At 71.7% G+C, this 114,266-nt stretch carries 97 protein-coding genes, 1 tRNA gene and 2 pseudogenes (1 of these 100 only partly in view); 45 read left to right on the top strand and 55 right to left on the bottom strand.

Features of this window, described 5'->3' with window-relative positions; translation table 11 throughout:
* The 3 genes from ACFYW7_RS05485 to ACFYW7_RS05475 form a co-directional block, all read right to left on the bottom strand.
* On the bottom strand, positions 1-96 hold the 5' portion of the coding sequence (locus ACFYW7_RS05485) for a TerD family protein (protein ID WP_389498085.1). The gene continues 483 nt to the left of window position 1, outside the view; only the first 96 of its 579 coding nucleotides appear in the window; it begins with the start codon at positions 94-96; its stop codon lies off the left edge, out of view.
* 160 nt (positions 97-256) lie between these two features.
* Entirely contained in the window at positions 257-2,389 is a 2,133-nt protein-coding gene (gene uvrB / locus ACFYW7_RS05480; RefSeq protein ID WP_389498083.1) for an excinuclease ABC subunit UvrB, read from the bottom strand.
* A 39-nt stretch (positions 2,390-2,428) separates the two neighbouring features.
* Positions 2,429-3,301: an MHYT domain-containing protein gene (locus ACFYW7_RS05475; RefSeq protein ID WP_389498081.1), complete on the bottom strand. Its 873-nt coding sequence runs from the start codon at positions 3,299-3,301 to the stop codon at positions 2,429-2,431.
* A gap of 278 nt (positions 3,302-3,579) precedes the next feature.
* Here ACFYW7_RS05475 and ACFYW7_RS05470 point away from each other — a divergent pair, with 278 nt between their 5' ends.
* Positions 3,580-4,446 carry a glycerophosphodiester phosphodiesterase gene (locus ACFYW7_RS05470; RefSeq protein ID WP_389498079.1) on the top strand — a complete coding sequence of 289 codons (867 nt, stop codon included), beginning with the start codon at positions 3,580-3,582 and terminating at the stop codon, positions 4,444-4,446.
* 77 nt (positions 4,447-4,523) lie between these two features.
* A complete protein-coding gene (locus tag ACFYW7_RS05465; RefSeq protein ID WP_389498077.1) occupies positions 4,524-5,078 on the top strand; it encodes a methylated-DNA--[protein]-cysteine S-methyltransferase in 555 nt (184 codons plus the stop codon).
* A 67-nt stretch (positions 5,079-5,145) separates the two neighbouring features.
* Here the strand turns inward: ACFYW7_RS05465 and ACFYW7_RS05460 are convergent, their stop codons facing one another.
* A complete protein-coding gene (locus ACFYW7_RS05460; RefSeq protein ID WP_389498074.1) occupies positions 5,146-5,508 on the bottom strand; it encodes a cupin domain-containing protein in 363 nt (120 codons plus the stop codon).
* 190 nt (positions 5,509-5,698) lie between these two features.
* On the opposite strand from ACFYW7_RS05460, the gene fdhA reads away from it, so the two are divergent.
* From fdhA to ACFYW7_RS05445, 3 genes are all read left to right on the top strand, one after another.
* Positions 5,699-6,931: a formaldehyde dehydrogenase, glutathione-independent gene (fdhA, locus tag ACFYW7_RS05455; protein WP_389498071.1), complete on the top strand. Its 1,233-nt coding sequence runs from the start codon at positions 5,699-5,701 to the stop codon at positions 6,929-6,931.
* A 203-nt stretch (positions 6,932-7,134) separates the two neighbouring features.
* The gene (locus ACFYW7_RS05450; RefSeq protein ID WP_389498069.1) at positions 7,135-8,040 is read left to right on the top strand and encodes a pseudouridine-5'-phosphate glycosidase; all 906 of its coding nucleotides are present in this window, start codon (positions 7,135-7,137) and stop codon (positions 8,038-8,040) included.
* Positions 8,037-9,149: a carbohydrate kinase family protein gene (locus tag ACFYW7_RS05445; protein WP_389498067.1), complete on the top strand. Its 1,113-nt coding sequence runs from the start codon at positions 8,037-8,039 to the stop codon at positions 9,147-9,149. The genes ACFYW7_RS05450 and ACFYW7_RS05445 overlap by 4 nt, the downstream gene beginning before the upstream one ends.
* Positions 9,150-9,272: 123 nt before the next feature.
* Here ACFYW7_RS05445 and ACFYW7_RS05440 read toward each other — a convergent pair whose 3' ends face one another.
* Positions 9,273-10,067 carry a class I SAM-dependent methyltransferase gene (locus tag ACFYW7_RS05440; RefSeq protein WP_389498065.1) on the bottom strand — a complete coding sequence of 265 codons (795 nt, stop codon included), beginning with the start codon at positions 10,065-10,067 and terminating at the stop codon, positions 9,273-9,275.
* A 249-nt stretch (positions 10,068-10,316) separates the two neighbouring features.
* Between ACFYW7_RS05440 and ACFYW7_RS05435 the strand changes: the two genes are divergently transcribed.
* Positions 10,317-11,444 (top strand): magnesium and cobalt transport protein CorA, encoded by a 1,128-nt coding sequence (locus tag ACFYW7_RS05435; protein WP_389498063.1) that lies wholly within the window; start codon positions 10,317-10,319, stop codon positions 11,442-11,444.
* 133 nt (positions 11,445-11,577) lie between these two features.
* Here the strand turns inward: ACFYW7_RS05435 and ACFYW7_RS05430 are convergent, their stop codons facing one another.
* Together ACFYW7_RS05430 and ACFYW7_RS05425 are read right to left on the bottom strand one after the other, a co-directional pair.
* Positions 11,578-12,006, bottom strand: a complete 429-nt coding sequence (locus ACFYW7_RS05430; protein ID WP_389498060.1) for a CBS domain-containing protein — start codon at positions 12,004-12,006, stop codon at positions 11,578-11,580.
* A gap of 145 nt (positions 12,007-12,151) precedes the next feature.
* Entirely contained in the window at positions 12,152-12,784 is a 633-nt protein-coding gene (locus tag ACFYW7_RS05425; RefSeq protein ID WP_389498057.1) for a uridine kinase, read from the bottom strand.
* 169 nt (positions 12,785-12,953) lie between these two features.
* Between ACFYW7_RS05425 and ACFYW7_RS05420 the strand changes: the two genes are divergently transcribed.
* From ACFYW7_RS05420 to ACFYW7_RS05410, 3 genes are all read left to right on the top strand, one after another.
* A complete protein-coding gene (locus ACFYW7_RS05420; RefSeq protein ID WP_389498055.1) occupies positions 12,954-13,649 on the top strand; it encodes a DUF2293 domain-containing protein in 696 nt (231 codons plus the stop codon).
* Between the two features lie 358 nt (positions 13,650-14,007).
* Positions 14,008-14,487, top strand: coding sequence for a DUF1772 domain-containing protein (locus ACFYW7_RS05415; protein WP_389498053.1), 480 nt, complete (start codon positions 14,008-14,010; stop codon positions 14,485-14,487).
* A 308-nt stretch (positions 14,488-14,795) separates the two neighbouring features.
* On the top strand, positions 14,796-16,289 hold the full coding sequence (locus ACFYW7_RS05410) for a glutamate synthase subunit beta (protein WP_389498051.1): 1,494 nt from the start codon (positions 14,796-14,798) through the stop codon (positions 16,287-16,289).
* 230 nt (positions 16,290-16,519) lie between these two features.
* Here ACFYW7_RS05410 and ACFYW7_RS05405 read toward each other — a convergent pair whose 3' ends face one another.
* Positions 16,520-17,113, bottom strand: a complete 594-nt coding sequence (locus tag ACFYW7_RS05405) for a carboxymuconolactone decarboxylase family protein (RefSeq protein WP_389498049.1) — start codon at positions 17,111-17,113, stop codon at positions 16,520-16,522.
* Positions 17,114-17,154: 41 nt separating this feature from the next.
* Here ACFYW7_RS05405 and ACFYW7_RS05400 point away from each other — a divergent pair, with 41 nt between their 5' ends.
* Entirely contained in the window at positions 17,155-18,594 is a 1,440-nt protein-coding gene (locus ACFYW7_RS05400) for a PLP-dependent aminotransferase family protein (RefSeq protein ID WP_389498047.1), read from the top strand.
* Positions 18,595-18,919: 325 nt separating this feature from the next.
* Here ACFYW7_RS05400 and ACFYW7_RS05395 read toward each other — a convergent pair whose 3' ends face one another.
* From ACFYW7_RS05395 to ACFYW7_RS05385, 3 genes are all read right to left on the bottom strand, one after another.
* The gene (locus ACFYW7_RS05395) at positions 18,920-19,723 is read right to left on the bottom strand and encodes an SAM-dependent methyltransferase (protein WP_389498045.1); all 804 of its coding nucleotides are present in this window, start codon (positions 19,721-19,723) and stop codon (positions 18,920-18,922) included.
* Between the two features lie 86 nt (positions 19,724-19,809).
* On the bottom strand, positions 19,810-20,088 hold the full coding sequence (locus ACFYW7_RS05390) for a DUF397 domain-containing protein (protein WP_389498043.1): 279 nt from the start codon (positions 20,086-20,088) through the stop codon (positions 19,810-19,812).
* Positions 20,089-20,949 carry a helix-turn-helix transcriptional regulator gene (locus ACFYW7_RS05385; protein WP_389498041.1) on the bottom strand — a complete coding sequence of 287 codons (861 nt, stop codon included), beginning with the start codon at positions 20,947-20,949 and terminating at the stop codon, positions 20,089-20,091.
* A 186-nt stretch (positions 20,950-21,135) separates the two neighbouring features.
* On the opposite strand from ACFYW7_RS05385, the gene ACFYW7_RS05380 reads away from it, so the two are divergent.
* Together ACFYW7_RS05380 and ACFYW7_RS05375 are read left to right on the top strand one after the other, a co-directional pair.
* Positions 21,136-21,954, top strand: coding sequence for an ATP-binding protein (locus tag ACFYW7_RS05380; protein WP_389498040.1), 819 nt, complete (start codon positions 21,136-21,138; stop codon positions 21,952-21,954).
* A complete protein-coding gene (locus tag ACFYW7_RS05375) occupies positions 21,951-22,397 on the top strand; it encodes a hypothetical protein (RefSeq protein ID WP_389498039.1) in 447 nt (148 codons plus the stop codon). The genes ACFYW7_RS05380 and ACFYW7_RS05375 overlap by 4 nt, the downstream gene beginning before the upstream one ends.
* A gap of 216 nt (positions 22,398-22,613) precedes the next feature.
* On the opposite strand, the gene ACFYW7_RS05370 is transcribed toward ACFYW7_RS05375, so the two are convergent.
* The 4 genes from ACFYW7_RS05370 to ACFYW7_RS05355 all read right to left on the bottom strand — a co-directional run bounded on the left by ACFYW7_RS05370 (position 22,614) and on the right by ACFYW7_RS05355 (position 27,102).
* Positions 22,614-22,787: a hypothetical protein gene (locus tag ACFYW7_RS05370; RefSeq protein WP_389498619.1), complete on the bottom strand. Its 174-nt coding sequence runs from the start codon at positions 22,785-22,787 to the stop codon at positions 22,614-22,616.
* A gap of 152 nt (positions 22,788-22,939) precedes the next feature.
* On the bottom strand, positions 22,940-23,626 hold the full coding sequence (locus tag ACFYW7_RS05365) for a DUF899 domain-containing protein (protein ID WP_389498037.1): 687 nt from the start codon (positions 23,624-23,626) through the stop codon (positions 22,940-22,942).
* Between the two features lie 104 nt (positions 23,627-23,730).
* Entirely contained in the window at positions 23,731-25,629 is a 1,899-nt protein-coding gene (locus ACFYW7_RS05360; RefSeq protein WP_389498035.1) for an FUSC family protein, read from the bottom strand.
* Between the two features lie 735 nt (positions 25,630-26,364).
* Positions 26,365-27,102, bottom strand: coding sequence for a hypothetical protein (locus ACFYW7_RS05355; RefSeq protein WP_389498033.1), 738 nt, complete (start codon positions 27,100-27,102; stop codon positions 26,365-26,367).
* A gap of 225 nt (positions 27,103-27,327) precedes the next feature.
* On the opposite strand from ACFYW7_RS05355, the gene ACFYW7_RS05350 reads away from it, so the two are divergent.
* Positions 27,328-27,765, top strand: a complete 438-nt coding sequence (locus ACFYW7_RS05350; RefSeq protein WP_389498030.1) for a RidA family protein — start codon at positions 27,328-27,330, stop codon at positions 27,763-27,765.
* 26 nt (positions 27,766-27,791) lie between these two features.
* On the opposite strand, the gene ACFYW7_RS05345 is transcribed toward ACFYW7_RS05350, so the two are convergent.
* Positions 27,792-28,715 carry a uracil-DNA glycosylase gene (locus ACFYW7_RS05345; protein WP_389498596.1) on the bottom strand — a complete coding sequence of 308 codons (924 nt, stop codon included), beginning with the start codon at positions 28,713-28,715 and terminating at the stop codon, positions 27,792-27,794.
* Positions 28,716-29,459: 744 nt separating this feature from the next.
* Between ACFYW7_RS05345 and ACFYW7_RS05340 the strand changes: the two genes are divergently transcribed.
* On the top strand, positions 29,460-30,152 hold the full coding sequence (locus ACFYW7_RS05340) for an RNA-binding S4 domain-containing protein (RefSeq protein WP_389498028.1): 693 nt from the start codon (positions 29,460-29,462) through the stop codon (positions 30,150-30,152).
* An 82-nt stretch (positions 30,153-30,234) separates the two neighbouring features.
* Here ACFYW7_RS05340 and ACFYW7_RS05335 read toward each other — a convergent pair whose 3' ends face one another.
* The 3 genes from ACFYW7_RS05335 to ACFYW7_RS05325 all read right to left on the bottom strand — a co-directional run bounded on the left by ACFYW7_RS05335 (position 30,235) and on the right by ACFYW7_RS05325 (position 32,694).
* Positions 30,235-30,681, bottom strand: a complete 447-nt coding sequence (locus ACFYW7_RS05335; protein ID WP_389498026.1) for a DoxX family protein — start codon at positions 30,679-30,681, stop codon at positions 30,235-30,237.
* Between the two features lie 150 nt (positions 30,682-30,831).
* On the bottom strand, positions 30,832-31,521 hold the full coding sequence (locus ACFYW7_RS05330) for a class I SAM-dependent methyltransferase (protein WP_389498024.1): 690 nt from the start codon (positions 31,519-31,521) through the stop codon (positions 30,832-30,834).
* 186 nt (positions 31,522-31,707) lie between these two features.
* Entirely contained in the window at positions 31,708-32,694 is a 987-nt protein-coding gene (locus tag ACFYW7_RS05325; protein ID WP_389498022.1) for an acyltransferase domain-containing protein, read from the bottom strand.
* 93 nt (positions 32,695-32,787) lie between these two features.
* On the opposite strand from ACFYW7_RS05325, the gene ACFYW7_RS05320 reads away from it, so the two are divergent.
* Positions 32,788-33,099, top strand: a complete 312-nt coding sequence (locus tag ACFYW7_RS05320) for a DUF6343 family protein (protein WP_389498020.1) — start codon at positions 32,788-32,790, stop codon at positions 33,097-33,099.
* Between the two features lie 152 nt (positions 33,100-33,251).
* On the opposite strand, the gene ACFYW7_RS05315 is transcribed toward ACFYW7_RS05320, so the two are convergent.
* From ACFYW7_RS05315 to rpsA, 4 genes are all read right to left on the bottom strand, one after another.
* Entirely contained in the window at positions 33,252-33,632 is a 381-nt protein-coding gene (locus tag ACFYW7_RS05315; protein WP_389498017.1) for a tetratricopeptide repeat protein, read from the bottom strand.
* Positions 33,633-33,682: 50 nt separating this feature from the next.
* Positions 33,683-34,291, bottom strand: a complete 609-nt coding sequence (gene coaE / locus ACFYW7_RS05310; RefSeq protein WP_389498015.1) for a dephospho-CoA kinase — start codon at positions 34,289-34,291, stop codon at positions 33,683-33,685.
* A 67-nt stretch (positions 34,292-34,358) separates the two neighbouring features.
* Positions 34,359-35,297: a PAC2 family protein gene (locus ACFYW7_RS05305; protein WP_389498013.1), complete on the bottom strand. Its 939-nt coding sequence runs from the start codon at positions 35,295-35,297 to the stop codon at positions 34,359-34,361.
* 587 nt (positions 35,298-35,884) lie between these two features.
* Positions 35,885-37,393: a 30S ribosomal protein S1 gene (gene rpsA / locus ACFYW7_RS05300; protein ID WP_389498011.1), complete on the bottom strand. Its 1,509-nt coding sequence runs from the start codon at positions 37,391-37,393 to the stop codon at positions 35,885-35,887.
* 321 nt (positions 37,394-37,714) lie between these two features.
* On the opposite strand from rpsA, the gene ACFYW7_RS05295 reads away from it, so the two are divergent.
* Entirely contained in the window at positions 37,715-38,575 is an 861-nt protein-coding gene (locus tag ACFYW7_RS05295) for a class I SAM-dependent methyltransferase (RefSeq protein WP_389498009.1), read from the top strand.
* 362 nt (positions 38,576-38,937) lie between these two features.
* Positions 38,938-41,658 (top strand): ATP-dependent RNA helicase, encoded by a 2,721-nt coding sequence (locus ACFYW7_RS05290; protein WP_389498006.1) that lies wholly within the window; start codon positions 38,938-38,940, stop codon positions 41,656-41,658.
* Here the strand turns inward: ACFYW7_RS05290 and ACFYW7_RS05285 are convergent.
* From ACFYW7_RS05285 to ACFYW7_RS05275, 3 genes are all read right to left on the bottom strand, one after another.
* The gene (locus tag ACFYW7_RS05285) at positions 41,648-42,640 is read right to left on the bottom strand and encodes a DUF3068 domain-containing protein (protein ID WP_389498004.1); all 993 of its coding nucleotides are present in this window, start codon (positions 42,638-42,640) and stop codon (positions 41,648-41,650) included. The genes ACFYW7_RS05290 and ACFYW7_RS05285 overlap by 11 nt on opposite strands.
* A gap of 23 nt (positions 42,641-42,663) precedes the next feature.
* Entirely contained in the window at positions 42,664-42,798 is a 135-nt protein-coding gene (locus ACFYW7_RS05280; protein ID WP_389498002.1) for an SPW_0924 family protein, read from the bottom strand.
* 164 nt (positions 42,799-42,962) lie between these two features.
* Entirely contained in the window at positions 42,963-44,678 is a 1,716-nt protein-coding gene (locus tag ACFYW7_RS05275; RefSeq protein ID WP_389498000.1) for a lytic transglycosylase domain-containing protein, read from the bottom strand.
* 247 nt (positions 44,679-44,925) lie between these two features.
* Here ACFYW7_RS05275 and ACFYW7_RS05270 point away from each other — a divergent pair, with 247 nt between their 5' ends.
* Positions 44,926-45,780, top strand: a complete 855-nt coding sequence (locus ACFYW7_RS05270; RefSeq protein ID WP_389497998.1) for a DUF4184 family protein — start codon at positions 44,926-44,928, stop codon at positions 45,778-45,780.
* Here ACFYW7_RS05270 and ACFYW7_RS05265 read toward each other — a convergent pair.
* Both ACFYW7_RS05265 and polA read right to left on the bottom strand, forming a co-directional pair.
* Complete coding sequence (locus ACFYW7_RS05265; RefSeq protein WP_389497996.1) at positions 45,767-46,237, bottom strand: hypothetical protein; 471 nt, start codon at positions 46,235-46,237, stop codon at positions 45,767-45,769. The genes ACFYW7_RS05270 and ACFYW7_RS05265 overlap by 14 nt on opposite strands.
* A gap of 157 nt (positions 46,238-46,394) precedes the next feature.
* Positions 46,395-49,121: a DNA polymerase I gene (polA, locus tag ACFYW7_RS05260; protein WP_389497993.1), complete on the bottom strand. Its 2,727-nt coding sequence runs from the start codon at positions 49,119-49,121 to the stop codon at positions 46,395-46,397.
* Between the two features lie 170 nt (positions 49,122-49,291).
* Between polA and ACFYW7_RS05255 the strand changes: the two genes are divergently transcribed.
* From ACFYW7_RS05255 to ACFYW7_RS05225, 7 genes are all read left to right on the top strand, one after another.
* Positions 49,292-51,571, top strand: a complete 2,280-nt coding sequence (locus tag ACFYW7_RS05255; RefSeq protein WP_389497990.1) for an FdhF/YdeP family oxidoreductase — start codon at positions 49,292-49,294, stop codon at positions 51,569-51,571.
* A gap of 60 nt (positions 51,572-51,631) precedes the next feature.
* A complete protein-coding gene (locus ACFYW7_RS05250) occupies positions 51,632-52,093 on the top strand; it encodes a PaaI family thioesterase (RefSeq protein ID WP_389497988.1) in 462 nt (153 codons plus the stop codon).
* A gap of 1,336 nt (positions 52,094-53,429) precedes the next feature.
* Positions 53,430-54,638, top strand: a complete 1,209-nt coding sequence (locus ACFYW7_RS05245) for a branched-chain amino acid ABC transporter substrate-binding protein (RefSeq protein ID WP_389498594.1) — start codon at positions 53,430-53,432, stop codon at positions 54,636-54,638.
* Positions 54,639-54,843: 205 nt separating this feature from the next.
* Entirely contained in the window at positions 54,844-55,776 is a 933-nt protein-coding gene (locus tag ACFYW7_RS05240) for a branched-chain amino acid ABC transporter permease (protein WP_389497986.1), read from the top strand.
* A 5-nt stretch (positions 55,777-55,781) separates the two neighbouring features.
* Positions 55,782-57,563: a branched-chain amino acid ABC transporter permease gene (locus tag ACFYW7_RS05235; RefSeq protein ID WP_389497984.1), complete on the top strand. Its 1,782-nt coding sequence runs from the start codon at positions 55,782-55,784 to the stop codon at positions 57,561-57,563.
* A 5-nt stretch (positions 57,564-57,568) separates the two neighbouring features.
* The gene (locus tag ACFYW7_RS05230) at positions 57,569-58,672 is read left to right on the top strand and encodes an ABC transporter ATP-binding protein (protein ID WP_389497982.1); all 1,104 of its coding nucleotides are present in this window, start codon (positions 57,569-57,571) and stop codon (positions 58,670-58,672) included.
* Complete coding sequence (locus ACFYW7_RS05225) at positions 58,669-59,385, top strand: ABC transporter ATP-binding protein (protein ID WP_389497980.1); 717 nt, start codon at positions 58,669-58,671, stop codon at positions 59,383-59,385. The genes ACFYW7_RS05230 and ACFYW7_RS05225 overlap by 4 nt, the downstream gene beginning before the upstream one ends.
* Before the next feature lie 117 nt (positions 59,386-59,502).
* Here ACFYW7_RS05225 and ACFYW7_RS05220 read toward each other — a convergent pair whose 3' ends face one another.
* Positions 59,503-60,159, bottom strand: a complete 657-nt coding sequence (locus tag ACFYW7_RS05220) for an ANTAR domain-containing response regulator (RefSeq protein WP_389497978.1) — start codon at positions 60,157-60,159, stop codon at positions 59,503-59,505.
* Between the two features lie 100 nt (positions 60,160-60,259).
* Between ACFYW7_RS05220 and ACFYW7_RS05215 the strand changes: the two genes are divergently transcribed.
* Together ACFYW7_RS05215 and ACFYW7_RS05210 are read left to right on the top strand one after the other, a co-directional pair.
* Positions 60,260-60,332 (top strand) — tRNA-Leu (locus ACFYW7_RS05215).
* Between the two features lie 128 nt (positions 60,333-60,460).
* Positions 60,461-60,823 (top strand): annotated as a pseudogene (locus ACFYW7_RS05210) (hypothetical protein); the annotation flags it as partial.
* 59 nt (positions 60,824-60,882) lie between these two features.
* On the opposite strand, the gene pyk reads toward ACFYW7_RS05210, so the two are convergent.
* Positions 60,883-62,319, bottom strand: a complete 1,437-nt coding sequence (gene pyk / locus ACFYW7_RS05205) for a pyruvate kinase (RefSeq protein WP_389497976.1) — start codon at positions 62,317-62,319, stop codon at positions 60,883-60,885.
* 253 nt (positions 62,320-62,572) lie between these two features.
* Positions 62,573-63,301: an SIMPL domain-containing protein gene (locus ACFYW7_RS05200; protein WP_389497974.1), complete on the bottom strand. Its 729-nt coding sequence runs from the start codon at positions 63,299-63,301 to the stop codon at positions 62,573-62,575.
* Between the two features lie 137 nt (positions 63,302-63,438).
* Between ACFYW7_RS05200 and ACFYW7_RS05195 the strand changes: the two genes are divergently transcribed.
* Positions 63,439-65,244, top strand: coding sequence for a bifunctional metallophosphatase/5'-nucleotidase (locus ACFYW7_RS05195; RefSeq protein ID WP_389497973.1), 1,806 nt, complete (start codon positions 63,439-63,441; stop codon positions 65,242-65,244).
* 137 nt (positions 65,245-65,381) lie between these two features.
* Here the strand turns inward: ACFYW7_RS05195 and ACFYW7_RS05190 are convergent, their stop codons facing one another.
* From ACFYW7_RS05190 to ACFYW7_RS05170, 5 genes are all read right to left on the bottom strand, one after another.
* A complete protein-coding gene (locus tag ACFYW7_RS05190) occupies positions 65,382-66,830 on the bottom strand; it encodes a lysine N(6)-hydroxylase/L-ornithine N(5)-oxygenase family protein (RefSeq protein WP_389497971.1) in 1,449 nt (482 codons plus the stop codon).
* Positions 66,827-68,188, bottom strand: coding sequence for a pyridoxal phosphate-dependent decarboxylase family protein (locus tag ACFYW7_RS05185; RefSeq protein WP_389497969.1), 1,362 nt, complete (start codon positions 68,186-68,188; stop codon positions 66,827-66,829). Before ACFYW7_RS05185 ends, ACFYW7_RS05190 begins: the two co-directional genes overlap by 4 nt.
* Positions 68,189-68,602: 414 nt before the next feature.
* Positions 68,603-71,095 (bottom strand): aminopeptidase N, encoded by a 2,493-nt coding sequence (gene pepN / locus ACFYW7_RS05180; RefSeq protein WP_389497967.1) that lies wholly within the window; start codon positions 71,093-71,095, stop codon positions 68,603-68,605.
* Positions 71,096-71,455: 360 nt separating this feature from the next.
* Positions 71,456-71,809, bottom strand: coding sequence for a chorismate mutase (locus ACFYW7_RS05175; protein ID WP_389497965.1), 354 nt, complete (start codon positions 71,807-71,809; stop codon positions 71,456-71,458).
* Between the two features lie 382 nt (positions 71,810-72,191).
* A complete protein-coding gene (locus ACFYW7_RS05170) occupies positions 72,192-72,974 on the bottom strand; it encodes a S1 family peptidase (RefSeq protein WP_389497963.1) in 783 nt (260 codons plus the stop codon).
* Positions 72,975-73,194: 220 nt separating this feature from the next.
* Between ACFYW7_RS05170 and ACFYW7_RS05165 the strand changes: the two genes are divergently transcribed.
* Together ACFYW7_RS05165 and ACFYW7_RS05160 are read left to right on the top strand one after the other, a co-directional pair.
* Complete coding sequence (locus ACFYW7_RS05165; protein WP_389497961.1) at positions 73,195-74,088, top strand: hypothetical protein; 894 nt, start codon at positions 73,195-73,197, stop codon at positions 74,086-74,088.
* Positions 74,089-74,206: 118 nt separating this feature from the next.
* Complete coding sequence (locus tag ACFYW7_RS05160) at positions 74,207-74,953, top strand: ankyrin repeat domain-containing protein (protein ID WP_389497959.1); 747 nt, start codon at positions 74,207-74,209, stop codon at positions 74,951-74,953.
* A gap of 109 nt (positions 74,954-75,062) precedes the next feature.
* On the opposite strand, the gene ACFYW7_RS05155 is transcribed toward ACFYW7_RS05160, so the two are convergent.
* Entirely contained in the window at positions 75,063-75,977 is a 915-nt protein-coding gene (locus ACFYW7_RS05155) for an SDR family oxidoreductase (RefSeq protein WP_389497957.1), read from the bottom strand.
* The gene (locus tag ACFYW7_RS05150; RefSeq protein ID WP_389498592.1) at positions 75,974-76,750 is read right to left on the bottom strand and encodes an SDR family oxidoreductase; all 777 of its coding nucleotides are present in this window, start codon (positions 76,748-76,750) and stop codon (positions 75,974-75,976) included. The genes ACFYW7_RS05155 and ACFYW7_RS05150 overlap by 4 nt, the downstream gene beginning before the upstream one ends.
* Positions 76,751-76,850: 100 nt before the next feature.
* Between ACFYW7_RS05150 and ACFYW7_RS05145 the strand changes: the two genes are divergently transcribed.
* The 4 genes and pseudogenes from ACFYW7_RS05145 to ACFYW7_RS05130 all read left to right on the top strand — a co-directional run bounded on the left by ACFYW7_RS05145 (position 76,851) and on the right by ACFYW7_RS05130 (position 80,462).
* The gene (locus ACFYW7_RS05145) at positions 76,851-77,603 is read left to right on the top strand and encodes an enoyl-CoA hydratase family protein (RefSeq protein ID WP_389497955.1); all 753 of its coding nucleotides are present in this window, start codon (positions 76,851-76,853) and stop codon (positions 77,601-77,603) included.
* The gene (locus ACFYW7_RS05140; RefSeq protein ID WP_389497953.1) at positions 77,600-78,466 is read left to right on the top strand and encodes a CoA transferase subunit A; all 867 of its coding nucleotides are present in this window, start codon (positions 77,600-77,602) and stop codon (positions 78,464-78,466) included. Before ACFYW7_RS05145 ends, ACFYW7_RS05140 begins: the two co-directional genes overlap by 4 nt.
* Positions 78,442-79,185: pseudogene (locus ACFYW7_RS05135) on the top strand (CoA-transferase subunit beta); the annotation flags it as partial. The gene ACFYW7_RS05140 and the pseudogene ACFYW7_RS05135, both read left to right, overlap by 25 nt.
* A gap of 185 nt (positions 79,186-79,370) precedes the next feature.
* Positions 79,371-80,462, top strand: a complete 1,092-nt coding sequence (locus ACFYW7_RS05130) for an NAD(P)H-dependent flavin oxidoreductase (protein ID WP_389497951.1) — start codon at positions 79,371-79,373, stop codon at positions 80,460-80,462.
* A 254-nt stretch (positions 80,463-80,716) separates the two neighbouring features.
* On the opposite strand, the gene ACFYW7_RS05125 is transcribed toward ACFYW7_RS05130, so the two are convergent.
* Genes ACFYW7_RS05125 through ACFYW7_RS05115 form a run of 3 tightly spaced genes read right to left on the bottom strand, consistent with a single transcriptional unit; the run spans position 80,717 to position 83,339 of the window.
* Entirely contained in the window at positions 80,717-81,874 is a 1,158-nt protein-coding gene (locus ACFYW7_RS05125) for an acetyl-CoA C-acetyltransferase (protein ID WP_389497949.1), read from the bottom strand.
* A gap of 37 nt (positions 81,875-81,911) precedes the next feature.
* Positions 81,912-82,523, bottom strand: a complete 612-nt coding sequence (locus ACFYW7_RS05120) for a TetR/AcrR family transcriptional regulator (RefSeq protein ID WP_389497947.1) — start codon at positions 82,521-82,523, stop codon at positions 81,912-81,914.
* 27 nt (positions 82,524-82,550) lie between these two features.
* The gene (locus ACFYW7_RS05115; protein ID WP_389497945.1) at positions 82,551-83,339 is read right to left on the bottom strand and encodes an SDR family oxidoreductase; all 789 of its coding nucleotides are present in this window, start codon (positions 83,337-83,339) and stop codon (positions 82,551-82,553) included.
* A gap of 50 nt (positions 83,340-83,389) precedes the next feature.
* Between ACFYW7_RS05115 and ACFYW7_RS05110 the strand changes: the two genes are divergently transcribed.
* Positions 83,390-84,535: an acyl-CoA dehydrogenase family protein gene (locus ACFYW7_RS05110; protein ID WP_389497943.1), complete on the top strand. Its 1,146-nt coding sequence runs from the start codon at positions 83,390-83,392 to the stop codon at positions 84,533-84,535.
* Positions 84,535-85,536 (top strand): acyl-CoA dehydrogenase family protein, encoded by a 1,002-nt coding sequence (locus tag ACFYW7_RS05105; RefSeq protein ID WP_389497941.1) that lies wholly within the window; start codon positions 84,535-84,537, stop codon positions 85,534-85,536. Before ACFYW7_RS05110 ends, ACFYW7_RS05105 begins: the two co-directional genes overlap by 1 nt.
* Here ACFYW7_RS05105 and ACFYW7_RS05100 read toward each other — a convergent pair.
* The 3 genes from ACFYW7_RS05100 to ACFYW7_RS05090 form a co-directional block, all read right to left on the bottom strand.
* Positions 85,508-87,133 (bottom strand): cytochrome bc complex cytochrome b subunit, encoded by a 1,626-nt coding sequence (locus ACFYW7_RS05100; RefSeq protein WP_389497939.1) that lies wholly within the window; start codon positions 87,131-87,133, stop codon positions 85,508-85,510. The two genes, ACFYW7_RS05105 and ACFYW7_RS05100, sit on opposite strands and share 29 nt — an antisense overlap.
* Positions 87,134-87,233: 100 nt before the next feature.
* Positions 87,234-87,788 carry a HutD family protein gene (locus tag ACFYW7_RS05095; protein ID WP_389497936.1) on the bottom strand — a complete coding sequence of 185 codons (555 nt, stop codon included), beginning with the start codon at positions 87,786-87,788 and terminating at the stop codon, positions 87,234-87,236.
* A complete protein-coding gene (locus ACFYW7_RS05090) occupies positions 87,785-88,504 on the bottom strand; it encodes a vWA domain-containing protein (RefSeq protein WP_389497934.1) in 720 nt (239 codons plus the stop codon). Before ACFYW7_RS05090 ends, ACFYW7_RS05095 begins: the two co-directional genes overlap by 4 nt.
* A 169-nt stretch (positions 88,505-88,673) precedes the next feature.
* Between ACFYW7_RS05090 and ACFYW7_RS05085 the strand changes: the two genes are divergently transcribed.
* Positions 88,674-89,594: a rhomboid family intramembrane serine protease gene (locus ACFYW7_RS05085; RefSeq protein ID WP_389497931.1), complete on the top strand. Its 921-nt coding sequence runs from the start codon at positions 88,674-88,676 to the stop codon at positions 89,592-89,594.
* A 315-nt stretch (positions 89,595-89,909) separates the two neighbouring features.
* Entirely contained in the window at positions 89,910-90,815 is a 906-nt protein-coding gene (locus ACFYW7_RS05080) for a chitosanase (RefSeq protein ID WP_389497929.1), read from the top strand.
* 125 nt (positions 90,816-90,940) lie between these two features.
* Here the strand turns inward: ACFYW7_RS05080 and ACFYW7_RS05075 are convergent, their stop codons facing one another.
* The 4 genes from ACFYW7_RS05075 to ACFYW7_RS05060 form a co-directional block, all read right to left on the bottom strand.
* Positions 90,941-91,582, bottom strand: a complete 642-nt coding sequence (locus ACFYW7_RS05075; protein WP_389497927.1) for an SMI1/KNR4 family protein — start codon at positions 91,580-91,582, stop codon at positions 90,941-90,943.
* 243 nt (positions 91,583-91,825) lie between these two features.
* Positions 91,826-93,286 carry a glutamate synthase subunit beta gene (locus ACFYW7_RS05070; RefSeq protein ID WP_389497925.1) on the bottom strand — a complete coding sequence of 487 codons (1,461 nt, stop codon included), beginning with the start codon at positions 93,284-93,286 and terminating at the stop codon, positions 91,826-91,828.
* A complete protein-coding gene (gene gltB / locus ACFYW7_RS05065) occupies positions 93,279-97,889 on the bottom strand; it encodes a glutamate synthase large subunit (RefSeq protein WP_389497923.1) in 4,611 nt (1,536 codons plus the stop codon). The genes ACFYW7_RS05070 and gltB overlap by 8 nt, the downstream gene beginning before the upstream one ends.
* Before the next feature lie 410 nt (positions 97,890-98,299).
* Entirely contained in the window at positions 98,300-99,031 is a 732-nt protein-coding gene (locus tag ACFYW7_RS05060) for a VIT1/CCC1 transporter family protein (protein ID WP_389497921.1), read from the bottom strand.
* Between the two features lie 274 nt (positions 99,032-99,305).
* Here ACFYW7_RS05060 and ACFYW7_RS05055 point away from each other — a divergent pair, with 274 nt between their 5' ends.
* From ACFYW7_RS05055 to ACFYW7_RS05025, 7 genes are all read left to right on the top strand, one after another.
* Positions 99,306-100,448, top strand: a complete 1,143-nt coding sequence (locus ACFYW7_RS05055) for an ADP-ribosylglycohydrolase family protein (protein ID WP_389497919.1) — start codon at positions 99,306-99,308, stop codon at positions 100,446-100,448.
* Between the two features lie 299 nt (positions 100,449-100,747).
* Positions 100,748-102,175, top strand: coding sequence for an ADP-ribosylglycohydrolase family protein (locus tag ACFYW7_RS05050; protein WP_389497917.1), 1,428 nt, complete (start codon positions 100,748-100,750; stop codon positions 102,173-102,175).
* 7 nt (positions 102,176-102,182) lie between these two features.
* Positions 102,183-103,352 (top strand): ADP-ribosylglycohydrolase family protein, encoded by a 1,170-nt coding sequence (locus ACFYW7_RS05045; RefSeq protein ID WP_389497915.1) that lies wholly within the window; start codon positions 102,183-102,185, stop codon positions 103,350-103,352.
* Entirely contained in the window at positions 103,340-104,704 is a 1,365-nt protein-coding gene (locus ACFYW7_RS05040; protein ID WP_389497913.1) for an ADP-ribosylglycohydrolase family protein, read from the top strand. Before ACFYW7_RS05045 ends, ACFYW7_RS05040 begins: the two co-directional genes overlap by 13 nt.
* Entirely contained in the window at positions 104,701-105,594 is an 894-nt protein-coding gene (gene rbsK, locus ACFYW7_RS05035) for a ribokinase (protein ID WP_389497911.1), read from the top strand. Before ACFYW7_RS05040 ends, rbsK begins: the two co-directional genes overlap by 4 nt.
* Complete coding sequence (locus tag ACFYW7_RS05030) at positions 105,591-106,793, top strand: CaiB/BaiF CoA transferase family protein (RefSeq protein WP_389497909.1); 1,203 nt, start codon at positions 105,591-105,593, stop codon at positions 106,791-106,793. The genes rbsK and ACFYW7_RS05030 overlap by 4 nt, the downstream gene beginning before the upstream one ends.
* Complete coding sequence (locus ACFYW7_RS05025) at positions 106,790-107,629, top strand: HpcH/HpaI aldolase/citrate lyase family protein (protein ID WP_389497907.1); 840 nt, start codon at positions 106,790-106,792, stop codon at positions 107,627-107,629. Before ACFYW7_RS05030 ends, ACFYW7_RS05025 begins: the two co-directional genes overlap by 4 nt.
* Positions 107,630-107,728: 99 nt before the next feature.
* Here the strand turns inward: ACFYW7_RS05025 and lgt are convergent, their stop codons facing one another.
* The 7 genes from lgt to ACFYW7_RS04990 all read right to left on the bottom strand — a co-directional run bounded on the left by lgt (position 107,729) and on the right by ACFYW7_RS04990 (position 114,109).
* On the bottom strand, positions 107,729-108,826 hold the full coding sequence (lgt, locus tag ACFYW7_RS05020; RefSeq protein ID WP_389497905.1) for a prolipoprotein diacylglyceryl transferase: 1,098 nt from the start codon (positions 108,824-108,826) through the stop codon (positions 107,729-107,731).
* A 121-nt stretch (positions 108,827-108,947) separates the two neighbouring features.
* Complete coding sequence (locus ACFYW7_RS05015) at positions 108,948-109,724, bottom strand: DsbA family protein (RefSeq protein ID WP_389497903.1); 777 nt, start codon at positions 109,722-109,724, stop codon at positions 108,948-108,950.
* Between the two features lie 103 nt (positions 109,725-109,827).
* Entirely contained in the window at positions 109,828-110,643 is an 816-nt protein-coding gene (gene trpA, locus ACFYW7_RS05010) for a tryptophan synthase subunit alpha (RefSeq protein WP_389497901.1), read from the bottom strand.
* Positions 110,640-111,932, bottom strand: coding sequence for a tryptophan synthase subunit beta (gene trpB / locus ACFYW7_RS05005; protein WP_389497899.1), 1,293 nt, complete (start codon positions 111,930-111,932; stop codon positions 110,640-110,642). The genes trpA and trpB overlap by 4 nt, the downstream gene beginning before the upstream one ends.
* Before the next feature lie 256 nt (positions 111,933-112,188).
* Positions 112,189-112,383 (bottom strand): tryptophan biosynthesis modulator TrpM, encoded by a 195-nt coding sequence (gene trpM, locus ACFYW7_RS05000; protein WP_389498590.1) that lies wholly within the window; start codon positions 112,381-112,383, stop codon positions 112,189-112,191.
* A gap of 271 nt (positions 112,384-112,654) precedes the next feature.
* Complete coding sequence (trpC, locus tag ACFYW7_RS04995) at positions 112,655-113,464, bottom strand: indole-3-glycerol phosphate synthase TrpC (protein ID WP_356465822.1); 810 nt, start codon at positions 113,462-113,464, stop codon at positions 112,655-112,657.
* 192 nt (positions 113,465-113,656) lie between these two features.
* Positions 113,657-114,109 carry a DUF2752 domain-containing protein gene (locus tag ACFYW7_RS04990; RefSeq protein WP_389497896.1) on the bottom strand — a complete coding sequence of 151 codons (453 nt, stop codon included), beginning with the start codon at positions 114,107-114,109 and terminating at the stop codon, positions 113,657-113,659.
* Positions 114,110-114,266 lie beyond the last annotated feature (157 nt).

Genomic DNA, 114,266 nt, shown 5'->3' with positions numbered 1-114,266 from the left:
TGCCTGCCATCCGAGTCCCATACGGACCGCGGTCAGCGTGCCCCCGTCGTTCTTCTGCAGACTGATGGCCTGACCCTTGGTCATGTTGACCGTCACGCGGTGTTCCCCTCTCGAACTGTCCCCTGTTTCCGCGGAGTACGCGGATGAGCAGAACCCTACGCAGCGGCACTGACAGCGCCGAACCCTGGGGCGCACTTTGTGTCGGTCTTGCAACACAGCGCGCATCGGCCGAGGTCCGGCGCCGTCGACGTGGCCGTCAGGCCAGTCCCGCCTCCCTCATCTGCCGCAGCTCCTTCTTCATCTCCGAGACCTCGTCGCGCAGCCGGGCCGCGATCTCGAACTGGAGATCGGCCGCGGCGGCGCGCATCCGCTCCGTCAGCTCCTCGATCTGCCCGGTGAGTTCGGCCGCCGGGCGATCGGTCGGCACGGCACTCTTGCCCTGGGCGGACTTGGCGGCACGGGCCGCCTTGCCGCCCAGCGCGGGAACGGGCGCCTTGGCGCCCTTGCCGTCCTTCGCCTTGCGGTAGCCGGAGCCGAGCAACTGCTCGGTGTCGACGTCCTCGCGGGCGATCCGCGCCACGATGTCGTTGATCTTCTTGCGGAGGGGCTGGGGGTCGATGCCCCGCTCCTTGTTGTAGGCGACCTGCTTCTCCCGGCGGCGGTTGGTCTCCTCGATGGCCCGCTCCATCGCCGGGGTGATCCTGTCGGCGTACATGTGGACCTGGCCGGAGACGTTGCGCGCCGCGCGGCCGATGGTCTGGATCAGGGAGGTTCCGGAGCGCAGGAAGCCCTCCTTGTCCGCGTCGAGGATCGCCACCAGGGAGACCTCGGGAAGGTCGAGGCCCTCGCGCAGGAGGTTGATGCCGACCAGGACGTCGAATTCGCCGGCACGCAGTTCACGCAGCAACTCGACGCGGCGCAGGGTGTCGACGTCACTGTGCAGGTAGCGCACCTGGATGCCCAGTTCCAGGAAGTAGTCCGTGAGGTCCTCGGCCATCTTCTTGGTGAGCGTGGTGACAAGGACGCGCTCGTCCTTCTCGGTGCGGTCCCGGATCTCGTGCACCAGGTCGTCGATCTGGCCCTCGGTGGGCTTGACGACGACCTGGGGGTCGATCAGGCCGGTGGGGCGGATGATCTGCTCGACCTTGCCGTCCGAGCGGGAGAGTTCGTACTGCCCCGGCGTCGCCGAGAGATAGACGGTCTGACCGATGCGCTTCTGGAACTCCTCCCATTTCAGGGGGCGGTTGTCCAGTGTGGAGGGCAACCGGAAGCCGTGGTCGACGAGGGTGCGCTTGCGGGAGGCGTCGCCCTCGTACATCGCGCCGATCTGCGGAACGGTGACGTGCGACTCGTCGATGACGAGCAGGAAGTCTTCGGGGAAGTAGTCGATCAGCGTGTTCGGCGCCGATCCGCGTTCGCGGCCGTCGAAGTGCATCGAGTAGTTCTCCACACCGGAGCAGGAGCCGATCTGGCGGAGCATCTCGATGTCGTACGTCGTCCGCATGCGCAGGCGCTGGGCCTCCAGGAGCTTGCCCTGCTTGTCCAGTTCGGCGAGGCGCTCCCCCAGTTCCTTCTCGATGTCGTTGACGGCGCGTTCCATGCGTTCGGGACCCGCCACGTAGTGGGACGCCGGGAAGACGTAGACCTGGTCGTCGTCGCTGATGACCTCGCCGGTGAGCGGGTGCAGCGTGGACAGGGCCTCGATCTCGTCGCCGAACATCTCGATGCGGACGGCGAGCTCCTCGTAGACCGGGAAGATCTCGATGGTGTCGCCGCGGACCCGGAAGGTGCCGCGCGCGAAGGCCACGTCGTTGCGCGTGTACTGGATGTCGACGAAGCGGCGCAGCAGGTCGTCGCGGTCGATCTCGTCGCCGACCTTGAGGCTGACCATGCGGTCCACGTACTCCTGCGGCGTGCCGAGGCCGTAGATGCAGGACACCGAGGCGACCACGACGACGTCGCGGCGGGTGAGCAGGGAGTTGGTCGCGGAGTGGCGCAGCCGCTCCACCTCCTCGTTGATCGAGGAGTCCTTCTCGATGTAGGTGTCCGACTGGGGGACGTACGCCTCGGGCTGGTAGTAGTCGTAGTAGGAGACGAAGTACTCGACGGCGTTGTTCGGCAGCAGCTCGCGGAACTCGTTGGCCAGTTGGGCGGCCAGCGTCTTGTTCGGTGCCATGACGAGCGTGGGGCGCTGGAGCTTCTCGATCATCCAGGCGGTGGTGGCGGATTTGCCGGTGCCGGTGGCACCCAGAAGCACGACATCTTTCTCACCCGCGCGGATGCGCTTCTCCAGGTCGGCGATGGCCGTGGGCTGGTCACCGCCCGGCTGGAAGGGGCTGACGACCTCGAAGGGCGCCACCGAACGTTCGATCTTGGATACGGGCCGCATGGATCCACCGTACGACCCCGCACTGACAACCGGGCCGGATCACCGGCTCTGCGGGGCCCGGGAACGGTGGGGCCGACGTTCCCGCACGGGGCGGACGGCCGGAGGACGCCCGATGCGCGGGGCGACGGAACGGGCCGGGACACCTGGTCGGTCGATCTCCGCGGGGCGTCGGGCGGGCTTGTCCAGGACCATCAGGGGGTCGAACATCACGACGGCGCCCGCAAGACAGAGGAAGACCACGGGGCCGATCATCATGGGCGCGATCAGCGCCGCCGCCGAGTCCCCCGACGGGGTGCCGTCGGCGGGGCCGTGCAGATGGACGCTGAGGGCGGCCATGCCCATGTAGTGCATGCCGCTGACGGCGAGCCCCATGACGAGGCTCGCTCCCACACTCCAGAGAAAGCCCCGCACCTGGCCCGCCGCCCAGAGAGCGGCGGTGGCGGCGACGACGGCTATGACGACGGAGGCGGAGACCGTGAGGGTGTTGTATTCGAGTTTCCCGTTGAGCCGCATTCCGGCCATGCCCAGGTAGTGCATCGACGCGACGCCCAGGCCGGTGACGGTCCCCCCGGTGAAGAGCGCCGCCCCGGTGGCGCCCCGGCAGCCGACGATGAAGATCCCTGCGCCGACCATCACGACAGCGACGCCCAGGCTCGCGAACGTCGTCGGCTTGTCGTAGTGGATGGGGGTCTCCTCGACCGTGAATCCCATCATCGCGATGAAGTGCATGGTCCAGATGCCGGAGGCGATCGCGACCGACCCGAGCGCGAGCCAGCCGGCCCGCCAGGTTCCGGCGACGAGAATCGATCTGGTGGTGCAGCGAAGTCCCAGCGCCCCGCCGAGGCAGGCCATGAAGTACGCCACCAGCGGTGTGACGAGGCCGTAAGTGAAGCCGTCGACCGTGCCCTGCATGCGCGGCTGCCTTTCCCGCCCCGTTACTTCTGGAACACCCGGAACACCCCCGCCTTCCGGACCGCCGGAGCTGCCCGGGTTGAGGCGAGAGTATGACCCTCACCGGAATGGTCGAACGATAATCCGGCAAAGAATCACGACCTCTCCCCACTTGTGTCGCGCCCGTGAGCGGAGTTGGACAACTCCATTCAATCCGCGGTCATCTCGCCTACGCCTCGTGGCGACTCTCTGCTGTCAGTCTTGCACTGTCCGCGATCGCTCCGACGCGAGGAGAACGCATGCACGCGCGCGTTGCCGCCGCCACGACCGCCGCGCTTCTTGGGGGAACCGCTTTGATACTGCCCAGCCCGCACGCCAAGGCCGACGGCCGGAGCAGGGCTCCGCTGGTCGTCTCGCACCGCGGTGCCTCGGCCTACGCTCCCGAGAACACCCTGGCCGCCGTGGACCGCGCGGCCCAGCTGGGGTTCGACTGGGTCGAGAACGACGTCCAGCGCACCAGGGACGGCCACCTGGTCGTCCTCCACGACGCCTCCCTGGCACGCACGACCGATGTCGAGGCGGTCTATCCCCGTCGACGTCCCTGGAAGGTCAAGGACTTCACCGCCGCCGAGATCGCCCGCCTGGACGCCGGGAGCTGGTTCGCCCCCCGGTTCGCGGGCCAGCGCGTGCCGACGTTGCGGAAGTACATGCAGCGTCTCTCGCGCAACCACCAGAAACTCGTCCTGGAGATCAAGAACCCCGAGCTCTATCCGGGTATCGAGCGCCAGACCCTCAAGCTCCTGAGCAACGAGGGCTGGCTCGATCCGGTGCATCTCAGGGACAGGCTGATCGTCCAGAGCTTCAGCGCGGACAGCGTCCGCACGGTGCACGAGCTGCGGCCCGGCATCACGACGGCCTTCCTGGGGACGCCGCCGGTCGCGCGGCTGACCAGGTACGCGAGGTTCGCCGACCAGATCAATCCCGACCACACGACGTTGTCGTCCGACTACGTCTCCGCGGTCCACGCCCTCCGCGGTCCGCACGGTCCGATGAGGGTCTTCGCCTGGACCGTGGACGACACGGCCACGGCGCGGCGCATGGTGGGTCTCGGCGCCGACGGCGTCATCACGAACGTGCCCGACGTGGTCCGCAGGGCCCTGAGGTAACAGCCCGATCCGTGGCGCGGACGCGGGCAGGCGTCCGCCCCACGGCGTTGTCAGTGGCGGGCCGTACGGTGGATCGCATGAACAGCCACAGGCGGAACGAGCAGCAGGTCGTGTGGACCGTCGTCGGCACGGACCTCGGTCCGCTGCTCCTCGCGGCGACACCCCACGGCCTGGTCAACGTCGTCTTCCACGCGTCGGACGCGGTGCGCGACAAGGCCCTGGACCGTCTCGGGTCCCGGCTCGGCGGCGAGCCCGTCGAGGCACCCGGGTCCCCGTTGCTGGCCGAGGCGATACGGCAGCTGGAGGCCTACTTCGCGGGCGAGCGGCGCGACTTCGACCTGCTGCTCGACTGGTCCCTGGTCTCGGGGTTCAACCGTCAGGTGTTGCGTGAGCTGGACTCCGGCGTTCCCTTCGGTTCCGTCGTGGCCTACGGAGATCTGGCCGGGCGGGTCGGCCAGCCGGGGGCCGCGCAGGCCGTGGGCGTGGCGATGGGCTCGAATCCCCTGCCGGTCGTGGTGCCGTGTCACCGGGTGGTCGAGAGCGACGGCGGAATCGGCGGTTTCGGGGGCGGTCTGGAGACCAAGCGGAAGCTGCTGGCGCTGGAAGGGGTGCTCCCCGAGCCGCTGTTCTGAATCTGAGGCGACGGCGGGACAGGAGGGGCGCTCGCGGAGACCCGCGCCCACCCCGGGCGCCTGATCCTCAGAGACTGATGTGGTACGCCTTGCGAAGGGTCTCGTGGACGGTCCACGTCGTACGGTCGCCCTCGCGCAGGAACGCCGCGTCGCCGGGGCCCACCTCGATGACGGCCCCGCCCTCCACCTCGATGGTGGCGCGGCCGCTGACGACCACGAAGAGCTCGTTCGCCTCGGTGTCGGTCACGACACCCGGTGTGATCTGCCAGATGCCGCGCATCTGCCTGCCGTCGGCGGACTCCCACAGCACCTTGCCCGTCACGACGGGGTCGCCGGAGACGATCTGCGCGGGGTCGAGCGGTTCGGGCTCGAGTTCGGCGTCGGGAATGTGCACGGCGAAGGACGGCGTGGTCCGGGAGTTCATGGTCATGAGCGGACACCCTAGGTGCTCGCCCGGCGACCGGCGCCGTGAGGGGCGCTCCGTCGGTCCGGACGCCGCGGCGCGGTTCGGGAAAGTCCTGACGCGGAGGGTGGCCGGAACGGTCGGCCGGTAGCAGACTCCGCCCTGCGCACAGCCGCTGGCATCCGAAATCACGGAGCCGAAGGGACGGCGATCAGTCATGAGCGGAAGCGGAAACAGGGCAGTCGCGTATCTCAAGCCGGGTGCGGTGGAGGTCAGGACCATCGACCACCCGACGCTTGAACTGCAGGACGGGCCGGGGGTGGCTCCGGAGAACGTCGGCAGGAAATGCCGGCACGGAGTCATTCTCAAGGTGCTCGCCAGCAACATCTGCGGCAGCGACCAGCACATGGTGCGGGGCCGCACGACCGCACCCGAGGGGCTGGTCCTCGGACACGAGATCACCGGAGAGGTGCTGGAGCGCGGTCCGGACGTCGAGTTCATCGAGGTCGGGGACATCGTCTCGGTGCCGTTCAACATCGCCTGCGGGCGGTGCCGCAACTGCAAGGAGCGCAACACGGGCATCTGCCTGAGCGTCAACCCGGCGCGCCCCGGGGCGGCCTACGGCTACGTCGACATGGGCGGCTGGGTCGGCGGCCAGGCCGAGTACACCATGGTCCCGTACGCGGACTTCAACCTGCTGAAGTTCCCCGACCGCGACCAGGCCCGGGAGAAGCTGCTGGACCTGACCATGCTGTCGGACATCTTCCCGACCGGATTCCACGGCGCGGTCACCGCCGGTGCGGGGGTCGGCTCGACGGTGTACGTCGCCGGAGCGGGCCCGGTCGGCCTGGCCGCGGCGGCGTCGGCGCAACTGCTGGGTGCCGCGGTCGTCATCGTCGGGGACCTCAACGCCGAACGCCTCGCCCAGGCGCGGAGCTTCGGCTGCGAGACCGTCGACGTGTCACAGGGCGGCCTGGAGGACCAGATCGCGCAGATCCTCGGCGAACCCGAGGTGGACGCGGCCGTGGACGCGGTGGGCTTCGAAGCCCGGGCGCACGGCCGGGACGCGCAGGAGGCGCCCGCGACCGTGCTCAACTCGCTGATGGGGCTCACCCGCGCGGGCGGCGCCCTCGGCATCCCGGGCCTCTACGTGACGGACGATCCCGGAGGGGTCGACCAGGACGCGAAGTCCGGCACGCTGAAGGTGCGCCTGGGGCTTGGCTGGGCCAAGAGCCACCGGTTCACCACGGGTCAGTGTCCGGTGATGCGGTATCACTGGGGGCTGATGAAGGCGATCCTGCACGAGCGCGTGCACATCGCCAAGGCGGTCAACGCGACCGTGATCGGCCTGGACGACGCACCGCGCGGCTATGCCGAGTTCGACCAGGGCGCCAGCCGCAAGTACGTCCTCGACCCCCATGGGGCACTGGCCGGCGTACGGCCTGTCTGACCTGGCCAGGCGAAGGGGTGCTCCCGCGCATGTGGAGCACCTCTTCCTCCTGTCGGGGGACGACAGGGGCGAGACGTGGCGAGTTGTCCACCGTGTCCCAGGGCCCGTGCCGTACGCGGTCGGTCACGAGGGTTTGGCCGGGCGCCTCGCTCGCCAGAGATCCAGGAGACGGGCAAGGCCGTCCGACGGCAGGAGGCAGACGCGTGATCGTGGTGTCCGAAGAGGTACGGGAGGCGCTCGAAGCGCGCCGGCCGGTGGTGGCCCTGGAGTCGACGATCATCGCGCACGGGCTGCCCCGCCCACAGAATCTGCAGGTCGCGCGCGAACTGGAGGGTGTCGTCCGCGGGGAGGGCGCCGTACCGGCGACGATCGCCGTCCTCGACGGCCGGCCGCGGGTCGGTCTGGACAAGGAGCAGTTGGAGCGGGTCGCCAACGAGGACGGGATCCGCAAGCTGGGGCACCGCGACCTGCCGCTGGCCGTCGCCACGGGGGCGAGCGGGGCGACGACCGTGTCCGCGACCGCTCTGCTGGCGGCCCGCGCGGGGGTACGCGTGTTCGCGACCGGAGGACTCGGCGGTGTGCACCGTGAGTGGACGGTGACCCAGGACGAGTCCGCCGACCTGGGGCTGCTGGCACGTACCCGGATCACGGTGGTGTGCGCGGGCGTCAAGTCGATCCTGGACGTGCCGGCGACGCTGCAGCGCCTGGAGACGCTGGGCGTGGCGGTGGCCGGGTACGGCACGGACCGGTTCCCCGGCTTCTACCTGTCCGACTCGGGACACCCCGTCGACTGGACCCTGGACTCCCCGGAGCAGGTGGCCGAGGTGATGCGCGCTCAGGACGCCCTGCACGCGCCCGAGTCGTCGCTCATCGTCGCGAACCCCGTTCCCGAGGAGGAGCAGCTCGATCCCGAGCTGCACGCGCGCGTACTCGCCGACGCCCTGCGGGCGTGCGCGGCGGAGGGTGTGACCGGACAGGCGGTGACGCCGTTCCTGCTCGGATATCTGGTCCGGCACACGGACGGCGCCTCCCTCGGCGCCAATCTGGCGGCGGTACGCGGCAACGTGCGTCTCGCGGGGCGGATCGCGGCGGCCTGGGCAGGGGCGTGAGCGGCGACCGGGACGACCCGGGCACCGGCCCCGCGGCTGTTGGCCGGGGCGGCAGTGCGGGCGCGGCGGATCGCCGGGCCGCGGGCGAGGTCGCGGGCGGGTTCCGTCCGGGTCTTCCGGGAGGTCGCGGGGGCGGGGCGGACGGCCCGGAGGCCGCGTGGAGCGCGCGGGCCGCCGAGGGGGCCCTCCTCGTCGTCGGCGACGTGATCACGGACGTCGTGGCCCGGCATCGCGGACCGTTGGCGTCCGGCACCGACACGGTCGCCGCCGTCCGGACCGTACCGGGCGGCGCGGGCGCCAATGTGGCGTGCTGGGCCGCGTACGAGGGCTGTGCCGACGTGCGGCTGCTCGGCCGGGTGGGCGGCGAGACCGCCGCGTGGCACGAGCGAGAACTCGCGGCGAGCGGCGTACGACCGCTCCTGGTCACCGATCCGGAGGCGCCTACGGGGACGGTGATCTGTCTGGTGGACACCGGCGCGTCGGCGGAGCGTACGTTCCTCACGGACAGCGGGGCGTCTCTTCGGCTCGCGCCGGACGACTGGTCGCCCGCGCTGCTCGACGGGGTCGCCCGGCTGCATCTGTCGGGATACCTGTTCTTCTCCGGGCCGAGCCGCGCCCTGGTGTCGGTGGCCCTGGAGTCGACGCGCGCGCGGGGCGTGCCGGTGAGCCTCGACCCCGCGTCGGCGGGGTTCCTCACCGAGCTGGGCGTGGACCGCTTCCTCGAACTCTCCGAGGGCGTGGACGTCCTGCTGCCCAGCCGTGACGAGGCGTACCTGCTGACCGGGCTGCCCGATCCGGCCGGCGCGGCGGCCGAGTTGAGCCGCCGATTCCCCCTGGTGGTCGCCAAGCAGGGGGACGGCGGAGCCCTGGTGGCCCGTTCCGGAACCGTCCGGGCCCGGGTGCCGGCCCTGCCCGTGACCCCTCAGGACACGACGGGCGCCGGCGACGCGTTCACCGGCGCGTTCCTCGCCGCGCTGCTCTCGGGAGCCGGGGCCGAGGAGGCGGCGAAGGCCGGGTGCGCGGCGGGGGCGCGGGCTGTGGAGCGGGTCGGCGGACGACCGCCGTCGGAGCGTCGGCCGTGTCACGGGGAGGAGACAGGGGTCCGCTGACCGCACCCCTGTACCCGGGCTATCGCACTGACCACACCCACCGGTCCACCGCGTCTCCCGCACCCGCCGCACCACCGCATGCGGGCCTGCCCGGGTGGGCTCGGGCCCGGCTCCGCGCCGTACTCAGTTCTTGCGTCCCCAGGCCGAGATCATCGGCGCGGTGGCCAGGTCCATGGACCCGGCGGCGACGTTCGCCAGATGCCGGTCGATCTCCTCCTCGGTGGCCAGACCCGCGGTGACGAGCTGGTCGCGGATCTGCCGGATCGTCGCGGACTCCAGCGTGTCGCAGGCGGGTGAGGTGACCGGAAAATACGCGTCGGCCTCCACGCCCCGCAGTCCCTCGTCCCGAAGCAGCCGCGGGAGTTTACGGCCGTAACCGAGGTCGGCACCGCGCTCGGCGAGCAGCTTGCGGAAGCCCTGGCGCAACCGGTTCGCCAGTTGCTGCTCGGGGCCGAACTCGTCGGGGCAGAGCAGCGGCTGCAGAGCGGGGTCGGCGTCCTCGACCAGGAGCCGGCCCCCGGGGCGCAGGGCCTTGATCATCGACCGCAACGCTCTGTCCCGGTCCGGCACATGGACCAGTACGAGCCGGGCGTGCACGAGGTCGAAGCCCTCCCCCGGCGGCTCCTCGGCGCCCACGTCGTGGACGCGGACCTCGATCGGCCCGCGTGCGACGGAGGCCGCCCACGAGGTGTCGATGTCGGTCGCGACGACCTTCCCCGTCGGACCGACCTTCTTCGCGAGCCAGGACACGACAGACGTACCACCCGCCCCGACCTCCCAGCAGCGCCATCCGGACCCGACGCCGAGGCGCTCCATGTGCCGGAACGTCGTGGGGTCGAAGAGAGTGGCGAAAGCGTCGAAACGCTGTCCCGCCTCGGTCTGCTGGTTGTCGAGGAGATACCCGTCGGTTCGCGTCATGGGGAGATCATCCCAGTTGGCACGCTTGTCCGGAATGGCCGACGCTCCCGTCGCCCGCCCCCGCGTCACCAGGGCGCAGTGCCTGGCGTCGGGCCGAGCACCGGCACCCGCCGTCGCGTCGGCCGGGCGTCGCACACACGGAACGGAACGCTCCATTCCCACAGCCTTTTCCGAGGTCCGACCAAGCCTGGCAGACTGGCCCGCCAGGCGCAGAGTGCGGCCCGAGGAGATCCACACGAGGAGATCCAGATGTCCATGGCAGGGAATTTGCGGAGGGTGACCGCTCTGGGTGCGGTCGACGGCCTCCGCAAGGTGGCGCGGCTGACGCGGCGGCGCACCCGTGTCGACCTGAGTCACCCGGCCCGGTCGCCGCTGGGCTCGTCCGTGGTCAACTGCGTGGCGTACCGGGACGGCGTCCGGATCCCCGAGGGGCGCGATCTGGTCGACACCGTGGAGCGGATCCGCAAGCGCGACGAGGGATTCGTCTGGCTCGGACTGCACGAGCCGACCGACGTGGAGTTCGCCGGTGTGGCCGAGCTGTTCGACCTGCATCCCCTGGCCGTCGAGGACGCCGTCGAGGCACATCAGCGTCCGAAGCTGGAAGGGTACGGCGACACGCTGTTCGCCGTGTTCAAAACGGTCTGCTACGTGGAACACACGGAGCTGACGGCGACCAGTGAAGTGGTGAACACCGGCGAGATCATGGTGTTCGTCGGACCGGACTTCGTCATCACCGTGCGGCACGGACGGCACGGGTCCCTCGGCCCGCTGCGCGAGGAGCTGGAGTCCGATCCGCAGCAGTTGTCCAAGGGGCCGGCCGCGGTCCTGCACGCGATCGCCGACCATGTGGTCGACGACTATGTGAACGTCACGGACGCCGTCCAGGCCGACATCGACCAGGTCGAGGCTGATGTGTTCGCCGAGAACGGCGCACGCACGGACGCGGGCCGTATCTACCAGCTCAAGCGGGAACTCCTCGAACTGAAGCGGGCCGTGGTGCCGCTCGCCCGGCCGGTGCAGGAGCTGGCGACGCGGCCGATCCGCGTGGTCGACCCGGAGATACAGGCGTACTTCCGGGATGTCTCCGACCATCTGCTGAGGGTGACCGAGCAGATAGCCGCGTTCGACGAACTGACCAACTCGATCCTGCAGGCGCATCTGGCGCAAGTGACGGTGGGGCAGAACGAGGACATGCGGAAGATCACGGCGTGGGCGGCGGTCATCGCCGTACCGACCATGGTCTGCGGGGTGTACGGCATGAACTTCGACAACATGCCCGAGCTGCACTGGAGGTTCGGCTACCCGATCGTCGTCGGCTTCATATCCATCGGCTGCTTCGTCCTCTACCGGGGGTTCAGGCGCAACGGCTGGCTCTGACGCGTCCGCCGACCGACGCGAGCGGCACGAACGGCCGACGAGAGCGCGACGCGTAGGGCATGAGCCCGCGGCCGGGGCGTGTGCCTCGGTGTGCCGGGGGACGGAGTCGGAAGGCCCGGGTGGATCGACGGGGTCAGCGCGTCGCGCCTCTCGCGTAGACGCTCTCGACCCAGGCCGCGAGCTGCTCGTCGCTGACATGCTGGGCGAGGTCGGCCTCGCTGATCATGCCCACCAGACGCTTGTTGTCGATCACCGGAAGCCGGCGGATCTGGTGCCCCTTCATCTCCTGGAGCACTTCGCCCACGTCGGCGCCGGCGTCGATCCAACGCGGTGTGCCTCGGGCCATCTCGCCCGCGGTGACCCGCGCGGGGTCCCGGCCCATGGCCACACAGCCGACGACGATGTCTCGGTCCGTGAGGATTCCGCAGAGGCGTTCGTCCTGGTCGCTGATGGGCAGGGCGCCCACGTTGAGATCGCGCATCAGCTGGGCCGCGCGGTCCAGGGTCTCGTGCGCGGGGATCCACTGGGCACCACGGTGCATGATGTCTCCGGCGGTGGTCATGGAGTACCTCCCGGTGCCGGACGGCCGGCGCGGCGCGGACGCACCGCTGGTCCCGACGCCCTTTATTCTCGCCGCGCCTCAGGGCCCACGCACCTGGAGGTACGGCCGGGCGCGGCCCGGCGGACCGGGGCGACGGCCCTCGTGATCAGCCGTTCCAGGCGGGGTGCCGGGGGTCGTCGGCGCGCACCAGGACACCGGCCGCGGTCGCCGGGTCCACCTCGCTCTCGTAGCGGGCGAAGGCCGGCAGCGTCCACTGTTCCGCCTCGGGGGTACGGCGGCGGAGGGCGCCCGGGGACAGGAGCACGTGGACGCTGAGATCGAACGGGAACCAGTGACGCAGGAGGAGAGGCCCATGAAGCAGCAGAATTCCGTCGTGCGGGAGTTGGACGTAGGGACTGCGGGTGGCCCGGTCGGTGGCGGGGTCCCGGAGGTCGGGCAGGACCCTGCCGTCACCGTCGGGTTCGAGGGGACCGAAGACCTCACGCCAGAGAGCGCCGGTGTCGAACCAGCCGTCGTAGTAGGCCTCGACGTCCTGGTGGCCGTATTCGAGCCGAAGGGAGGCCGGGCGCAGGAAGCCCTCGGTACTGACGACCAGCGAGGAACGGCCGCGTACGCGCAGCGCCTCGGAGACGAGGTGCGCGAGTTCCCCGGGGCGGGCGGCCGGGGCCCCGTCGAAGGCGACGCGTGGCCAGGGGCTGCCGTCGGCCGGTTCCAGGTCGAGCAGCCGGTGGGCGAGGAGGTCGCCGAGCCGTTCCCAGGTGATCGCTTCGAGTCGCACAGGCCCATGATGCCGCGATCGCGAAGGGACTCGGCAGGCGGGACGGACGGCGATCGGGCGAGTCCGCCGCCGCACGGCCGGGGCTGCCGTCGCACAGCCGGGGCCGCCTCGGTGAGCGGGTGCCACCCGGCCACGTAGAGATCGGCCCGGTCCGGGGAAGGAACCGTCTATGGCTCCGACCGCCGCACCCTCGTACCGGAACGGACCGCTCGTCGTCCAGCCGCTGAAGAAGCGGCACTGCGCCGAGTGCCGGAGCGGGCCGCTCGCGCTGCTGGTGCTGGAGGAGGGGACTCCTCGGTGTCTGGACTGCGCGGATCTCGGACACCTGGTGTTCCTGGCGCGGGGCGACACCGCGCTGACGCGACGATCGAGGGAGGGCAGCGCGCTGTCGGCCGTGGTGGTGCGGTTCAACCGACGGCGGGGCCGGTACGAGCGGCAGGGCGTCCTGGTCGAGGAGGAGGCGCTCGCCCGGGCCGAGGAACGCTGCCTGGTGGACGCGGAGGCGCGGCGGCGACGCCGGGTACGGGACGCGCGGCGCCGCGAGGTGGAGGACGTTCGCTTCACGGACGCGTTCGCGCGGGAGATCGGCCGGTTGTTCCCACGCTGTCCGGCCGGCCGGGCACGAGCGATCGCCGCGCATGCCTCGGTGCGCGGCAGCGGGCGGGTCGGGAGGAGTTCGGCGGGCCGGGCGCTGTCCGAGGTCGCGGTGACCGCCGCGGTCCGCGCGTCCGTACGGCACACGGAGACACCGTACGACCAGTTGCTGATGAGCGGCGTGCCGCGGAACGAGGCGCGTCGCCGGACGGCGGCCACGGTGGACACCAGGCTCCGGGAGTGGCGCGACGATCTGACCGCGCGGGCGTGAGCCGTCGGAGGGCTGGGCCGGATCGGACTGGAACGGACTGGAACGGACTGGACTGGTTGGACCGGACTGGGCGGGTACGGAGGTGGGCGGGGACGAGAAGGGAGTGGGGCTGGGGCTGCTCTGACGGGTTGGGGGACGGGGCCGGGGAGGCGGGGAGGGGCGGGGGCGAAGGGGGCGGGCTGCGGAAGATCGACGGGCTCCGGGCTGTGGGGAACCGGCTCGTCCGACGAGGGTGGACGCTCGCGTATGTGCCCGCGTCGCTCGGCCATGGCGACCGTCGTCGTAGCGGATTTCACTTGTGGTGACGATCGGCGCTGTGCAGGATCTTGGGCTTGGTGACTTCGACGCGGGAGTGGACATGATCGACGGACCGTACTTCGTGCTGGCTCTGCTGGGAGTGCTCGGCTGCGGGCTGGTCGCGGGGGTGTTCTGCGGGTTCTCGACCTTCGTCATGAGGGCGCTCGCCCAGTTGCCGCCCGCGCAGGGGGTCGCCGCGATGAACGCGATCAACACCGCCGCCGTCCGCCCCGCGTTCATGCTGGTGTTCCTCGGGTCGGCGGTGCTGAGCGCGGTACTGGCGGTGGTGACGTTCGTGCTGCTGCCCGACGACGGGGCGGTGGAGTTGCTGCTCGGCAGCGCGCTGTATCTGTTCGGGGCGTTCGGGGTGACGATCGCGGCGAACGTCCCGCGCAACGACGCGCTGTCGAAGCTGGAGCCCGGGACGCCTGAGGCTGCCGCCCACTGGCCCACGTTCGTGCGCGAGTGGACGATGTGGAACCACGTCCGCATGATCGCCTCGGCCGCCGCCGCGGTCTCGTACACGCTCGCCCTCACCTGAGCCGTCCGCCCGTCCGCCCGTCCAGCCCTCCATCTCCCCACCCGGCCCTGGATGTTGAGCCGCGTGCGCCTCGCCGACCGCCCCGAGCCGCCCGCCTGCCTCCCGGTCCTCGCCTGCCTCTCCGTCCGCGCCTGGCTCGCCTTCCTTGTCACGGCGCCCGGCCGATCCCTCGGTCCGTGTCGTCCGGGGCGGCGGCACATGCGGAGGCGACGTATCGTGGCGGGAAAGGAGTGCCGCCCGGATTCGTGGCCGATCACGGCAGGCGAGGTGCGGCCCCGCCCCGGTACGCGTACATGACGGAGACGGCCATGGCCGATCCCAAGGGTTTCATGACGACACCGCGCCTGGAGCACCCGCGCCGGCCCGTCCACGAGCGGGTGCGGGACTGGAACGAGGTGTACGTCCCGGGAGCCCTGCTGCCGATCATCGACAAACAGGCCGACCGCTGCATGGACTGCGGCATCCCCTTCTGCCATGACGCCTGCCCGCTGGGCAACCTGATCCCCGAGTGGAACGACCTCGTCTCGCGCCGGGACTGGCGGGCCGCGAGCGACCGGCTGCACGCCACGAACAACTTCCCCGAGTTCACCGGGCGGTTGTGCCCGGCACCGTGCGAGGCGGGCTGCGTGCTGGCGATCAACCAGCCCGCGGTCACTATAAAGAACGTCGAGGTCGCCATCGCCGACCGCGCCTGGGAGGACGGGTTCGCACCTCCGCGTCCACCGGACCGGCTCTCGGGGCGGACGGTCGCGATCGTCGGATCGGGACCCACCGGGCTGGCCGCGGCCCAGCAGTTGACGCGGGCCGGGCACACGGTGGCCGTGTACGAACGGGCGGACCGGATCGGTGGTCTGCTGCGGTACGGGATCCCCGCGTTCAAGATGGAGAAGCGGCATCTGGACCGGCGGCTGGCCCAGATGCGCGCGGAGGGAACGAAGTTCCGTACGTCGAGGTCGATCGGCACCGACATCGGGGCGACCGAGCTCAAGGCCCGCTACGACGCCGTGATCCTCGCCCTCGGGGCCACCGCGTGGCGTGAACTGGACGTGCCGGGACGCCAGTTGTCCGGCATCCATCAGGCGATGGAGTATCTTCCGCTGGCCGACCGGGTCTGCGAGGGCGATCTGGCGGTCTCCCCGCTGTCCGCGGCGGGCAGACACGTGGTGATCGTCGGCGGCGGCGACACCGGAGCCGACTGCCTGGGGACGGCGGTGCGTGAGGGCGCCGCGTCCGTGACCCAGCTCGACATCTACCCGCAGCCGCAGGCCGAGCGCGACGAGGACGTCGAACCGTGGCCGACGTACCCGAAGATCTATCGCCTCTCCGCCGCGCACGAGGAGGCCGGCACACTCGGCACGGCACCGGCGGCGGACGCGGACGCCCGGCTCTTCGCCGCGTCCACGCTCCACTTCGGCGGGGGCGCCGACGGTCGGGTGCGCTCGCTGCACCTCGTCGAGGTCGACGAGCGGCGCGCCCCGGTCCCCGGCTCCGCACGGGTCCTGCCGGCCGACCTCGTGCTGCTCGCCCTCGGCTTCTCCGGCCCGGACCGGCACGACGGCCTGATCGACCAGCTGGGACTGGCCCTCGAACCGCGTGGCACGATCGCCCGGGACACCGGCTTCGCCACGAACGTTCCCGGGGTGTACGCCGCCGGGGACGCGGCACGCGGCCAGTCGCTCATCGTGTGGGCGATCGCCGAGGGCCGGGCGGTCGCCGCGGCCGTGGACCAGGCGCTGAGCGGGGCCGCGCGTCCGCGTCTGCCGGCCCCGATCGGCCCGTACGACCGCCCCATGACCGTGTAGCGCCGAGGATCACCACGAGGTGCCGGGCCGGCTCGGCCCGACCACGCCCGAGGTCGCGGCGGAGTGCGCGCGGGGCGACGCCGAGCACGCTCTCCCCGGTAGGGAGCCCGGAGGCGGAGAGCGCCACCCGCCCAGGGGCGGACAGCGTCACCCTGGGGCGCCCGGCACGGCCGGGGCCTGCCCCGCGCACGGCCGGGGCCTGCCCCGCGCACGACCGGGCGGGTGGCGTGTCAGCGGCGCCCGTCCGTACCGGCCTGCTTCGCCGTCGACAGGGCGATCCGGTTCCACGTGTTGATCGCGAGGATCAGGGCGAGTACGTGGCCCAGTTCCTGGTCGTCGAAGTGGGCGGCCGCCTCGGCGTAGACGTCGTCGGGCACGCCCGCGTCGGCGACGAGGGTCACCGCCTCGGTCAGGGCGAGGGCGGCCCGCTCCTTCGGTGTGAAGAAGTGACGGGCCTCGCGCCAGACCGCCACCATGTGCAGCCGGTCCTCGCTCTCACCGGCCTTGCGGGCGTCGTTGGTGTGCATGTGGAGGCAGTACGCGCAGTGGTTGAGGTGCGAGGCGCGGATCTGGATCAGTTCGACGAGGGCCGGGTCGAGCCCTTCCCGGGCCGCCGCGTCGAAGCCGATGAGCGCGCGGAAGGCCTTCGGAGCCGACTTGGCGAAATCGACCCGGGCGGGCTTCGTCACGATCGCCGCACCGGCCTCACCAGCCCCACCAGCAGCCCTTGCGACGCTCGTGTCGGGCGTGACGCTCGCCTCGGCGTAGGTGTTCGGGTGGGCGCTGGTGTCCGTCGTGGTGTTCGTGTTCGTCGTCATGACCATGAATCTACGGGCCGTAGAGACCGGCTGTAGGGTGCATTTCCATGGCGGAATCATGGGTCAATTCTGCGGAGCGGATCGGCGCCGATCTGCATCTGGAACTGTCGGGTCCCGGCGGGCGGCGGGCCGCGCTGACCCGCGCGCTGCGCGAGGCCGTACGCGGCGGGAGGCTCCTGCCGGGCACCCGGCTGCCGCCGTACCGCTCGCTCGCCGCGGACCTCGGCATCGCGCGCAACACGGTCGCCGACGCCTACGCCGAACTCGTGGCCGAGGGGTGGCTGACCGCCCGGCAGGGCTCGGGGACCCGGGTCGCCGAGGGGGCGGCTCCCCCGCCTGCGGGTCAGCGGGCCGACTCCGCCGCGCCGGGCGCTCCTCCGCGCGTGCCCAAGCGGACGCCCCGTGCGCAGGGCCCCCGGCACGATCTGCGGCAGGGCACTCCGGACGCGTCCTCGTTCCCGCGTGCCGCCTGGCTGGCGTCTTCTCGCCGGGCCCTGCAGAAGGCGCCCAACGAGGCCTTCGGGCCCGGCGATCCGGCCGGACGGGCCGAGTTGCGGGAAGCCCTCGCCCGGTACCTGGCGCGGGCGCGGGGGGTGCGCACGGAGCCCGGACGGATCGTGATCTGCTCGGGTTTCGCCCATGCCCTGCGGCTGCTCTTCCCCCAGGTCCTGCGGGGCCCGCTGGCCGTCGAATCGTACGGACTCGGCTTCCACCGCGGGCTCCTGGCCGACGCCTCGGTGCGGACCGTCCCCCTGCCGCTGGACGAGGACGGCGCGCAGGTCGGCGAGTTGGGGAGGGAGCGGGCCGTACTGCTCACGCCCGCGCACCAGTTCCCGACCGGCGGCCCGCTGCACGCCGAACGGCGGGCGGCGGTGATCGGCTGGGCACGCGCGCGCGGCGGAGTGATCCTGGAGGACGACTACGACGGGGAGTTCCGCTACGACCGCAGGCCCGTGGGCGCGTTGCAGGGGCTGGATCCGGAGCGGGTCATCCACATCGGATCGGTCAGCAAGAGCCTCTCACCGGCGCTGCGCCTCGGCTGGATGGTTCTTCCGGAGCGGTACGTCGCTCCCGTACTGGAGGCCAAGGGCGAACGGGAGGCGTGGGTCAGCGCGTTGGACCAGTTGTCGCTCGCGGACCTGATCGATTCCGGTGCGTACGACCGGCATGTGCGGCGGATGCGGCAGCGGTACCGGGGACGGCGCGACCGGCTCGTGGCCGTCCTCGCCGCGCGGGCGCCGCACGTCGAGGTCACCGGCATCGCGGCCGGGCTGCACGCCGTGCTGCGACTGCCGCCGGGAACCGAGCGGTCGGCCGTCAAGGCGGCCGTATGGCGAGGGGTCGCGCTCGACGGGCTCGACGAGTTCCGGCACCCGGAAGCGGCGACGTCCGCGCCGGACGGGCTGGTGGTGGGGTACGCGACGCCCGCGGAACACGCCTACGGGGCGGCGCTGGACGCCCTGTGCGACGCACTGCCACCGGGCTGAGTGCCCTTGACCGGGCGCGGCCACGAAGTCGGCCGCGATGCCGGCCGCGACCTGTTGCGCCAGTCCCGGCGACCGTCGAAGGGCGCGGTGTCCGTCCCGGCGGCCGCCCCGGCCCTCCGAGCGGTCGTCCCGCTTCGTCGCGGCCGGGCTCGCGCTTCCTTCGGGCGTTTCCCGCCACCGGCCTGTCGCAAGCCTCAAGTCGACCCGTGTCCGCACGGCCCGCACCCCACCGCCGTCCTTGTGTCCTGCCCTCCGGCCGACCGGCCAAGCCGGCCGGCCCGTGACCGGGAACCCCGCGGCGGGGTGCGCAACCACCTTGCAGAACCTACGGTTTGCGTCCCACCGCTCCGTAGCCCGGGATGACTCCGTCGTCCTGGCCCGGTACCGGCTCGCCCAGTTCCGGGTGCCAGTGGTGGACCACCGTGACGCCGGGTTCCACCAGGTCGAGGCCGTCGAAGAAGCGGGTGAACTCCTCGCGGGAGCGCAGCGCCAGGGTGACGCCCGCCGCCTTGAGCTTCTCGATCGCCGCCGCCGACTCCTCGGGAGTGAAGTCGGCGGTCGCGTGCGTGACCATCAGGTGGCTGCCGGAGGGCAGTTCGGACAGCAGCCGGCCGACCAGCTCGTGCGCGCCGTCCGCGTCCGGGACGAAGTGGAGCAGCGCGACGAGGGACAGTGCCACGGGCCGGTCGAAGTCCAGGATCTTCCTGGCCCCGTCGAGGATGGCGTCCGGGTCCCGCACGTCGGCCTGCAGGTACTCGGTGACACCCCGGTCGGAACTGCGCAGCAGGGCCGCCGCGTGGGCCAGCACGATCGGGTCGTTGTCGCAGTAGACGACCCGCGCGTCGGGTGCGACGGCCTGGGCGATCTGGTGAAGGTTCGGCTCGGTGGGGATACCGGTGCCGATGTCGAGGAACTGCCGCACGCCGTTCTGGGCGAGCCAGCGTGTGGCACGGTGCATGAAGGCGCGGTTGACCCGGGCCATCACCGGCACCCTCGGATCGAGGGCGAGCATCTGCCGGCCCATCTCCTCGTCGACGGGGTAGTTGTCCTTTCCGCCGAGGTACCAGTCGTACATCCTCGCGGGATGCGGCTTGCTCGTGTCGATCTCGTGGGGGGTCTGCCCGGTCATGACGGTCTCCGTAGGTCCGCGCCGTAGTGGGTCGTCAACTCAGAACCAAATTCAGGGAAGTCGGGGAAAAGAAGAACACAAGTCGTTCAGGAGAGAAGGAAGTCCGCCTCTCCCGCTTTCGCGCCCTGGATGAACGCGGTCATCTCACCGGGCGTGTAGATGAGGGCGGGACCGTCCGGGTCCGCCGACTGGCGCACGGCGATACGGCCGTCGGCGAGCTTCATCGCCTCCAGGCAGTTGCCGCCGTTGCCGCCGCTCCACGGCTTGTGCCAGCCCTCGCTGCCCAGTTCACGGGCGGGCATTCCGTTGTAGACGCGCACATCGCCTATTCGCGGGTTGATGCGTTCCGGCTTGATGCGTTCCATTCACAGCTCCTTGCGGAGATCCCGGAGGATCTCCTTCGTGCGATGTGCCGTGGCGGCTTGAGCCGCCATGCGGTCCATGACCTCCAGGTGGGTCGCCACCTCGGATCGCGCGTCCAGGTAGACGGCGCCGGTCAGGTACTCGCTGTAGACCATGTCCGGGAGTTCCGGCATGGCGAATCGGAACAGCACGAAGGGCCCGTACGTGCCGGGGTGCGGCCCCGAGGCGAACGGGATCACCTGCAGCGTCACGTTGGGCAGCTTCGTGGCCTGGAGCAGCTTGTCGATCTGGGCGCGCATCACCTCGGGGCCGCCGATGGCGCGGCGCAGGGCCGTCTCGTCCATCACGGCCCAGATCCGGGGCGCGTCGGCGCGGGTGAGCAGAGCCTGGCGCTGCATGCGCAGGGCGACGTGGCGCTCGATGTCCTCGGGCCTGGTCTGCCCGATGGCGCCCGCCTTCAGGACGCCGCGGGCGTAGTCCTCCGTCTGCAACAGGCCCGGGACGAAGTGGGGTTCGTACGAGCGCAGGAGGGCGGCCGCGCCCTCCAGGCTGACGTGCATGGAGAACCAGTCGGGCAGGATGTCGTGGAACCGCTGCCACCAGCCCGGCTTGTTGGCGTCCTCGGCCAGCCGGACGAAGGCCTCGGCCTCCTCGTCGCTGATGCCGTACGACTTCAACAGGAGCTGGAGGTACGGGATTTTGAGGGAGACCTCGGCCATCTCCATACGGCGGACCGTGGCGGGAGCGACACGCAGGATCCGCGCGGCCTCCTCACGTTTGAGACCCGCTCGTTCCCGCAGATCCAGCAGCCTTCGCCCGAGGACGACCTGACCGACCGTCGGCGCGGAGCGCGGTTCGCTCACGTCCCACCTCCTGATTCCGGACAGCCCAGGCGGCGCCGTCCGGGTTCTTCCTCGTCCTCCTCGACGATCCCAACTGGCGCCGCTCTGCTTGCTGTTGCCAGCAGTGTGCCACGCGCCCGCACGGCGTCACACGGCACTCTGCAATTTTCAGAGTGACACTTGCCAAGTGTTCACGGCGGGGAGATAGTGGCAAGCGTGATTCCGTCCGCGCCGTTAGGAACAGACGCCGTCGAAGACCGGTTCGGTCTCGGCGCCGCCACCGGCCACCACCCGGGCACGGCCGCCGAGCGCCGGTTCCGATTCGAGGTGGCCGCACACCCGGGCTCCGTGGCCCGGGCGAGAAGCCTCACCCGGTCCCGCCTGTCCGGCTGGGCGGTGTGCGCGGACACCTGCGACACGGCGGCTCTCGTCGTCTCGGAGCTGGTCACCAACGCGATCGTGCATGCCGCCGGGCAACGCGTCGTCTGCGAACTGCAGGACGCGGACGACCTGGTGCGCATAGCCGTGCGCGACGAGGGATGCGCTCCGGGCGAGCCGCACCCCTCTCCCCGACGGCCCGACGAGGAGCACGGGAGGGGATTGTTTCTCGTCGCGGCAGTGTCCAGGGCCTGGGGGGCCCAGGACACCGGGCCCGGCCTGCTGGTGTGGGCGGAGCTCGCACGCTCGGCAGGCCGGGCCGATCACCCGACGGACACCACCCGCCGGACCCTGACGGACATCGGCACGCCGGACGCGGACCCGCGCCCCGCGCACACCCGCCCGGGCCTGTCCGACGCGGACACCGGCCCGCGGGCGGATCTGGGCTGGAGTGCGAAGAAGCCCCCGAACGACGGTCGGGGCTCGGGCGCGGAGGGGTCCTGGGGGGCGGGAACCATGGGGGTCGCCCAGGACCCCTCCGCCCGGAGCCGGGACGATGACGGGGTCCAGGACAGGGACCCGGACGCGCGTCAGGACCGGGACGGGAATCAGGACGGGGATCGGGATCCGGATCGGGGGAGCCTGTGAGGCGTACGTCGGCGACGGGGCCCGCGACGCGGATCCTGAGCCTGGACACGCTGGTCCGCGTCAAGCGCGACCGGCCTGCGCCCGGGCCGCTGAGACGTCTCCCCGTCCCCGAGGGCATGAGAGTGCCGCTGGGCTACGACGCGGTGTCGGTGCCCGCCCCGTTCGGACCACCACTGCTGTCGCGGCTGCCTCGCGTGGGCTGTGTCTACGCGGACCCCACCCACTGGTGGTGGATCGTCCCCGCCGACTCCGACGTCGCCCTGGAATGGCCCGCGCCGGCCCACTACTCGACGGGGGCCGTCATGCCGGACGCACCGCGGCTTCCCGGGCTCATCCACAAACCGGATGGCATGATTCCGTACACCCCGCCGATACCCCTGTATCTGGCCCTGTGCCGGCTCACGGGGACGACTCCCTCTTGGTCCCGTCCCATCAACGCGTGACCCCGGATGATTCCCTGACGGCGCCCCGCACGGCTCGGACGAAAAGTCGGCAGGAGGTCGGACGGATCCTCCGGGATCGCCCCTCTGGCCCCCGGGCCCCTCGGGTCACCCAGGCGGTCCGCAGGATCGCAGGCCCCCTACGGGTGCTGTCCGTAGCGGGCCGGGCGGCTCATGCCGAAGGTGTCCGCGCCCTGACGCCGCCGGTGTCGCGCGGCCTCACTCGACGCCCTCGACCCCGCCCACGACGACCAGGAACGCGTCGGAGGCGAGATCCATGACGACCTCCACGGCCTGACCCTCCTGACGGCGCGCCTGCGCGAACTCCTCCGCGGGCCACGACCCGCGCGGACCGCCGGCCGGAAAGCGCTCCAGCACCATTCGCCCGTTCACCCTGTACCTCCATGTCGCGCCGCTCTCCAGAGTTAAACGCCCGCCATGGGGTGAACGGCTCGGGAAGTGACAGTACTGAGACGAACTCGACACTCGGTCGCAGACACCCGGTGAGGATCACCGAAGGTCCGCCGGCCTTCCGTCCTGTCCCGTCAGTCCTCGTACTCGTCGTGGTAGCGCACGCGTTCGCTGCCCGCGGGCGCCCCCGACGCGGACGCCCGGCCCTTGGGCTCCTCCCACTCCTCCTGGCGCCCCAGCGCGGTGAGATCGAGGAGGGAGGTCGTGGAACCCAGGCCGTCGAGGCCGCGTTCGTACGTGGAGTACGTGTGGAAGACGCGGTCGTGGTCCCGCAGGAAGCAGCTCATCCCGGGCCGTTCGCAGGGCTCGTCCCCGCCGAAAGACACCTGGAAGTCGTAGTTGAAGTCACCGCCGTACGACGAGTACCAGGGCACGGTCCAGCCCATCCGGGCCTTGAACGGCAGGATCCTCGTGTACGGCGCCCGGGACACGGCGGCGAACTCCGTTCCACGGGCCCGGAGATGGGCGAGGTGCCCGATCTGGTCCAGGAAGCCCGAACAGCTGCGGCAGCCCGCGTCCCACTCGGGAGCGAACATGAAGTGGTAGACGACGAGTTGGTCGCGTCCCCGGAAGAGGTCGGGCAACGTCGCCTTCCCCTCGCCGCTCTCGAAGACGTACTCCTTGTCGATCTCGACCATCGGCAGTCCGCGCCGTGCCGCGTTCAGAGCATCACGCGCGCGGGTGGCGGCCTTCTCCTCGACCAGCAGTTCCTCGCGCGCGGCGCGCCATTCCTCACGCGAGACGATGTGCGGAAGCGTCATGTGCTCCTCCTGCGAAACGGTGCCTACCTGTGGTGGACCCGTCGGGGAGGCGGAACTCATCGGCACGGCCCCAAGATCTTCCGCGGGCGCGTCGCCGGACGGTCTCAGACCGCCACGGGCCGCCCGGACGGCGTCCGTGACCCCATGTGCTCGCGCCGCTCGGCGAGTTCACCGAGGAGTTCGGCGATCCGGTCGGTGTGCCGGGGTGTGAGCCGGCCGGTGTCGTCGAGCTGCACGGCGCACGCCGTGGTCGTGTCGACGAGCCGTTCCAGGGTGCCGGCGACCTCGCCCGTGCCTTCGGAGTGCCGTGCCAGCGCGGGGAGTTCGGCGGCGGCGAGGTCGATCGCGGCCCGGGCTTCGGCGAGCGCGCGGTAGGCCTCGCGGCGCAGGACCCAGCGGCCCCTGCGGTCACCGGACGTGTCGTCGCCCAGCACGTGGGCGAGATAGACGTCCGCCGCCTCGGTGGCCCGGGTGAGTCTCGCCCGTACGGTCCCGCCGCGCTGCCCCAGCGTCGGCAGATGTCCGACGAGCAGCACGATCGCACAGGCCAGCAACGTCTCGGCGATCCGGTTCCAGGAGGCCCCCGGCTCGCCGCCGACCATCACGAGCGCGAGGACGAGAACCGTGACGACGGCGGTCTGCGCGGCGAAGTGCCGGGCGGCGACCGGGATGAGGGCGCCGCAGACCGCGACCAGGACGACGAATCCCGTCGGCCTGGGCAGCAGCAGAGCCAGCGCGGCGAACGCGACCGCGCCGAGGACGGTTCCCGCGGCCCGGCACAGCACGCGGGAGGCGAGCGGTCCGAGATCGGGTTTGACGAGGAAGACGGCGGTCGCGGGGAGCCAGTACCAGTGCGGGTGGTCGCCGTACCAGCGGGCGTGGTGCAGGGCCTGTGCCACGGCGAGGCTCGTGCCGAAGCAGAGGGCGACCCGGATCCCGTACTCGCGTCCAGCGGAACCGACAGCGGTGCTCATGAGGGAGACCATGGTGCGCCGCCGGGTGTGCAGGGCGTGACCGACACCCCGGTCGAAGGCCTCGGCCGCGTGCAGCAGTGCCTCGTGCAGGGCGCGCAGAGCGGGCACCGCGGACGGGTTCCCGAGCGGGCCGGACCGGGCGTCGGGGACGGCGGGCGCGGGCAGCGGGCCGGTGGGGTCGCCGGTACGGACGGCGACGGCGAGCCGCCGGGGGCCCTCCGCGGCCCGCGCGGGAACGGTCCCGCCCGCCCAGGCGAGCGCGGTCGCGGCCTCGGCCAGCGGGAGGGCGGCGGCGTACTGCGCGTGCAGCCGCCGCTCGGCCGCGGAACTGGCGTACCGCCGCAGCCGGGGCCCGGCGAGCGCGTCCTGCGCGTGGTCGAGGGCGGCGGTCAGCTCGACGCGCCGCCGGGTCGCATCGGGTCCGCCCGCGGCGATCAGGAGCCGGGCGACGGCGTCGTAGACGCCGCCGACGGCTTCCCGTTCCCCGTCGAACCGGTAGTCCCCGGCGTTGACCGCGGTCGTCGGCAGTGCGAGGCGCAGCGCGAGCAGCCAGCAGGCTCCGCCGAGGAAGAGGAGCGCGCGCTCCCATCCGGGTTCGGGGAGCGGCATCCCGGCCCCGATCGCCGAGGTGACCAGCAGTTGGGTCCCGGCCCCGGAGGCGACGGGTCCGGTCGCACTGACGGCTCCGGCGAACAGGCCGAGTCCGGTGAGGAGGAGGGTGAGCGTCACGGCGCCGGTGTGCTGTCCGGCGTACGACCCGACGAGCAGGCCGACCGCCCCGGCGAGAGCGGGCGCCCCGAGCCGCCCGACGGCGGTCCGCCTGCTCCCCGGGCGGTCGTTGATCCCCGCCAGCATGGCGCCGAGGGCGGCGACCACTCCGAGTGAGGTACGGCCGCTCAGTACGGCCAGGAGCAACAGTGGCCCGGCGGCGAGTGCTCCCCGTAGGACCGCGTTCCAGGGGACGGGTCCGCGCTGCGCGCGCAGGGCATGGGCGAACCAGGGGGGTGGGGCGAGGCGGGTGCGACGCACGGGGCTCCTGTCGGGCGAGGCGAAGGGTGCCTTCGGGCGACGTCGGCCGGGCTCGTGTCGTTACCAGGGTAGTGCGCTTCACCGGCGGAAAGAGGGCCCGGAGATTTCCACGAGGTGACATTCCGCGGGAAGACCGTGCGGTCCGGCCGGTGAGCGCGACCACCGGGTGTGGGTCCCGGCCTGCAGGTCGGGCGGCAGGTCCGGACGGCAGGTGGGGTGGAACCGAGTGGCCGGGACGACGGGGTCCGGGTGGCCTCAGGCCGGTGACGGCGAGACGCCTGTCACCGGACGGGATCGGGAGGATCGTGTGCCGGGCGAGGGAGCGGGTCCGAGGGCGTAGCCGGCCCCCGGACCCTGAGATGCCACCATGTCGCACGCCGGCACGCTTGAGAACCCAGGTCAGTCGTTATGTCGCCGCGTCCTGCCTTTGGACCACCACGCATCGAGCTGCGCGGACTGGACTTGAACCAGCATCTCGGCGTACTGGGGCCTGGGCCCGGTCGATCCGGCGATCGGCGGCGAATGCTGAGTCTGGAGCAATAGTCTGAGATTGATCACGGTCTGCCTCTGCCGAGTTGGGCTACCGCGGCTCGTGGCACTCCCTCGGAGTGCTCCTGGTGCCGCGGGGAGGGCTCGAACCTCCACTGGAACCGTGCATTCACGACAAGCCTCAGGTTCAGCTTGCGCTCCTCGCGCACCCCGGCCGCGGTGCGTTGTGGCCGGGGAGTTCAGAGGCTACCCCTGTGCGAACAGGTAGCCGAAAACAGCGTCGCCGACGCGCTGGTCGACGACGTCCACGCCGTTGGCCTCCTCGCGGGCGAACTTGACCGCCTGCTGCAACTTCTCTACCCGGTCGAGGAGTTCGTTCACGCGCCGCGCGGGCAGGGCGCCGGAGAACTTGACGGTCGTCCAGTAACCGACGGGGATGTCCTCGTAGTACACCTCGACCTGGGCCGGGTGCTTCTCGGTGGCGTCGGCCTTGACGTGGTTCCGCGGGACCTTCTTCGTACGAAGGGTCCGCACCGGCTCGGTCTTCCAGGCGTCGGTGGACGGATCCCGCACCCAGGACTCGGAGGCGTCGAGGACGGGCAACTTCCTGACGAACGTGTTGAGGTCGGTGAGCTGCTTCTCGAGGAAGAGCAGGTAGGACACCGGCACCCCGGCGACGAGCACCCGCCCGTCCACCGACACATCGGCCCTCGCCGCGCAGTTGGCCCAGTCCTTGGTGGCGGTCACGTCGAACAGCCGCGTCAGGGTCGCCGCGGTGGCCCGCAGCACGTCCTCCGCCTGCACCTGGACCCGGGTCGACTCGGGCGGCAGTTGCTCGCCCTCCTCGTCCTTCGGCTGGTACGTCCGCGAGATGCCCGCGAGCAACGCGGGCTTCTGCAGGCCATGATGAGCAGCCGTCAGGTCCTGATGGGACTTGGACTTGATGCCCTTCTCCACTGCGATGATCTGATTGAGTTTCGCCACGTCGGTGACCGTAGCAGCGACGGTTCGAATTGTTCGAAGCATTTTTCGCCCAGGACGGGCAGCACCGCACCTCCGTCCCGAGCCTCTCCCGATCCGCGCCCGTCCTGCACGCCTGGCCGCCCGGCACGCCGTCGGTGGTAATGAGGGTGCGCGGGCCCGTGTCGGACACGCATCATCGGCAGGTTGTCCGTCACCCGTCGGCGGACCCCGTCCGCAGGGAGCCCCATGGTCCGGCGCGTCACCGTTCCCAGCCTGTTCACACCGCCCGTCTACGCGCACGCGTCCGTCGTCGAGGCGGGGACGAGACTGGCCTTCCTCGCCGGTTCCGTACCCCTCGACGCCGAGGGAAGACTGGTCGGCCCGGGCGATCACGTGCGCCAAGCCGAGCAGGTCCTGGCCAACCTCGACGAGCAACTGCGCGCGGTGGGCAGTGACATGGAGCATGTCGTGTCGACCGACGTGTACGTCGTCAGCGGTGAGACCGCGGTGCTGTCCGCGGTCTGGAACGTCGTCGAGGCCTCGGGACTGAGCACCGGCCCGCACTCCTCGACCCTGCTCGGCGTGGCCTGTCTCGGGTACACCGGGCAGCTCGTGGAGATCACGGCGACCGCCGTCGTCCCGGAGGCCGAATCGGCGCCGGGGAGCGGGCCCGAGCACGCCTGACCTGCGCGGAAAGCGCGTCGGGGCGCCTACGGGGAGCGTCTCGCAAGCCCTGCGGATTCCGCGGCCCCGGCCAGGACCCGCCTCAGCATCTCCGGGGTGAGCCGCCCGGTGAAGGTGTTCCGCTGGCTGACGTGGAAGCACCCGAAGAGCTCTACGGAAGCGGGAGCGGAAGCCGGAGCGGAAGTGAATGCGGAAGCGGGGCCGGGGCCGACCCCGGAAGCACCGGCGGCGGACTCGGAAGCGGTCGCCGACGCGGACGCGGTGCCGGCACCCGGTTCCGGCCGCCGTACGAGCGTCACCCGCGCCCCGTGCGCGAACGCCGGACGCGGCCGGGGCACCGTCCACCCCGCTTCCGCGAAGGCCGGCAGGGCGGCCTGCCAGCCGAAGGCCCCGAGGACGACCACCGTCCGCAGCGTGGGCCGCAGCAGCCCCAGCTCCCTGACGAGCCAGGGCCGGCAGGTGTCCCGCTCCTCGGGCGTCGGCTTGTTGGCGGGTGGCGCGCAGTGCACCGGAGAGGTGACGCGGACCCCGTACAGCTCCAGTCCGTCGTCCACGCTCACCGAGGTGGCCTGCGAGGCGAGCCCGAGATCGTGCAGCGCCGCGTACAGCACGTCGCCCGACCGGTCCCCGGTGAACATCCGGCCCGTCCGGTTGCCGCCGTGCGCGGCGGGGGCGAGCCCGACGAGGAGGAGGGACGCGTCGGCCGGCCCGAAGCCGGGAACCGGACGCCCCCAGTACGGCTGGCCGGTGAAAGCGGCACGCTTGGTGGCGGCCGCCTCCTCCCGCCACGCGACGAGCCGCGGGCAGGCCCGGCAGCCGGCGATCCGCTCGTCGAGCACCGTGAGATCGGCGGAGCGGGCCGCGCCTTCCGCCGGAGCGCTGCTGTGCACATCACCACCGTACGACCGCCCCGCCCGCGCCGGATCCGCACCCGCCGGGTGTTGCGTCATCTCCGCGCCCAGGGCCAGGAACCCGCAGATCAGCAGGAAGAGGATCGCGAGGAGGGGCCACACGAAGCGGAGGTACTTGTCGTAGCCGACCTTGGCGAGGGCCACGCCGCCGATGGTGACCGCGGTGATGAACGATCCGATGGCGAGCACGAAGAGGAACACGCCCGCGCTGCCGTACAGCTCACCGGCGAAGTCCGGCCCGACCTGTGCGGTCTTCTCGTCCAGGATTCCGTAGAAGCCGTTGACGGGCGCGAGGAAGAGGTCGTTGAGGCGGTCGACGAAGCTCTGCCCGGAGTCGACGCGGTGATACGTGCCCTGGATCGGCCTGCCCTCGGGCGTGCGGGCGTACTGCCCGGCCGGGATCAGGAACGCCAGCGCCCACACGGCGATCGTGACGATCGCGAGGACGGTCTGCGCACTCGGGAACGTGAACCCGCGCCGGTGCGGCGGCTCCTCGGTGCCGGGTGCCTCGGTGCCGGTCGGGGCGGTCACCGGAGCACCCTCGCGCGGGGCGAGTGGGCCGGGGCGGTCGGCGTGTCCGGGCCCGGCGGCAGCTCCCCGGGGGTCATGGGGCGTCCGCCAACGCCTCGGCGTTCGCCGCTGTGTCCACCTCGGTCCCGTCCGCCGCCGCCCGGACGATGTCATTCGCCAGCCCCGGCGCACTCGGGGGACGACGCATCCGGGGTGGCCCGTGCGACGGAAAAGGCATGCGGTGCGCCGGACCGCGGGCATTAGAGTCGGGGCATGGCTTCTCAGGGTGCTGACGGGGAGATGAAGGCGGCGGGCGCGAGCCCCGACGGTGCGCACGGCGTCGACGGCGACACCACGGCTTCCGGCGCGGCCGGAGCAGCTTCCGCCGCCAGGGCGGCCGCCGCAGCCGGTCCCGCCGCCGGCGAGAGCGTGCGGGTCGACGCCTGGATCTGGTCCGTCCGTCTCGTCAAGACCCGCTCGATGGGTGCCACGGCCTGCCGGGGCGGGCATGTTCGGGTCAACGGGGAGCGCGTCAAACCCGCTTACTCGGTCCGCGTGGGCGACGAGGTTCGTCTGCGACACGAAGGCCGGGAACGGATCGTCGTCGTGAAGCGCGTGATCCGCAAGCGGGTCGGCGCGCCCGTCGCCGTCGAGTGCTACACCGACAACAGCCCGCCGCCTCCGCCGCGCGAGGCCGTGGCTCCGGCGGGCATCCGGGACCGGGGCACGGGGCGCCCGACCAAGCGGGACCGCCGCGAGATGGACCGCCTGCGCGGGATGGAGACGGGCTCGGCCGGCCCCATCAGGTCCGCCGGTCCCGCCACCGGAACGGACTCCGACAGCGGCACGACCGGGGCAACCGGGACGACCCGCTCGGGCCGGTCCTCGGCCTCCGGGGCGTCCCGTCGTTCGGCCGGTCCCCGCTCCTCCGGTTCGTCGCGCTCCTCCGGCACCTCGGCCTCCTGAACGCTCCGCCGGCCCGAAGGCCGTCTGTACGACGTCGAGGGCTCCCCCGGTCCCGGGGGAGCCCTTCGTCCTTCTCCCGTCGTCACCCCTGGCGCCCCACCCGCCGGCGCACCAGGGCGAGCAGTTCGGTCGTGTGACCCCGCCGGGCCCAGGCGATCAGCGCGAGCGGCAGCATCAGGACGAGCGGGGTCGCCGCGTACGGGCCGTGCACGACGGTGATGTTGACGACGAACGCGCCGACCATCAACGCGCTGAGCGCCACCGCCGCCACCGAGTCCAGCAGCGGGATCAACAGGGCGATGCCCCCGGCGAGTTCGAGCGCGCCGATGATGTACATGCCCGTGTGCCCCCAGCCCAGCCTGTCGAACGACTCCACCGCCGACGGGTGCGCGATCAGCTTGGGAAGGGCGCTCGCGATCGCGTAGAAGAGACCGAGGACGATCTGCAGGGCGGTCAAGGAGATACGGGCGCGGCGGGATCGAACGGCGGCCGGGGTGGTGCCGGCGAGAGGGGCGGTGGTCTCGGACACGAGAGTCTCCTGTGTGAAGCGGTGGGTACGGCTTTCACAGAGGTAGACCTGGGGACGGTCGCCAACTCATCGGTGTGAAAGGGAATTTCGCCGCTGGGGGTGCCCCCTCCCCCCTCCCCCGCCCCGCCCCTCCCCCGGCCGCGAACGGGCTCACCCCTTCACTGCCCTCACCCACACCCCGTCGTCCGTCAGGTACCGGTCCACCTTCAGCCCCGCCTCCTCCAGCACCTCCTCGAAACCGTCTCTCGTCAAGGCGCGGGACAGGAACGTCTGGGTCCAGGTGGCGTCCGGGAACACGTATTCAGCGTGTACGCGGTCGACACCGTCTCCGACGGGCTCGCTGGACAGGATGCGTACGACGAAGCCGGACGGGTCGACGCGCTCGCGGGGCACGTCGGTGTGCCAGTCCGCGCCCTCGCGCTGGATCAGCACACAGCCGTCGTCCGCGACATGACGGACGCAGGTGTCCAGCAGCGCCCCGCGCACCCGGACGTCTCCGGTGTGTATGAGGAACGACGGCAGCAGCACCACGTCGAACGTCTCACCGAGGTCGAGGTCCTCGATGGTGCTGGGTATCGTGCGCGCCCCGTGGACGTGCTCCAGCATTTCGGCGGACTCGTCCACCGCCGTGACCGTGAAGCCGAGCTCCAGGAGCGGGTGGGTGATCCGCCCGACGCCGCTGCCCAGTTCCAGGATGTGCGAGGCGGCGGGCACGGCGGAGGTGATGATGTCCGGTTCTGCTCCGACGGGCAGGCGGGTGTAGAGCTCGACGGCGCAGCCGTCCGGTGTGATGGCACCGGGGCCCGTGCCCTCGTGTCCCTGACGCTTTTCGGTCCTCATACCCGTCCAACGGACGGGTTCCGTAGGCCTGTTCCCGTTCAGGGTCACTCGTCCGGGTGGCTTGTTCGAGGCGGGCCCGTCCGATCCACAGCCGTATCCGCACCGGTTCCAGTTCCGGCACCGCCACCGGCACCAGCACCAGCACCAGCACCAGCACCAGCACCAGCACCAGCCGGGGATCCCCGACTACAGCTCGAACCAACCGCGTCCGCCGTACCAGTGTCCGCCGGCCCGCAGGTGGTCCACCACCGCGCGTTCGACGCTGTTGCGCCGCGGCAGTTCACCGAGCGGGACATCGGGATCGCCGAAGACGAAGCCGATGGGAACCGAGTCGTCTGGGTTCGTCTCCCCGCTCTCGACATGGAAGCGGTCCTGGAAACGAACGATGTTGGAGTCGGCGGGCAGGTACCGCTTCAGCTGTGGGTCGAGCAGCCAGGAATTGCAGACGGCTGTCTTGTAGCGCTCGTCGGGGTAGTGGCGGGCGAAGAACTCCCGGGCGAGGGTGAGCGAACGGTCGCACGCGGACGGGGAGAGCGGGCCGCGGAAGTCGGCGATGTGCAGACTCAGGCAGGGGTCGCCGGGGCCCTGGTCCAGGCCCGCCGCCGAGACGGCACGGCTCGTACGGCGTCCCAGCAGCGCCCGCTGGAACTGGAGCCGGCCCAGCTGGAACAGCTCGCCGTGGAAATGCAGGGCGATCCACCAGGGGAACAACAGTCCGGGGCCGCCCACTCTCCTGTGGTGCACGGACACGTGCCGGCCGAGGTCGGCGAGTGTGCGCCGGGAGACGTCGTCCGGGACACCGCGTTCGCGGTGATGGGCGCGGACGGACGGGAGCGCCGCGATGAAGACGTACAGATGGAAGCAGCGCCCGAGTGCCCCGGTCGTCGCGGGGAAAGCGGGCGGTTCCCAGCCCTTGCCGATCTCGCCCATGTCCCGGACGAAGCGGGTGACACAGCGCCCGAGGAGGCTCATGGCCTCCGGGTCCGCGGCCAACCGGGCGCGCAGGGCGACGAGTTCGTTGATGTGCTCATGGGCCACGGACAGGTCGAGCAGGACGTCGGGCAGCTCGTCGGCGTCAGGGAGCACCGCCGGCCGCGGGTCGGTCTCCTCGTACTCCAGGCTCCTCAGCCACTCGGCGAGCCTCGCGTCCTCGCGCAGGGCTTTCAGCAGCACGGTCGCCTCCCCCCGCGGTCGTCGTCCGGACCGCTCTCCCTTGGTGAACGTGCACCACGAAGAGTACGTTTCACCGTAGGAGTGGTGATCCTGATGCGTACGGGCAGTGAACCGATGACAGCGCGCAGTGCTCTTCGGATGCGGCTCTGGCTGAGTGTCTGGGGTCTGATCTGGGCCATTGTCGGGACGGTCGCGTTCATCCTGGTGGCGCGGCCGGGCTGGGCCGCGGCGTGCGGCCTGCTGTGGGTGGTCGCCATCGTGGACATGACCGTGATCCTCCGGCACATCAGGCAGGGCCCGCACTATCAGCCGGGCCGTGACGTCCCGCCGTACGAGCCCGTGGACGACCGGTTCTCGCACCGGCCGCCGGAGCGCCGGCGGCCGTCCAGGCCGTCGCACCCCTGATCAGAACGAACGTCGGCCGCTTCGGTGACACGGTGGGCGGGGAGGCGTGAACACCCGGCCCGGTCCGGACGCCGCCAGGCCACGCGCCCGCGTTGCGCCCCCTGCGTTCCGTAACGCTCCCCCAGCACTTCCGCAGCCCCCGGTCGGAGCCGCTAGGAATCGAACCGTGCCGCTTGCAGGTACTGCGGCGTCGGGTCGAGTGCGGCCGCCAGTCTGAAGTGGCGCTTCGCCTGCTCGGGTCGTCGCTGGCGTTCGTAGGTCCGGGCGAGTGCGAAGTGCGCGAACGCGTTGTCCGGCTCGCGCTCCAGGACGATCGTGAACTCCAGCTCGGCGGGGCGCAGTTGTGCGGCGGCGAAGAAGGCGCGGGCGCGCAGCAGCCGGGCCGCGGTGTTCTCCGGGTGCGCGGCGATGACAGGGTCGAGCAGCTTCACCGCGCCCCGCGGGTCCCGCGCGGCGAGCAGTTGCTCGGCGGCTCGGAAGTCGATGACGTGCGTCTCCGGAGTACGTCCGGTCGGTCCGCTGGTCTCGGGCACGGCAGAGTCCTTCCCTCGCTGCATGGGTTCAACGCCCCTCGCGAGGGGCGCTATTCCTGGGGCCCCCGGGCTCTGGCCGCGAGGTCGGCCCATACGTCCCCGACGCGACGCTCCAGGTCTTCCAGGGGTACGTCGTTGTCGATGACGATGTCCGCGATCGCGAGGCGCTTGTCGCGCGGGGCCTGGGCGGCCATGCGGGCGCGGGCGTCCCCCTCGGTCATGCCGCGCAGGCGGACGAGGCGGTCGAGCTGGGTCTCGGGGCGGGCGTCGACGACGATCACGAGGTCGTACAGCGGGGCCAGGCCGTTCTCCGCGAGCAACGGCACGTCGTGGACCACGACGGCGTCCTCGGGAGCGGCGTCCTCCAGTGCGCGCGAGCGGGTTCCGACCAGCGGGTGCACGATCGCGTTGAGGGCGGCGAGCTTCTCCGGGTCGGCGAAGACGATCGAGCCGAGTCTCGGCCGGTCCAGGCTTCCGTCCGGGGTGAGCACGTCCTCACCGAAGGCGTCGACGACCGCCGCCAGCCCGGGAGTTCCGGGCGCGACGACCTCCCGCGCGATCCGGTCCGCGTCGATCAGCACCGCCCCGTGCTCGACGAGCAGCCGTGACACTTCGCTCTTGCCGGCGCCGATTCCACCGGTCAGGCCCACCTTCAGCATGTCCCGCAGCTTAGGGCCTGCCGCTGACAGGGTGTCCGTCAGGGAGCACGGGAGGCGCGGAGGGACGTCAGGCGTCGCCTTCGCGCTCCGCCAGGAATCGCTCGAACTCCTGGCCGATCTCGTCCGCCGAGGGGATCTCCACCGGTTCCGCGAGCATGTTGCCGCGGCTCTCGGCGCCCGCGGCGGCGTCGTACTGGTGCTCAAGTCCCTGGACGAGGGCGACGAGTTCCTCGTCGCCCTCCTGGATCTGCCGGTCGATCTCGGTCTGGGTGCGGTGCGCCTCGGTCCGCAGGCCGTGCGCGATGCCGGGAAGGACGAGACCGGTCCCGGCCGTGATGGATTCCAGGACCGTCAGCGCCGCGTCCGGGTACGGCGAGCGCGCGATGTAGTGGGGCACGTGCGCGGCGACTCCCAGCACGTCGTGTCCGGCCTCCATGAGGCGGTACTCGACGAGGGACTCGGCGCTTCCGGGGACCTGCGCCTCGTCGAAGGGGCTGCGGTGGCCGGGCACCAGGTCGGTGCGGTTGCCGTGCGGGGTGAGGCCGACGGGGCGCGTGTGCGGGACGCCCATGGGAATGCCGTGGAAGTTGACGGAGAGGCGGACGCCGAGCCGTTCCACGATCTGCTGGACGGCGGCGGCGAAACGCTCCCACTCGGTGTCCGGTTCGGGTCCGGACAGCAGCAGGAACGGCGCTCCCGTGGCGTCCTGGACGAGCCGCACCTCGAGGGTCGGCTCCTCGTACTCCGTCCAGCGGTCGCGCTTGAACGTCAGCAGCGGACGGCGGGCCCGGTAGTCCACGAGCCGGTCGTGGTCGAAGCGGGCCACGACCTGGTGGGGCAGCGTGTCGAGCACGCGGTCGACGATCTGCTCGCCGGTCTCGCCCGCGTCGATGTAGCCGTCGAAGTGGTAGAGCATGACCAGGCCGGCCGACTCCTGGGCGAGCGCCATGTCGACCACGGCCAGGCCCTTCGGCTCCCATGCGTACAAACCCTGCGGATCAAGCACTGTGACCGCTCCTCCTCATGTCCGTACTCCACAACGTGGTGCGGGGCACCGGCATTCCCGACCTGGGCTCCGCACTCGCGCCCGTGCCGGTTCGCCCCACCCCGCGCCGTTTTCTCCGCCGTGACGGCCGACCGGCGGCGGTCCGTCGGCGACAGGGACAGGCGACGCGGGCACCTCGGCGGACCGCGACCAGGACAGCACACGCGTGTTACGAGGACGCGCTCGGAGCGCGGCGAGTGGCGAGGGGCGTCCCGGACGGCCCGTGGATCCCACCGGCCTGGCCGTCGCGGAACCGCGATCTGCTCCCCCGTGCCCCGGACCTGCGGCGGAACCCTGCGGACGGCACGCGGTCGCCATGCCCGTGCCCGTCGTCGGCACCGGCACCGGCACCGGCACCGGCACCGGCACAAGGAGACCGCCCTGCTCGCCTCGAACACGGCGACGAACGGCGACAGACGGGCAGCCGGGGCCCACCGGCGTCGTGCCGGCTTCCCATCACCGTCCGCAAGGGAGCCCGAGCATGAAAGTGGGCCCGCACCGAATCGGTGCGGGCCCACTTCTTTCAGCTACTTGCTAGCGGTGAGCTTTCAGCTCTGGCCGCCGGCGAGCTTCTCGCGGAGAGCGGCAAGCGCCTCGTCCGACGCCAGGGCGCCGGAGTTGTCGTCCGACTCCGAGGAGTACGAACCGCCGCCGCCACCGCCGGAGGCGGCCGGAGCCGCGCTGGAGGTGCTGGCACCCTCGGCCTCGGCCTGAGCGTCGGCCTCGCGGGACTTGATGACCTGAGCCTGGTGCTGCTCGAAGCGCGTCTGCGCCTCGGCGTACTGGTTCTCCCACACCTCACGCTGGGACTCGTAGCCCTCGAGCCAGTCGTTGGTCTCGGGGTCGAAGCCCTCGGGGTAGATGTAGTTGCCCTGGTCGTCGTACGACGCGGCCATGCCGTACAGCGTCGGGTCGAACTCGACCGAGGCCGGGTCGGCACCGAAGGACTCGTTGGCCTGCTTCAGCGAGAGGCTGATGCGACGACGCTCGAGGTCGATGTCGATGACCTTGACGAAGATCTCGTCGTTGACCTGGACGACCTGCTCCGGGATCTCCACGTGGCGCTCGGCCAGCTCGGAGATGTGGACCAGACCCTCGATGCCCTCGTCCACACGGACGAACGCACCGAACGGAACGAGCTTCGTGACCTTACCCGGGACGACCTGACCGATCTGGTGCGTCCGGGCGAACTGCTGCCACGGGTCTTCCTGCGTCGCCTTGAGCGACAGGGAGACACGCTCGCGGTCCATGTCGACGTCGAGGACCTCGACGGTGACTTCCTGGCCGACCTCGACAACCTCGGACGGGTGGTCGATGTGCTTCCAGGAGAGCTCGGAGACGTGCACCAGACCGTCGACGCCACCCAGGTCCACGAAGGCACCGAAGTTGACGATCGAGGAGACGACGCCGGAGCGGACCTGACCCTTCTGGAGGGTGGTGAGGAACGTCTGACGGACCTCGGACTGGGTCTGCTCCAGCCAGGCACGGCGGGACAGGACCACGTTGTTGCGGTTCTTGTCCAGCTCGATGATCTTGGCCTCGAGCTCCTTGCCCACGTAGGGCTGGAGGTCGCGGACACGGCGCATCTCGACGAGAGAAGCCGGCAGGAAGCCACGGAGGCCGATGTCGAGGATGAGACCACCCTTGACCACCTCGATGACGGTGCCGGTGACGATGCCGTCCTCTTCCTTGATCTTCTCGATGGTGCCCCAGGCGCGCTCGTACTGGGCGCGCTTCTTCGAGAGGATCAGGCGGCCTTCCTTGTCCTCCTTCTGGAGAACAAGGGCTTCGATCTCGTCGCCGACCTTGACGACCTCGTTCGGGTCGACGTCGTGCTTGATCGAGAGCTCGCGGCTCGGGATGACACCTTCGGTCTTGTAACCGATGTCGAGCAGGACCTCGTCCCTGTCGACCTTCACGATGACGCCGTCGACGATGTCGCCGTCGTTGAAGTACTTGATCGTCTCGTCGATCGCGGCGAGGAATGCTTCCTCGTTACCGATGTCGTTGACCGCTACCTGCGGGGTGGTAGAGGTGGTCTCGGTGCTGCTCGTCATGTGGGAAAGGGCTCCGGTACGGACAGTGAGTCGTAGGTACTGCTTACGCCGGGAGCCCGTTTCGCTCTGTACAAGCCGGACAGCCGACGAAGCGCCCAACCCGGCGAAAAGCCGGAGGCGCCTCGAAGAACCGAGGGACATACATACAGATGCGAGCACAGCCTGCTACGTCTGAGGAGCGCAGGCCCGCAGCGCAACTTGTAGCATACGGGGGCAGCCGGGCAGGGTCAATGCGCGAAGGCGCACACCCGGGGCGGATCGCCGCAATCCCGGCACAAGACCTGTCTCACAAGGCCACGCGGGCAGTAGGACGCCTCTTTCGTGACACGCCCGAGACGGGTTGGACGGAAGAGTACGACGAGGGAGCCGATCATCCAAGAGCCCGAACCGATCGAACCGGAAGCCACCCGACGCGACGCGGATCTCACCGAGAGCTCCCGGGCGAATCGGGGCTGGTGGGACCGGAACGCGGACGAGTACCAGATCGAGCACGGCACGTTCCTCGGAGACGACCGCTTCGTGTGGTGTCCCGAGGGCCTCGACGAGGTGGAGGCCGAACTGCTCGGCCCTCCGGAGGACCTCAAGGGCAAGGACGTCCTGGAGATCGGCGCCGGCGCGGCGCAGTGTTCGCGCTGGCTGGTGGGGCAGGGCGCGCGTCCGGTGGCCCTGGACCTCTCCCACCGCCAGCTCCAGCACGCGCTGCGCATCGGGGGCGACGTGCCCCTGGTGGAGGCGGACGCGAGCGCGCTGCCGTTCGCGGACGGCTCCTTCGACCTCGCGTGCTCGGCGTACGGCGCGCTGCCGTTCATCGCCGACCCGGTGCTGGTGCTGCGGGAGGTCCACCGGGTGCTGCGCCCGGGCGGTCGTTTCGTCTTCTCCGTGACGCACCCGGTCCGCTGGGCGTTCCCGGACGAGCCGGGGCCCGAGGGTCTGACGGTGGCCTCGTCCTATTTCGACCGCACTCCGTACGTGGAGCAGGACGAGGAGGGCCGCGCGGTCTACGTCGAGCACCACAGGACGGTCGGTGACCGGGTGCGCGACGTGGTGGCCGGCGGTTTCCGCCTGGTCGACGTCGTCGAGCCGGAGTGGCCCGCCTGGAACACCCAGGAGTGGGGCGGCTGGTCCCCGCTCCGCGGGAACCTGATCCCGGGGACGGCGATCTTCGTGTGCGAGCGGGACTGACCCAGGGGATCGGCGGCCGGGCCCGGAAAGTTCCCCGGGCCTGGATCCGGATCACACCAGGAGCCTCCGGGGCTCCGGGGGCTCCCGGGTGTCGAGGGCTTCCTTCCAGCGTCGTCCGGACTTCAGGTCGCGGCTTCGAGTGAGGAAGAGACCCGCGCGCGTCGGCATGCCCGCGCGGGCGGGCGACCCGTGCCCGAGTGGCCCGCCCTGGCCGGCACGCTCCACACGCGCGTGCCGGCCGTGCGCCTCGGGATTCGTGGTGGCCGGGCCCGCGCACCCTCCACGCGCCTGTGAAGGCCGTCGCTGAAGGCCGTCGCCGACTCCGTACGCGGCCGGTTTGACGCTCGTACGAGACTGGGGGCGTGATCCGACACGACGCCCTGGACGCGCTGCCCGTACGCACTGCCCTGCCCGGACTGGACGCCGCTCTGGAGGGGCACGGCAGCGCGGTGCTGGTGGCACCCCCCGGCACCGGGAAGACGACGCTGGTGCCGCCGGCCCTGGCGGGTCTCCTGGACGACGGGCGCCCGGCGCGCCGGGTGGTCGTGGCCGAGCCGCGGCGGATCGCCGCGCGGGCCGCCGCCCGGCGGATGGCGTGGCTGCTGGGCGAGCGGGTCGGCGAGAGCGTGGGTTTCACGGTGCGCGGGGAGCGGGTGGTGGGACCGCGCACGCGGGTGGAGGTCGTCACGACCGGGGTCCTGCTCCAACGGTTGCAGCGGGACCAGGAGCTGGCGGGCGTCGACGTGGTCGTGCTCGACGAGTGCCACGAGCGGCATCTGGACGCCGACACGGTGGCCGCGTTCCTGCTGGACGTGCGGGCCGCGCTCCGTCCCGAGCTGCGGCTGGTCGCCGCGTCCGCGACGACGGACGCCGGGGGCTGGGCGCGGCTGCTGGGCGGCGCGCCGGTCGTCGAGGCGGCGGGGGTGTCGTACCCGGTGGAGGTGGTGTGGGCGCCGCCGACGCGTCCGGTGCGGCCGCCGCACGGCATGCGGGTGGACCCGGTGCTGCTGACGCATGTGGCGTCCACGGTGCGGCGGGCGCTGGCCGAGCGGCCGGGTGACGTCCTGTGCTTCCTTCCCGGGGTCGGGGAGATCACGCGGGTCGCCGGGCAGCTCGGCGGTCTCGGGGACGTCGACGTGCAGCAGGTGCACGGGCGCGCTCCGGCCGCCGCGCAGGACGCGGTGCTCGCGCCGGGCACGCGCCGCCGGGTGGTCCTCGCGACCTCGGTGGCCGAGTCGTCGCTGACGGTTCCCGGGGTGCGGGTGGTCGTGGACTCGGGGCTGGCGCGGGAGCCGCGGGTGGACCACGCGCGCGGGCTGAGCGCCCTGGCGACCGTACGGGCCTCGCAGGCGGCCGGACGGCAGCGGGCGGGGCGGGCCGGGCGTGAGGCGCCGGGCGCGGTGTACCGGTGCTGGACGGAGGCGGAGGACGGCCGTCTGACGCGGTTCCCGGCGCCGGAGATCAAGGTGGCCGATCTGACGGCGTTCGCTCTCCAGGCGGCCTGCTGGGGCGACCCGGAGGCGACGGGGCTGGCCCTGCTGGATCCGCCGCCGGGCGGGGCCATGGCGGCTGCGCGGGCCGTCCTGTCGGCCGTGGGCGCGGTCGACGCCGCGGGGCGGGCCACGGATCGCGGTGTGCGGATGTCGCGACTGGGTCTGCACCCCCGGCTCGCCCGGGCGCTGCTGGACGCCACTCCGGTGGTGGGGGTGGAGCGGGCCGCCGATGTGGTCGCCCTGCTGAGCGAGGAGCCGCCGCGCGAGTACGGCGACGATCTGGCCGGGGCCTGGCGCACGGCCCGGCGTGGGGGCGACGCCTACGCGGCGCGCTGGCGCACGGAGTCGCGCCGGCTCCGCTCCGCGGCGGCCGGTGCCGGAACGGCGCCCCGTCACGCGTCCTCCGCCGACTCTTCCTCCTCCCCTGCTTCCCCTGCCGGCATCTCCTCCGCTGTCTCCGCCTCCTCCCCTTCCTCCGCCTCGGGCTCCTCTTCGTCCGCCTCCGGATCCGGCTCTTCGCCCTCCCGGAGCGCGGGTCCTGGGAGGAGGCCCCCTGGGCCCGACGGCGGAGAGCGTGCCGACGCCGGTGCGGGCGCCCGGGTGCGGGCGGAACCCGGGGACGACGGGGCCGCCGGGCTGGTCGCCGCGCTGGCGTTCCCGGAGCGTCTCGCCCGCGCGCAGGGCGGTTCCCACCTCATGGTCAGCGGGACCCGTGCCGAGGTCGGCGAGGGGTCCGTCCTGCGCGGGGCTCCCTGGCTCGCGGTGGCCGTCGCGGACCGGCCGGTGGGCCGGGGGCACGCGCGGGTGCGGCTCGCGGCCGTGGTCGACGAGCGGACGGCACGGGAGGCCGCGGCGGGCCTGCGCGCGGAGGGCGACGAGGTCCACTGGGCCCAGGGCGATGTCGTCGCGCGGCGGGTGGAGCGGCTGGGGGCGGTGGAACTGGCCGTGCGGCCGTTGCGGGACGCGGCTCCCGGGCTCGTACGGGAGGCGCTGCTGGAGGGGCTGCGGGAGGAGGGTTTCGGTCTGCTGCGGTGGTCGCCGGACGCCGAGGCGCTGCGTCGGCGGCTCGCGTTCCTTCACGGGCGGCTCGGCGACCCGTGGCCGGACGTGTCCGGCGAGGCCCTTCACGCGCGCGTGGAGGAGTGGCTGGAGCCGGAGCTGAGCCGTGCGCGGCGGCGGGCGGACCTGGCCCGGATCGACGCCGGGCAGGCGCTGAACCGGCTGCTGCCCTGGGCGACGGGGGAGGCGGCGCGGCTCGACGAGCTGGCGCCGGAGCGGATCGAGGTGCCGAGCGGGTCGAGGATCCGCGTCGACTACACCGACCCCGGGCAGCCGGTGCTCGCGGTGAAGCTTCAGGAGATGTTCGGGCTGCACGCGTCGCCCGCCGTCGCCGGCGTGCCCGTACTGGTGCATCTCCTCTCCCCGGCGGGGCGGCCCGCCGCGGTCACCGCCGATCTCGCGTCCTTCTGGAAGGACGGCTACAAGGGCGTGCGGGCGGAGCTGCGCGGCCGGTATCCCAAGCATCCGTGGCCGGAGGACCCGGCGGCCGCGGAGGCGACGCGGTACACGAACGCGCGGCTCAGGCGCTGACGGGCTCGGGGTCGGCGGCCGGGGTGGGTGCCGGGTCGCCCGGCCGGCGGCCGCGGGCCTCCAGCCAGAGCGAGAGGGCCAGCAGGGCCGCGCCCAGGAGCAGGAAGCCCCAGGGGAGGTAGGAGGTCATCATCAGGACGAGCGTGCGGTTGGACTTGACCAGGTCGACGGTGCTCCTGATGTAGTCCTCGCGCATCTTCACGTGTCCGGCGAAGGCGGTCACCTTGTCCCGGTCCCCCAGGAGGGTGCCGCCGCGCAGCTCCTCCTTGTGGATCTCCTCGCCGTAGACGGGGGCTCCGGTGACGGGTTCGACCCAGAACCTGCGGACGGTCGTGTACCAGCGGGTGGTGCCGGTCCTGGCGACGTACTCCCGGGTGACGCCCTTGACGGGCATGATCTTGGGGAACTGCACCTTCGTCCAGGGGACGGTCTGCTCGAAGTAGTAGACCTCGACGCCCCGGAAGGTCCGCGTGTCCTTGTAGTGGATGGGCGCGGAGGTGCGGGTCTGCGCGTCGAAGTACTCGTAGTCCCGTTTCTCCGTCCGGAAGGGCCACTTGAACTCGATGCCCTCACGGGTGACGGGGTCGCCGTCGACGGACTCGCCGGTGGCGTGGACGGGGTCCTGGGTGTGGGCGTCGAAGATGTAGCGCTCGGGGAGCTTGGAGACCATCTTTCCGTCGGGGCCCTGGACGTAGGAGAGGGAGTCCCAGACGACGACGTCGCGGCCCGCGGTCCGTTCGATCTTCTCGGAGGCCTCCACGTTGCCCTTGAGGGTCTGTACGACGGTGACCTTGGAGACCTTCTCGGCCTTCATGGAGCCGTAGTCCAGGAGGGTCGCGTTCTTCGCCTCCAGGACCATGTCCTGGTACTGGTTCGCCGGGACCTTGGCCAGGCGGGGGAAGGCGTACCAGCGCAGCAGCGGGGACAGCGCCGTGAAGAACACGGCGAGCGCGAGCAGGATCAGGCTTGCCTTGCGGCGCATCTCGACGGCCCTCCCGGTGCGTGTCAGGGGTGTTTGGGGACGGTGGTCAGCATCGGCTTCGGTGAGGTGTGGCCGGCCGGTGAGCCCATGGCCGTCAGGGTCAGGACCAGTGCGAGGGCCGCGGCGAGACCGGTCGCGGCGGCGATGAGGGCGCGCATGCGGGCCTCCCGAGGACCAGGAACTGATACATCGTCAGGTCCGGCACCGTAGCAACGGCGGGGCGAGATGAGAACACGTGCGCACATGCCTTCGGGGCGCCCCTCCGCCGTGGACGGAGGGGCGCCCCGAAGGCGCGCACGGGCCGCGCGGTGGCGGCTTGGGTCTACGAAGCGGCGGCCACCGTCAGTTCGACGGTCAGCGTCGCGCCGCCCGTGGTGGTGATACGGAGCAGGAAGGTGCCGGTGGTGTCGTCGGCGTACAGCTTCGGCAGCTTCAGGAGGCCGTCCGCGTCCGTGGCGAGGGCCGCGAGGGTGCGTACGGGCTTGCCGTCCGCGTCCTTGAAGTAGGGGCCCTTGTCGTTCTCGCCTGTGTCGTCGGCGGACTTGATCAGGGTCGCCGTCGCGGCGACCTTGCCCGCGACGGCGCCCTTGTAGGTGGCCTTCAGCTCGATCTGGTCGGCGAACTCGCCGCCGGGGACGCAGGTCTGCGCGGTGTCGGCGGTGCGGGCCAGGGCGTCGGCCTGGCGCGCGGTGACGGTCGCCTTGTAGTCGAGGCCGGACAGGACGCGGCCCACGACGGTGACGCGGACCGTGAAGTCGCCGGTCTTCTCACCCGCCACGAGGGCGGGCGCGGTGGCCGTGCCCTTGGCGTCGGTGACGACCGTGGCGACGTTCTCGCCGCCGGTGAAGGCGGCGTCCGTGTCACCGATGACGGTGAAGCGCACGCGGACCTTGGCCACGGCCTTGTCCGCGTCGTCCTCGGTCCGTACGGCGATCTTCCGCGCGAAGGTGTCCCCGGCCGTCGCCGTGAGGCTTCCGGTGTCCGCGTCCGTGAGGTGGTCCACCGTCTCGGTGGGTGTCGGCGTGGTGGCCGGCGGGCTCGTCGGGGGCGGGGTGGCCGGCGGCTTCGGGGTGGTCGGCGGCTTGGGGGTGGTGGGCGGCTTCGGGGCGGGGCTCGTCGGGCCGCCGCCCGGCCTCGGGCTGCTCGGGGGTGACGGCTGCACGGGCGGTGTGGGAGTCGGGCTCGGCGTGGTCGTGCCGTCGCTGTTGTTCGAGGGCAGCGTGCCGGTGCCGTCCGGCACCTCGTGCGTGCCCTTGCGGTAGTACTGCAGCCACGACAGGACGGTGTTGAGGTACTCCGTCGAGTTGTTGTAGCTGAGGATCGAGGCGTTCAGCTGCGACTGGACCGTCATGTCATGGTCGAAGCGGCACAGGTAGTGCCCGGCGGCGAGCGCCGCGTCGTAGATGTTGTTGGGGTCCTTCGCGCCGTCGCCGTTGCCGTCGCGGCCCGCCCACTCCCAGGTGGAGGGGATGAACTGCATGGGGCCCACCGCGCGGTCGTACGAGCTGTCGCCGTCGAAGACGCCGTTGTCGGTGTCCTTGATGCTGGCGAAGCCGTTGCCGTTGAGGACCGGGCCGAGGATCGGCGACAGGGTGGTGCCGTTCGCGTCGACGCGGCCGCCGCGGGCCTGGCCCGACTCGACCTTGCCGATGGCGGCCAGCAGCTGCCAGGGCAGGTTGCAGGTGGGCTTGGACTCGCGCAGCGACGCCTCGGCCTGCTTGTAGGCGTCGAGGACGGTCGCGGGGATGCCCGCCTCGGCCGCGCCCGTCGCGGCGGGCGTGCCGCTCCCCACGGTCGGGGCGGGGTTCGGGCTCTGCAGCGGCGGAAGGTCCGTGTAGTAGCGCGAGTTGCCGGACGCCGTGCCGTGGCCGCCCGGGTCTGTCGCGTCCTGGCCCGCGTCGGCGCCGGTCGTCCGTCTGCCGTGGTCGTCGGCGCTCACTCCGGGGGCCTGGGAAGCGGACAGAGCCGCGACCGCGACCGCAGCCACAGCGGTGGTTGCCGCGCCCTTGCGCAGCCTCCTGCCGAATTGCGCCGCCATTGAGTGAACCCCTCCCACGGACGACGGGCCGAGCCCGCCGTCTCCCCTGTCCCAGTGTCTTCGCCGCTTCCGGGCCACGCTCCCCCGGGCATGGCGACCCAGGTGACCCTACGACAACTTCCTTCGTCCGGGGACCCGTTCGCGCCCGGTATTCACCAGTTGGCCATGAGCCGACGTCCCGCGATACTGGCCGCCAGTGATCAACCGGCCGGACATACCCGGCCAACAGCTGCCGCAGGGAGACGACTTGCCCTTCACCCTCAGTCACGCCGCGGCCGTACTTCCCGCCGTGCGCGGTGACGGAAGCGGTCGCGGCCGATTGATTCCCGCCATCCTGGTGACGGGTTCCTTCGCGCCCGACCTGACCTACTACGCGGCGAGCGCGCTGCCCGGGGCGATGGAGTTCGGCGCCTTCACCCACGCGTTCACCGGAGTGTTCACCGTCGACGTGCTCATCGCCTGGGCGCTGGCGAGCGCCTGGCTGGTGGTGCGTGAGCCGTTGGTGGCACTGATGCCCCCCGCGCGACAGGGGCGCACGGCCCTGCTTCTGCGCTGCGGGAGCCCGCGCGAGCCGGTGCGCGCGCCGGTGGTCCTGTGGTGGTACGTCTCCGCGGCCCTGGGCGCCCTGACGCATGTGGTGTGGGACGCGTTCACGCATCACGACCGGTGGGGGACGCGCCTCCTTCCCGTCCTCGGGCGGGACGTGGCGGGCTCGCCGCTCTACTGGCAGGTCCAGTACGGCAGCTCGGCGGTGGCCGCGGTGGTGATCGTGAGCTTCGTGGTGCTCGCGCTGCGCCGCACTCCGGACGGCCCGGTGGTGGGGGTCCCGGTCCTGTCCGCCGCCGACCGGTGGCTGGCCGGTGCGGTGATCGGATGCTGCGCGCTGGTGGGAGCGGTGCAGCGGGCGCTGCGCTGGTGGGCGTACCAGGGGTCCGCCGCGAAGCCGTGGGAGCTGGTTCCGACGCTGTGCTTCGGCGGGGGTGCGGGGCTGGTCCTCGGCCTCGGCGCGTACGCCGTCGCGGTCAGGGTGTGGCGTCCCGCTCCGGTCCGCCCGGGCCCGGCGGCGTCCCGTGCGGAGCCGAGCCGTCCTACGGCTCGCTGACCCAGGGCTCTGGGGCGCCGCCCCGGCACGGGCCGCGTCGGCGGCCGAGGCCCTGGTGCACGGCCCGGGCGATGCGCTCGATCGCGCGGACCCCGGTCACCCTCACCGCCACCGTCCTCGGATTGTCGTACGAGAGGACGAGGACGCGGTGGGTGCGGAAGGGGCCGGTGAACACGCCGAGGCTTCGGACGCGCCTTCGGCCGGCTCCGTCGGCGAGCTCGGGGGGCGTCAGGCCGGCGAAGCCGGGACCGGGGCCGTAGGGGGCGCTGTCCCGGGCGGTGCGGCCGGGGTTGTACGGGGAACGGTCGGCCGCGGGCAGCCGGGCGGTGCTCGCTCGCGCGGCGACCGCGGGCACCGGCGGGAACAGCACCGGGACGACGGCCGCGGTCACCCTGGCGGTCGCGACCGCCACGGTCGCGGCCATGGCCGTTCGGCGGTGGAGCGTGCGTATACCCATGCCCGCATCCTTACGGGGTCCCGCCGCGCGGTGCTCCTCCGCGAGAGCCACGCGGGTGAAGGTCCGCTCCCGGCGCCGACGGACGCGGGCCCCGCACCTCACGGTGCGGGGCCCGGGCCGGACGGCCGAAAGCGGAACTCAGGGCCAAGGGCCTGACCTAGTGCGCCGCGGACTCCCAGTCCGGGCCGGAGCCGACCGAGACGTCCAGCGGGGCGCGGAGCCGGACCGCGGACGCCATCTCGTGGCGCAGCAGTTCCTCGGTCCTCTCCCGCTCGCCGGGGGCGATCTCCAGCACGATTTCGTCATGGACCTGGAGGAGCATGCGGGACGTGAGGTTCGCCTCGCGCAGCGCCCGGTCCACGTTCAGCATCGCGATCTTGACGATGTCGGCGGCCGTGCCCTGGATGGGCGCGTTGAGCGCCATGCGCTCGGCCGCCTCGCGGCGCTGCCGGTTGTCGCTGTTGAGGTCCGGCAGATAGCGGCGGCGCCCGAAGAGCGTCGCCGTGTAACCGGTCGCCCGGGCCTCGTCGACCGCCCGGCGCAGATAGTCCCGTACGCCGCCGAACCGCTCGAAGTACGTGTCCATCAGCCCGCGGGCCTCGCCCGCCTCGATGTTCAGCTGCTGGGACAGGCCGAACGCCGACAGTCCGTAGGCGAGGCCGTACGACATCGCCTTGATCTTGCGGCGCATCTCGGCGTCGACCGCGGACCGCTCCACGGAGAACACCTGGGAGGCGACGGTGGTGTGCAGGTCCTCGCCCGAGGTGAACGCCTCCAGCAGGCCCTCGTCCTCCGACAGATGGGCCATCACCCGCAGTTCGATCTGGCTGTAGTCCGCGGTCATGAGGGACTCGAAGCCCTCACCGACCACGAACCCGCGGCGGATCGCGCGGCCCTCGTCCGTGCGGACCGGGATGTTCTGCAGGTTCGGATCGGTCGACGACAGCCGGCCGGTCGCCGCGACCGTCTGGTTGTAGGTGGTGTGGATGCGACCGTCGTCGGCGATCGACTTGATCAGACCCTCGACGGTGACGCGCAGCTTGGCCTGCTCCCGGTGCCGGAGCATGATCACGGGCAGGTCGTTCTCGGTCTGCGTCGCCAGCCAGGCCAGGGCGTCCGCGTCCGTCGTGTAGCCCGTCTTCGTCTTCTTGGTCTTCGGCAGGGCCAGCTCGCCGAAGAGGACTTCCTGGAGCTGCTTGGGCGAGCCGAGGTTGAACTCGTGCCCGGCGGCCGCGTGCGCCTCCTTCACGGCCTGCTGCACGGCCCCCGCGAACATCTGCTCCATGGCTTCCAGATGCGCGCGGTCCGCGGCGATGCCGTGCCGCTCCAGGCGGGCCAGCAGACTGGACGTGGGCAGCTCCATGTCACGCAGCAGGTCGGCCGCGCCGACCTCCTGGAGCTTCTCCCCGAACGCCTCGCCCAGGTCGAGGATCGTGCGGGCCTGCGTCATCAGCGCGTCGGCCTCGGCCTGCTCGTCCGTGCCGAACGCGAGCTGGCCGTCGGCCGCCGCGGCGGGTCCGAGTTCCCGGCCGAGGTACTCCAGGGACAGCGCGTCCAGGGCGAAGGAGCGGCGGCCCGGCTTGACCAGGTAGGCGGCGAGCGCGGTGTCCATGCTCACGCCCTCGATGGTCCAGCCGTGCTCGGCGAAGACCCGCATCGCACCCTTGGCGTTGTGCATGACCTTGTGCGCGCCGGGATCGGCGAGCCACCGCGCGAACGCGTTCTCGTCGGACTCGTCGAGCTGCGACGGGGCGAACCACACGGCCGCGCCGGCCCCGGCCGCGAGGGCCACCTCGGCGACGGAGCCCGTGCCCAGCGCCCACGAGTCGACCGTGGACACGCCCAGGACCGACGTGCCGTGCTCGGCGAGCCACGGCTCCAGCTCGCCCGCGCCCAGCACCACGCCGTCGATCTCGACGCCCTCGACGACCGGCCGCGTCTCCTCCGCCTCCCCGGCCCCCGGGTCCACGGCCAGAAGCCGCTCGCGCAACGAGGGGTTACGGATCTCCAGGGTGTCCAGGACCATCGCGAGCGCCGTACGGTCGTACGCCGCCCGCTCCAGGTCGGTGACCGTCCGGGGCAGCTCGACGTCCTTCACCATCTCGGTGAGACGGCGGTTGAGCTTCACCGCCTCCAGGTGGTCGCGCAGGTTCTGCCCGGCCTTGCCCTTGACCTCGTCGACCCGCTCGACCAGCTCCGCGAACGAACCGAACTGGTTGATCCACTTCGCGGCCGTCTTCTCGCCGACCCCGGGAATGCCGGGCAGGTTGTCCGACGGGTCGCCGCGCAGCGCCGCGAAGTCGGGGTACTGGGCCGGTGTCAGCCCGTACTTCTCGAAGACCTTCTCCGGGGTGAACCGGGTCAGCTCGGAGACGCCCTTCGTCGGGTACAGCACCGTCGTGTGCTCGGACACCAGCTGGAAGGAGTCACGGTCGCCGGTGACGATCAGCACGTCGAAGCCCTCGGCCTCGGCCTGCGTGGCCAGCGTCGCGATGATGTCGTCGGCCTCGAAGCCGTCCACCGCGAACCGCTGCGCGTGCATCGCGTCCAGCACCTCGCCGATCAGCTCGACCTGGCCCTTGAACTCGTCCGGGGTCTTCGACCTGTTCGCCTTGTACTCGGGGAACTCCTCGGAACGCCAGGTCTTGCGCGAGACGTCGAACGCCACCGCGAAGTGCGTGGGCGCCTCGTCGCGCAGCGTGTTCGCCAGCATCGACGCGAAACCATAGATGGCGTTCGTCGGCTGCCCCGTCGCGGTGGTGAAGTTCTCCGCGGGCAGCGCGAAGAACGCGCGGTAGGCGAGCGAGTGCCCGTCCATGAGCATCAGGCGCGGACGGCCCGTACCTGCGGTGTTCTCGGTCTTCTTCGATGCTGTTTCTGCCACGCCCCCGATCCTGCCACGCCCCACTGACATCGAGAGCCGTCCCGGCCCGCCCCGCCCTCCCCCCGCCGGAAATCCCACGGCCCGGCCCGGCCGCCGGAAGCCGGCCGTGCAAAAATCGATGGCATACGAAACGAACGCACGACGAGGTGCGCACGCGAAGGGGTTCAGCGATGGCCAGCAAGCCGCCCAGCAGCGATCCGGTCCAGGACGCACCGCAGGTAGCCGAACCTAAGCACGCGGCGGCCGGACTCCCCGCCATCGGGCACACCCTGCGCATCGCCCAGCAGCAGATGGGCGTGCGCCGCACCGCGCTCACCCTGCTGCGCGTCAACCAGAAGGACGGCTTCGACTGCCCGGGCTGCGCCTGGCCCGAGCCGGAGCACCGGCACACCGCGGAGTTCTGCGAGAACGGCGCGAAGGCGGTCGCCGAGGAGGCCACCCTGCGCCGGGTCACCCCGGACTTCTTCGCCGCGCATCCCGTCTCCGACCTCGCGGTCCGCAGCGGCTACTGGCTCGGCCAGCAGGGCCGTCTCACCCACCCCATGTACCTCCCCGAGGGCGCCGACCACTACGAGCCCATCGGCTGGGACCGCGCCTTCGACATCGTCGCCGAGGAACTCGCGGCGCTCGGCTCCCCCGACGAGGCCCTCTTCTACACCTCGGGCCGCACCAGCAACGAGGCCGCGTTCCTGTACCAGCTGTTCGCCCGCGAACTCGGTACGAACAACCTGCCCGACTGCTCGAACATGTGCCACGAGTCGTCCGGCTCGGCCCTCAACGAGACCATCGGCATCGGCAAGGGCAGCGTCCTGCTCGACGACCTCTACCAGGCGGACCTGATCATCGTCGCCGGGCAGAACCCGGGCACGAACCACCCCCGCATGCTGTCGGCCCTGGAGAAGGCCAAGGCGAACGGCGCGAGGATCATCACGGTCAACCCGCTCCCCGAAGCGGGCATGGAACGCTTCAAGAACCCGCAGACCCCCCAGGGCATGATCAAGGGCGCCGCTCTCACCGACCTCTTCCTCCAGATCCGCCTCGGCGGCGACCAGGCCCTCTTCCGCCTGCTGAACAAACTCGTCCTCGACACCGAGGGCGCCGTCGACGAGACGTTCGTCGCCGAGCACACCCACGGGTTCGAGGACTTCGCCCGGGCCGCCCGCGAAGCCGACTGGGACGAGACCCTCACCGCGACCGGCCTCACCCGCGACCGGATCGACGAGGCCCTGAGCATGGTCCTCGCCTCGAAGCGCACCATCGTGTGCTGGGCCATGGGCCTCACCCAGCACAAGCACTCCGTGCCGACCATCCGGGAAGTCGTCAACTTCCTGCTGCTGCGCGGCAACATCGGCCGCCCCGGCGCGGGCGTCTGCCCGGTCCGCGGCCACTCGAACGTGCAGGGCGACCGCACCATGGGCATCTTCGAGCGCCCCGCCCCCGCCTTCCTCGACGCCCTGGAGAAGGAGTTCGGCTTCACCGCGCCCCGCGAACACGGCTACGACGTCGTACGGGCCATCCGCGCCCTGCGCGACGGCGACGCCAAGGTCTTCTTCGCCATGGGCGGCAACTTCGTCTCCGCGTCCCCCGACACCGAGGTCACCGAGGCGGCCATGCGCCGCGCCCGGCTGACCGTGCACGTCTCCACCAAGCTCAACCGCTCGCACGCCGTCACCGGAGCCCGCGCCCTCATCCTGCCCACCCTCGGACGCACCGAGCGCGACCTCCAGGGCGGCGGCGAACAGTTCGTGACCGTCGAGGACTCCATGGGCATGGTGCACGCCTCACGGGGCCGCCTGGAGCCCGCGAGCCCCCATCTGCTGTCCGAGCCCGCCATCGTGGCCCGCCTCGCCCGCAGGGTCCTCGGGGAGCGCAGCACGACCCCCTGGGAGGAGTTCGAGAAGGACTACGCGAGCATCCGCGACCGCATCGCGCGCGTGATCCCCGGCTTCCAGGACTTCAACGCGCGCGTCGCCGACCCGGCCGGCTTCGCCCTCCCGCACGCCCCGCGCGACGAACGCCGCTTCCCCACGGCCACCGGCAAGGCCAACTTCACCGCTGCGCCCGTCGAGTACCCCGAACTCCCCGAGGGCCGCCTGCTGCTGCAGACCCTGCGCTCGCACGACCAGTACAACACCACCATCTACGGACTCGACGACCGATACCGGGGCATCAAGAACGGCCGCCGCGTCGTCCTCGTCAACCCCGAGGACGCCCGCGCCCTGGACGTGGCGGACGGCTCGTACGTCGACCTGGTCGGCGAGTGGAAGGACGGAGTGGAACGGCGCGCGCCCGGCTTCCGCGTCGTGCACTACCCGACCGCCCGGGGCTGCGCGGCCGCCTACTACCCGGAGACCAACGTCCTGGTCCCTCTCGACGCGACCGCCGACACCAGCAACACCCCCGCCAGCAAATCCGTCGTCGTCCGTCTGGAACAATCGACGACCGACTGAGCGTTCGCTCAGCAGGAGAAACCACGACGAAGTGGTCCACGACGAACGGAGCCGGGCCCCATGGGCGAGCAGCACACCCCGAAGTTCCCGCAAGAGGTCCTCGACGAGTACACCGCGCTCGGCGTCGACCTGCCCGCCCTCTTCTCCGCCGGCCACCTCGGCAACCGCATGGGCGTCCAGATCACCGAGGCCTCCGCGGAGCGCGTCGTGGCCACCATGCCGGTGGAGGGCAACACGCAGCCCTACGGCCTCCTGCACGGAGGAGCCTCCGCCGTCCTCGCCGAGACCATCGGCTCCGTCGGCGCCATGCTCCATGGCGGCATCTCCAAGATCGCCGTCGGCGTCGACCTGAACTGCACCCACCACCGCGGCGCGCGCTCCGGCCTCGTCACCGGCGTGGCCACACCCGTCCACCGGGGGCGCACCTCGGCGACGTACGAGATCGCCATCAGCGACGAGGACGGCAAGCGCGTCTGCAGCGCCCGGCTCACCTGCATCCTCAAGGACGCGCCCCAGAGCTGACACCCGGCGGACCACCGGCCACCAGGACCCGGCCCACGCGAGCACACGGGCCGGTCCGAGGCCGTACACCCGGCGCCGCCTCCCCCGGGCGACGCGGCTCAGCCCGGTGAGCGTGCCTTCGCCCGGCGATCACACCCTGCGCCCGACGAGCAGGTCAGCCCCGACCTGCCGGAACACCCACGGGCGCAACCCCCGCCACCGCGGCCGAACCCCCACCCCGCACCGCCTGTCGGCGGAGCCGCGTCCTCCGTCCTGGCGTGAGACACGACCGGCATCGGGCCCGTCGAGCCGTACCGCCGCCAAGAAGCCGACGGCCCCCATCAGGACCCGCCCACCGACGTTCCGAGGTCGAACCCCTCCCACCTCCGCGCCCGTTGGGCCGCACTCCCGCGCGCACACCGAATCTTCACCAAAACCTTGATCATCGTCGCGACCGCAACCGCCGGCCTCCTCGCCCGCGCCCCGCGCAGCCCACCGACACCACGCCGAACCCCCACCCCTGGCCCGCCGGCGTCACGACCCTCCGCCACGAGGCCGCGGACCCGGCCCCGCCACCTTCCGCTTCGAGATCGGCATCGCCCGCGGCACCCCCGTCACCGTCCGCCAAGTAAGCGCCGGACCAACCCAGTTGAGGGCCACCATCACACCCCGGCTGCCACTGACAGTAAGGGCCGGAAATCCGCGGCCGGTCACCGTACGCATCTCCGTATACGACTGCGCCGCACCGCCGCCCGCGATCAGGCTCCCCCACCTCGACCTGCTCATCAGCAACAAGACAGCACAGCAACAGCAAAGCCTTCTCTTCAGCGGTGCCTGCCCGCACGATCCGTGGACCACCCTGAGTGCCCTCTGTCACCCCAACCGGCGCGCCCGCAAACGCACTTCACCCGCCCGGCACACCCACGACCACCTCACGCCGCGGTAACAGTCGGTTACCTGTGCCGTAACGAAGCAATGCCCGCACCGCGCGGCACCCCGCACCACGCCCCCGGCGGCACATCTCACCGACACCGCGACGACGGCTTCCGCTCCCCGCCACGAACCCGGATCAGCGCGTTCTCAGCATGCGAACACACAACCGTCACCGACCGGCACACCGAAATGCTCCGATCGTCCGCCCCACGCCCAAGAGGGCGCCCCCCGCATAACAAGAGCGTCACAGCCTTCCCCACGCTCCTCCACACTCCCCCTACCTGCGCTTATAGTCACGGCCAGTCACCGCGCCGCCGGGCGCGTCACTGCACGGCCCTGCTTCACAGGTACGGCCCGGCGAATCACACGGCCCCCACCCTGGGGTGCCGCGCCAGGGAGAGGATTCAACGTGCGACAGCGTTCTATGGTCATACTCACCGCCGTGCTCACTACGGGAGCACTCACGCTGACCGCCTGCGGCTCGCGCGACGACAGCGGCGACGGCAAGGACAGCGGCAAGAAGACCGAGATCATCATCGGCGTCGACGCGCCGCTGACCGGTGCCAACTCGGCCACCGGCCTCGGCATCCAGGGCGGCGTCCAGATCGCCGTCAACGACGCCAACAAGAACAACACCGTTCCCGGTGTGACCTTCAAGGTCCAGGCGCTCGACGACAAGGCGATCCCGGCCTCCGGCCAGGCCAACGCCACCCAGCTCGTCCAGGACGAGAAGGTCCTCGGCGTCGTCGGCCCGCTGAACTCCGGCGTCGCCACCCAGATGCAGCAGGTCTTCGCCACCGCCGGTCTGGTCGAGATCTCGCCGTCCAACACGGCCCCCGAGCTCACCCAGGGCAAGAACTGGCAGACCTCCAAGTCCCGCCCGTTCAAGACCTACTTCCGCACCGCCACCACCGACGCCCTCCAGGGCGGCTTCGCGGCCGAATACGCCTACGGCACCCTGAAGAAGCGCAAGGTGTTCGTCGTTGACGACAAGCAGACCTACGGAGCCGGCCTCGCCAAGCTCTTCAAGGCCGGCTTCACCGAGGCCGGCGGCAAGGTCGCGGGCGAGGACCACGTCAACACCGGCGACACGGACTTCTCCGCTCTCGTCACCAAGATCAAGAGCGCCAAGGCCGACCTCGTGTACTACGGCGGCCAGTACGACGAGTCGGAGAAGCTCACCAAGCAGCTCAAGGACGGCGGAGTCAAGATCCCGCTGTTCGGCGGTGACGGCATGTTCACCCCGACCTACATCGAGACCGCCGGCAAGACCTCCGAGGGCGACCTCGTCACCTCGGTCGGCCAGCCCGTCGACTCCCTGCCCTCCGCCGCCGACTTCATCAAGAAGTACAAGGCCTCCGGCCTCAAGGGTGACTACGGCACGTACGGTGGCTACTCCTACGACGCCGCCACGGCCATCATCAAGGCCATCGGCAACGTCGTGAAGGACGGCAAGATCCCGGACGGCGCCCGCGCCAAGATCGTCGACGAGGTCCAGAAGACCAAGTTCGACGGCATCGCCGGCCCGGTCTCCTTCGACGAGTTCGGTGACACCAACAACAAGCAGCTGACGGTGTACCAGGTCGTCGACGGCAAGTGGAAGGCCGTCAAGAGCGGTACGGCCAAGGGCTGATCCTCACCACCACCCAGCAGCACCCGGGCCACTCCGGCGGATCGGTCCGAACCAGGCACGACGCACCAACAGCGACGAAAGCCCGGACCGATCCACCGGACAGGCCCTCAGCACAACCCAGGGCCGCGCGGCCACGACCACACGTCACCGCGCGGCCCGCTTCATACGCCCTTCCCAACTCTCCCCACCACATGGAGGCCACGCGGTGAACACCCTGCCGCAGCAGCTGGCCAACGGGCTGTTCCTCGGCTCGATGTACGGGCTGATCGCCATCGGCTACACGATGGTGTACGGCATCGTCCAGCTCATCAACTTCGCCCACGGCGAGATCTTCATGACCGGCGGCTTCGGCGCACTCTCGGTCTACCTGTACGTTCTTCCAAACGGCACATCCATGTGGATAGCCCTCCCGGCGATGCTGATAGGCGGCGGAATCGTCTCCGTCCTCATCGCCGTCGGGGCCGAACGCTTCGCCTACCGACCCCTGCGCGGAGCACCACGCCTGGCGCCACTGATCACCGCCATCGGCCTGTCCCTCGCACTCCAGCAGGTCGTGTTCAACGGGTACCCGGACGCCAAGACGGACATCAACTTCCCGCAACTCCCGTTCGGCCCCGTGCACATCGGCTCGGTCAGCATCCAGAGCGGCTCCGTCTTCGTCATCATCGCCGCCCCCCTGTGCATGGCCGCCCTCGCCCTGTTCGTCAGCCTCTCCCGCACCGGCCGCGCCATGCAGGCCACCGCGCAGGACCCTGACACCGCACAGCTCATGGGCATCGACACCAACCGCATCATCGTCATCGCCTTCGCCATCGGCGGCTTCTTCGCCGCCGTCGCAGCCGTCGCCTACGGCCTGCGCTACGGCACGGTGAAGTACGACATGGGCTTCCAGATGGGCCTCAAGGCCTTCACCGCGGCCGTCCTCGGCGGCATCGGCAACATCTACGGCGCCATGATCGGCGGCCTCGTCCTCGGCCTCGCCGAGACCATGGCCACCAGCTACATCGACGGCATCCCCGGCATGCAGCAGCTCGGCGGCGGCGGCTGGTCCTCCGTCTGGGCCTTCGTACTCCTCATCCTCGTACTGCTGTTCAGGCCACAAGGCCTCATCGGCGAACGCGTCGCGGACAGGGCGTGAGCACCATGGCAACCACCGAGACCACCACCGCCGAGCGCGGCCTGATCGCCCTCCCCGAGAGCGCCGCCCGCCCGCTCATCGCCTTCGGCGCCGTCGCCACCGTCGCCAGCACGTTCATGTCCTGGACCTACACGTCCGAATTCCCCGGGGACCTCACCTACTACGGCTCCCCGGCCGGACTCCAGGTCCTCGCGCTCGTCGCCGGCGTCCTCACCCTGCTGTTCGCGCTCACCCTGTGGAACGTCCGCGGCCTCGGCTGGCTCAACCCGGCGGGCGCCACCCAGCCCGTCGTCCTCGCCGCCGCCTCCGCGTTCGCCGTCAGCTGGTTCACGGCCATCGCCATCGCCGTCGACCTCAAGGGCCTCGTCGCCCTCGAACCCGGCGCCTACGTCGCCGCCGTCGGCTCCCTGATCGCCCTCCTCGGCACCCTGGCCCTCCCCAAGCCCGGTGACACCTTCAAGGACTACGTCACCAAGCCTGGCCTCATCCCGCCGATGGGCAAGCTCGCCGGCTGGGCCGAGCGCCTCATCATCACCGGCGCCACCGTCGTAGCGCTCATCGCCTTCACCTACGGCATCGGCGTCGACCCCGACGCGAGCGAAACGTTCCTGGGCTACCTGCTCCTCGTCATCTTCGGCACCTGGTCCCTGATCGCCGCCGGACTCTTCGACCGCTTCGCCCAGCTCAACGCCCGCAACAAGGGATTCGCCACCACCCTGGCGTTCCTCGCCGCGGCGATCTTCCCCATCGTCGAGAGCAACGAGCACAACGCCAACCTCGGCGTGAACATCCTCATCGTCGGAACCGTCGCCCTCGGCCTCAACATCGTCGTCGGCCTCACCGGACTCCTCGACCTCGGATACGTCGCCTTCCTCGGCGTCGGCGCCTACGCCGCCGCCCTCGTCTCCGGCTCCGAGTTCTCCCGCTTCGCCGGCGTCCAGTTCCCCTTCTGGGCCGCCATGCTCACCGGCATGGCCGCGTCGCTCGTCTTCGGCGTCCTCATCGGCGCCCCCACCCTGCGACTGCGCGGCGACTACCTCGCCATCGTGACCCTGGGCTTCGGAGAGATCTTCCGCATCGCCGTCAACAACCTCGACGGCGCCTCCGGACCCAACATCACCAACGGCCCCAACGGCATCTCCATGATTCCGGACCTCAACATCTTCGGGTTCGACTTCGGTGCCACCCACGACCTCGGCATCGCCGTCCTCGGCCGCTTCGCGAACTACTTCCTGCTGATGCTGCTCATCACCGGACTCGTCGTCGTGGTCTTCAGCCGCGCCGCCGACTCCCGGATCGGCCGCTCCTGGATCGCCATCCGCGAGGACGAGACCGCCGCCACGGCCATGGGCATCAACGGCTTCCGCGTCAAGCTCATCGCCTTCGCCCTCGGCGCCTCCCTCGCCGGCCTCGCCGGCACGGTCAGCGCCCACGTCGGCTACAGCGTCAACCCGGCCCCGTACCAGTTCGCCGGCTCCGTGCCCCCGAACTCCGCGTTCCTGCTCGCCGCCGTCGTCCTCGGCGGCATGGGCACCGTCAGCGGCCCCATCCTCGGCGCCACCCTGCTCTACCTCCTCCCTGAGAAGCTCCAGTTCCTCAAGGAGTACCAGCTCCTCGCCTTCGGCGTCGCGCTCGTCATCCTCATGCGCTTCCGCCCCGAAGGCATCATCGCCAACCGTCGCAACCAGCTCGAGTTCCACGAGAGCGACGCTGTCGACGAAACCGTCCACATCCCCGAACAAGGCCTGCCCGACTCCACCGTCGGCGTCACCAAGGCAGGGGCGTAACCAACATGACCACCACCACAGCCCCCAGCCCCGTCCTCGAAGCCACCGGCGTCACCATGCGCTTCGGCGGCCTCACCGCCGTCCGCAACGTCGACCTCACCGTCAACGCCGGAGAGATCGTCGGCCTCATCGGCCCCAACGGCGCGGGCAAGACCACCTTCTTCAACTGCCTCACCGGCCTCTACGTCCCCACCGAGGGCAAAGTCGCCTACAAGGGCACGGTCCTGCCCCCGAAGCCGCATCTGGTCACCAGCGCCGGCATCGCCCGCACCTTCCAGAACATCCGGCTCTTCGCCAACATGACCGTCCTGGAGAACGTGCTCGTCGGACGCCACACCCGCACCAAGGAAGGCCTCTGGTCGGCCCTCCTGCGCGGCCCCGGCTTCCGCAAGGCCGAAGCGACCTCCCGCGAACGCGCCATGGAACTGCTGGAGTTCATCGGCCTCGCCCACAAGGCCGACCACCTCTCCCGCAACCTCCCCTACGGCGAACAGCGCAAGCTCGAGATCGCCCGCGCCATGGCCAGCGAGCCCGGCCTCCTCCTCCTGGACGAGCCCACCGCAGGCATGAACCCCCAGGAAACCCGCGCGACCGAAGAACTCGTCTTCGCCATCCGCGACCGCGGCATCGCCGTCCTCGTCATCGAGCACGACATGCGCTTCATCTTCAACCTGTCCGACCGCGTGGCCTGCCTCGTCCAGGGCGAGAAGCTCGTCGAGGGAACGTCCGACGTCGTCCAGGGCGACGAGCGCGTCATCGCCGCCTACCTCGGCACCCCCTTCGAGGGCGCCCCCGGCGAGGAGGAACTCGCCGAGGTCGAAGCCGCCGAGGCCGCCACCGCGGCGACCGAGGACACGGCGAGCACCGAGGAGACCGCGACGGCCGACGAGGCCACCGCGGCCCCCGAAGCCACCGCCGCCGAGGACACGGTCGAGGACACCGTGTCCGGGACAGCCGAAGACACCACGGAAACCCCGGAGACCGAGCCCGCCTCGGAGACCGAGCAGACCGAGGAAGCCACCGAGGCCCCCGAAGCCTCCGAGGCGCCCACCGCGTCCGACGACACCGACGCACAGGGCAGCACCAGCAAGGAAGGAAGCGCCCAGTGACCGCACTGCTCGAGGTCGAAGACCTCAAGGTCGCCTACGGCAAGATCGAAGCCGTCAAGGGCATCTCCTTCACCGTCGAAGCCGGCCAGATCGTCACCCTCATCGGCACCAACGGCGCCGGCAAGACGACGACCCTGCGCACCCTCTCCGGGCTCCTCAAGCCCAGCGGAGGCCGCATCCTCTTCGACGGCCAGCCCCTCGCCAACGTCCCCGCCCACAAGATCGTCTCCCTCGGACTCGCGCACTCCCCCGAGGGACGCCACATCTTCCCCCGCCTCACCATCACGGAGAACCTCCAGCTCGGAGCGTTCCTCCGCACCGACAAGGCGGGCATCGAGAAGGACATCCAGCGCGCCTACGACCTCTTCCCCATCCTGGGAGAACGCCGTAAGCAGGCCGCGGGCACCCTCTCGGGCGGCGAACAGCAGATGCTCGCCATGGGACGCGCCCTCATGTCCCAGCCCAAGCTGCTCATGCTCGACGAACCCTCCATGGGCCTCTCGCCGATCATGATGCAGAAGATCCTCGCCACCATCGCCGAGCTCAAGGCCTCCGGCACGACCATCCTGCTCGTCGAGCAGAACGCCCAGGCGGCGCTCTCCCTCGCCGACCAGGCCCACGTCATGGAGGTCGGCAGCATCGTCCTCTCCGGCACCGGCCAGGACCTGCTCCACGACGAGTCCGTCCGCAAGGCCTACCTCGGCGAGGACTGACCCCGGCGACACCCGGCACGCGAAAGAGGCCCGCGCCCTCGGGGGGCGCGGGCCTCTTCGCACGCTCGGACGGATCGGACCGACGGATCAGGGGTCGGCGGATCCGAGGGCCAGGGACTAACCCTTCGACGCCTTCTTCTCCTCGGCGTCCTCGATGACCGCCTCGGCGACCTGCTGCATCGACATACGACGGTCCATCGACGTCTTCTGGATCCACCGGAACGCCGCCGGCTCCGTCAGGCCGTACTCCGTCTGCAGAACCGACTTCGCGCGGTCCACCAGCTTCCGCGTCTCCAGACGCTGCGTGAGATCAGCGATCTCACCCTCCAGCGCCTTCAGCTCCGCGAACCGGGACACGGCCATCTCGATCGCCGGCACCACGTCGCTCTTGCTGAACGGCTTCACCAGGTACGCCATCGCACCCGCGTCCCGCGCCCGCTCGACCAGGTCCCGCTGCGAGAACGCGGTGAGCATCAGGACCGGCGCGATGGACTCCTCGGCGATCTTCTCGGCCGCCGAAATGCCGTCGAGCTTCGGCATCTTCACGTCGAGGATCACGAGGTCGGGCTTGTGCTCACGGGCCAGCTCGATGGCCTGCTCGCCGTCCCCCGCCTCACCGACGACGGTGTAGCCCTCTTCCTCGAGCATCTCTTTGAGGTCGAGACGGATCAACGCCTCGTCCTCGGCGATGACGACACGGGTCGTCAGCGGAGGCACGTGCGACTTGTCGTCGTCGGGCGCGTCTACGGGCTGGGGCGACTCGGGGGCGGTCACGGGGGCTCCTCGTTCAGGGCGGGGACTGCTGACAAGAGCCTACCTAGCTGCGGTAAGGTGAGGGCACGGCGGGTGATCGCTACCCTCTGTTTCAGAGGAAGCCCCGGTAGCCCAGCGGTAGAGGCCATGGATTCAAAACCCATACAGCGTCGGTTCGAATCCGACTCGGGGCACTTTTCCTTGGATGTCAAGGTTGCTAGATGAAAGCGGATGTTCCCGTTCTGGTGAACATCCGCTTTTTACTGCGTGTCGCGCCTCCGCTGTCCACAAAGCGGCCACATGTGCGACATGGGCACACGCAAGCGAGCGCTGGCCCTGCCTGTTCCCCCAGCACGGCCCCGGCAAGAAACACGACCGCAGGATCGCCCTCGAACCCTGGCAGCAGGAGATCGTCGACGTCCACCCATGGGAGTTCGTCCGAGGGCTCATCCACTCCGACGGCTGTCGCATCACCAACTGGACGACACGCGTCGTGGGCGGTGAGCCCGAGCGCTGTGAGTATCCCCGGTACTTCTTCACCAACAAGCCGTCAGACATCATGCGCCTTTTCACCGACACCCTCGACTCGGTCGGCGTCGACTGGAAGCAACCGGACTCCCGCAACAGCTCGGTCGCCAGGAGAGCTTCCGTGGCTCTCATGGACGCCCAGGTGGGCCCCAAGTACCGACCGGCGGCGGGACGGACCCTCCGTCGGCCCGCAGGGGCCCGTCGGACGTGTTGCGGCTACTTGGGGCTGTCGTCCTCGCCGACGTGGTGGACGCGGACCAGGTTCGTCGAGCCGGAGACTCCGGGCGGGGAGCCGGCCGTGATCACGACGATGTCGCCCTTGGCGCAGCGGCCGTACTTGAGGAGGAGTTCGTCGACCTGGTCGACCATGGCGTCGGTGGAGTCGACGTGGGGGCCGAGGAAGGTTTCGACGCCCCAGGTGAGGTTGAGCTGGGAGCGGGTGGCGGGGGTGGGGGTGAAGGCGAGGAGGGGGATCGGGGAGCGGTAGCGGGAGAGGCGGCGGACGGTGTCGCCGGACTGGGTGAAGGCGACGAGGAACTTGGCGCCGAGGAAGTCGCCCATCTCGGCTGCGGCGCGGGCGACGGCGCCGCCCTGGGTGCGGGGTTTGTTGCGGTCGGTGAGGGGTGGGAGGCCCTTGGCGAGGATGTCCTCTTCGGCGGCTTCGATGATGCGGGCCATGGTCTTGACGGTTTCGACGGGGTATTTGCCGACGCTGGTCTCGCCGGAGAGCATGACGGCGTCGGTGCCGTCGATGACGGCGTTGGCGACGTCGGAGGCTTCGGCGCGGGTGGGGCGGGAGTTGTCGATCATCGAGTCGAGCATCTGGGTGGCGACGATGACGGGTTTGGCGTTGCGTTTGGCGAGTTTGACGGCGCGCTTCTGGACGATCGGAACTTGTTCGAGGGGCATTTCGACGCCGAGGTCGCCGCGGGCGACCATGATGCCGTCGAAGGCGGCGACGATGTCGTCGATGTTGTCGACGGCCTGGGGTTTTTCGACTTTGGCGATGACGGGGAGGCGGCGGCCTTCTTCGTCCATGATGCGGTGGACGTCGCGGATGTCTTTTCCGCTGCGCACGAAGGAGAGGGCGACGACGTCGAAGCCGGTGCGCAGGGCCCAGCGGAGGTCGTCCTCGTCCTTCTTGGAGAGGGCGGGGACGGATACGGCGACGCCGGGGAGGTTGAGGCCCTTGTGGTCGGAGACCATGCCGCCTTCGACGACGGTGGTGTGGACGCGGGGGCCGTCGACGGTGGTGACCTGGAGGCAGACTTTGCCGTCGTCGACGAGGATGTGTTCACCGGGTGTGACGTCGGTGGCGAGTCCGCCGTAGGTGGTTCCGCAGGTGAGGCGGTCGCCTTCGGCGCCTTCTTCGACGGTGATGGTGAAGGGGTCGCCGCGTTCAAGGAGTACGGGGCCTTCGGTGAAATGGCCGAGTCGGATCTTCGGGCCTTGAAGGTCGGCGAGGATTCCGACGCTGCGGCCGGTTTCGTCGGAGGCCTTTCGCACGTGGCGGTAGCGCTCCTCGTGTTCGGCGTGGGTGCCGTGGCTGAGGTTGAAGCGGGCTACGTCCATTCCGGCTTCGACCAGGGCTTTGATCTGGTCGTACGAGTCGGTGGCGGGGCCCAGGGTGCAGACAATTTTTGCTCGGCGCATGATTCGAGCCTAGGCCTTACCGGTCGGTAGAGAATTCGTCGCACATGGCTACTCAACAACCTTTGAGTGAAGGGTTATTGACATCTGTTGAATTGGGCGCGGGGGTGCTCCGATGAGCGGGGGCGGCTCCCGGCTTGTCCTGGTGCGTTGTTCCGTCCAGTGTCCACCCGGTGGCGGCCCGGTGTTCGCGCGGTCGCGAGGTGGGTGCGGGACGGGTCCGCGTGGTGACTTTCCGTGATGCTTTCATCCTGGCCTAGAGCTGGGGTGGGGCCATGGTGAAGCGGGCGGTGACCTGGGCGTGGATGTGTTGGCGTTGGGGTTCGAGGTCGAGGGGGGCGGGTTCGTCGTCGGGGCCGGCGCCGCGGGTGCGGCGCGGGGAGCGGGTGGTCTGGGCGGTGAGGGTGTGGGGGTGGGTGTCCTCGTCGTCGGTGTCGGCGAGTTCGAGGAGGGCGGCGAGGGCGGTGTCGAGGGCTTCGGCGTATTCGCGGGCGCGCTGGACGGCTTCGTGGACGGCTTGTCGGCGTGCGGTCCGGTGAGCGGGTGAGTCGGGGCGCAGGGTCCACCAGGGGCCGTCGACGCGGGTGAGTTCGAGGTCGGCGAGGGCGGTGGTGAGTTCGCCGAGTGCGGTGAAGTCGGTGAGTTCGGCGGTGATGTGGACGTGTCCGTGGTAGGCGCGGACGCGTTCTCCGCGGCCGTGCCGGCCGAGTTCGGGGGTGATGGTGAGGGCGCTGGTCGCGAGGTGCTCGACGGCGTCGCCGTGGGTTTTGAGGAGGTCGAGGGCGAGGGTGTTGCGGCGGGTGAGGTCGGTGAGAGTGTCGCGGCGGTCTGCGCCGCGGGCGTTGACGGTGATGTGGATGCGGGCGAGTTCGGGGTCGACTTCGAGGTGGGCTCGGCCGCGGACGGTGATGTGGGGGGTGTCGGGGGTGCCGTAGGGGGCGGCGGGTTGGTTGTGCGGTGAGGCGGGGGGCGGGTTGGGTGCCATACGTCCCACTCTGTCACTGGGTGGGGTGTGCGCGATGCCCTCGGGTCATCAGATGGAAACCTTCTGGGGCTGTTGCCGTGGCGGGTGTTGGGTGAGAATCTACGCGCGTTGTTGACCTTTCCCGAGGAGTTCGTGACATGCCGTTGAATCGCCGGAAGTTCCTGAAGAGGTCCGCTGTGACGGGTGCGGGGGTGGCGCTCGCGGGTGCGGCCGCGGCTCCGGTGGCGCAGGCCGCGGAGTCGAAGAAGGGTTCCAAGCCGGTGAAGCGGTACGCGCTGACGGTCATGGGCACGACCGACCTGCACGGTCACGTGTTCAACTGGGACTACTTCAAGGACGCGGAGTACTCGGACAAGGCGGGGAACGCGCAGGGGCTGGCGCGGATCTCGACGCTGGTGGGTGAGATCCGTGAGGAGAAGGGGCGTTGCAACACGCTGCTGCTCGACGCGGGTGACACGATCCAGGGCACCCCGTTGACGTACTACTACGCGAAGGTGGATCCGATCACCGCCAAGGGTGGTCCGGTGCATCCGATGGCGCAGGCGATGAACGCGATCGGCTATGACGCGGTGGCGCTCGGGAACCATGAGTTCAACTACGGCATCGAGACGCTGCGGAAGTTCGAGTCGCAGTGTCGTTTCCCGTTGCTGGGTGCGAACGCGCTGGACGCGAAGACGTTGAAGCCGGCGTTCCCTCCGTATTTCATGAAGGAGTTCCACGTCCATGGTGCGCCGCCGGTGAAGGTGGCGGTGCTGGGGCTGACGAATCCCGGTATCGCGATCTGGGACAAGGCTTATGTGCAGGGGAAGTTGACGTTCCCGGGGCTTGAGGAGCAGGCGGCGAAGTGGGTGCCGAAGCTGCGTTCGATGGGTGCGGACGTGGTGGTGGTGTCGGCGCATTCGGGGTCGTCGGGGACGTCTTCGTACGGTGACCAGTTGCCGTACGTGGAGAACTCGGCGGCGTTGGTGGCTCAGCAGGTGCCGGGGATCGACGCGATCCTGGTGGGTCACGCGCATCTGGAGATCCCGGAGTTGAAGGTGACGAACACGGCGACGGGGAAGACGGTCGTGCTGTCGGAGCCGTTGGCTTATGCGGAGCGGTTGTCGGTGTTCGACTTCCAGCTGGCGTTCGAGAAGGGCCGCTGGCATGTCGAGTCGGTGGCGGCGTCGGTCCGTAACACGAACTCGGTGGCGGACGATCCGAAGATCACGCGGCTGTTGAAGGACGAGCACGACGTGGTCGTGGCGTACGTCAACCAGGTGGTCGGTTCGGCGACGGAGACGTTGACGACGGTCGAGGCGCGGTACAAGGACGCTCCGATCATCGACCTGATCACCAAGGTGCAGGAGGACGTGGTGAAGGCGGCGCTGGTGGGGACGCAGTACGCGTCGTTGCCGGTGATCGCTCAGGCGTCGCCGTTCTCGCGGACGTCGGAGATTCCGGCGGGGGATGTGACGATCCGGGATCTGTCGAGTCTGTACGTGTATGACAACACGCTGGTGGCGAAGATGTTGACGGGCGCCCAGGTGCGGGCGTACCTGGAGTATTCGGCGAACTATTTCGTGCAGACGGCTTCGGGTGCGGTGGTCGACACGGAGAAGCTGACGAACGCGAACAATCGTCCGGACTACAACTACGACTATGTGTCGGGTCTCGGGTACGACATCGACATCGCGCAGGCGGAGGGTTCGCGGATCAAGAACCTGACGTTCGGCGGGGTGGCGTTGGACGACGCGCAGCAGTTCGTGTTCGCGGTGAACAACTACCGGGCGAACGGCGGCGGCGCGTTCCCGCATGTGGCTTCGGCGACCGAGGTGTGGTCGGAGTCGACGGAGATCCGGACGCGGATCGCGGAGTGGGTGACGGCGAAGGGGTCGCTGGATCCGAAGGAGTTCGCGTCGGTGGACTGGAAGCTGACGCGTGATGGTGTGCCCGTGTTCTAGGGCGTTCATGGTTCAGGTCGGCGGCGTCGGCGCGGTTTTCTCGCGTCGGCGCCGTTTGTCGTGGGCGATCGGGGAGTCCCGGCCTCCGCGTGAACCGATCGGTGGGGCTCGTCCGATGAGGGGATGTGGGGGTGTGGTCATCGGCCGTCGACCAGAGGGATGAGGGGGACGAGGGGGACGAGGGGGGTGATGGTGCGGGTTTCCTGGCGGGCTGCCGGGATGCGGGGGGTTGCTTCGAGGCCGAAGGTGGTGAAGGCGGTTCGGCCGGGGAGGGGGTAGGGGTCCTTGCCGGTGAGGGAGTTGAGGATGGTGGCGCTGCGCCAGGCGGCGAGGCCGAGGTCGGGGGTGCCGACGCCGTGGGTGTGGAGTTCGGCGTTCTGGACGTAGACGCGGCCGGAGACGGAGGGGTCGAGGTCGAGGCGGAACTGGTCGTCGATGGCGGGGCGTCCGGCGTTGTCGCGGCGCAGGTGGGGTTCGAGTCCGGTGAGGAGGGGGGTGATGGGGCGTTCGCGGTAGCCGGTGGCGAGGACGACGGCGTCGGTGGTGAGGCGGGTGCGGGTGCCTTGTTGGACGTGTTCGAGGTGGAGTTCGATCTTGGTGGTGGCGACGCGTCCGGCGGTGCGGACGGTGACGGCGGGGGTGAGGACGGCGTCGGGCCAGGCGCCGTTCAGGGTGCGGCGGTAGAGCTCGTCGTGGATGGCGGCGATGGTGTCGGCGTCGATGCCTTTGTGGAGTTGCCATTGGGCGGCGACGAGCCGGTCGCGGACGGGTTCGGTGAGGGCGTGGAAGTAGCGGGTGTAGTCGGGGGTGAAGTGTTCGAGGCCGAGTTTGGAGTACTCCATGGGTGCGAACGCTTCGGTGCGGGCGAGCCAGTGGATCTTCTCGTGTCCGGTGGGCCGGTTGCGGAGGAGGTCGAGGAAGACTTCGGCACCGGACTGGCCCGCGCCGATGACGGTGATGTGTTCGGCGGTGAGGAACCGGTCGCGGTGTTTGAGGTAGTCGGCGGCGTGGATGACGGGTGCGCCGGGGGCTTCGACAAGGGGTTTGAGGGCTTCGGGGATGTGGGGGGCGGTGCCGACGCCGAGGACGATGTTGCGGGTGTGGGTGCGGCCGGGGGTCGGGGCTTCTCCGTCGGCGGCGAGTTGGGTGAAGTCGACCTCGAAGAGCTGGTGTTCGGGGTTCCAGCGGACGGCGTCGACCTGGTGCCCGAAGTGGAGACCGGGGAGGTTGTCGGCCACCCAGCGGCAGTAGGCGTCGTATTCGGCGCGCTGGATGTGGAAGCGCTCGGCGAAGTAGAAGGGGAAGAGGCGTTCGCGTTCTTTGAGGTGGTTGAGGAAGGTCCAGGGGCTGGTGGGGTCGGCGAGGGTCACGAGGTCGGCGAGGAAGGGGACTTGGAGGGTGGCGCCGTCGATGAGGAGGCCGGGGTGCCAGTCGAAGCCGGGGCGTTGTTCGTAGAAGACGGTGTCGAGTTGGGTGAGGGGGTGGGCGAGGGCGGCGAGGGAGAGGTTGAAGGGGCCGATGCCGATGCCGACGAGGTCGCGGGGGGTTTCGGCGGTGGGGCGCTGGGGGTGGGGCGTCGGGATCATCGGGGTGTGTGTCCTTCCACCAGTTTCAGGAGGGTGGCCAGGTCGCCGGGCCGGGTGTGGGGGTTGAGGAGGGTGGCTTTGAGCCAGCGGCGGCCGTCGAGGGTGGCGCGGCCGAGGACGGCGCGGCCTTCGTTGAGGAGGGTGCGGCGCACGGCGGCGACGGTGTCGTCGGTGGCGTGGGTGGGCCGGAACAGGACGGTGCTGATGACCGGCCGGTCGTAGAGCTCCAGGCCGGGGTGGGCGGTGATGAGGTCGGCGAGTTCGTTCGCGTGGGCGCAGACCTGGTCGACGAGGTGGCCGATGCCGTGGCGGCCGAGTGTTTTGAGGGTGACGGCGATCTTGAGGATGTCGGGGCGCCGGGTGGTGCGCAGGGAGCGGCCGAGGAGGTCGGGGATGCCTGCTTCGGTGTCGTCGTCGGCGTTGAGGTAGTCGGCGCGGTGTCCGAGGGGGGTGAGGTCGGTGGGGTCGCGTACGGCGAGGAGTCCGGCGGCGACGGGTTGCCAGCCGAGTTTGTGCAGGTCGAGGGTGACGGTGTCGGCGCGGGCGATTCCGTCGAGGGCGGTGCGGTGCCGGTCGCTGAGGAGGAGGCCTCCGCCGTAGGCGGCGTCGATGTGGAGGCGGGCGCCGTGGGTGGCGCAGAGGTCGGCGATCTCGGGCAGGGGGTCGATGAGTCCGGCGTCGGTGGTGCCGGCGGTGGCGGCGACGAGGAGGGGGCCGTGGAGCGCGGTGAGGGCGTTGTCGAGGGCCGCCGGGTCGAGGGTGCCGGCGGGGGCGGGGACGACGACGGGTTCGGGGAGGCCGAGGAGCCAGGCGGCGCGGTTCAGGGAGTGGTGGGCGTTGGCTCCGTGGACGAGTTGGACGGTTCCGTGTTTCTCGCGGGCGAGGAGGAGGGCGAGTTGGTTGGATTCGGTGCCGCCGGTGGTGACGAGGGCGTCGGCGTCGGTGTCGTAGACCTCGTGGGCCAGGGTGTGGGTGAGGAGTGCTTCGAGTTCGGAGGCGGCGGGGGCCTGGTCCCAGGAGTCGAGCGATGGGTTGAGGACGGAGGCGGCGAGGTCGGCGGCGGTGGCGACGGCGAGGGGTGGGCAGTGCAGGTGGGCGGCGCACAGGGGGTCGGCGGGGTCGGCGGCGCCTTCGGTGAGGGCGCGGACGAGGGTGTGCAGGGCGGTGTCGCTGCCGTGTGGGGGGAGGAGGTCGCCGACGGTGTCGCGCAGTCGCTGGGCGATCTGTTCGGGTCCTCCGGCGGGGAGGGGGCCGCCGCGTGCGGTGGTGCCTTCGGCGAGTGCGTCCAGGACGGTGTCGAGCAACGGCCGCAGTGCGTGGGGGCCTTGGGGGCCTGAGGCGAGGGGCGGCGTGCTCATGGGTGACCTCCGGTGGACGCGCGGCGGGGTACGTCCCGGTGTGAACGCGTTTTGGGCAGGTGCGCCCGCCAAGGACAACGATTCGGCCCCGGCGGGGGTACTGCCGTGCGGGGAAATTGTGGGGACCGGGAGGGTGCCGCCGGGCGGGGTCGGAGGGTGCCGCGGGCTGTCGTGGTGGGGCTGTGCCCGGTGTTCCGGCGTGAAGGGCCGTGTACGGGAAACGCCGGAGAGGCCGGTGTGCGGCCTCTCCGGCGTATGACGGAGCGGTGTTCGGGACGTTCTCTCCCCGGGCCCCGCTCGCGGAGCGGGGCCCGGGGGCGGACCTGTGTCGGCCGGGTGGCCGGGTGGCCGGGTGGCCGGGTGGCCGGGTGGCCGGGTGGCCGGGTGGCCGGGACGAGTGTCCCTGGGGCCTGTCTAGCCTTCCCTCACCCGCAAGGCCCGTGCGAGGTCGTCGAGTTGGTCGGTGAGTTTGCGGCGCAGGGCCGGGATGGGGTCGGCGTCGCGGAGGCAGGTCTCGCCGAGGGCGAGGGTGCCGGGGGTGACGGCGTAGGCGGGGAAGGCCCAGCGGCCGGCGGCTTCGGCCATGGCGGGTCCGCGTCGCGCCGCGACGGCCACGGCGTCGGGCCAGTAGCGTTCGACGTACTCGCGGACGAGGTCGCTCTGTTCGGGTTGCCAGAAGCCCTGGGCGGTGGCGGTGAACAGGTAGTTGGAGAGTTCGTCGGTGGCGAACATCGCGTCCCAGGCGGCGCGCTTGGCCCCCGGGTCGGGCAGTGCGGCGCGGCAACGGGCGGCGCCCTCCTGACCGGTGGCGCTGGGGTCCTGGACGAGTTCGGTGTCGATCACGGCGTCGTCGACGGCGCCGAGGACGGAGAGCCGGCCGAGGATGCGCCAGCGCAGTTCGGGGTCGAGTTCGGGTCCGCCGGGGACGGTGCCTTCGGAGAACCAGGCGCTGATGGTGTCGGGGTGGGCGGCGACGTCGATGAGGTGGCGCACGGCGATCAGGCGCAGGCCCGGGTGGGAGCCGTCCTCGGTGCGGCGGATGAGGTCGCGGCACAGGGCGGTGAGGCCGGCGAGGGCGGCGGGGCGTTCCTCGGGGCGCAGGTACCGGTCGGCGACGTGGAGGGTCGCGAAGGACAGGACGCCTTGGACGAGGGCGAGGTCGCTCTCGTGCGGCAGGTGGGTGCGGGCGGCCTCGATGTAGTCCGTGGCGGGCAGTTCGCCGTCGCGTACGGCGTCGCGCAGGGCGTTCCAGACGACGGCTCGGGTGAGCGGGTCGGGAAGGCCGGAGAGGGCGGCTCGTACGGTCCGGGAGGACTTGGGGTCGAAGCGGACCTTGGCGTAGGTGAGGTCGGCGTCGTTGAGGAGGAGCAGGTCGGGGCGGCGGCCGGGGCGGGGCTTCGCGGGTTCGCTCTGGGGGACGTCGAGTTCGAAGCGGTCGCGCAGGACCAGCCGGTCGCTCTCGCCGGGGACGACGTCGTAGGCACCGACGGCGACGCGGTGGGGGCGGCTGCCCTCGTGGTCGACGGTGAGGTGCCATTGGCCGGCGGCTTCGGTGATCGTGGGCCGCAGGGTGTCGACGCCGGTGGTGCGCAGCCAGGCGTCGGCCCAGGCGTGGACGTCGCGTTCGGTGGCGGAGGCGAGGTTGTCGATGAAGTCGGCGAGGGTGGCGTTGCCGAACCTGTGGCGGGCGAAGTGGGTGTTGATGCCGGCGAGGAAGTCCTTCTCGCCGAGCCAGGCGACGAGTTGGCGCAGGGCGGAGGCGCCCTTGGCGTAGGAGATGCCGTCGAAGTTGAGCATGGCGGACGCGGTGTCGGGGACCGCGTCGGGGTCGGGGGCGACGGGGTGGGTGGAGGGGCGCTGGTCGGCGTCGTAGCCCCAGGGCTTGCGGGCGACGCCGAAGTCGACCCAGGTGTCGGTGAAGCGGGTGGCTTCGGTGAGGGTCTGGTAGCCCATGTACTCGGCGAAGGACTCGTTGAGCCAGATGTCGTCCCACCAGCGGAGGGTGACGAGGTCGCCGAACCACATGTGGGCCATCTCGTGGGCGATGACCATGGCGCGGGTCTGGCGCTCGGTGTCGGTGACGGCGGAGCGGTAGATGAACTCGTCGCGGAAGGTGACGAGTCCGGGGTTCTCCATGGCGCCGGCGTTGAATTCGGGGACGAACGCCTGGTCGTAGGAGTCGAAGGGGTAGGGCTCGTCGAACTTCTCGTGGTACCGGTCGTAGCAGGCGCGGGTGATGTCGAGGATCTCGTCGGCGTCCGCGTCGAGGTGGGGGGCGAGGGAGCGGCGGCAGTGGAGGCCGAAGGGCAGGCCGCGGTGTTCGGTGCGCACGGAGTGCCAGGGGCCGGCGGCGACGGCGACGAGGTAGGTGGAGATCAGCGGGGTGGGCGCTGCTTTCCAGTGGCCTTGTCCGAGGTGTTCGGTGACGCCGTTGGCGAGGACGGTCCAGCCGTCGGGCGCGGTGACCGACACGTCGAACACGGACTTCAGGTCGGGCTGGTCGAAGGCCGCGAAGACGCGCTGGACGTCGTCCATGAAGAGCTGGGTGTAGAGGTAGGTCTCGCCGTCGGTGGGGTCGGTGAAGCGGTGCATGCCCTCCCCGGTGCGGGAGTAGCGCATGGCGGCGTCGACGCGCAGTTCGTGCTCGCCGGCGGTGAGGCCCTTGAGGGGCAGCCGGTTCTCGTCCAGGGTCTCGGGGTCGAGGGGCCGGCCGTCGAGGGTGACGGAGCGCAGTTCGGCGGGCTTCAGCTCCACGAAGGTGTCCGCGTCGGTACGGGCGGTGAACCGGATGACGGTGAGGGAGCCGAAGGTCTCGTCCCCTCCTGTCACGTCGAGTTCGATCCCGTAGTGGTGGACGTCGAGGAGCTTGGCACGGGTCTGCGCTTCGTCGCGCGTCAGTACGGACATGGGGACATGCTGCCCGATGAGGCTGACAGGACACAGAGGTGGTCCGCTATGCGCGCTTTGTCGCCACGCGCTCACGAACTGGGGTTACGGCACCGGGGCCGCCGGGTCCGGGTGCCGTTCCGCGGCGGGCGCGGGCGCCGTGGGCGCCGCCGGTTCCGTCCGTGCCACCGGCACCGCCCCCACCCGTGCCATCGGTTCCGTGGGACGGGAAGCACCCGGCCCGCTCCGGCCGAGCCGCCGGTCCGCGGTGGGCGCGGCTCGGGCGGCGCCAAGGGGGCGGGCATCGCATGAGCGGACGCGGGTACGGGGCCACGGCACGGGCGGGCGACGCGTGAGCGTGCGTCGCACGGCCCGCCGGTGTCACTCCCCCGCGTGAGCGGCGTCCGCCGCGTAGCCGCCCGCGTCGTCGGCGATGCGCTCGTGGTGCCGGATGACCTCGGCGATGATGAAGTTCAGCAGCTTCTCGGCGAAGGCCGGATCCAGCTTGGCGCTCTCGGCGAGGCCGCGCAGCCGGGCGATCTGATGGGCCTCGCGGGAGGGGTCGGCGGGCGGCAACTGGTGGGCCGCCTTGAGGTGGCCGACCTGCTGGGTGCACTTGAAGCGTTCGGCGAGCATGTGGACGACCGCGGCGTCGATGTTGTCGATGCTGTCGCGCAGCCGGGCGAGTTCCGCGCTGACGGCGGGATCGGCTTCCTGAGGCTTGCTGATGGTCATGACAGCCAACCCTACGTGGCCCGCCGGGGCCGGATCATGGGTGCACCGGCGGAGCCGCCCGGGCAGCGCCCGCGGGGCACGGCACCGCCCGCATCGGCCCGGCGCCGCCCTGGGGAGCCCGCGACCGGGGTCGCGGGCTCCACTCGTACGGGTGGCACGGCCGGGGCCGCTGCCGCCCTCGGCGGCTGCGGCCCCGGCGGGTCCGACCGGCGCCCCCGGCACGGATGGTGCCGGACACGGGCGGCGCCCGGCGCAAGCGGCGCCCGCGCGGACGGGACCGAAACGAACCGGACCGGACCTGACGGGAAAGGATGGACCGGACAGGACCGGATGGCGTCGGCGCGCAGGGCGCCGGTCGTCGTGCGGGGCCCGGCCCGCGGTGTCACAGCCCGGCGGCGGCCCTGGCTATGTCGGCGGCGAAGGTCGAGACCTCGCTGTACACGCCGGGGTATCCGGGCTCGGCGCAGCCCTCGCCCCAGCTGACGATCCCGACCTGGAGGTAGGCGCCCGTGTCGTCCTTGCGGAACATGGGTCCGCCGGAGTCGCCCTGGCAGGTGTCGACGCCGCCCTGGGCGACGAATCCGGCGCAGATCTCGTCACCGGGGACGAGGTCGCTGCCGTACGCCTGCTTGCAGGTGGCGTCGTCGACGAACGGGACGGTGGCCTTGAGCAGATAGCGCTGCTGTCCGCCGCCCTCGCGGGTGGCGCCCCAGCCGGCGACGGTGAAGTTCCCGTTGTTGTAGGTGGTGTTGGTGGCGATCTTCAGGGTGGGCTGCTCGACGGGCTTGGCGAGTTTGATGAGGGCCCAGTCCTTGCCCTTGCCGTTGTAGCCGGGGGCTTGGAGGACCTTCGTGGACTTGACCTTGACGGCGCTGCCGCTCTGGAGGTCCACGACGCCGGTGGTGGCGGTGATGGAGGTGTTGGTGCCCGAGCCGTTCACACAGTGCGCGGCGGTCAGGACGATGCTCTTGGTGTAAAGGGCTCCACCGCAGCCCATGGAGAGGCGGACCATGAACGGGAACTCGCCCTGCGCGGCGCGGGTGCCGCCGACCACGGGAGCGGGTGCCGCGTGCGCGGACAGCGGCTGGAGGGAGACGGCGGCGATGGCGACCGCGCCGACGGCGAGCAGTCTTCTGATGACGCCGTACTTCTTGAGAGACTTCAACGCGCTTCCTTTCGTGGGGGGTCGTCCGCACGGCAGACGCACAGAAACGCTTGCTGGCATGCACCTGCCAAGCTGGTGGGGATTATGAGGACCGGCCGCCGGTGCGGGCAAGAGCCACATTCCGGCCAGCCGGCGTCCCGTCCGGCCCCGCGACCCCCGCCACCGGGAGGAACCCCGCTTACAGTGGAAGGGAGTTCCGGCGTCTTCTGGGGGTGCGGACGTGGCGAACGGCGGACCCGTCGAGCACGGCTACCCGCACCTGGACACGGTGCGGGCGTCGATCACCGCGCTCTACAAGCGGCTCTCGTACGACACCATCCACACCTTCTCGGCCAGCGTGGCCCCGGCCGACGTGGCCTTCGCCGACGTCGACGACCTGCACCTGGGTGCCCAGCGCGTGGCCCGCGAGATGGTTCGGCACTACCGACTGCCGGACGCCCGGATGATCGTCGGCTTCCGCGAGATGACGCACGCGGCGCACGTCGAACTCGCCGCGGGGCCCGAGTACTTCATCGAGCTCAACGACCGTTTCCGCACGCACCGCAGGGACATCGGCGCGGCCCTCGCCCACGAGGTGATGCACGTCTACCTGCACCGCCTCGACCTCTCCTTCCCCGGCACCCGCGACAACGAGATCCTCACCGACACGGCCGCCGCCTACCTCGGCGCGGGCTGGCTGCTCCTCGACGCCTTCCGCGAGGACGCCGCGTCCTCGCAGAAGCTCGGCTATCTGACCCCCGAGGAGTTCGGCTACGTCCTCGCCAAGCGGGCCCTGGTCTTCGGCGAGGACCCCTCGGTGTGGTTCACCAGCCCGCAGGCGTACACCGCGTACGCCAAGGGCATGACGCGGGCCCGCCTCGACGAGCAGCAGCCCCCGCTGACCGCGGCCGGCTGGGCGGGCCGCCGCCGCTACGCCAGGGACCGCCGACACGCCCAGGACCACCGCGCCCCCGACCACGCCGGCGTCCCCTACACCTTCGCGTCCGACGACCGCGGGCCGCTGCGCGTCTCCTTCCCGTGCCCGACCTGCCACCAGCGCATCAGGGTGCCGGTGAGCGGCCGGGTACGGGCGCGGTGCGCACTGTGCCGGACAGTGCTGGAGTGCGACACCTAGGGGCCTGGCAGACGTGCCGCACCCTGCCCGGCATGTGAGCCGGCCCCGAGACGGCGCGTGAGGCAGAACACCCCGAACGCCTTTGCTTCGCGGGTTCTTGATGAGCGAGGGTCGAAGGATGAGTACCGACGACCCCAGCGCCCGACTCTTCTCCGCCCTGTACGAGGGGGACGACGACGCGGTCGTACGGCTGCTGCGCGCCGGCGTGAGCGTCGAGGCGGTCGACGAGGACGGCCAGAGCGCCCTGTACCTGGCGGCGGTGAGCGACCGGCCCGGCATCGTACGGCTGCTGCTGGCGGGCGGCGCCGAACCCGACCGTCTCAGCCTGGACACGGACGCGCCGCTGTGCGGGGCGGCCTGCGGCGGCCACACGGAGGTCGTCCGCGCGCTGCTCTTCGCCGGGGCCGACCCGAACACCGTGGAGGAGTTCGGTTTAACCGCCCTGACCTGGGCCCTGCTGCGGGGTCACACCGCCGTGGCGGAGGCGCTCCTGGGGGCGGGCGCGGATCCGGACCGGCCCGGTCCGAGGGGCGAGCCGCCGCTGGTGGCAGCCGCCCACCGGGGCTCCGCCGGCTGTGTGCGGGCCCTGCTCGCGCACGGGGCGCTCGCGCGGGCCGAGGCGCTGGCGGAGGCCCGCCGGATGCTCGGGGTCGACATCGAGGCCGAACTCAGGGACGGTCTGGCCCGCACCCACGGCCCCGGCCATCCCTCGGTCACCCATCGCCACCGGTCCCCCGAGGGCGTCACCGTCGAGGTCCAACTCCTGGACACCGAGGGCCGGCCCTTCGCCGGCAACGACCTCGAGAGCGGCCACGCGGAGATCATCGACCTGCTGGTCGCGTCGATGGGCGGCCCGGGGTCCTGACACGAGGGGACGCAGACGTCGGCCCAGGCGCGGACGTCGGCCCGGACACGGACGTCGGGCCCGGGCCCCAGCCCGCAACCCCGACCCCGACCCCGACCCCGACAGCCTCCTACCGCGCGCCGTACACCGCCCCCGGGGGCTCCGCCTCCGTGAGGAGCTTGCGGACCGTCTCGCCGGCCTCGGTGGGGCTCCACCGGGCGCCCTTGTCGGCGCTCGGGCCCGGCCGCCAGCCCTCCATCACCGTGATCCGGCCGCCCTCGGTCTCGAAGACGCGGCCGGTGACCCCGGCGCTGGCGGCCGATCCGAGCCAGACGACCAGCGGCGAGACGTTGCCGGGGGCCATGGCGTCGAACCCGCTGCCGGGGGCGGTCATCGTGTCGGCGAAGGTCCGCTCGGTCATCCGGGTGCGGGCCGCCGGCGCGATGGCGTTGACCTGGACCCCGTAGCGCCCCAGCTCGGCCGAGGCGACCAGGGTCAGCCCGAGGACGCCGGCCTTGGCCGCGCTGTAGTTGCCCTGCCCGACCGATCCCAGCAGGCCCGCGCCGCTGCTGGTGTTGACGACCCTGGCGTCGGGGACGCGGCCCGCCCGCGCCTCCGACCGCCAGTGCGCCGCCGCGTGCCTGAGCGGCAGGAAGTGTCCCTTCAGATGGACCCGCAGCACGGCGTCCCAGTCGTCCTCGTCGAGGTTGACCAGCATCCGGTCGCGCAGGAAGCCGGCGTTGTTGACCAGCGTGTCGAGACGCCCGTACGTGTCCAGGGCGGTGCGGACGACGGACGCGGCGCCCTCGGTCGTCGCGATGTCGCCGGTGTGGGCCACCGCTTCGCCGCCCGCCGCGCGGATCTCCTCGACGACCTGCCGGACCGGACTGTCCGCCGCCGGGGCGCCGTCGAGGCCGACGCCGAGGTCGTTCACCACGAGCCGGGCGCCCTCGGCGGCGTACGCCAGCGCGTGCGCCCTGCCGAGTCCGCGGCCCGCGCCCGTGACGATCACGACCCGTCCCTCACACAGCGATCGTGCGTTCATACGGCTTCTCCCTGCTGGTCCTTGTTGGCGGTGGCGGCGTCGAGGAAGGCGGGCCGTTCGCCGCCTCCGTGGACGAGGATCGAGGCGCCGCTGATGTACGCGGCGGCGTCCGAGGCGAGGAAGACGGCGGCCCCGCCGACGTCCTCGGGCCGGGCAAGGCGGCCCAGGGGGACGGTGCGGGCGACGGCGGCGACGCCGTCCTCTCCGCCGTAGTGCAGGTGCGCCAGTTCGGTGCGGACCATGCCGACGACCAGGGTGTTGACGCGGATCTCCGGTGCCCACTCGACGGCCATCGACCGGGCCAGGCTCTCCAGTCCGGCCTTGGCCGCGCCATAGGCGGCCGAGCCGGGCGAGGGGCGCGACCCGCTGACGCTGCCGATCATCACGATCGAGCCGCCTGCCCGTCTGAGGTGTTCGTACGCGGCGAGCGACGCGGCGAGCGGGGCGGTGAGGTTGAGCTCGATGACCCGGGCGTGCCGTTCGGCGTCCGCCTCGGCGAGGGGTCGGTAGGGGGCGCCGCCCGCGTTGTTGACCAGGACGTCGAGCCGGGGCAGGGCGTCGAAGAAGGCCCTCACGGCCACCGGGTCGCGCAGATCGACGGGGACGAAGTCGGCTTTCCCCAGCGGGATCTCGGGGGGCCGGCGGGCGCAGACCACGACGTGCGCGCCCGCCCGCAGGAAGGCCCGGGTGATCCCCGCGCCGACGCCGCGGGTGCCGCCGGTGACGACGACGGTCCGGCCGTCGAGGTCCGTGGCGGCGCCGTCGCGGTCCATGGTGTCCACGTTGTCCACAGGGCCTCCCGCGCGGCCGCGATCGCTGCTAGCTTCGCATGACACCTAACAAACGTTTGGTGGAAAGGTAGCTGATGCGCTGATGGGTGTCTCCACCTCGTCCCCGGAAAAGGGGATTTCCGTCGTCACTGTCGACTACCCGCCGGTGAACGCGCTGCCGGTGCGCGGCTGGTTCGACCTCGCCGACGCCGTGCGGGCGGCGGGCCGGGACCCGGGCGTCCGCTGTGTCGTCCTGAGAGCCGAGGGGCGTGGCTTCAACGCGGGTGTCGACATCAAGGAGATGCAGCGCGATCCGAGCGGACACGGCGTGCTGATCGGCGCCAACCACGGCTGCGCCGAGGCCTTCGCCGCGGTGTACGAGTGCGAGGTGCCCGTCGTCGCTGCGGTGCACGGCTTCTGCCTGGGCGGCGGCATCGGGCTCGTGGGGAACGCGGACGCGATCGTGGCGAGCGAGGACGCCACCTTCGGCCTGCCCGAACTGGATCGCGGCGCGCTCGGCGCGGCCACGCATCTGGCCCGTCTCGTCCCGCAGCATCTGATGCGCGCCCTGTTCTACACCTCGCGCACGGCGACCGCGGCCGAGCTGCGCACGCACGGTTCGGTGTGGAAGGTCGTGCCGCGCGAGGAGCTGAGGTCGGCGGCGCTGGAGCTGGCGCGCGAGATAGCGGCCAAGGACGGGCGGCTGATCCGGCTCGCCAAGGCCGCCGTCAACGGCATCGACCCCGTCGACGTGCGCCGCAGCTACCGCTTCGAGCAGGGCTTCACCTTCGAGGCCAATCTCGCCGGGGTGGCCGACCGTGTCCGCGACACCTTCGGTGAGGAGGCCTCCCGGTGAGCGACAAGACCATGTCGGCGCGGGACGTCGTCGGCCGGCTGGAGAGCGGGATGACCCTCGGCATCGGCGGCTGGGGTTCGCGCCGCAAGCCGATGGCCCTGGTGAGAGCGCTGCTCCGCACCGAGATCACCGATCTCACCGTCGTGGCGTACGGCGGTCCGGACGTCGGTCTGCTGGCCGCCGCCGGACGCGTCCGCAAGCTCGTCACCGCTTTCGCGACCCTCGACTCGATCCCGCTCGAACCGCACTACCGGGCGGCCCGGGAGCGCGGCGCGTTCGAGCTGATGGAAGTGGACGAGGCGATGTTCATGTGGGGGTTGCACGCCGCGGCGAACCGGCTGCCGTTCCTGCCGGTGCGCGCGGGCATCGGCTCGGACGTGATGCGGGTCAACCCGGGCCTGCGGACGGTCACCTCGCCCTACCCGGACGCGGTGTCGGGGGTGCGGGAGGAACTGGTCGCCATGCCCGCCCTGCGTCTGGACGCGGCGCTGGTCCACATGAACCGGGCCGACCGCGCGGGCAACGGGCAGTACCTGGGCCCCGACCCGTACTTCGACGACCTGTTCTGCGAGGCCGCGGACACGGCGTACGTCTCCTGCGAGCGGATCGTCGACACGGCGGAGCTGACCAAGGAGGCCGCGCCGCAGACCCTGCTCCTGGCGCGGTCGGCGGTCACGGGGGTGGTGGAGACGCCGAACGGCGCGCACTTCACCTCGTGCGCCCCGGACTACGGGCGGGACGAGGCCTTCCAGAAGCTCTATGCGACGACTCCGTACGCCGAGTTCGCCGAGCGGTTCCTCTCCGGCGACGAACACACCTATCAGAGCGCCGTCGAGGCCTGGCGGAAGGAGCGGGTCCGGTGAACGCCACCCGAGCCGAGTACTGCGTGATCGCCTGCGCCGAGGCCTGGCGGGGCGACGGCGAGGTGCTCGCCAGCCCGATGGGCCTGATCCCGTCCATCGGTGCCCGGCTGGCCCGGCGCACGTTCTCGCCGGACCTGCTGCTGACCGACGGCGAGGCGCTGCTCGTGCGGCTCGACGGCACGACCGAGGGCTGGCTGCCGTACCGCAGACATCTGACGGCGGTGACGGGCGGGCGGCGGCACGTGATGATGGGCGCGAGCCAGATCGACCGCTTCGGCAACCAGAACATCTCCTGCGTCGGCGACTGGTCACGGCCCCGCCGCCAGTTGCTGGGTGTGCGCGGAGCCCCGGTCAACACCCTGAACAACCCGACCAGTTACTGGATCCCGAGGCATTCCCCGCGCGTCTTCGTGGAGCGGGTCGACATGGTGTGCGGGGTGGGGTACGACCGGGCCGCCGAGGCCGGCCCGAGCGCCACCCGCTTCCACCGTCTGCCCCGGGTGGTGACCGACCTCGCCGTCCTCGACTTCGCGACGCCCGACCACTCGATGCGGCTGGCGTCCGTGCACCCGGGCGTCACGGTCGAGCAGGTCGGGGAGGCGACGGGGTTCGGGCTGACAATCCCGGACGAGGTGCCGTTCACCCGTGAACCGACCGTGGAGGAGCTGGAGTTGATCCGGACGGTGATCGACCCGGAGGGGCTGCGGAACCGGGAGGTGCCCGATCCGCGGAGCGTCGCCGGGGAGGGCCGGGATGCCGCCGTCACCGGCGGGGACGGGGGCGGCGGGGGTGCGGGTGGCGGGGAGGCGAGTGGCGGCACGCGGCGCCGGGAGACTCCCGGCCGGGGCCCCGGCAGACCCGACCCGGGCGCGCCCAGGGGCGGCGCGGGCGGGGGCGGGCGCTGATGGAGACCGCGCTGACCCGGCTCGTCGGTGTCCGGCACCCCGTCGTGCAGACCGGGATGGGCTGGGTGGCGGGGCCCCGGCTGGTCTCGGCGACGGCGAACGCGGGCGCCCTGGGCATCCTGGCCTCCGCGACGATGACCCTCGATCAGCTCCGTGACGCCGTGCGGGAGGTCAGGTCCCGTACGGACCGGCCCTTCGGCGTGAATCTGCGCGCCGACGCGGGTGACGCCGGCGACCGGGTACGGATCATCGTCGACGAGGGGGTGCGCGTGGCGTCGTTCGCGCTGGCCCCCTCCCGGGAGCTGATCGCCGTCCTGAAGGAGGCGGGGGTGCTCGTCGTGCCGTCCGTCGGCGCCCGGCGGCACGCGGAGAAGGTGGCCGCCTGGGGCGCCGACGCGGTGATCGTCCAGGGCGGCGAGGGGGGCGGTCACACCGGGGAGGTGGCGACGAGCGTGCTGCTGCCCCAGGTGGTGGACGCCGTGGACATCCCGGTGGTGGCGGCGGGCGGCTTCCACGACGGGCGGGGTCTGGTGGCGGCGCTGGCCTACGGGGCGGCGGGCATAGCGATGGGCACGCGCTTCCTGCTGACCTCGGAGTCGACCGTCCCCGACGCGGTGAAGGCGAGGTACCTGGCGGCGACGGTGCGGGACGTCACCGTGACCACGGCCGTCGACGGGCTGCCGCACCGCATGCTGCGCGGTGAGCTCGTCGACGCCCTGGAGCGGGCGGGCCGCGCGCGGGCCCTCGTCCGTGCCGTGCGCCACGCGGCCGGGTTCCGGCGGATCAGCGGCCTCTCCTGGTCCCGGATGATCCGCGACGGCCTCGCGATGAGACACGGCAGGGACCTCTCCTGGAGTCAGGTCCTGCTCGCCGCCAACACCCCGATGCTGCTCAGGTCGGCGATGGTGGACGGCCGGACGGACCTCGGGGTGATGGCCTCGGGCCAGGTCGCGGGGGTGATCGAGGATCTGCCGTCCTGCGCGGAACTGGTCGAGCGGGTGATGGCCCAGGCCCGCGCGACACTCGACGCGCTTCCTGCCCCTGACCGGCGGCCTCCCACGGAGCTCGACGCCCGTTCCCGGACCGCCTGACGGGGCGTCCGCACAACGACGGGCACGGACAACAGGAGTCCGGACAACAGGAGTCCGGACAACGGGCGTCCCGACAACCGGGCGTCCGCACCACGGGGTTCGCACCACGGGGTTCGCACAATGGGCGACGCCTTCCCCGCTTCCGGGCCGGACCGTCACGGGCCGGACCCCCACGGCCCGGACGATCACGGCCCGGGCGGTGTAACGGGCCGGGCGGCCGCTTGCTGGTGCCGCGCGGCCCGGAGGTCGGTTCCTCAGAGCCGTTCGATGATCGTCACATTGGCCTGGCCGCCGCCCTCGCACATCGTCTGGAGTCCAAACCGGCCTCCCGTGCGCTCCAGTTCGTGCAGCAGGGTCGTCATCAGGCGCACGCCCGTCGCGCCGAGGGGGTGACCGAGGGCGATGGCCCCGCCGTTGACGTTGACCCGTTCCGGGTCGGCGCCGGTCTCCTTGAGCCAGGCGAGGACGACCGGGGCAAAGGCCTCGTTGATCTCGACCAGATCGATGGCGCCGATGGACATGCCGGTCTTCTTGAGGGCGTACGCCGTGGCCGGTATGGGCGCCGAGAGCATCCGGATGGGGTCCTCGCCGCGCACCGAGAGGTGGTGCACGCGGGCGCGGGGGGTCAGTCCGTGTTCGCGGACCGCCCGTTCGGAGGCGAGGAGCATCGCGGCGGCGCCGTCGGAGACCTGGGAGGAGCAGGCGGCGGTGATGGTGCCGCCCTCGACGACCGGTTTCAGTGCGGCCATCTTCTCGGCGGTGGTGTCCCGGCGTGGTCCCTCGTCCGCGGTGACCCCGCCGTGGGCGACGGTCTCGCGCGCGAAGCGGCCCTCGTCGGCGGCCCGGATCGCCCGCCGGTGGGAGCGCAGGGCGAACTCCTCCTGGTCGCGGCGGGTGATGCCCCACTTGGCGGCGATCAGTTCGGCGCCGTGGAACTGGTTGACGGGCTGGTCCCCGTAGCGGGCCCGCCAGCCCTCGCTGCCGGCGAAGGGGCCCTGGGTGAGTCCGAGGGGTTCGGCGGCGCGACGGGAGGCGAAGGCGATGGGGATCTGGCTCATGTTCTGCACGCCGCCGGCGACGACCAGGTCCTGGGTGCCGGACAGGACGCCCTGGGCGGCGAAGTGCACGGCCTGCTGGGAGGAGCCGCACTGCCGGTCGACGGTGACCCCCGGCACCTCCTCGGGCAGTCCGGCCGCCAGCCAGCTGGTGCGGGCGATGTCGCCGGCCTGCGGTCCGACGGTGTCGAGGCAGCCGAAGACGACGTCCTCGACGGCCGCCGGGTCCACCCCGGACCGTTCGACCAGCGCCGTGAGGACCCGCGCGCCGAGGTCGGCCGGATGGACCCCGCTCAGCCCTCCCCCGCGCCGCCCGACGGGCGTGCGGACCGCTTCGACGATGTAGGCCTCGGCCATGACGACTCCTTCGCGGACGTGAGTTGCTCGCTGACGGCTACTCGCGGAGGGCGATGCCGTCGAGCACCATCGACAGGTACTGCCGGGCGATCTCCTCCGGGCTGTGCTGACCTCCGGGCCGGTACCAGGAGGCGGCGACCCACACGGTGTCGCGGACGAACCGGTAGGTGAGCCGGATGTCGAGGTCGGCCCGGAAGACCTCGGCCTCGACGCCGCGTTCCAGTGTGCTCAGCCACGCCTTCTCGAAGTTGCGCTGGGACTCGGCGAGGAAGGCGAAGCGCTGCTGTGCGGCGAGGTGCCGGGCCTCCTTCTGGTAGATCGCGACGGCCGCGCGGTGCCGGTCGATCTCCCGGAAGGACTCGGTGACCAGGGCCTCCAGGGTCTCCCTGGGGCCGAGGCCGGCTTCCAGGACGGTGTCGTAGCCGTCCCAGAGCTCGTCGAGGAAGGTCCGCAGGATCTCCTCCAGCATCGATTCCTTGGAGTCGAAGTGGTAGTAGAGACTGCCCGCGAGCATCCCGGCCTCGTCCGCGATGTTCCGTACGGTGGTGGCGTTGTAGCCCTGTTCGGCGAACACCTCGGCGGCGGTGCCGAGGAGTTCACGGCGGCGCTCCGGGGTGGCGGTCACCTGGGGCTTCTTCTTGGTAGGCACGCGGTCATTGTCGTCCTAGGGGCTGTCCTACGCGTGCTGACTGCTCACGGACACGACCTCGCCGGTGAGGTACGAGGAGTAGCCGGACGCCAGGAAGACGATCACGTTGGCCACTTCCCAGGGTTCGGCGTAGCGGCCGAAGGCCTCGCGGGCCGTCAGCTCCTCCAGCAGTTCGGGGGTGGTCACCTTCACCAGGTGCGGGTGCATGGCGAGGCTGGGCGAGACGGCGTTGACCCGCACGCCGTAGGCGGCGGCCTCGACGGCGGCGCACCGGGTGAGTGCCATGACCCCGGCTTTCGCGGCGGCGTAGTGGGCCTGCCCGGACTGGGCCCGCCAGCCGACGACGGAGGCGTTGTTGACGACGACTCCGCCCTCGGCCTGCTCCCTGAACCGTCGCAACGCCGCCCGGGTGCAGCGGAAGGTGCCGTTCAGGGTGACGTCGAGGACCTTGGTCCACTGCTCGTCGGTCATGTCGGCGAGGGGTGCGGTGCCGCCGAGGCCCGCGTTGTTGACGACGACGTCCAGGCGGCCGTGCAGGTCGGTGGCGGTGCCGAAGAGGGCCTGGACCTGCTGCTCCTCGGTGACGTCGCAGGGGTGTGCGGCGACGGCGGCGCCGAACTCGTCGGCCAGGCTCTCGGCGCTCTCCTCGAGCCGGCGCGGGTGCGCGTCGCTGATCAGTACCCGCGCGCCCTCTTCCAGGAACCGGCGCGCAGTGGCCCCGCCGATGCCGGCGCCCGCGGCGGCGGTGATGACGGCGGTGCGGCCCTTCAGGAGTCCGTGTCCGGGTGTGTACGCCGGACTCTCGACGTCGCTCATGCCTCCAAGTTAACCTACCAAACACTTGTTAGGGAAGGTTGGTACCGCCGATGGATCTGACCCGCTCCCCCGCCGACGAGGAGTTCCGCGAGGAGGTCCGCGGCTGGCTGGACGCGCATGTCCCGGCGGCCCCGCTGCCCTCGCTGGAGACGGCCGAGGGCTTCGCCGCGCACCGCGCCTGGGAGGCCGAACTGGCGGCGGACCGCTGGTCGGTGGTGTCGTGGCCGGCGGCGTACGGCGGCCGGGACGCGGACCTGGTGCGCTGGCTGGTCTTCGAGGAGGAGTACCACGCGGCGGGCGCGCCCGGCCGGGTCGGGCAGAACGGCGTCAGCCTGCTCGCGCCGACCCTCTTCGGTCACGGCACTCCGGAGCAGCGGGCCCGGGTGCTGCCGCCGATGGCCACGGGCGAGGTGGTCTGGGCGCAGGCGTGGTCGGAGCCGGAGGCGGGTTCGGACCTGGCCTCGCTGACGTCACGGGCGGTGCGTGTGGACGGCGGCTGGCGTCTGAGCGGGCAGAAGACCTGGTCGTCGCGGGCCGCGTTCGCCGACCGTGCCTTCGGTCTGTTCCGCAGTGAGCCGGGCCTGCCGAAACCGCACCAGGGCCTGACGTATCTGATGTTCGACCTGCGGGCGCCGGGGGTGACGGTCCGTCCGATCGGCCGTCTGGACGGCAGGCCGGCGTTCGCGGAGCTCTTCCTGGACGAGGTGTTCGTCCCGGACGAGGACGTGATCGGCGAGCCGGGGCAGGGGTGGCGGGTGGCCATGTCGACGGCGGGCCACGAGCGGGGGCTGACGCTGCGCTCCCCCGGCCGTTTCCTGGCCGCGGCCGAGCGGCTGGCCGCGTTGTGGCGCACGCGCGGCGAGCCGTCCGACGCGGCCCTGCGCGACCGGGTGGCCGACGCGGTGATCGGCGCCCGCGCCTATCAGCTCTTCACGTACGCGGCCGCCTCCCGGTACCTCGAAGGGGGGAGCGCCGGGCCGGAGTCGAGTCTGAACAAGGTGTTCTGGTCGGAGCTCGACATCGCGCTGCACGAGACGGCGCTCGATGTGCTGGGCCCCGAGGGCGAGTCCGCGGACGGCGAGTGGGCCGAGGGGTATCTCTTCGCGCTCGCGGGCCCCATCTACGCGGGCACCAACGAGATCCAGCGCGACATCATCGCCGAGCGGCTGCTCGGCCTCCCGAAGGGCCGCCGCTGATGCGCTTCCTCCTCGACGCGGAACAGCGGGCGTTCGCCGCCTCGCTGGACGCGATGCTGACGTCCGCGGACACGCCGTCGGCGGTGCGGGCGTGGGCCGTCGGCGACCACGCGCCGGGCCGGGTGCTGTGGTCGCGGCTCGCGGAGGCGGGCGTCTTCGCGCTGGCGGTTCCGGAGGGGTACGAGGGGGTGGGCCCGCTCCCCGTGGAACTGGCGGTCGCGTTCCTGGAGTTGGGGCGGCACGCGGTTCCGGGTCCGCTGGTGGAGACGGTGGCCGCGGCCGCCCTGCTGGGCGAGTTGGGGGCGCTGGGCGAGCCGGGCCCGGCGAAGCGGCTGCTGCCGGGGCTGGCGTCGGGCGGGACCGTCGCGACCCTCGCGACGGCCGGGGCCCGCGCGCTCGACGCGGACGCGGCGACGGTCCTGCTCGCCGTGGAGGGTGACGGTCTGTGGCTGGCGCCCGGCCACGGCCCGGTGCGCGGGTCCGTGGACCGGGCCCGGCGGCTCGCCCCGCCCGAGGCCGGCGGCGAACTCCTCGCCAGGGGACCGCAGATGGCCGCGGCCGCCCGGCGGGCCCTGACCTGGGCCCGGCTCGCGACGGCCGCGCAGGCGCTCGGGGTCGGCCTCGCGCTTCTCGACCGGACCGTCGAGTACGTCCGCCGGCGGACCCAGTTCGGAGTTCCGGTCGGCTCGTTCCAGGCGGTCAAGCACCGGCTCGCGGACGCGAAGATCGCCCTGGAGTTCGCCCGCCCGCTGCTGTTCGGGGCCGCCCTGTCGATGGCGCCCGCGGACGTGGCCGCCGCGAAGGTCACGGCGGGCGAGGCCGCGTACACCACCGCCCGCACGGCCCTGCAACTGCACGGGGCGATCGGCTACACGGCCGAGTACGACCTGTCCCTGTGGTTCGGCAAGGCCCGTGCCCTGCGGACGGCCTGGGGCACCCCGGCCGAGTGCCGGGCCGAGGCGCTGGCCGGTCTCAGTGCGGGTGGTCGTCCCCGCCGGTGACGGCCCGGTACTCCTCCTCCGTCGGTTTCGGGATCCGGGTGCCGGGCCCGTACAGGGCGCGTGCCAGCCGGGCGCGCAGCCTCCCGGCGGGTCCGACCCGGCGGGCCACGCCGTTCGCGTCGACGAGTGGGCCCACCTCGTAGGGCGGCGCCTGTTCGTGCTGGGTGAGGGTGAACCGCTGGGCGGGGGTGAGCGGTTCGTGGACCTCGACGTACTCGCCGTGCGGCAGCATCTTGATCGTGCCGGACTCGCGTCCGTGCAGCACCTTGTCGCGGTCGGCGCGTTGCAGCCCCAGGCAGATCCGTTTCGTGAGGACGTAGGCGAGCGCGGGCCCGGCGAAGACGGCGACGCGCACGAACCAGGTGATCGCGTTGATCGACAGGTGGAAGTGGGTGGCCCACAGGTCGTTGCCGCCGCCGACCAGCAGGACCGCGTACAGCGTCAGCCAGGCGACGCCGAGGGCGGTGCGGGTGGGCACGTTGCGCGGCCGGTCCAGGATGTGGTGCTCGCGCTTGTCGCCGGTGACCCAGGCCTCGATGAACGGGTAGACGGCGATCGCGGCCATGATGAGCGGGAAGAGCGAGAAGGGGATGAAGACACCCAACTGGAGCGTGTGGCCGAAGGCGTTGATCTCCCATCCCGGCATCACCCGGATCAGCCCCTCGGAGAAGCCTAGGTACCAGTCGGGCTGTGCGCCGGTGGTCACCAGGTCGGGGCGGTAGGGCCCGAAGGCCCACACGGGGTTGACGGTGGCGATCGCGCCCATGATCGACAGGACGCCGAAGACCAGGAAGAAGAAGCCGCCGGCCTTCGCCATGTAGACGGGCATGAAGGGCATGCCGACGACGGATTTCTGGTCGCGTCCGGGCCCCGGGTACTGCGTGTGCTTGTGGTAGAAGACCAGGATCAGGTGGGCGACCACCAGTCCCAGCATGATGCCCGGCAGCAGCAGGACGTGGATGGGGAAGAACCTCGGGATGATGTCGTGCCCCGGGAACTCCCCGCCGAAGAGGAAGAAGGAGAGGTACGTCCCCACGACGGGGACCGACAGGATGGCGCCCTGCGCGAAGCGGACGCCGGTGCCGGAGAGCAGGTCGTCGGGGAGCGAGTAGCCGGTCAGGCCGGTGAGCAGGCCGAGCATCAGCAGGGTCCAGCCGAAAAGCCAGTTGACCTCGCGCGGCTTGCGGAACGCGCCGGTGAAGAACACCCGCATCATGTGCACGAGCATCCCGGCGAGGAAGACGAGCGCGGCCCAGTGGTGGATCTGCCGGATCAACAGTCCGCCGCGCACGTCGAAGCTGATGTCGAGCGTGGACTCGTAGGCCCGTGTCATGACGATGCCGTTCAGCGGCCCGTAGGAACCGTGGTAGACGACCTCGACGCCGCTCGGCTCGAAGAACAGGGTGAGGTAGACCCCGGTGAGGATCAGGACGAGGAAGCTGTAGAGGCAGACCTCGCCCAGCATGAACGACCAGTGGTCCGGGAACACCTTGCGCATGTTGGCCCTGGCCAGCGAGTAGAGGCCCAGCCGGCCGTCGGCCCAGTCGGCCAGCCGCTCCCCCTTGGCCGTCTCGGCCCGCCGCTCGCGCAGACTCATACACCGCCTCCTCGGCCCCCAGGGTGGCACGCCCCTCGCGGGAAGCCAACGGTGCGACGGAGAAGGGGAGTTGTCTCGCCCCCTCCGGGGCGGGACCCTCCTATGGGCCGACGCGGATCACCGCTACCGGACCTGCCCCCCGGAGTGTGGCCGGCTCCCCCGTGAGCAGGGCCGCGTCGTAGCGGCCGAGGGACAGCCCCGCGACCTGAGCGGAGTCGCCGAGCGCGACCACCAGCACGGCCGGCCCGCCCGGAACGGGCACCCCGTCCCCGGGGAACAGCACGTGGACGCCCGGCACCGGCGAACCGCCCCGGTTCCACATGACGTTGAGGTTCACGACCGGCCCCCCGAGCAGCCGGCAACCGGTGGGCAGGTCGCCGGGAAAGCGCTGGGGCAGGCAGGGGGTGTCGACGAGCCGGCGGTCGTCCCCTACGGTCAGGTCCATTCCGGCGCCCTCGACCACGGTGAGGATCCGCTCCACCCCGGTGAAGGAGGAGAAGGGTCCGTCGGCGGTGACGTCGGCGAGGCTCACCCGCCACGCGAAGCCGGACATGTCCGCGCCCTCGGGCCGGACGAGGACCTCCCGGGTGACGCCCCCGCCGTTCTTCCAGGGCACGGCGGCCCGGCCCGCGGCGGGCAGGAGGTGTGCGCTCACGAGACGATCCCGTGCGCCCGCGCCGCCGCCAGCCACTGCGGGAACTCCGCCACCAGCCGGTCGTACAGCTCCCCGTCGCCCACCTTCCGCGGATCCGGACCGGCGTGGAAGAAACCGGCGTTGTCGACGACCCGTTTCTGCGGCACCGCCAACTCGTCGAGCTTGCGCAGGAACTCGAACTGCCTGCTGTCCGGGTCACCGAACCCTACGAACTGCCAGAACAGCGGCAGCCGGGCCGCCTTGCACAAGTACCGTTCGGCGGCGAGCTTGTTGATCGGGCCCCCGTCGGTCTGGAAGACGACGAGAGCCGGGGCCTTGGAGCCGCTGTCGAGGTAGTGGTCGATGACGGCGTCCATCGCGAGGTGGTAGCTGGTCCTGCCCATGTGCCCGAGTCCGGCCGCGATCCGTCCGATCCTCCCCCGGTGGTTGTCGAGCGCGATGTCGGTGACCGCGTCGACGTCCGTGGAGAAGAAGACGACCGGGACGGTTCCGTCGTCGTCGAGGTGGGCGGACAGGCCGAGCACACGGTCGGCGAGCACCTGCACGCTGCCGTCGTCGTAGTACGGCTTCATCGACCCCGAGTAGTCGACGACCAGGTACACGGCGGCCTGTTGTCCGCTCAGCCCGTGCTGGGTGAGGGAGACCCCGGCGCTCTTGTACGGGCCGACCAGCGCGGGCGCGGTCTCCTCGATCTTCGTGAGGCTGATTCCGGCCATGCGGGGCTCCCGTCGCGAGGATTCGGCACGCCGAGATTACGTCACGGTCCCGGCCCGGCGGCTTCACGGACCCTGCTGTCCCCCGGCGAAGGGCCGGTTGGCTATTTTGATCATCGCCGTCCCCACCGGCTCACTGTTTCCCTTGCCCGCGCGTTCCGAGGAGCCGGCCGTGGAGTCCGAGTCCGCCGTCACCACCTGCTACCGCCACCCCAAGGTGGAGTCGCACGTCCGCTGCACCCGGTGCGACCGCTACATATGCCCGAACTGCATGCGCGAGGCGGCCGTCGGCCACCAGTGCGCGGAGTGCGTGAAGGAGGGCGCGCGGTCGATCCGGCAGGCCCGTACGGCCTTCGGCGGCCGGATCTCGACGGTACCCCTGGTGACGTACGTCCTCATCGGCCTCAACGTGCTGGCCTACCTGGCCGAGTTGCTGCGCTCGTCGGTCGTGGACCGGTTCGAGATGCTGGGCGCCGGCCTGGTGGACACGGACGGGCTGCACTATCTCTGGCAGGCCTCGTACGCCGCGGACTACCACCCGGAGGGCCTCGTCGACGGGGAGTGGTACCGGCTGCTGACCGGTGCGTTCCTGCACATGCCGCCCGGCGAGGGCACGTTCGGGGTCGCCCACATCCTGATGAACATGTTCGCGCTGTGGAACATCGGCCGGATCGTGGAGTCCCAGCTCGGCCGGGTCCGCTACCTCGCCCTGTACCTCCTGTCGGCGCTCGGCGGCTCGGTCCTCGTGCTGCTGATCGCGCCGGACCAGGGCACGGTCGGCGCGTCGGGCGCGATCTTCGGCCTCGGCGCCGCCTACTACGTGATGGCCCGCAGGACGGGCGGGAACATGGAGGGCGTCAACCGCTACATGGCGGGCCTGCTGGTCTGGCTGCTGATCTCGGCGGGGCTCACCTCCTGGCAGGGCCACCTGGGCGGTCTGCTGGCGGGCGGCGCGGTGACGGCGGCCTTCGCGTACGCACCCCGCGACCGCCGGCGGGCGCCGGTACAGGCCGCCCTGTGCGTGGGGCTTCTCACACTCCTGGTCGTCCTCGCCGTGCTGAAGGTGTCGGCCCTGAGGAACGGCTCGGTCTAGCACCGCGGCGGACCGCGGACGGCGGAAGGGCCGCCGGACCGCCGCGCACGGACCACGGCCCCGGGACCGAGGGACCGGGCGGACAGCGCGTGCGACGCCAACTGCGCCGCCCCTCCAGGCTCCACAGAGGATCCCGCCGGCCTCCGTACGGGGTCCCCGCCCGCCTCCGTACGCGGTCGCGCCCGGTGGCCCTGTCCGGAGCTCCGGGGGCGCACGCGTGGCGCGGCCGAGGGGCGCGCACGGCATACCGGGAGACGCTCCTGGAGACCACCCGGTGTGCTCGCCCGTCCTCCACCCCTGCGTACCCTGTGCGTCATGAAACGAGCGGGTTGCCTGGTGTTCGCCGTCGTCCCCGTGCTGGTCACGGCGGCGGTCTACTTCGCCACGCCCGAGCACGCGGCCACGGCGACGTCCGACGCCAAGGGCTCGTCGTCGGTGTCGCAGAAGGCGCGCGAGAAGGCCAAGGCCGGTGCCGAGCGGGCGGCCGACGACGAGGTCGTCGCCGACCTTCCGCCGGGCCTCGCGGCTCCGCGGAAGAAGGAGCTCGCCCAGCAGCTCGTGGCGAGTGCCGAGAACTCGACGCTGAAGTGGCACGAGGCGTACGGCTACATCGAGGACATCGGTGACGGCCAGGGCTACACGGCGGGCGTCGTCGGCTTCTGCTCCGGCACCCACGACCTGCTCACCCTCGTCGAGCGCTACACCAGGAAGCACCCGGACAACGGGCTCGCCCGCTATCTCCCGGCCCTGCGCGAGGTCGACGGCACGGACTCGCACGAGGGCCTCGAGCCCGGCTTCCCGAAGGCCTGGCGCCACGAGGCGACGATCAAGGCCTTCCGCGACGCCCAGGACTCCGAACGGGACCGGGTGTACTTCGACCCCGCCGTCCGGATCGCCAAGCTCGACGGGCTCGGCACGCTCGGCCAGTTCATCTACTACGACGCCATGGTGCTGCACGGTCCCGGTACCGGCGACAACAGCTTCTACGGGCTGCGCGAACGCACGATGCGCGAAGCGGACCTCCCGTCCGAGGGCGGCGACGAGAAGTCGTACCTCGACATCTTCCTGGACATCCGCCGCAAGGCCATGAAGTCCAGGAACCCGGACCGCGACACCACCCGCATCGACACGGCCCAGCGCCAGTTCCTGTACGACGGGAAGCTGGACCTGGACACACCGCTGGAGTGGAAGGTGTACGGCGAGACGTACCGGGTGCCGTAGCGCGCCCGCCGCGCACCCGCCGGCTCGACCGCTCCACGTGCGCCCGGCCCGGCAGCCCCCGGCCCGGCGCGCCCCTCCGGGTCGTCACGCCCGGCACCGGCCCAGGACCGTGTCCGCCGTGTGATCTACGGACGGATCTCCCAGTCGACGCAGGTCCTGCCGGAAGCGTGCTCGAAGGTGACCGGCCAGTGCTTCTCGAACGGGGTGCCCGTCTCCAGAGCGTCCGTGACGGCGCGGACGAACCCGGTCAGGCTCGAACCCCAGAGGGTGCCGTCCAGATCGCCGGAGCCGATGCCCATCTCGTACACGTGCCCGTACGTGGCTCCCGGCCGGTGGTCGACGAACGCGAAGCCCCCGTCGTCGGGCAGCGCGAACGGCACACAGAGATGCAGATGACCGGCGAGGTCCTCTTCGTCCCAGAGATCGGCCTCGGTGTTGTCCTCGCCGACCTCCACGAGAATCTCGTGCATGTCCGCGATGCCGGCGGCCGGGATGAGCCGATGCCCCAGCGGCAGGATGCCGCCGGCCGGGAAGACCCCGAGCTCGGGTCCGCTGTTCCGCTCGGGCGGGGTGACGCCGTTCCGGCGCTCCAGCAGCCTCCTGAGCTCGGGGTGAAGGGCGAAGCCGAGCCGCCCCTCCAGCCCGGCGATCTCGGCGGCCGTCGCCGGCGGCCGAAGTGCGGCGTGATCCGCCGGCGACCGCGCGGCCAGCCATGCCTCCAACCGGTCCCACGCCTGGTCGAACAGGACAAGATCCATCGATGTCATGCACGGACCATAAAGGGCGGGTCTGACAGGCGGGCCGCCAGGACCTCGGGACCCGACCGGGCGAGGAAGCTCCCCGCCACGGATCGCCGGGCTCGGGGCGAGTCCGCCTCGGCGCATGTACGCGGGCATGCGGCGGCGCCTGCCAGGTCGTCCGGTCGGGGACAGTGAGGCAGGCGCCGTCTCGTGTTCCGTACGCCTTTGTACGGGACGTTCTGGGTGACCGTCAGGTCACGTTCGCGTGGGTCAGACCATCAGCGAACGGTCCGTCGGGCGGATCGGGGCCGGCAGGTCGCTCGCCCCGGTGAGGAAGCGGTCGACACCGCGGGCGGCCGAGCGGCCCTCCGCGATGGCCCAGACGATGAGGGACTGGCCGCGGCCCGCGTCACCGGCAACGTACACGCCGGGGACGTTGGTGGCGAACTCGGCGTCGCGGGCGATGTTGCCGCGCGCGTCGAGCTCCAGACCGAACTGGGAGACCACGCCGTTCTCGACGTCCGTGCCGGTGAAGCCCATGGCCAGCGTGACCAGCTGGGCGGGGATCTTGCGCTCCGTGCCCGGCTTCTGGTTCAGCTTGCCGCCGGTGAACTCGACCTCGACGAGGTGCAGCCACTGGACGTTGCCGTCCTCGTCGCCCTCGAAGTGGGTGGTGTTGACGGAGTAGACCCGCTCACCGCCCTCCTCGTGCGCGGAGGTGACCTTGTAGAGCATCGGGAACGTCGGCCAGGGCTGGCCCGGGTTCCGCTCCTCGCCCGGTCGCGGCATGATCTCCAGCTGCGTGACCGAGGCCGCGCCCTGGCGGTGGGCGGTGCCCACGCAGTCCGCGCCGGTGTCGCCGCCGCCGATGACCACGACGTGCTTGCCCTCGGCGGTGATCGGGGGCGCCACGAAGTCGCCCTCCTGCACCTTGTTGGCCAGCGGCAGGTACTCCATGGCCTGGTGGACGCCGTTCAGCTCCCGCCCGGGGACGGGCAGGTCACGGGCGGTCGTCGCGCCGGCGGCGATCACCACGGCGTCGTACCGCTTGCGCAGGTCCGTCGCCTTGAGGTCGCGGCCGATCTCGATGCCCGTGCGGAAGCGGGTGCCCTCCGCGCGCATCTGCTCGATGCGGCGGTTGATGTGCCGCTTCTCCATCTTGAACTCGGGGATGCCGTAGCGCAGCAGGCCGCCGACGCGGTCGGCCCGCTCGTACACGGCGACCGTGTGACCGGCCCGCGTGAGCTGCTGGGCGGCGGCGAGACCGGCGGGGCCGGACCCGATGACCGCGACCGTCTTGCCCGACAGGCGCTCGGGGATCTGCGGGGCGACGTCGCCCGTGTCCCACGCCTTGTCGATGATCGAGACCTCGACGTTCTTGATGGTCACGGCGGGCTGGTTGATACCGAGCACACACGCCGACTCGCACGGGGCGGGGCAGAGCCGGCCCGTGAACTCCGGGAAGTTGTTCGTGGCGTGCAGTCGCTCGGAGGCGGCCTGCCAGTCCTCGCGGTACGCGTAGTCGTTCCACTCGGGGATCAGGTTGCCCAGCGGACAGCCGTTGTGGCAGAACGGGATGCCGCAGTCCATGCAGCGCGAGGCCTGCTTGGAGATGATCGGGAGCAGCGAGCCCGGAACGTAGACCTCGTTCCAGTCCCTGAGGCGCTCCTCGACCGGCCGGGACCTGGCGACCTCACGGCCGTGGTTCAGAAAGCCCTTGGGATCAGCCATTGGTCGCCGCCTCCATCATCTTCTCGGTGATCTCGGACTCGGGGAGTCCGGCTCGCTCGGCGGCGTCCTTGGCGGCGAGCACTGCCTTGTAGGTGCTGGGAATGATCTTGCTGAAGCGGTCCACGGCGACGGGCCACTCGGCGAGCAGCTTCTCGGCGACCGTCGATCCGGTCTCCTCCGCGTGGCGGCGCACGACGTCGTGCAGCCACTGCTTGTCGGTGTCGTCGAGTTCCTCGACGGCGCTCGCGCTGGCGACGTTCACGTTGTCGGGGTCGAGGTCGATCACGTACGCGACACCGCCGGACATGCCGGCCGCGAAGTTGCGGCCGGTCTCGCCGAGGACGACCGCGTGACCGCCGGTCATGTACTCGCAGCCGTGGTCGCCCACGCCCTCGGAGACCACCGTCGCGCCGGAGTTGCGGACGCAGAAGCGCTCGCCGGTGCGGCCGCGCAGGAAGAGCTCGCCGCCCGTCGCGCCGTACGCGATGGTGTTGCCCGCGATGGTCGAGTACTCGGCGAGGTGGTCGGCGCCCCGGTCGGGGCGGACGATCACCCGGCCGCCGGAGAGGCCCTTGCCGACGTAGTCGTTGGCGTCGCCCTCCAGGCGCAGCGTGACGCCGCGCGGCAGGAAGGCGCCGAAGGACTGACCCGCCGAGCCGGTGAAGGTGATGTCGATGGTGTCGTCGGGCAGGCCCGCGCCGCCGAACTTCTTCGTGACCTCGTGGCCGAGCATGGTGCCGACCGTGCGGTTGATGTTGCGGATCGCGACCTGGGCGCGGACCGGCTGGGCGTCCGCCTGCGAGTCGGCGGCCAGCGCGTCGGCGGCCAGCTTGATCAGCTCGTTGTCGAGCGCCTTCTCCAGGCCGTGGTCCTGCTGGATGACCTGGTGCAGCGCGGCGCCCTCGGGCAGCTCGGGCACGTAGAAGAGCGGGGACAGGTCCAGTCCCTGCGCCTTCCAGTGGGTGACGGCCCGCTGCACGTCGAGGTTCTCGGCGTGGCCGACGGCCTCCTCGATGGTGCGGAAGCCGAGCTCGGCGAGGATCTCGCGGACCTCTTCGGCGATGAACTTGAAGAAGTTCACGATGTACTCGGCCTTGCCGGCGAACCGGTCGCGCAGCACCGGGTTCTGCGTGGCGATGCCGACCGGGCAGGTGTCCAGGTGGCAGACGCGCATCATGACGCAGCCGGAGACGACGAGCGGCGCGGTCGCGAAACCGAACTCCTCGGCGCCGAGCAGCGCGGCGATGACGACGTCGCGGCCGGTCTTGAGCTGGCCGTCGGTCTGGACGACGATGCGGTCGCGCAGGCCGTTGAGCAGCAGGGTCTGCTGGGTCTCGGCGAGGCCGAGCTCCCAGGGGCCGCCCGCGTGCTTGAGCGAGGTGAGCGGGGAGGCGCCCGTTCCGCCGTCGTGGCCGGAGATGAGGACGACGTCCGCGTGGGCCTTGGACACACCGGCCGCGACCGTGCCGACGCCGACCTCGGAGACCAGCTTCACGTGGATGCGGGCCTGCGGGTTGGCGTTCTTGAGGTCGTGGATCAGCTGAGCCAGGTCCTCGATGGAGTAGATGTCGTGGTGCGGCGGCGGGGAGATGAGACCGACACCCGGGGTCGAGTGACGGGTCTTGGCGACCCACGGGTAGACCTTGTGGCCGGGCAGCTGGCCGCCCTCGCCGGGCTTGGCGCCCTGGGCCATCTTGATCTGGATGTCGTCGGCGTTGACGAGGTACTCGCTGGTGACGCCGAAGCGGCCGGAGGCGACCTGCTTGATCGACGAACGGCGCGCCGGGTCGTACAGCCGGTCCGCGTCCTCGCCGCCCTCACCGGTGTTGGACTTGCCGCCCAGCTGGTTCATGGCGATGGCGAGGGTTTCGTGCGCCTCCTTGGAGATGGAGCCGTACGACATGGCGCCGGTGGAGAAGCGCTTGACGATCTCGGAGACCGGCTCGACCTCGTCGACGGAGATCGAGGGGCGGTCCGAGGTGAAGCCGAACAGGCCGCGGAGCGTCATCAGGCGCTCGGACTGCTCGTTCACGCGGTCCGTGTACTGCTTGAAGATCTCGTAGTTGCCGGAGCGCGTGGAGTGCTGGAGGCGGAAGACCGTCTCGGGGTCGAACAGGTGGGGCTCGCCCTCGCGACGCCACTGGTACTCGCCCCCTATGTCCAGGGCGCGGTGGGCGGGCGCGATGCCGGAGGCCGGGTAGGCCTTGGCGTGCCGGGCGGCGACCTCCTTGGCGACGATGTCGAGTCCGGCGCCGCCGATCTTGGTGGCCGTGCCGTTGAAGTACTTCTCGACGAAGGCCTTCTCCAGGCCGACGGCCTCGAAGACCTGGGCGCCGCGGTAGGAGGCGACGGTCGAGATGCCCATCTTGGACATGACCTTCAGGACGCCCTTGCCGAGCGCGTAGATCAGGTTGCGGATGGCCTGTTCGGCCTCGATGCCCGTCAGGAAGGTGCCGGCGCGGACGAGGTCCTCGACGGACTCCATGGCCAGGTAGGGGTTGACCGCGGCGGCGCCGAAGCCGATGAGCAGGGCGACGTGGTGGACCTCGCGGACGTCCCCGGCCTCGACCAGCAGGCCCACCTGGGTGCGCTGCTTGGTGCGGATGAGGTGGTGGTGGACGGCCGCGGTGAGCAGCAGCGAGGGGATCGGCGCGTGCTCGGCGTCGGAGTGGCGGTCCGACAGGACGATCAGGCGGGCGCCGTTCTCGATGGCGGCGTCGGCCTCGGCGTAGATCTCCTCGATGCGGGCGGCGAGGGAGTCGCCGCCGCCGGAGACCCGGTACAGGCCGGACAGGGTCGCGGCCTTCATGCCGGGCATGTCGCCGTCGGCGTTGATGTGGATGAGCTTGGCCAGCTCGTCGTTGTCGATCACCGGGAAGGGCAGGGTGACGCTGCGACAGGAGGCGGCCGTCGGCTCCAGCAGGTTGCTCGCCGGGCCGAGGGAGGAGCGCAGGGAGGTGACCAGCTCTTCGCGGATCGCGTCCAGCGGCGGGTTGGTGACCTGGGCGAACAGCTGGGTGAAGTAGTCGAAGAGGAGGCGCGGGCGCGCGGACAGGGCCGCGATCGGCGAGTCCGTGCCCATGGAGCCGAGCGGCTCACCGGCGGTCTTGGCCATCGGCGCCAGGATGATCCGCAGCTCTTCCTCGGTGTAGCCGAAGGTCTGCTGGCGGCGGGTGACCGAGGCGTGGGTGTGCACGATGTGCTCACGCTCGGGGAGGTCGGAGAGCTCGATCTCGCCGGCTTCCAGCCACTCGGCGTAGGGCTTCTCGGCGGCGAGGCCGGCCTTGATCTCGTCGTCCTCGATGATGCGGTGCTCGACGGTGTCGACGAGGAACATCTTGCCGGGCTGGAGGCGGCCCTTGCGGACGACCTTGGCGGGGTCGATGTCGAGGACGCCGACCTCGGAGCCGAGGACGACGAGGCCCTCGTCGGTGACCCAGTAGCGGCCGGGGCGCAGTCCGTTGCGGTCGAGGACCGCGCCGACCTGGGTGCCGTCGGTGAAGGTGACGCAGGCCGGGCCGTCCCAGGGCTCCATCATCGTGGAGTGGAACTGGTAGAAGGCGCGCCGGGCCGGGTCCATGGAGTCGTGGTTCTCCCACGCCTCCGGGATCATCATGAGCACGGAGTGCGGGAGCGAACGGCCGCCGAGGTGCAGGAGTTCGAGCACCTCGTCGAAGGAGGCCGAGTCGGAGGCGTCGGGGGTGCAGACGGGGAAGATCCGCTGCAGCTTGTCGTTGTCCCCGTTGCCGGCGGAGCCGAACAGGTCCGAGGCGAGCTGGGACTCGCGGGCGACCATCCAGTTGCGGTTGCCCTTGACCGTGTTGATCTCGCCGTTGTGCGCGACGAAGCGGTACGGGTGGGCGAGCGGCCAGCTCGGGAAGGTGTTGGTGGAGAACCGGGAGTGCACGAGCGCGATCGCGGAGGCGAAGCGGCGGTCGGACAGGTCCGGGAAGAAGGGCTCCAGCTGGCCGGTGGTCAGCATGCCCTTGTAGACGATGGTCCGCGCGGACAGCGACGGGAAGTAGACCCCGGCCTCACGCTCGGCGCGCTTGCGCAGCACGAACGCGGTGCGGTCGAGGGCGATGCCCTCGCTGCTGCCGTCGCCGACGAAGATCTGCCGGAAGGCCGGCATCGTCGAACGGGCGGTGGCGCCGAGGAGTTCGGGGGCGACCGGGACCTCGCGCCAGCCGAGGACGGTGAGGCCCTCTTCGGCGGCGATCGTCTCGATGTGCGAGACGGCGTCGGCCAGTCCGTCCTCGGGGAGGAAGGCGATGCCCACCGCGTACGCGCCGGCCGCGGGAAGTTCGAATCCGGCCACCTCACGGAAGAAGGCGTCCGGGACCTGGGAGAGGATGCCCGCGCCGTCGCCCGAGTCGGGCTCGGAGCCGGTGGCACCGCGGTGCTCCAGGTTGCGCAGGACGGTGAGCGCCTGCTCGACGAGCGCGTGGCTCGCCTCGCCGGTGAGAGTGGCCACGAAGCCGACGCCGCAGGCGTCGTGCTCGTTGCGGGGGTCGTACATACCCTGCGCAGCAGGGCGAGCATCCATGAAGGACCACTTCTGGTCGTTCGTGGAGTGCTGGGACGGCTCGCGCGGCGTACGCATCGGCTCTCCCGTCGTCGTCGGGGCGGGGGGTCCCTCCCAGGCGCTTGCGGCTCAGGGGGGAGACATCTGCCGAGGGACGACGTTGGCCCTCTGTTGGTGCAAAATTTCGTGCAGGTTACATGATGGAACGGTTCTCGAAAACCGGATACCGCGTTCCAGCATGCGGACACCACGGAGTAGCGGCGGGGGTGCCGCGCACGGCGGCGGAAGGTTCGAGACCTCATTGGGGACCTAAGCGGACAGATCGATGACCGTCGGTCCGGTTCGCGGCAGGTTTCGTGACGCGCCACGAGAAGTGCGGAGCAGGCGTCATTGCCTGCGGCGCTTACGGCTCATGCCCAGCGGTCAAGGAATCGAAACCGCCGAGTAACAATTACTTATGCGGATCCCCGCATAGGTGCTCGACCCCGTCATCCTACGGCCGCGCCGAACAGACTGCCGAGGGCGTACGTCACACCCGCCGCGGCACCGCCGAGAAGGAGCTGCCGCAGCCCGCTGAACCACCAGGACCTCGCGGTCACCTTCGCCACGACGGCACCGCACGCGAAGAGTCCGAGCATCGCGAGCAGCAGCGCCGGCCACAGCGCGGTCGCGCCCAGCAGGTACGGGAGTACGGGGAGCAGGGCGCCCAGCGCGAACGAGCCGAAGCTGGACACGGCGGCGACGGCCGGGGAGGGCAGGTCGCCGGGGTCTATGCCGAGTTCCTCGCGGGCGTGGATCTCCAGGGCCTGTTCGGGGTCGCGGGAGAGCTGCCGGGCGACCTCCCTGGCCAGTCCGGCCTCGACCCCGCGGGCCTCGTACAGCTCGGCCAGCTCGCGCTCCTCGTCCTTGGGGTGCTTGCGCAGTTCCCGGCGCTCGACGTCGAGTTCCGCCTCGACGAGCTCGCGCTGCGAGGCGACGGAGGTGTACTCGCCGGCGGCCATGGAGAAGGCCCCGGCGGCGAGGCCGGCGAGTCCGGTGATGACGATCGTCTGCTGGGAGACGGAGCCGGCGGCCACACCGGTCATCAGGGCGAGGTTGGAGACCAGACCGTCCATGGCACCGAACACCGCCGGCCGCAGCCATCCGCCGTTCACATCGCGGTGGGTGTGGTTGTCGCGGTGCGCCACGTGCAGCGTCGCCTCGGTCTCGATGATCGCCATGCCGGTCCCCCAGAGTGCTTGATTGGACTGCTTCCACTTTTCGACGACTATGAAAGTACGCCTCCGCATTCCCCGCTGCCAGCAAGGAAAGGCTGAGCTAACCTGCGGTTTTACCCCGTGACGCTCATCCGTGGCATGTCATGCACATATGTCGACCGGGTGACAGTGAGGCCCGTGAGGCTCTTGTCAACCGCCAAGGTGGGACAGATCCGCAAAGGGTTCCGCGCGCGCCGCATTCCGCGCACCGGCAGGAGCCCCGAGAGGAGAGGCCCGTATGGCTTCCATCGCCTGCATTCCCTCCGCCCCGGCACCCGGGAGCGCCGCCGGTCTCCGCGACCGGGCGCGCGGCGCACTGCTCGGACTGGCCGTCGGGGACGCGCTGGGCGCACCGGCCGAGAACATGAGGCCGTCGGAGATCCGCGCCAAGTGGGGCCGGATCACCGGGTACGTCGCCGAGCATCCGGCCGGCACGGACGACACCGAGTACGCGATCTTCTCGGGACTGCTGCTGGCCCGGCACGGCTCGGCGCTGACGGTGGCGCACGTGGAGTCGGCCTGGCACCAGTGGATCGCGGACCTCGACGAGGGGCCGTTCCGCGGGGCCGGTTTCAGCGAGCGCGGCACGCTGGAGAACCTCCGCCGGGGGCTCGCGGCCCCCGTCTCCGCCCAGCACCGGCACGCGTGGAGCGACGGTCTGGCCATGCGCGCGGCCCCCTTCGGCGTCTTCGCGGCCGGCCGGCCCTCCGAGGCGGCCCGGCTCGTGGCGATCGACGGCTCGGTGAGTCACGAGGGCGAGGGCATCTACGGGGGCCAGGCGGTCGCGGCGGGGGTCGCCTCGGCGATGGCCGGCGCTCCCCCCATCGCCGTCGTCGCCTCCGCCCTGGCCGTGATTCCGGACGACTCCTGGACGGCCCGCTCCCTGCGCCGCGCGGTCGCGGTCGCCCACCGCGGCGAACGGGCGGTGCGCTCCGCGGTGGTCATCGGCGGCTATCCGTGGACCGACCTGGCCCCCGAGGCCGTGGCCCTCGCCTTCGGCGCGTACGCGGCGGCGGACGGGGCGTTCGCCGAGTCGGTCCTGACCGCGGTGAACATGGGCCGCGACGCCGACACGACGGCCGCGGTGGCCGGGGCGCTGGCGGGCGCGACCCGGGGCGCCGCCGCGATCCCGGCCGACTGGGCGGCGGCCATCGGACCGGCCCGCGGCAGCTGTCTCCCCTCCATGGAGGGCCACCACGTCCTGGACGTGGCGGAGCTGCTCACGCCGGAGGACGGGGAGAAGTGGCGAGCCGCCACCGGCGGCCCACCCGTCCCGTCCCTGGACAGCGTCGCGGTTCCCGCCCCGGACGCGTTCGTCCTCTGCGACCTCTCCGACGCGGACCTGTACGAGCGGGCCGCCGACGGTGAGGTGCGGCCGTGAGACCCGGACCGGCCGGGAACGCACCCGGCGCGCGGACGGGCGGGGGCACGACGCCGGCGCCACCCGCCGAAGGGCCGCGCCGGACACCACCGGCCGGGGCGGCCGCACCCACGTACCCCGTGGCGGCGGCTCGCGACGCCGGCCCGGCAGCACCCGCCGAGGACCCGGCCCCCGCCTCCCCTCGTCCCGTATCGGTGCCCGCGGGTCCCGCCACGCGCGCGGCCACGGCCCCGCCCGCCGCCACGGCGGCACTCCCCCCGGCGGCACCCCCCGCCGCACTCACCGAAGGGACCGCCCCGATGCCGTCCGCCGGGACGACGCGACCCACCACACCAGCCGTGGACGCCGCCCCGGCGTCCCCCGGTCCCGCGTCGAAGCCGGGGCGGCTCGGCCGTACGGCCACGCCGGTGGCGTTCGACCTCACGGCGCGGCCGGGCGCGCTCGACCTCGCGCCGGGGCCGGGGCAGCCCGGCCCGGCGGCCCGGTCGGCGACCCGGCCCGCGGCCGGTGTCCACCGGGCCCCGGCCGTGGACGACGACGGCCAGGCGTCCGCCCGGCAACGGGGTCCCTCGGCGGACGCCGGGACGCCCCGGCGGATCGAGGGACTGCTGCTAGGACTGGCCGCCGGAGACGCCGCCGGCTGGCCCGCCGCCCGGCACCGGGCCGCGCGGATGCCCGAGTGGACGCGGCGGCTGACCCGGGAGCTGGACACCTTCGCGGAGCAGAACGCGACGACGACGCTGCCCGTGCCGATCGCGCTGAACCAGCCCCCCGAGCCGCTGCGGCTCGGCCCCTCGGACGACGCCGAGTGGGCGGCGTTCGCCGCGGAGGCCGTGCTGCGCGCCGGAGAGAGCGCTGCCCTCGGCGACCTCAGCCGCGAGCGCGGGCTGCGCGCGTCCATCGACCTGTCCTGGAACGCCGTCGCCTGCGAGGTCGCCGCCGCCGCGGACCGCGTCCCCGAGGTCGAGTCCGCCCTGCTCCCGCTGCGCGCCCGGATCTCGGTGCGCGCCGGACTCGGCAACCTGGCCACCGGTCTGCGCCCGCCCGCCACCGGCCACGACAACCCCCACTACTTCGACGACGCGGCCTGCGTACGGGCCTGCGTGCTGGCCGTGGCCCACCCGGGAGACCCCCGACCCGCCGCGGAACTCGCCGAGTTCGACGCCCGCTACACGCAGGACGGCGACGGGGTGCACGGCGCCCGTGCCATGGCCGCCGCCGTGGCGCTGGCCCTCGCCGGGCACCCGGTCGAGGCCTGCGTGGACGCCGCCCTGGCCGAGCTGCCCGCCGCGACGGAGATCGGCCGCAACGCACGCCACGCCCTCTCCCTGGCCCGGGACAGCGAGAGCACCTTTGCCCTGGTCCCCCTGCTGGAGCACCAGATCGTCGACCACGTCTACAGCTACGGCATCGCGGCGGCCGAGACGGTTCCCGTCGCCCTGGCCCTGGCCCTGGCCGCCTGCGGCCGGATCGCCGAGGCGGTGCCCGCAGCCGCGTGCCTGTCCCGGGTCGCCGACTCCGCGCCCGCCCTGGCCGGGGCGCTCACCGGGGCGCTCGGTGGCGCCGCCGCGATCCCCGGCCCCTGGCGCGACGCCTGCCGCACGCTGTCCGGCTGCGCGCTGCCCCGGCTGACCGGCACGGATCTCGTCGGGCTCGCCGAACTCCTGGAGGCGACGGGACGCGCCGACCGGCGCGATTCCCCGGAACTGGCCGCCCCAGAGGGATGATTCGGGCATGACGCCCAAAGGAGAAGGAACGGGAACCCTCGACGAACGGATCACCGGAGCCCTCGTCGGAGCCGCCGTCGGCGACGCCCTCGGCGGCCCCGTCGAGGGGTACTCCCCCGAGCAGATCACCGAACGTCACGGCGGTCGCGTACGCGGCGTCGTCGGCCCCTGGAACGGCGACGCCTGGTCCACCGCCCGCCCCATCGCCCCGTACCACAAGGGTGACGGGCACGTCACCGACGACACCCTGATGACCCATGCGCTGGTACGGGTGTACGCGCGGGTCCGCGACCACCTGGACGCCTACGCGGTCGCCGAGCACCTCGTCCCCGACCTGATGACGACCCCCCGCTGGATCCCGGAACTGGAGGCCGAGGCCCTCCCGCTCCAGCGGATCTTCCTCGCCGAGAAGTGGCTGGTCGCCCGGATCCACTACGGCCACGTGGACCCCCGGGAGGCCGGCGCGGGCAACATCGTCAACTGCGGTGCCGCGATGTACATGGCCCCGGTCGGCCTCGTCAACGCGGCGAACCCGGCGGGCGCGTACGCCGAGGCCCTCGACGTCGCGGGCGCCCACCAGTCCTCGTACGGCCGTGAGGCCGCGGGCGTCTTCGCGGCGGCGGTGGCGGCGGCCTGCTCGCCCGGGGCGACCCCCGACTCCGTCGTCGGGGCCTGTCTGTCGCTGGCGAAGGACGGCACCCGCGCCGCGGTCGAGGCGGTCTGCGAAGTCGCTTCCCGGCACACGGACTTCGAGTCGGCGCTCGTCCCGCTGCGCCGTGCGGTGGCCCCGTACGACACGGTCGGCCCCGACTACCGTTCCCCCTCCCTGGGCGCCCGGCGGCCCTCCCGTCTCCACTCCATCGAGGAACTCCCCGTCGCGCTCGGCATGTTGCTCGTGGCGGGCGGCGACTTCCGGCACGCGGTCCTCGGCTCGGTCAACTACGGCCGCGACTGCGACTCCATCGCCACCATGGCCGGCGCCCTCGCCGGGGCGCTGGGCTCCGAGGTCCCGCACGAGTGGGCCAAGACCGTGGCCGAGTCCAGCCGCCTGGACCTGGACGCCCCGGCGCATACGCTCGCCGAGGTGACCCGGGAGATCTTCGAGCGCGACGTCCACCGCCGCCGGGCCCACGAGGCGGCGTACGCCGCGCTGGCGGGACCGCCGTGCTCCGACTGACGTGGGTCCAGCCCGAGGACCTCCTCGGCCACGAGCTGCGCCAGGCCGCCCAGGACGGCCGCGACGCCGCTCCCCTCGCCGCCCGCTGGCACGCGGCCGGCGGCCGTCCGGCCCCGCTCCGCGCGGGTGCGTCGGCGACCCCGGCCTCACCGTCCCTGCGCCGGCTGGCGGTCCGTCTCCTCGACGAACTCGCGGCCCTGCCACGCGAGTCGGCCGACGACGAGCCGACCGATCTGGCACTGATCAAGGCCGGCTGCCCCGACTGGCCGCGCCCCCGGTACGCGCCCGTGCCCGCTCCCGCGCCGGCCCGCCTGGAAGCGGCCTGGCTCGGCCGGGCCGTAGGCTGCCTGCTGGGGAAACCCGTCGAGAAACTCCCGCTCGACGGGATCCGGGCACTCGCCCGCGCCACGGGCAACTGGCCCCTGCGCACCTGGTTCACCGCGCGGGGCGTACCCCAAGACCTCCTGGACGCCCACCCCTGGAACCGCCGCTCCGCCGCCACCTCCCTGGCCGAGAACATCGACGGCATGCCGGAGGACGACGACCTCAACTACCCGCTCCTGAACCTGCTGTTGCTCCAGCGGCACGGCAGGCGCTTCAGCACCGCGGACGTCGCCGGCCTGTGGCTGGACGAACTTCCCGCGGGCCGCACCTTCACCGCGGAGCGCGTCGCCTACCGCAATCTCCTCAGCGGCGTCGAACCGCCGGACACCGCCGTCCGTCACAACCCCTTCCGCGAATGGATCGGCGCGCTGATCCGCGCGGACCTGCACGGCTGGACCAACCCGGGCGACCCGGCCGGGGCCGCGGAGCAGGCCTACCGGGACGCCACCCTCACCCACACCGCCAACGGTGTCTACGCGGCGATGTTCACCGCGGCGGCCATCGCCGAGGCGGCCACCGGGGCCGGCGACGTCCACGCCTGCCTGCGCACCGGTCTGGCCGTCGTCCCGGCCGGCTCCCGGCTGGCCCGAGCCGTCCGCCACGCCGTACGGCTCGCCCGTACGACACCGGACTTCGCGACCGTCGTCGACGAACTGCACGCCACCCACCGCGCCTACCACTGGGTGCACGCGATCCCCAACACCGCGCTGATCGCCGCCGCGCTCACCCACGCGGACGGGGACTTCGGCGGCTCGGTCTGCCGTGCGGTGTCCGGCGGCCTGGACACCGACTCGAACGGCGCGTGCGCCGGAAGCATCGCGGGCCTGCTCGCGTGCGACCCCGCGAGCCTGCCCGACCGCTGGACGAGCCCCCTCAAGAACCGGCTCGCCACCTCCGTCGCCGGTTTCGACGGCATCGGCTTCGACGCCCTCGCCCACCTCACACACCGGGAGACCGTTCGCCCATGACGCACATCGCCGTGCTCGGCAGCACGAACATGGACCTCGTCGCGTATGTCGCCAAAGCCCCGCAGCGCGGAGAGACCGTGACGGGCCGGGAGTTCCGCACGATCCCCGGCGGCAAGGGCGCCAACCAGGCGGTGGCCGCCGCGCACGCGGGCGCCGACGTCTCGCTGGTCGGCGCGGTGGGCGCCGACCCCTTCGGCAGTCAACTCCGTTCCACGCTGGAGCACTTCGGCGTGAACACCGACCATCTGCGCACCACCGAGGGCCCGTCGGGCACCGCGCACATCGTGGTGGACGACGAGGGCGGCAACGCGATCGTCGTCATCCCCGGTGCCAACGGCACCGTCACCTCCCTCGCCCCCGGTGACGAGGGCCTCGTCGCGAGCGCCGACGCGCTCCTCCTCCAGCTCGAGATCCCGCTCGAAGCCGTCCTCGCCGGAGCGGAGGCCGCGCGCCGGCACGGCGTCCGGACGATCCTGACCCCGGCCCCCGCGCGGTTCCTGCCGCCTCATCTCCTCTCCACCATCGATCTGCTGGTGCCCAACCAGCACGAGGCCGCCGCGCTCACCGGCCTCACCAACCCGCGCGAAGCGGCCGCCGCGCTGCTCGAACAGGTCCCGGAGGTCATCGTCACCCTGGGCGCCGAGGGCAGCCTGTACGCGGCCCGGGGAGCCGAACCCCTCACCGTGCCCGCGCCCAGGGTGACGGCCGTCGACACCACCGGCGCGGGCGACACCTTCGTCGGCACCCTCGCGGTGGCGCTCGCCGAGGGGCGGGAGATGCCGGAGGCGCTGGCCTGGGCGTCGCGGGCGGCCGCCATGTCGGTCCAGCGGCCCGGGGCGACGTCCTCGATGCCGTACCGCTCCGAGATCGACGCCCAGGCCGGCTCATGAGCGGGCACACCGGGACCGGGCCCCTCGGCGGCCTGCGCGTCCTCGACCTCGCGACCCTGTTCGCGGGGCCGCTCGCCGCCACCATGCTCGGCGACTTCGGCGCCGAGGTCGTCAAGATCGAGCACCCCTCACAGCCGGACCCGTCCCGGGGACACGGTCCCTCGAAGGACGGAATCGGCCTGTGGTGGAAGCTCCTCGGCCGCAACAAGCGCACCATCACGCTCGACCTGTCGAAGCGCGGCGGCCGGTCGACGCTGCTCCGGCTCGCCGCCGAGGCCGACGTGATCATCGAGAACTTCCGGCCGGGCACGCTGGAGAAGTGGGACCTGGGCTGGGAGGAACTGTCCGCGGCCAACCCCCGGCTGGTCCTCACCCGGGTCACCGGGTTCGGCCAGTTCGGCCCGTACGCGCACCGCCCCGGCTTCGGCACGCTCGCGGAGGCGATGAGCGGCTTCGCGGCGATCACCGGCGAACCGGACGCGCCGCCGGTCCTCCCCCCGTTCGGCCTGGCCGACTCGATCGCCGGACTGGCGACGGCGTACGCCGTCATGACCGCGCTCGCCGCCCGGGACCGCACGGGCGAGGGCCAGGTGGTCGACATGGCGATCATCGAGCCGATCCTGACCGTCCTCGGCCCGCAGCCGATCTGGTACGACCAGCTGGGCCACGTCCAGCCCCGCACCGGCAACCGGTCGGCGAACAACGCGCCCCGCAACACCTATCGGACGGCGGACGGCTCCTGGGTCGCCGTCTCCACCTCCGCCCAGTCGATCGCCGAGCGGGTGATGCGGCTCGTCGGCCGCCCGGACGTGATCGACGAGCCGTGGTTCGCGACCGGCGCGGACCGGGCCCGCCACGCGGACGTCCTGGACGGCGCGGTCGGCGCGTGGATCGCCGAGCGCACCCGGGACGAGGTGCTCGCCGCGTTCGAGAAGGCGGAGGCGGCGGCCGCCCCGATCCAGGACGTCCGGGACGTCATGACGGACCCGCAGTACCAGGCCCTGGACACGGTCACCACGATCGACGACCCCGAACTGGGTCCGCTGCGCATGCAGAACGTCCTCTTCCGGCTCTCCGCCACGCCCGGCGCGATCCACTGGGCGGGCCGCCCGCACGGCGCGGACACCGACTCCGTCCTCACCGAACTCGGCCTGACGGGAACCGAGATCGAGGCGCTGAGAGCGGAGGGCGCGCTGTGACCGCGGACCTCCTGCCGCTCACCTGGCTGTACGTGCCCGGCGACCGTCCCGAGGTGGTGGCCAAGGCCCTCGTCTCCGGTGCGGACGTCGTCCTCGTCGACCTGGAGGACGCGGTCGCCCCGCACCGCAAGGAGTACGCCCGCGGCGCCACCGCCGACCTCCTCGCCGAACCGCCGCCCGTCCCGGTGCACGTCCGGGTCAACTTCCTCGACGGCCCCTTCGCCGACGCCGACCTGAAGACGCTCTCGCCGCTCCCCGGCCTGTCCGGCCTGCGGCTGCCGAAGGTGACCTCAGGCTCCGACGTCGTGCGGGTGGCGGAGAGCGCGACCCCGGCGGAGGGCCGCTCGATCCCGCTCTACGCCCTGCTGGAGACGGCCCTGGGCGTGGAGCAGGCGTTCGCCATCGCCTCCTCCCATCACGCCCTGCGCGGTATCGCGCTCGGCGAGACGGACCTGCGGGCCGATCTCGGCATCCGCGGCGAGGCGGGTCTGGACTGGTCCCGGGCCCGCCTGATCGTGGCCGCCCGGGCGGCCGGACTGCCCCCACCGGTCCAGTCGGTCTACCCCGACATCCGCGATGTGGAGGGGCTGGCCTCGTCCTGCGCGCACGGCCGCGCCCTCGGCTTCCTCGGACGCGCGGCCATCCACCCCCGCCAGCTCCCCATCATCGAGCGGGCCTACCTCCCGACCCCGGCCGAGGTGGACTCCGCCGAGGCCGTCATCGAGGCGGCCGCCAGCGATCCGGGCGCCCAGGCCCTGCCGGACGGCCGCTTCGTGGACGCGGCGGTGGTCACCGGCGCCCGCCGCACCCTCGCCCTCGCCCAGCGCCTGGCCTGAGGCGGAGCGAACGGCCCGGGCCCGGTTCCCCGGACCCGGGCAGCACGAAGGGGGCGCCGCGTCCTGGACGCGGCGCCCCCTTCGGCGTACGGAGGGGCCTCAGCCCTTCTTGGCCGATCCGGCCTCGTCCCGGGCCGGGGACCCGGTGTCCGTGCCCTTGTCCGACTCCGGTCCGGACTCCGTCCCGGACGCGGACTCGGCGGACTCGGTGACGGCCGGCTTGTCGAGGCCGACGGAGTCCCCGTCGGTCCCGCCCTCGCCCTTGGCGCCGTCCTTGGCCTCGGTCCCGTCGGCCGCGTTCTCGGCGTCCTCGGACTTCTCCGACTTGTCCTCGGCCTTGTCGGAGGCGGTCTCGTCGCCCTCGGCGGGGGTGTCCCCGTCGGTGTCGGGCTCCACGATCTCCTCGCGCCCCGGACGCGACCGGGCCGAGAGCACGATGTAGAGCACCGCCAGGAGGAAGACCACGAGAGCGGTCCAGCAGTTCAGACGCAGGCCCAGGATGTGGTGCGCGTCGTCGACGCGCATGTACTCGATCCAGAACCGGCCGACGCAGTACGCGGCGACGTAGAGCGCGAACGCGCGACCGTGGCCGAGCTTGAAGCGGCGGTCGGCCCAGATGACCAGGAAACCGACGCCGACGCACCACAGGGACTCGTACAGGAACGTCGGGTGGTAGTAGCCGGGGACGCGCCCGTCCGTGGCGGACGTGATGTGCAGCGCCCACGGAAGGTCCGTGGCCTTGCCGTACAGCTCCTGGTTGAACCAGTTGCCCCAGCGGCCGATCGCCTGCGCGAAGGCGATGCCGGGCGCGACGGCGTCGGCCCACGCGGGCAGCGGGATGCCCCGGCGGCGGCACCCGATCCAGGCACCCAGGGCACCCAGCGCGATCGCGCCCCAGATGCCGAGCCCGCCCTCCCAGATCTTGAAGGCGTCCACCCAGTCGCGGCCCTCGCTGAAGTACAGCTCGTAGTCCGTGATCACGTGGTAGAGCCGGCCGCCGACGAGGCCGAAGGGCACGGCCCAGACCGCGATGTCGGCCACCGTGCCGGTCCGCCCTCCCCGGGCGATCCAGCGCTTGTTTCCGAGCCAGACGGCTACGAAGACGCCGATGATGATGCAGAACGCGTAGCCGCGCAACGGGATGGGGCCGAGGTGCAGCACACCGTGCGACGGGCTGGGAATGTAGGCAAGTTCCATGGCAGGGTCGACGCTACCGTGCCGGACACCCCCTGCGGCGGGCGGCCCCGCAACGGGTCCATAACGTGCGGCGCCCCCGGGACCCGTCGACGGGCGGGGGGCGCCGGGGCCCACGGGCGGTTCAGCCCTTGTTGGCCGCCTCCACCATCTGCTTGAGCTTGGCGGGGGTCATCGACTGGTCCCCGTAGATGTTCTTGCCGTCCAGGAGGACGGCCGGTGTGCCCGTGAAGCCGCCGCTCTGGAACGCGGCGTTCGACTTCGCGACCCAGGAGTCGTGGGTGCCGTCGTTGACGCACGCGCGGAAGGCCGGGGTGTCCAGTCCCTCGACCTTGCCGGCGAGCTCGATGAGCTTGGCGTTGTCGGCGAAGGCGTCGTCGGTCTCCTTCGGCTGGTTCTCGAACAGCACGTCGTGGTACGCGGGGAACTTCCCGACGTCCTGGGCGCACGCCGCGGCGTTGGCGGACCTGAGGGAGCCGCTGCCGCCCATGTTCCCGTCGATCAGCGTGACGAGGTGGTACTCGGCCTTCAGCTGTCCGGAGTCGACCAGCTCCTGGATCGTCGGGCGGTAGGCCGTCTCGAAGGCCTGGCAGGCCGGGCAGCGGAAGTCCTCCCACACCGTGAGAGTCGACCTGGCGCTGTCCTTGCCGACGGGGATCGCGAGGCTGTCCTTGCCCGTGGCGCCCGAGGGCGACACCACCGGACCCGCGGTGTCGCTCTTCTCGTCCTTGCCTGCGTTGGCGGCGACCACGCCGATCACGGCCGCCAGGCCGAGGACGCAGATCACCGACGCCCCCACGATCAGCGCGCGCCGGCGCTTCTCCCCGGCCTTCTGCTTCTCTCGCTCGACCGCCAGCCGCTCGCGGGCGCTGCGCTTTCCGTCACGGTTCTTCTCGCTCACATCCGGCAGAACGAACCGGGGAGGCGCAGAGCGCCTCCCCGGTCCAAGGTCCACTCGTTCGAGTGAGCGGATTGTCCGTTACGTGCGGGTGTGCGCGACGGCGTTACGCCGTTCCGCGCACACCCTTCGCGAGATCGCCCGCGAGCGCCCGTACGGCTTCGAGCCCGGCCGCCTCGTCCGGGGCGTCCAGCATCCGCTTGACGAAGGCCGAACCGACGATCACACCGTCGGCGAAGCCGGCCACCTCCGCGGCCTGGGCGGCGCTGGAGACCCCGAGGCCGACACAGACGGGCAGGTCGGTGGTGGCCTTGGTCCGCGCCACCAGGTCCTGAGCCTGCTCCCCGACCGACGCCCGGGTGCCGGTGACCCCCATGAGCGAGGCCGCGTACACGAAGCCGCTGCCCGCCGCGGTGATCTCGGCGAGCCGGGCGTCCCTGCTGCTGGGCGCGACGACGAAGACGGTCGCGAGACCGTGCTTCTCGGCGTGCTCCCTCCACAGCGCCGACTCCTGGACGGGCAGGTCGGGCAGGATGCAGCCCGCGCCGCCGGCCTCGGCGAGCTCGGCGGTGAAGCGCTCGACGCCGTAGCGGTCGATCGGGTTCCAGTACGTCATCACGAGCACGGGCTTGCCGGTGGCGGCGAAGCCCTCCCGGACGGTCCGCATCACGTCCGCGATCCTGACCCCGCCGCGCAGGGCGATGTCGTCGGCGGTCTGGATGACGGGTCCGTCCAGGACCGGGTCGCTGTGCGGCAGCCCGACCTCGACGACGTCCGCACCGCCGTCGAAGACGGCCTTGACGGCGGCGATGCCGCCGTCGACGGTCGGGAACCCGGCCGGCAGGTAGGCGATGAGGGCGGACCTGCCCTCCGACTTCGCCGCGGCGAGGGTGTCGCTCAACAGCTGGATGTTGCCGCTCACTTGGCGTCCCCCTCGATCTCGGCGTTCTCGCTGCCGGCGTCCGCGGGGACGACGGCGTCGGCGCCCTCCTCGTACAGGCCGAAGTAGCGGGCGGCCGTGTCCATGTCCTTGTCGCCGCGTCCGGACAGGTTGACCACGATCAGCCCGTCCTCGCCCAGCTCCTTGCCGATCTCCAGGGCCCCGGCGAGCGCGTGGGCGCTCTCGATGGCCGGGATGATGCCCTCCGTGCGGGAGAGCAGCCGCAGGGCCCGCATCGCCGCGTCGTCGGTGACCGCGCGGTACTCGGCCCGGCCGCTGTCCTTGAGGTAGGAGTGCTCGGGGCCGATGCCGGGGTAGTCGAGTCCGGCCGAGATCGAGTAGGGCTCGGTGATCTGGCCCTCGTCGTCCTGGAGGACGTACGACCGTGATCCGTGCAGGATGCCGGGCTCGCCCGCGGTCAGGGTCGCCGCGTGCTCGCCGGTCTCCACGCCGCGCCCGGCGGGTTCGCAGCCGATCAGGCGCACGTCGCTGTCGGGGATGAAGGCGTGGAAGAGGCCGATGGCGTTGGAACCGCCGCCGACACAGGCGACGGCGGCGTCGGGCAGCCGGCCGGCCCGCTCCAGGATCTGCCGCCTGGCCTCGACGCCGATGACCCGGTGGAAGTCGCGGACCATGGCGGGGAAGGGGTGCGGGCCCGCGACGGTCCCGAAGAGGTAGTGGGTACGGTCGACGTTGGCGACCCAGTCGCGGAACGCCTCGTTGATGGCGTCCTTGAGGGTGCGGGAGCCGGACTTCACGGCGACGACCTCGGCGCCGAGCATGCGCATCCGGGCCACGTTCAGGGCCTGGCGCTGGGTGTCGATCTCGCCCATGTAGATGGTGCACTCGAGGCCGAAGAGCGCGCAGGCGGTGGCCGTGGCGACGCCGTGCTGGCCGGCGCCGGTCTCCGCGATGACCCGGGTCTTGCCCATGCGCCGGGTGAGCAGTGCCTGGCCGAGCACGTTGTTGATCTTGTGCGAGCCGGTGTGGTTGAGGTCCTCGCGCTTGAGGAAGATCCGCGCGCCGCCGGCGTGTCCGGCGAAGCGCGGCACCTCGGTGAGGGAGCTCGGGCGTCCGGTGTAGTGGACGAGCAGGTCGTCGAGCTCACGGGCGAACTCGGGGTCGGCCTTCGCCTTGTCGTACTCGACGGCGACCTCGTCCACGGCGGCGACCAGCGCCTCCGGGATGAACTTGCCGCCGAACGCGCCGAAGTAGCCCTCGGCGCTGGGGACTTGACCCTCGGGGTCGGGAATGAAGAACTCGCTGGGCATACGGATACCTCGCAGGGGCGACAGCCCCGGTTACGGGATCGGACAGGGGTCACGGCGGCTGGCGCACGTGCGCTCCCGCGTCACCGACGAACCGGTCGGTGACGCCGTCCGCCCTCCCGCCGCCACCCCGCCCGTGGTCACGACGGACGTGCCGTCGTGGGGCCGGGGGCGCCGGAGTCCGGCCGGGTCCGGGTGCGGGGTGGTACGGCCGGGTCCACGTGGGGCGTGGACCGGCTCGGTCCACCCGCGAGGTGGATCAGGCCGGGGAGGGCGCGAGCGCGCGTACGCGCCCGGGCCATCGCATGCCGTTGACCTGACCCGGCTCGTCGCCGATGACGTAACGGACCCGGCGCCCGTGCACCCGGCGTGCGGGTGCCCGGCAGCCGCGCGGCCGGCAGCCGCGGGCGAGGCGGGCGTAGGGGTCACGGGCCGCCGCGGGGACCGGGAGCACGGCGGCGGACGGCGCGCAGGGCCGTCCGGTGTACGCGTCCCCGGGAAGGGGTCGGGGGTGGGAGGGGTGCGGGCCCGGCGCGACGGGCGGCAGCGGGCTCCCGGTGTCCGTCCCCGTCACGGGTGAAGCGTCCCGGGGCGGCGGGACCGCCCCGGACGGACGCGGTACGGCCGAGGGCCGGGGGACCGACCCCGCGCGTGCCGCCGCGCCGTCCGGGCGAGCGCCCGGACGGGGTACGGCGGGGGCGAGGGTCGGGGCGGACACCGGCAGGTCAGTCCCGTCCGTGCCGCAGGGCCGGGTGGGCGCCCGCCGCGACCAGGTCGGAGACGGCGGTCTTGGGGTCACGGCCGGTGACGAGGGACTCGCCGACCAGGACCGCGTCGGCGCCGGCGTTGGCGTACGCGATGAGGTCGTGCGGACCGCGGACACCGGACTCGGCGATCTTGACGAGGTGGTCGGGGATCTCGGGGGCGACCCGCTCGAAGGTCGTGCGGTCGACCTTCAGCGTCTTGAGGTTGCGGGCGTTGACACCGATGATCTTCGCGCCGGCGTCCACCGCGCGCTCGACCTCGTCCTCGTCGTGCACCTCGACCAGCGGGGTGAGCCCGATGGACTCGGCCCGCTCGATGAGGGACTCCAGGGCGGGCTGGTCGAGGGCCGCGACGATGAGCAGTGCCAGGTCGGCGCCGTACGCGCGGGCCTCCCACAGCTGGTACGACGTGACGATGAAGTCCTTGCGCAGCACCGGGATGTCCACCCGCGCGCGGACGGCCTCCAGGTCGGCGAGCGAACCGCCGAAGCGGCGCTGTTCGGTGAGGACGGAGATGACGGCCGCGCCGCCCGCCTCGTAGTCGGCGGCCAGGGCCGCGGGGTCGGCGATCGCGGCGAGCGCGCCCTTGGACGGGCTGGACCGCTTGACCTCGCAGATGACCTTGACACCGTCACCGCGCAGTGCGGCCACGCCGTCCTTGGCCGCCGGAGCCTTCGCCGCGCGCTCCTTGAGCTCGTCGAGGCTGACGCGCGCCTGCCGCTCCGCGAGGTCGGCACGGACTCCGTCGATGATCTCGTCGAGCACACTCACGCGAGCGGCCCCCTTCCCTGCGGTGGACGGTTGAAGCGGTCGAGCGGACCCGGGTTCAACCGTCTCTGACGGATAACCCGGGTTCAACCGTCTCTGACGGATAAGTCGGGTCACTGCGATGGTATCCGGAGGAAGGCGTAGCCCTCGCATCCGGTTGACGCCGGTCCCATTACCTGGACATTTGTCATTTGATCAAGGATGGAGCCAGCCGCCGGACGGCAGGTTCCGGACAACCGTGAAGACCAGCAGCAATGCGCCCGCGCTCCACAGCCGGACCGGTCCGAGGTCGAGCCGAAGGGGTCGTCCGCGGACCGCGCGGATCACCCAGACGGCCCACAGGACGGCGAAGAGCAGATAGCCGCCGACGGCGAGCGCGTTGTCCGTGAGCGCCGTGGCGAGGTCTCCGTGGGCGAAGGCGTGAGCGCTGCGCAGACCGCCGCAGCCGGGGCAGTACAGGCCCGTGACGCGCAGCAGCGGGCAGACCGGGTAGTGACCCGGCTCGTTGGGGTCGACGGCCGCGACGTACGCGAAGGCCCCGACCACGGCCGCGAGCACCCCGCCGGGAGCGCCGAGCCGCCGCACCACGGCACCGGCGCCGGGCCCGGTCCGCGTCACCCTCTGGGTTTCGGCGTTCACCCGACGCATTCTGCCCCTCTCGCGCGCGAGGCGCGCGCCCGGGTACGCGGAAGGGGGGCCCGGCCGGGGGCGGGGGCCCCCGCCGGGGAGCCCCGGGGGGGGGGGCGGCGGGCCCCCCCCGGGAGGCCCGGGGGGGGGGGCGCGCGGGGGCGGGGTGTGGGGGGGC

The organism is Streptomyces sp. NPDC002580 (assembly GCF_042889485.1).
Classification (GTDB): domain Bacteria; phylum Actinomycetota; class Actinomycetes; order Streptomycetales; family Streptomycetaceae; genus Streptomyces.
Note: the sequence above shows the minus strand (reverse complement) of the source record. Positions and strands in the feature narration are given on the sequence as shown.

Bases quoted from the DNA above. Each gene is read 5' to 3' on its own strand.
- uvrB (WP_389498083.1), bottom strand. From the start codon at position 2,389: ATGCGGCCCGTATCCAAGATCGAACGTTCGGTGGCGCCCTTCGAGGTC.
- ACFYW7_RS05475 (WP_389498081.1), bottom strand. From the start codon at position 3,301: ATGCAGGGCACGGTCGACGGCTTCACTTACGGCCTCGTCACACCGCTG.
- ACFYW7_RS05470 (WP_389498079.1), top strand. From the start codon at position 3,580: ATGCACGCGCGCGTTGCCGCCGCCACGACCGCCGCGCTTCTTGGGGGA.
- ACFYW7_RS05465 (WP_389498077.1), top strand. From the start codon at position 4,524: ATGAACAGCCACAGGCGGAACGAGCAGCAGGTCGTGTGGACCGTCGTC.
- ACFYW7_RS05460 (WP_389498074.1), bottom strand. From the start codon at position 5,508: ATGACCATGAACTCCCGGACCACGCCGTCCTTCGCCGTGCACATTCCC.
- fdhA (WP_389498071.1), top strand. From the start codon at position 5,699: ATGAGCGGAAGCGGAAACAGGGCAGTCGCGTATCTCAAGCCGGGTGCG.
- ACFYW7_RS05440 (WP_389498065.1), bottom strand. From the start codon at position 10,067: ATGACGCGAACCGACGGGTATCTCCTCGACAACCAGCAGACCGAGGCG.
- ACFYW7_RS05435 (WP_389498063.1), top strand. From the start codon at position 10,317: ATGTCCATGGCAGGGAATTTGCGGAGGGTGACCGCTCTGGGTGCGGTC.
- ACFYW7_RS05430 (WP_389498060.1), bottom strand. From the start codon at position 12,006: ATGACCACCGCCGGAGACATCATGCACCGTGGTGCCCAGTGGATCCCC.
- ACFYW7_RS05420 (WP_389498055.1), top strand. From the start codon at position 12,954: ATGGCTCCGACCGCCGCACCCTCGTACCGGAACGGACCGCTCGTCGTC.
- ACFYW7_RS05415 (WP_389498053.1), top strand. From the start codon at position 14,008: ATGATCGACGGACCGTACTTCGTGCTGGCTCTGCTGGGAGTGCTCGGC.
- ACFYW7_RS05410 (WP_389498051.1), top strand. From the start codon at position 14,796: ATGGCCGATCCCAAGGGTTTCATGACGACACCGCGCCTGGAGCACCCG.
- ACFYW7_RS05405 (WP_389498049.1), bottom strand. From the start codon at position 17,113: ATGGTCATGACGACGAACACGAACACCACGACGGACACCAGCGCCCAC.
- ACFYW7_RS05400 (WP_389498047.1), top strand. From the start codon at position 17,155: ATGGCGGAATCATGGGTCAATTCTGCGGAGCGGATCGGCGCCGATCTG.
- ACFYW7_RS05395 (WP_389498045.1), bottom strand. From the start codon at position 19,723: ATGACCGGGCAGACCCCCCACGAGATCGACACGAGCAAGCCGCATCCC.
- ACFYW7_RS05390 (WP_389498043.1), bottom strand. From the start codon at position 20,088: ATGGAACGCATCAAGCCGGAACGCATCAACCCGCGAATAGGCGATGTG.
- ACFYW7_RS05365 (WP_389498037.1), bottom strand. From the start codon at position 23,626: ATGACGCTTCCGCACATCGTCTCGCGTGAGGAATGGCGCGCCGCGCGC.
- ACFYW7_RS05350 (WP_389498030.1), top strand. From the start codon at position 27,328: ATGGTCCGGCGCGTCACCGTTCCCAGCCTGTTCACACCGCCCGTCTAC.
- ACFYW7_RS05345 (WP_389498596.1), bottom strand. From the start codon at position 28,715: ATGACGCAACACCCGGCGGGTGCGGATCCGGCGCGGGCGGGGCGGTCG.
- ACFYW7_RS05340 (WP_389498028.1), top strand. From the start codon at position 29,460: ATGGCTTCTCAGGGTGCTGACGGGGAGATGAAGGCGGCGGGCGCGAGC.
- ACFYW7_RS05330 (WP_389498024.1), bottom strand. From the start codon at position 31,521: ATGAGGACCGAAAAGCGTCAGGGACACGAGGGCACGGGCCCCGGTGCC.
- ACFYW7_RS05320 (WP_389498020.1), top strand. From the start codon at position 32,788: ATGCGTACGGGCAGTGAACCGATGACAGCGCGCAGTGCTCTTCGGATG.
- coaE (WP_389498015.1), bottom strand. From the start codon at position 34,291: ATGCTGAAGGTGGGCCTGACCGGTGGAATCGGCGCCGGCAAGAGCGAA.
- rpsA (WP_389498011.1), bottom strand. From the start codon at position 37,393: ATGACGAGCAGCACCGAGACCACCTCTACCACCCCGCAGGTAGCGGTC.
- ACFYW7_RS05285 (WP_389498004.1), bottom strand. From the start codon at position 42,640: ATGCGCCGCAAGGCAAGCCTGATCCTGCTCGCGCTCGCCGTGTTCTTC.
- ACFYW7_RS05280 (WP_389498002.1), bottom strand. From the start codon at position 42,798: ATGCGCGCCCTCATCGCCGCCGCGACCGGTCTCGCCGCGGCCCTCGCA.
- ACFYW7_RS05275 (WP_389498000.1), bottom strand. From the start codon at position 44,678: ATGGCGGCGCAATTCGGCAGGAGGCTGCGCAAGGGCGCGGCAACCACC.
- ACFYW7_RS05265 (WP_389497996.1), bottom strand. From the start codon at position 46,237: ATGGGTATACGCACGCTCCACCGCCGAACGGCCATGGCCGCGACCGTG.
- ACFYW7_RS05255 (WP_389497990.1), top strand. From the start codon at position 49,292: ATGGCCAGCAAGCCGCCCAGCAGCGATCCGGTCCAGGACGCACCGCAG.
- ACFYW7_RS05250 (WP_389497988.1), top strand. From the start codon at position 51,632: ATGGGCGAGCAGCACACCCCGAAGTTCCCGCAAGAGGTCCTCGACGAG.
- ACFYW7_RS05245 (WP_389498594.1), top strand. From the start codon at position 53,430: ATGGTCATACTCACCGCCGTGCTCACTACGGGAGCACTCACGCTGACC.
- ACFYW7_RS05235 (WP_389497984.1), top strand. From the start codon at position 55,782: ATGGCAACCACCGAGACCACCACCGCCGAGCGCGGCCTGATCGCCCTC.
- ACFYW7_RS05230 (WP_389497982.1), top strand. From the start codon at position 57,569: ATGACCACCACCACAGCCCCCAGCCCCGTCCTCGAAGCCACCGGCGTC.
- pyk (WP_389497976.1), bottom strand. From the start codon at position 62,319: ATGCGCCGAGCAAAAATTGTCTGCACCCTGGGCCCCGCCACCGACTCG.
- ACFYW7_RS05200 (WP_389497974.1), bottom strand. From the start codon at position 63,301: ATGGCACCCAACCCGCCCCCCGCCTCACCGCACAACCAACCCGCCGCC.
- ACFYW7_RS05195 (WP_389497973.1), top strand. From the start codon at position 63,439: ATGCCGTTGAATCGCCGGAAGTTCCTGAAGAGGTCCGCTGTGACGGGT.
- ACFYW7_RS05190 (WP_389497971.1), bottom strand. From the start codon at position 66,830: ATGATCCCGACGCCCCACCCCCAGCGCCCCACCGCCGAAACCCCCCGC.
- ACFYW7_RS05185 (WP_389497969.1), bottom strand. From the start codon at position 68,188: ATGAGCACGCCGCCCCTCGCCTCAGGCCCCCAAGGCCCCCACGCACTG.
- pepN (WP_389497967.1), bottom strand. From the start codon at position 71,095: ATGTCCGTACTGACGCGCGACGAAGCGCAGACCCGTGCCAAGCTCCTC.
- ACFYW7_RS05175 (WP_389497965.1), bottom strand. From the start codon at position 71,809: ATGACCATCAGCAAGCCTCAGGAAGCCGATCCCGCCGTCAGCGCGGAA.
- ACFYW7_RS05160 (WP_389497959.1), top strand. From the start codon at position 74,207: ATGAGTACCGACGACCCCAGCGCCCGACTCTTCTCCGCCCTGTACGAG.
- ACFYW7_RS05155 (WP_389497957.1), bottom strand. From the start codon at position 75,977: ATGAACGCACGATCGCTGTGTGAGGGACGGGTCGTGATCGTCACGGGC.
- ACFYW7_RS05150 (WP_389498592.1), bottom strand. From the start codon at position 76,750: ATGGACCGCGACGGCGCCGCCACGGACCTCGACGGCCGGACCGTCGTC.
- ACFYW7_RS05145 (WP_389497955.1), top strand. From the start codon at position 76,851: ATGGGTGTCTCCACCTCGTCCCCGGAAAAGGGGATTTCCGTCGTCACT.
- ACFYW7_RS05130 (WP_389497951.1), top strand. From the start codon at position 79,371: ATGGAGACCGCGCTGACCCGGCTCGTCGGTGTCCGGCACCCCGTCGTG.
- ACFYW7_RS05125 (WP_389497949.1), bottom strand. From the start codon at position 81,874: ATGGCCGAGGCCTACATCGTCGAAGCGGTCCGCACGCCCGTCGGGCGG.
- ACFYW7_RS05115 (WP_389497945.1), bottom strand. From the start codon at position 83,339: ATGAGCGACGTCGAGAGTCCGGCGTACACACCCGGACACGGACTCCTG.
- ACFYW7_RS05110 (WP_389497943.1), top strand. From the start codon at position 83,390: ATGGATCTGACCCGCTCCCCCGCCGACGAGGAGTTCCGCGAGGAGGTC.
- ACFYW7_RS05105 (WP_389497941.1), top strand. From the start codon at position 84,535: ATGCGCTTCCTCCTCGACGCGGAACAGCGGGCGTTCGCCGCCTCGCTG.
- ACFYW7_RS05100 (WP_389497939.1), bottom strand. From the start codon at position 87,133: ATGAGTCTGCGCGAGCGGCGGGCCGAGACGGCCAAGGGGGAGCGGCTG.
- ACFYW7_RS05090 (WP_389497934.1), bottom strand. From the start codon at position 88,504: ATGGCCGGAATCAGCCTCACGAAGATCGAGGAGACCGCGCCCGCGCTG.
- ACFYW7_RS05080 (WP_389497929.1), top strand. From the start codon at position 89,910: ATGAAACGAGCGGGTTGCCTGGTGTTCGCCGTCGTCCCCGTGCTGGTC.
- ACFYW7_RS05075 (WP_389497927.1), bottom strand. From the start codon at position 91,582: ATGACATCGATGGATCTTGTCCTGTTCGACCAGGCGTGGGACCGGTTG.
- ACFYW7_RS05070 (WP_389497925.1), bottom strand. From the start codon at position 93,286: ATGGCTGATCCCAAGGGCTTTCTGAACCACGGCCGTGAGGTCGCCAGG.
- gltB (WP_389497923.1), bottom strand. From the start codon at position 97,889: ATGCGTACGCCGCGCGAGCCGTCCCAGCACTCCACGAACGACCAGAAG.
- ACFYW7_RS05060 (WP_389497921.1), bottom strand. From the start codon at position 99,031: ATGGCGATCATCGAGACCGAGGCGACGCTGCACGTGGCGCACCGCGAC.
- ACFYW7_RS05055 (WP_389497919.1), top strand. From the start codon at position 99,306: ATGGCTTCCATCGCCTGCATTCCCTCCGCCCCGGCACCCGGGAGCGCC.
- ACFYW7_RS05050 (WP_389497917.1), top strand. From the start codon at position 100,748: ATGCCGTCCGCCGGGACGACGCGACCCACCACACCAGCCGTGGACGCC.
- ACFYW7_RS05045 (WP_389497915.1), top strand. From the start codon at position 102,183: ATGACGCCCAAAGGAGAAGGAACGGGAACCCTCGACGAACGGATCACC.
- rbsK (WP_389497911.1), top strand. From the start codon at position 104,701: ATGACGCACATCGCCGTGCTCGGCAGCACGAACATGGACCTCGTCGCG.
- ACFYW7_RS05030 (WP_389497909.1), top strand. From the start codon at position 105,591: ATGAGCGGGCACACCGGGACCGGGCCCCTCGGCGGCCTGCGCGTCCTC.
- lgt (WP_389497905.1), bottom strand. From the start codon at position 108,826: ATGGAACTTGCCTACATTCCCAGCCCGTCGCACGGTGTGCTGCACCTC.
- trpB (WP_389497899.1), bottom strand. From the start codon at position 111,932: ATGCCCAGCGAGTTCTTCATTCCCGACCCCGAGGGTCAAGTCCCCAGC.
- ACFYW7_RS04990 (WP_389497896.1), bottom strand. From the start codon at position 114,109: ATGCGTCGGGTGAACGCCGAAACCCAGAGGGTGACGCGGACCGGGCCC.